This window comes from Armatimonadota bacterium (assembly GCA_036504095.1).
Classification (GTDB): Bacteria; Armatimonadota; DTGP01; order JAKQQT01; family JAKQQT01; genus DASXUL01.
In genome coordinates this window covers 56,112-171,454 of the sequence record DASXVS010000080.1, presented here as the reverse complement: position 1 = coordinate 171,454, position 115,343 = coordinate 56,112, and the positions used below count along the sequence as shown (strand labels likewise).

The 115,343-nt window shown below is 62.5% G+C and carries 77 protein-coding genes and 2 tRNA genes (2 of these 79 cut by a window edge); 48 read left to right on the top strand and 31 right to left on the bottom strand.

Annotation, left to right across the window (positions count from 1 at the left end):
- Window positions 1-189, top strand: the 3' portion of a protein-coding gene (locus VGM51_19000; protein HEY3415127.1) for a hypothetical protein. The gene continues 123 nt to the left of window position 1, outside the view; the window shows 189 of its 312 coding nt (coding positions 124-312); its start codon lies off the left edge, out of view; its stop codon occupies window positions 187-189.
- A gap of 171 nt (window positions 190-360) precedes the next feature.
- On the opposite strand, the gene VGM51_18995 is transcribed toward VGM51_19000, so the two are convergent.
- Together VGM51_18995 and VGM51_18990 are read right to left on the bottom strand one after the other, a co-directional pair.
- Entirely contained in the window at window positions 361-1,344 is a 984-nt protein-coding gene (locus VGM51_18995) for an ABC transporter substrate-binding protein (protein HEY3415126.1), read from the bottom strand.
- An 89-nt stretch (window positions 1,345-1,433) separates the two neighbouring features.
- Window positions 1,434-2,636, bottom strand: coding sequence for a hypothetical protein (locus tag VGM51_18990; protein ID HEY3415125.1), 1,203 nt, complete (start codon window positions 2,634-2,636; stop codon window positions 1,434-1,436).
- A gap of 351 nt (window positions 2,637-2,987) precedes the next feature.
- Here VGM51_18990 and VGM51_18985 point away from each other — a divergent pair, with 351 nt between their 5' ends.
- From VGM51_18985 to VGM51_18975, 3 genes are all read left to right on the top strand, one after another.
- Entirely contained in the window at window positions 2,988-4,745 is a 1,758-nt protein-coding gene (locus VGM51_18985; protein HEY3415124.1) for a hypothetical protein, read from the top strand.
- A 262-nt stretch (window positions 4,746-5,007) separates the two neighbouring features.
- Window positions 5,008-7,587, top strand: a complete 2,580-nt coding sequence (locus VGM51_18980) for a right-handed parallel beta-helix repeat-containing protein (GenBank protein HEY3415123.1) — start codon at window positions 5,008-5,010, stop codon at window positions 7,585-7,587.
- A gap of 13 nt (window positions 7,588-7,600) precedes the next feature.
- A complete protein-coding gene (locus VGM51_18975) occupies window positions 7,601-8,827 on the top strand; it encodes a DUF1343 domain-containing protein (protein HEY3415122.1) in 1,227 nt (408 codons plus the stop codon).
- Window positions 8,828-9,276: 449 nt separating this feature from the next.
- On the opposite strand, the gene amt is transcribed toward VGM51_18975, so the two are convergent.
- Window positions 9,277-10,914 (bottom strand): ammonium transporter, encoded by a 1,638-nt coding sequence (gene amt, locus VGM51_18970; GenBank protein HEY3415121.1) that lies wholly within the window; start codon window positions 10,912-10,914, stop codon window positions 9,277-9,279.
- Between the two features lie 259 nt (window positions 10,915-11,173).
- Between amt and VGM51_18965 the strand changes: the two genes are divergently transcribed.
- Window positions 11,174-11,250, top strand: a tRNA-His gene (locus VGM51_18965).
- Between the two features lie 64 nt (window positions 11,251-11,314).
- Here the strand turns inward: VGM51_18965 and VGM51_18960 are convergent.
- The 3 genes from VGM51_18960 to VGM51_18950 all read right to left on the bottom strand — a co-directional run bounded on the left by VGM51_18960 (window position 11,315) and on the right by VGM51_18950 (window position 14,905).
- Window positions 11,315-12,031, bottom strand: a complete 717-nt coding sequence (locus VGM51_18960) for a PIG-L deacetylase family protein (protein ID HEY3415120.1) — start codon at window positions 12,029-12,031, stop codon at window positions 11,315-11,317.
- Window positions 12,028-12,795, bottom strand: a complete 768-nt coding sequence (locus VGM51_18955; protein HEY3415119.1) for a phosphatase PAP2 family protein — start codon at window positions 12,793-12,795, stop codon at window positions 12,028-12,030. Before VGM51_18955 ends, VGM51_18960 begins: the two co-directional genes overlap by 4 nt.
- Window positions 12,796-12,910: 115 nt before the next feature.
- Window positions 12,911-14,905 carry a S9 family peptidase gene (locus tag VGM51_18950; protein ID HEY3415118.1) on the bottom strand — a complete coding sequence of 665 codons (1,995 nt, stop codon included), beginning with the start codon at window positions 14,903-14,905 and terminating at the stop codon, window positions 12,911-12,913.
- Between the two features lie 135 nt (window positions 14,906-15,040).
- Here VGM51_18950 and VGM51_18945 point away from each other — a divergent pair, with 135 nt between their 5' ends.
- The gene (locus VGM51_18945; GenBank protein ID HEY3415117.1) at window positions 15,041-15,880 is read left to right on the top strand and encodes a fumarylacetoacetate hydrolase family protein; all 840 of its coding nucleotides are present in this window, start codon (window positions 15,041-15,043) and stop codon (window positions 15,878-15,880) included.
- A 296-nt stretch (window positions 15,881-16,176) separates the two neighbouring features.
- On the top strand, window positions 16,177-17,913 hold the full coding sequence (locus tag VGM51_18940) for a hypothetical protein (protein HEY3415116.1): 1,737 nt from the start codon (window positions 16,177-16,179) through the stop codon (window positions 17,911-17,913).
- A gap of 55 nt (window positions 17,914-17,968) precedes the next feature.
- Here the strand turns inward: VGM51_18940 and VGM51_18935 are convergent, their stop codons facing one another.
- The 5 genes from VGM51_18935 to VGM51_18915 all read right to left on the bottom strand — a co-directional run bounded on the left by VGM51_18935 (window position 17,969) and on the right by VGM51_18915 (window position 23,103).
- Entirely contained in the window at window positions 17,969-19,189 is a 1,221-nt protein-coding gene (locus tag VGM51_18935) for a beta-N-acetylglucosaminidase domain-containing protein (GenBank protein ID HEY3415115.1), read from the bottom strand.
- Window positions 19,190-19,220: 31 nt separating this feature from the next.
- The gene (locus VGM51_18930) at window positions 19,221-19,403 is read right to left on the bottom strand and encodes a hypothetical protein (GenBank protein ID HEY3415114.1); all 183 of its coding nucleotides are present in this window, start codon (window positions 19,401-19,403) and stop codon (window positions 19,221-19,223) included.
- Between the two features lie 4 nt (window positions 19,404-19,407).
- Window positions 19,408-20,700 carry a tetratricopeptide repeat protein gene (locus VGM51_18925; protein HEY3415113.1) on the bottom strand — a complete coding sequence of 431 codons (1,293 nt, stop codon included), beginning with the start codon at window positions 20,698-20,700 and terminating at the stop codon, window positions 19,408-19,410.
- Between the two features lie 96 nt (window positions 20,701-20,796).
- On the bottom strand, window positions 20,797-21,399 hold the full coding sequence (locus VGM51_18920; GenBank protein HEY3415112.1) for a hypothetical protein: 603 nt from the start codon (window positions 21,397-21,399) through the stop codon (window positions 20,797-20,799).
- Between the two features lie 123 nt (window positions 21,400-21,522).
- Complete coding sequence (locus VGM51_18915; GenBank protein HEY3415111.1) at window positions 21,523-23,103, bottom strand: tail fiber domain-containing protein; 1,581 nt, start codon at window positions 23,101-23,103, stop codon at window positions 21,523-21,525.
- A gap of 267 nt (window positions 23,104-23,370) precedes the next feature.
- Here VGM51_18915 and uvrA point away from each other — a divergent pair, with 267 nt between their 5' ends.
- The 3 genes from uvrA (at window position 23,371) to VGM51_18900 (ending at window position 26,841) form a co-directional block, all read left to right on the top strand.
- Window positions 23,371-26,220, top strand: coding sequence for an excinuclease ABC subunit UvrA (uvrA, locus tag VGM51_18910; protein ID HEY3415110.1), 2,850 nt, complete (start codon window positions 23,371-23,373; stop codon window positions 26,218-26,220).
- Window positions 26,221-26,289: 69 nt separating this feature from the next.
- Complete coding sequence (locus VGM51_18905) at window positions 26,290-26,502, top strand: hypothetical protein (protein HEY3415109.1); 213 nt, start codon at window positions 26,290-26,292, stop codon at window positions 26,500-26,502.
- Window positions 26,503-26,841, top strand: coding sequence for a type II toxin-antitoxin system PemK/MazF family toxin (locus tag VGM51_18900; GenBank protein HEY3415108.1), 339 nt, complete (start codon window positions 26,503-26,505; stop codon window positions 26,839-26,841). It abuts the gene before it with no gap.
- Window positions 26,842-26,893: 52 nt separating this feature from the next.
- Here the strand turns inward: VGM51_18900 and VGM51_18895 are convergent, their stop codons facing one another.
- A complete protein-coding gene (locus VGM51_18895) occupies window positions 26,894-27,298 on the bottom strand; it encodes a hypothetical protein (protein ID HEY3415107.1) in 405 nt (134 codons plus the stop codon).
- Between the two features lie 298 nt (window positions 27,299-27,596).
- Here VGM51_18895 and VGM51_18890 point away from each other — a divergent pair, with 298 nt between their 5' ends.
- The gene (locus VGM51_18890) at window positions 27,597-29,369 is read left to right on the top strand and encodes a hypothetical protein (protein HEY3415106.1); all 1,773 of its coding nucleotides are present in this window, start codon (window positions 27,597-27,599) and stop codon (window positions 29,367-29,369) included.
- Window positions 29,370-29,445: 76 nt separating this feature from the next.
- Here the strand turns inward: VGM51_18890 and VGM51_18885 are convergent, their stop codons facing one another.
- Complete coding sequence (locus tag VGM51_18885; protein HEY3415105.1) at window positions 29,446-30,756, bottom strand: thymidine phosphorylase; 1,311 nt, start codon at window positions 30,754-30,756, stop codon at window positions 29,446-29,448.
- A gap of 123 nt (window positions 30,757-30,879) precedes the next feature.
- On the opposite strand from VGM51_18885, the gene VGM51_18880 reads away from it, so the two are divergent.
- Window positions 30,880-31,323: a hypothetical protein gene (locus VGM51_18880; GenBank protein HEY3415104.1), complete on the top strand. Its 444-nt coding sequence runs from the start codon at window positions 30,880-30,882 to the stop codon at window positions 31,321-31,323.
- A 74-nt stretch (window positions 31,324-31,397) separates the two neighbouring features.
- Window positions 31,398-32,099: a prepilin-type N-terminal cleavage/methylation domain-containing protein gene (locus tag VGM51_18875; GenBank protein ID HEY3415103.1), complete on the top strand. Its 702-nt coding sequence runs from the start codon at window positions 31,398-31,400 to the stop codon at window positions 32,097-32,099.
- A 59-nt stretch (window positions 32,100-32,158) separates the two neighbouring features.
- Here VGM51_18875 and VGM51_18870 read toward each other — a convergent pair whose 3' ends face one another.
- Entirely contained in the window at window positions 32,159-32,473 is a 315-nt protein-coding gene (locus tag VGM51_18870; GenBank protein ID HEY3415102.1) for a choice-of-anchor Q domain-containing protein, read from the bottom strand.
- Window positions 32,474-32,870: 397 nt separating this feature from the next.
- Window positions 32,871-36,359, bottom strand: coding sequence for a fibronectin type III domain-containing protein (locus tag VGM51_18865; GenBank protein HEY3415101.1), 3,489 nt, complete (start codon window positions 36,357-36,359; stop codon window positions 32,871-32,873).
- A gap of 222 nt (window positions 36,360-36,581) precedes the next feature.
- Between VGM51_18865 and VGM51_18860 the strand changes: the two genes are divergently transcribed.
- The 4 genes from VGM51_18860 to VGM51_18845 all read left to right on the top strand — a co-directional run bounded on the left by VGM51_18860 (window position 36,582) and on the right by VGM51_18845 (window position 41,558).
- Window positions 36,582-38,945: a sugar-binding protein gene (locus VGM51_18860; protein ID HEY3415100.1), complete on the top strand. Its 2,364-nt coding sequence runs from the start codon at window positions 36,582-36,584 to the stop codon at window positions 38,943-38,945.
- Between the two features lie 37 nt (window positions 38,946-38,982).
- Window positions 38,983-40,083, top strand: a complete 1,101-nt coding sequence (locus VGM51_18855) for a hypothetical protein (GenBank protein HEY3415099.1) — start codon at window positions 38,983-38,985, stop codon at window positions 40,081-40,083.
- Window positions 40,084-40,166: 83 nt separating this feature from the next.
- The gene (locus VGM51_18850; protein ID HEY3415098.1) at window positions 40,167-41,069 is read left to right on the top strand and encodes an alpha/beta fold hydrolase; all 903 of its coding nucleotides are present in this window, start codon (window positions 40,167-40,169) and stop codon (window positions 41,067-41,069) included.
- 123 nt (window positions 41,070-41,192) lie between these two features.
- Window positions 41,193-41,558 carry a DUF488 family protein gene (locus VGM51_18845; protein HEY3415097.1) on the top strand — a complete coding sequence of 122 codons (366 nt, stop codon included), beginning with the start codon at window positions 41,193-41,195 and terminating at the stop codon, window positions 41,556-41,558.
- Here VGM51_18845 and mazG read toward each other — a convergent pair whose 3' ends face one another.
- From mazG to VGM51_18810, 7 genes are all read right to left on the bottom strand, one after another.
- Window positions 41,559-43,016, bottom strand: coding sequence for a nucleoside triphosphate pyrophosphohydrolase (mazG, locus tag VGM51_18840; protein HEY3415096.1), 1,458 nt, complete (start codon window positions 43,014-43,016; stop codon window positions 41,559-41,561).
- Window positions 43,017-43,157: 141 nt separating this feature from the next.
- Window positions 43,158-43,643, bottom strand: a complete 486-nt coding sequence (jag, locus tag VGM51_18835) for an RNA-binding cell elongation regulator Jag/EloR (GenBank protein HEY3415095.1) — start codon at window positions 43,641-43,643, stop codon at window positions 43,158-43,160.
- 37 nt (window positions 43,644-43,680) lie between these two features.
- Complete coding sequence (locus VGM51_18830; GenBank protein ID HEY3415094.1) at window positions 43,681-45,351, bottom strand: YidC/Oxa1 family membrane protein insertase; 1,671 nt, start codon at window positions 45,349-45,351, stop codon at window positions 43,681-43,683.
- Window positions 45,352-45,462: 111 nt separating this feature from the next.
- Entirely contained in the window at window positions 45,463-45,699 is a 237-nt protein-coding gene (gene yidD / locus VGM51_18825) for a membrane protein insertion efficiency factor YidD (GenBank protein HEY3415093.1), read from the bottom strand.
- Window positions 45,696-46,043, bottom strand: coding sequence for a ribonuclease P protein component (rnpA, locus tag VGM51_18820; protein ID HEY3415092.1), 348 nt, complete (start codon window positions 46,041-46,043; stop codon window positions 45,696-45,698). The genes yidD and rnpA overlap by 4 nt, the downstream gene beginning before the upstream one ends.
- A 15-nt stretch (window positions 46,044-46,058) precedes the next feature.
- Window positions 46,059-46,217, bottom strand: a complete 159-nt coding sequence (rpmH, locus tag VGM51_18815) for a 50S ribosomal protein L34 (protein ID HEY3415091.1) — start codon at window positions 46,215-46,217, stop codon at window positions 46,059-46,061.
- Between the two features lie 699 nt (window positions 46,218-46,916).
- Window positions 46,917-47,003 (bottom strand) — tRNA-Ser (locus VGM51_18810).
- Window positions 47,004-47,324: 321 nt separating this feature from the next.
- Here VGM51_18810 and VGM51_18805 point away from each other — a divergent pair.
- The 8 genes from VGM51_18805 (at window position 47,325) to VGM51_18770 (ending at window position 58,269) form a co-directional block, all read left to right on the top strand.
- Entirely contained in the window at window positions 47,325-48,296 is a 972-nt protein-coding gene (locus VGM51_18805) for an SDR family oxidoreductase (protein HEY3415090.1), read from the top strand.
- Window positions 48,297-48,443: 147 nt separating this feature from the next.
- Window positions 48,444-51,620 (top strand): hypothetical protein, encoded by a 3,177-nt coding sequence (locus tag VGM51_18800; GenBank protein HEY3415089.1) that lies wholly within the window; start codon window positions 48,444-48,446, stop codon window positions 51,618-51,620.
- Window positions 51,621-51,689: 69 nt separating this feature from the next.
- Window positions 51,690-52,427, top strand: coding sequence for a prepilin-type N-terminal cleavage/methylation domain-containing protein (locus tag VGM51_18795; GenBank protein HEY3415088.1), 738 nt, complete (start codon window positions 51,690-51,692; stop codon window positions 52,425-52,427).
- A gap of 72 nt (window positions 52,428-52,499) precedes the next feature.
- Complete coding sequence (proC, locus tag VGM51_18790) at window positions 52,500-53,360, top strand: pyrroline-5-carboxylate reductase (protein ID HEY3415087.1); 861 nt, start codon at window positions 52,500-52,502, stop codon at window positions 53,358-53,360.
- Window positions 53,314-54,312 (top strand): hypothetical protein, encoded by a 999-nt coding sequence (locus VGM51_18785; GenBank protein ID HEY3415086.1) that lies wholly within the window; start codon window positions 53,314-53,316, stop codon window positions 54,310-54,312. The genes proC and VGM51_18785 overlap by 47 nt, the downstream gene beginning before the upstream one ends.
- A 1,196-nt stretch (window positions 54,313-55,508) precedes the next feature.
- The gene (locus VGM51_18780; protein ID HEY3415085.1) at window positions 55,509-56,393 is read left to right on the top strand and encodes a hypothetical protein; all 885 of its coding nucleotides are present in this window, start codon (window positions 55,509-55,511) and stop codon (window positions 56,391-56,393) included.
- A gap of 95 nt (window positions 56,394-56,488) precedes the next feature.
- Entirely contained in the window at window positions 56,489-57,220 is a 732-nt protein-coding gene (locus VGM51_18775) for a hypothetical protein (protein HEY3415084.1), read from the top strand.
- Between the two features lie 602 nt (window positions 57,221-57,822).
- Window positions 57,823-58,269, top strand: coding sequence for a hypothetical protein (locus VGM51_18770; GenBank protein HEY3415083.1), 447 nt, complete (start codon window positions 57,823-57,825; stop codon window positions 58,267-58,269).
- A gap of 10 nt (window positions 58,270-58,279) precedes the next feature.
- Here VGM51_18770 and VGM51_18765 read toward each other — a convergent pair whose 3' ends face one another.
- Both VGM51_18765 and VGM51_18760 read right to left on the bottom strand, forming a co-directional pair.
- A complete protein-coding gene (locus tag VGM51_18765) occupies window positions 58,280-59,248 on the bottom strand; it encodes an adenosine deaminase (protein HEY3415082.1) in 969 nt (322 codons plus the stop codon).
- 103 nt (window positions 59,249-59,351) lie between these two features.
- Complete coding sequence (locus VGM51_18760) at window positions 59,352-60,614, bottom strand: hypothetical protein (protein ID HEY3415081.1); 1,263 nt, start codon at window positions 60,612-60,614, stop codon at window positions 59,352-59,354.
- 161 nt (window positions 60,615-60,775) lie between these two features.
- On the opposite strand from VGM51_18760, the gene VGM51_18755 reads away from it, so the two are divergent.
- The 3 genes from VGM51_18755 (at window position 60,776) to VGM51_18745 (ending at window position 67,560) form a co-directional block, all read left to right on the top strand.
- Window positions 60,776-63,442, top strand: coding sequence for a discoidin domain-containing protein (locus tag VGM51_18755; GenBank protein ID HEY3415080.1), 2,667 nt, complete (start codon window positions 60,776-60,778; stop codon window positions 63,440-63,442).
- Between the two features lie 33 nt (window positions 63,443-63,475).
- Entirely contained in the window at window positions 63,476-66,352 is a 2,877-nt protein-coding gene (locus VGM51_18750; GenBank protein HEY3415079.1) for a hypothetical protein, read from the top strand.
- A gap of 98 nt (window positions 66,353-66,450) precedes the next feature.
- Window positions 66,451-67,560 (top strand): aldo/keto reductase, encoded by a 1,110-nt coding sequence (locus VGM51_18745; GenBank protein HEY3415078.1) that lies wholly within the window; start codon window positions 66,451-66,453, stop codon window positions 67,558-67,560.
- A gap of 149 nt (window positions 67,561-67,709) precedes the next feature.
- Here VGM51_18745 and VGM51_18740 read toward each other — a convergent pair whose 3' ends face one another.
- From VGM51_18740 to VGM51_18720, 5 genes are all read right to left on the bottom strand, one after another.
- Complete coding sequence (locus VGM51_18740; GenBank protein HEY3415077.1) at window positions 67,710-69,005, bottom strand: hypothetical protein; 1,296 nt, start codon at window positions 69,003-69,005, stop codon at window positions 67,710-67,712.
- Window positions 69,006-69,028: 23 nt separating this feature from the next.
- Window positions 69,029-73,396: a S8 family serine peptidase gene (locus VGM51_18735; protein HEY3415076.1), complete on the bottom strand. Its 4,368-nt coding sequence runs from the start codon at window positions 73,394-73,396 to the stop codon at window positions 69,029-69,031.
- Between the two features lie 335 nt (window positions 73,397-73,731).
- Complete coding sequence (locus VGM51_18730) at window positions 73,732-75,813, bottom strand: hypothetical protein (protein ID HEY3415075.1); 2,082 nt, start codon at window positions 75,811-75,813, stop codon at window positions 73,732-73,734.
- Window positions 75,814-75,898: 85 nt separating this feature from the next.
- The gene (locus VGM51_18725) at window positions 75,899-77,626 is read right to left on the bottom strand and encodes a glycosyl hydrolase family 28-related protein (protein HEY3415074.1); all 1,728 of its coding nucleotides are present in this window, start codon (window positions 77,624-77,626) and stop codon (window positions 75,899-75,901) included.
- A gap of 101 nt (window positions 77,627-77,727) precedes the next feature.
- Window positions 77,728-79,617 (bottom strand): trehalase family glycosidase, encoded by a 1,890-nt coding sequence (locus tag VGM51_18720; protein HEY3415073.1) that lies wholly within the window; start codon window positions 79,615-79,617, stop codon window positions 77,728-77,730.
- Window positions 79,618-79,833: 216 nt separating this feature from the next.
- On the opposite strand from VGM51_18720, the gene VGM51_18715 reads away from it, so the two are divergent.
- Window positions 79,834-80,580 carry a phytanoyl-CoA dioxygenase family protein gene (locus VGM51_18715; GenBank protein HEY3415072.1) on the top strand — a complete coding sequence of 249 codons (747 nt, stop codon included), beginning with the start codon at window positions 79,834-79,836 and terminating at the stop codon, window positions 80,578-80,580.
- Window positions 80,581-80,690: 110 nt separating this feature from the next.
- On the opposite strand, the gene VGM51_18710 is transcribed toward VGM51_18715, so the two are convergent.
- Together VGM51_18710 and VGM51_18705 are read right to left on the bottom strand one after the other, a co-directional pair.
- A complete protein-coding gene (locus VGM51_18710) occupies window positions 80,691-82,079 on the bottom strand; it encodes a right-handed parallel beta-helix repeat-containing protein (GenBank protein HEY3415071.1) in 1,389 nt (462 codons plus the stop codon).
- A gap of 84 nt (window positions 82,080-82,163) precedes the next feature.
- Window positions 82,164-82,910, bottom strand: coding sequence for a prepilin-type N-terminal cleavage/methylation domain-containing protein (locus tag VGM51_18705; protein HEY3415070.1), 747 nt, complete (start codon window positions 82,908-82,910; stop codon window positions 82,164-82,166).
- 390 nt (window positions 82,911-83,300) lie between these two features.
- Here VGM51_18705 and VGM51_18700 point away from each other — a divergent pair, with 390 nt between their 5' ends.
- The 19 genes from VGM51_18700 to sucD all read left to right on the top strand — a co-directional run.
- Window positions 83,301-87,899 (top strand): hypothetical protein, encoded by a 4,599-nt coding sequence (locus VGM51_18700; protein HEY3415069.1) that lies wholly within the window; start codon window positions 83,301-83,303, stop codon window positions 87,897-87,899.
- A 208-nt stretch (window positions 87,900-88,107) separates the two neighbouring features.
- A complete protein-coding gene (locus tag VGM51_18695) occupies window positions 88,108-92,556 on the top strand; it encodes a carboxypeptidase regulatory-like domain-containing protein (protein ID HEY3415068.1) in 4,449 nt (1,482 codons plus the stop codon).
- 151 nt (window positions 92,557-92,707) lie between these two features.
- The gene (locus tag VGM51_18690) at window positions 92,708-95,302 is read left to right on the top strand and encodes an extracellular solute-binding protein (GenBank protein ID HEY3415067.1); all 2,595 of its coding nucleotides are present in this window, start codon (window positions 92,708-92,710) and stop codon (window positions 95,300-95,302) included.
- Entirely contained in the window at window positions 95,299-96,459 is a 1,161-nt protein-coding gene (locus VGM51_18685) for a carbohydrate ABC transporter permease (protein ID HEY3415066.1), read from the top strand. Before VGM51_18690 ends, VGM51_18685 begins: the two co-directional genes overlap by 4 nt.
- 100 nt (window positions 96,460-96,559) lie before the next feature.
- Complete coding sequence (locus VGM51_18680; protein ID HEY3415065.1) at window positions 96,560-98,428, top strand: hypothetical protein; 1,869 nt, start codon at window positions 96,560-96,562, stop codon at window positions 98,426-98,428.
- Between the two features lie 152 nt (window positions 98,429-98,580).
- Window positions 98,581-98,916, top strand: a complete 336-nt coding sequence (locus VGM51_18675) for an endonuclease domain-containing protein (protein ID HEY3415064.1) — start codon at window positions 98,581-98,583, stop codon at window positions 98,914-98,916.
- Window positions 98,913-102,050, top strand: a complete 3,138-nt coding sequence (locus tag VGM51_18670; protein ID HEY3415063.1) for a hypothetical protein — start codon at window positions 98,913-98,915, stop codon at window positions 102,048-102,050. The genes VGM51_18675 and VGM51_18670 overlap by 4 nt, the downstream gene beginning before the upstream one ends.
- Before the next feature lie 170 nt (window positions 102,051-102,220).
- Entirely contained in the window at window positions 102,221-103,234 is a 1,014-nt protein-coding gene (locus VGM51_18665; protein HEY3415062.1) for a LuxR C-terminal-related transcriptional regulator, read from the top strand.
- Between the two features lie 571 nt (window positions 103,235-103,805).
- Entirely contained in the window at window positions 103,806-104,933 is a 1,128-nt protein-coding gene (locus tag VGM51_18660; GenBank protein HEY3415061.1) for a citrate/2-methylcitrate synthase, read from the top strand.
- Window positions 104,934-105,016: 83 nt separating this feature from the next.
- A complete protein-coding gene (locus VGM51_18655) occupies window positions 105,017-105,757 on the top strand; it encodes a TIGR00266 family protein (protein HEY3415060.1) in 741 nt (246 codons plus the stop codon).
- Window positions 105,758-105,853: 96 nt separating this feature from the next.
- Window positions 105,854-106,921 carry an isocitrate/isopropylmalate dehydrogenase family protein gene (locus VGM51_18650; protein ID HEY3415059.1) on the top strand — a complete coding sequence of 356 codons (1,068 nt, stop codon included), beginning with the start codon at window positions 105,854-105,856 and terminating at the stop codon, window positions 106,919-106,921.
- Window positions 106,922-107,029: 108 nt separating this feature from the next.
- Window positions 107,030-107,497, top strand: coding sequence for a DinB family protein (locus VGM51_18645; protein ID HEY3415058.1), 468 nt, complete (start codon window positions 107,030-107,032; stop codon window positions 107,495-107,497).
- Between the two features lie 184 nt (window positions 107,498-107,681).
- Window positions 107,682-109,643, top strand: a complete 1,962-nt coding sequence (acs, locus tag VGM51_18640; protein ID HEY3415057.1) for an acetate--CoA ligase — start codon at window positions 107,682-107,684, stop codon at window positions 109,641-109,643.
- Window positions 109,644-109,733: 90 nt separating this feature from the next.
- Window positions 109,734-109,916, top strand: a complete 183-nt coding sequence (locus VGM51_18635; protein HEY3415056.1) for a hypothetical protein — start codon at window positions 109,734-109,736, stop codon at window positions 109,914-109,916.
- A 15-nt stretch (window positions 109,917-109,931) separates the two neighbouring features.
- The gene (locus VGM51_18630; protein HEY3415055.1) at window positions 109,932-110,321 is read left to right on the top strand and encodes a Uma2 family endonuclease; all 390 of its coding nucleotides are present in this window, start codon (window positions 109,932-109,934) and stop codon (window positions 110,319-110,321) included.
- 58 nt (window positions 110,322-110,379) lie between these two features.
- Complete coding sequence (locus VGM51_18625) at window positions 110,380-111,876, top strand: nitrilase-related carbon-nitrogen hydrolase (GenBank protein HEY3415054.1); 1,497 nt, start codon at window positions 110,380-110,382, stop codon at window positions 111,874-111,876.
- Window positions 111,877-111,931: 55 nt separating this feature from the next.
- Window positions 111,932-113,776, top strand: a complete 1,845-nt coding sequence (locus VGM51_18620) for a hypothetical protein (GenBank protein ID HEY3415053.1) — start codon at window positions 111,932-111,934, stop codon at window positions 113,774-113,776.
- A gap of 161 nt (window positions 113,777-113,937) precedes the next feature.
- Window positions 113,938-115,071, top strand: a complete 1,134-nt coding sequence (sucC, locus tag VGM51_18615) for an ADP-forming succinate--CoA ligase subunit beta (GenBank protein ID HEY3415052.1) — start codon at window positions 113,938-113,940, stop codon at window positions 115,069-115,071.
- Window positions 115,072-115,115: 44 nt separating this feature from the next.
- Window positions 115,116-115,343 carry the beginning of a succinate--CoA ligase subunit alpha gene (gene sucD, locus VGM51_18610; protein ID HEY3415051.1) on the top strand. The gene runs 645 nt beyond the window's last position, so only the first 228 of its 873 coding nucleotides appear in the window; its start codon is at window positions 115,116-115,118; the stop codon falls past the right edge of the window.

Below are 115,343 nucleotides of genomic sequence, written 5' to 3'. Positions count from 1 at the left end.
GACGAATACGCGCCTGAGGCGGAGTCGATCGTGGCACGTATGCGCGAGATGGCCTCGGAGGACGATGTCTGGCGAATCGTCACCGAGGAGTTCGTGCGATGGTTCGGCGCGGACACTTGGGTAAGCGCTGAAGCGCTTCAGCTGGCCTCGGGTGATGTCTGGACCTGTATCTGGCGGCTGGAGGCCTAAGTCTCCAGCAGCCAGCGGAGATGGTCGTGGTGACGCTGCCATCGGCATTATAGGTTTATACCGGTTGACCACCCGGCAGGTCGGTTCCGAACGGCTTACGGAGTGCCGAATCCGGCACTTGCTTCAATCCCGGCAGGCGCCCAGTTACCAGAGGAGCGGACATGAAGCGGCTTACTGCAGCATAATCCCGTCGAGTTTGGCGCCGGGGGGCATATATCCCGCGACGTCTACCAACTTGGCGAAGACCGCCATGTCATGCGCGTTCGCCGTGGTCGTGAACCGGCAGCGCTTCAGCCCGCTTGTGATGGAAGCGTCCGTCATTGTGCGACCGCTGAGGCGTTTCATCTCCGATTTCAGGAGCGGTGCGTAGTTCATCTTCTGACTGCTGATGACGAGCGTAATCCGCCTCGTCACATCGCGAAACTTCCGGGTGAAGCGAGGGTTGGCATCGGCAAACGCCTTGCGCGCCACGAGAACGGTTGCGGGGTATTCGCCCTCATTAAACATCTGCCCGGAGCCCAGTATGACGGTTGCGCCGGCCTCCTTCACGAGATACGAACCCCACGGTTCAGGCACGCAGGCGGCGTCGATCTTCTTCTGAAGAAACAGGCCCGGAAGCTCGGGGTTGTCTATGGCCATCACCGCCACCTTGCCGCCTTTATCTTCGGCGCGGAGGCCGTTCAGGGCCAGGAGAAAGCGAAGCAGCGTATCCTGGGTGCAGCCGATCTCGGGAACGGCGACTTTCCTGCCCTGAAGGCCGGCGGCGGCGGTGATGGCTACGCCCTTCCGTCCAACCAGGATCGTGCCGCCTGCTGTGGTGCCGGTCAGAACGACGATATCAGGCGAGCGCGCGAAGGCGGAAATCGCCGCGCCACCATCGACGAAAGCCATGTCGATTTCGTCCCTTCGCATGGCCTCGATGACGGCAGGGCCGGCGAGGAACAACCGGTTGTTGAACGTTACGCCGGGAAAGGCTTTATAGTACGAACGCTTCTGAGGGGAGAAGCCGACGATGCCGACCGCATCGGTGATGCTCGGGGCGTAACCAACGCGAACCGTTCGCGGATCATCAGCGCGGGCCGGGGTGGCCAGAGCCGCGCCCGCCAACAGGAGCAGTGGTCGAATTCTCCACGTAACCAGCCGTAGCAGCTTCATTTTTCCTCCCCCGGGCATCGCTCCGGCGGCCAATGGGTCAATGTTCAAATGTCGGCCTGGCTCACTGACCCATTGCGCCGCGTTGTCCGTCAGAACCGGTACTGGCCCTGGAAGGTCAGCACGTCCTCGTTCCGGGCCGAAGCCGTCTGGCTCGTGGAATCCCATCGCCTGATGCGGGGGCGTTCCACCGAGAGGGACAGTTTCAACTGGTCTGAGATCTGCTGGATGCCAGCCAGGCCGACCGTGTTCACTTCGCCGTCTCCGCCGAAGCGATACGTGTTATGGGTGTCGGGGTCCCAGGAGTCGTACCTGAGCGCGACTTTGGTTTTCGGCGCCACCGGGTGTACGTAGGTCGCCTCCCAGGCGCGTGCGTCGGCGGTACCGAGTTTGGCCCCGGCGCCAAGGTTGGCCGTCAGGTCACGGGCGGCGATGTACTCCGTACGCAGTTGGCCGCCAACCACATTCGGGAACACGCCGGCGATTCCCCAGCGATTGCGATCGCCGGTAATCTTCGTCGTCGTGTCAGTGTTTTGGCCGCGATAGCCGCTCAGCGCGAATTCGCCGACGTTCGAAACAGTGTGCCGGACGCGGAGCAGCACATCCTTGTAATTATCGTTGTCGCGATTGTCGAACTTGATGGATCCGGCGCCGTTGCCGTTCAGGAGCGCGACGTCGACACGGGTGTTGGGGTCGACGCCCGCGTAGGCGTGTAAACCAACGTCACGATAGCCGGGGAAAAGCACGCCCCAACCAACGGGCAGTTCCGGCATCTCGAGGTCCGCCGGAGGGGTTTCCATTTCCATGCCGAACGGCTTGGAGAACTGCCCCATCCGGAGGGTGGCTCCCTGCGTCTTGCCCGAGTTCGGACGCAGGAACCAGTCGTAGTAACCGTCATACAGGGCCACGGCTGTCGGGCAGCCTTCAAGCGTGATCGTAAGCCGGCCGACGTCCGACGTATTCTTCACCGAAACCCGGGCTCGGCGATCCATGAGCTGGGTGGAAGGGCGAGCGTATTTCTGCGAAACGGCGCGGAACTGAACGTAACCACTGACCGTGGTCTTCTGCATCTTCGCCACGGTTGCCTGAAGCGCGGCGGTCGGATCTTTTCCGGAGGTCTTGGCGGTCTCCGAATCTCGGGCGGCCTCCGCCTTCACGTCGGCGGCCTCTTCCTGGGTCAGGACACCCTTTCGCACAAGAACCTTCAGCAGCGCATCGGCGGTTACATCGGCGTGGGCCGGCTGCCCGCCGGCCAGCATCGCAAGCCCCGCCAGCGACGCTATCAATCTCTTCATCTGTCTCAAACCGGAATTCCTCTCAAGCGCCCATCAACGGTAGTTGGAGCGCATCGCAATGGGCGCGTCGCCCGGCGGTCTCTTGCCCGCCTGTTCGCAACGAACCAGATGCATGATGGCGCAGCAATCCGTTGCGGGCAAGCGGCTGGGACCAATATCCGTGCCAGGCCGGAAAGGCGAACTGTGGTCGGGGCAGGCGCCGAACGGGTACAATAACATTTGGCATGGCTCGGCTGCCCGGCGAACGGCTGCGATTGTGCGGCGAAACATTTTCCAGCCGGCTTCGTCTAAGATTTGCCTGGGTCGCCGAGGCTCAGGAAGTGGGTGTTCCATCAAGAAGGAGGAGAACCCATGAAACGAGGAATCCTGGCGGTTGCGGGTGCGCTGGCGATGGCGTTCATCGCCCAGCCCCGAGCCGCCTCTGGACCGCTCATCCTTGCGAAGGATGCCGGCGGCCCGATTGTCCCCACCGCAGTCTCACTTGACCTCAGGTCAAGCCCCGCGTGTGACCAGACGCTGCAGTTGATCCCGGACGGCAGCAAGCTGGTGTCCGAGTCATTCTTACTCAATATAGACGACAAGGGAATCGGATTCTTCAGTGGTCCGGTGAGGATTGTCGCTCCGGACGGTACGGTTGTTATATCGGGACTCCTGCACGGCACGGCCGGCCTCACCGCCGGCGTCCCCGATGCCACGAAGAGCTGTTATCTCCCCGGGCACCTTGAAGGGATGCTCACCGGTGGGCTGATCTCGCCATCCGGGACCACCACGGGCGGTAACGGGCAGGTCTCCTCACCGCTGGAGTTGAATTTCCAGGCCGATCTCCAGCAGCAATCCGCGAGCCCCGTGCCGCTGTACAAGGGCCGGCTCGTTGGCCTGCTGCCTCCACCACCGCCACCACCTCCGCCGCCGCCGAGCGTGGTCACGATCGACCCCGGCAAGTTTGAGTTCAGCACGAACGAGGCTGTTATCGCGATCATCGCCAACAGAACCTCTCAGGCGATCCAGATTTTCGACGAACAGTCCTATTGCACCATCGTTCAACTGCAGCGCCAGGTTGGTACGGACTGGCAGATGGTGGGCGGTTGTCCGCTCTTGCGCATACCGCTTCCAAAGGTGATCCCCGCCGGGACCGTCCTGAAGGTCCTCCTGCCGGAAGCCGCCATCCCCGAGTTCGTACAGGAGCCGGGCGTCTACCGGATGGTGATCGACTGGCAGTACGTGGGCCCGGATGGCACGGGTGTCGGCGGCTTCACGAAAGCCATCTCGCCGTTGTTCAAGGTCGTCGTTCCTCCGCCGCCCGTTCCGCTCGTGAAGGTGATGTCGGACAAACCTCTGTATCCGCCCAACGGCGTTATCAACGCCATCATCGCCAATGGGCCGACCCCGGTTCGCATCTTCGATGAGCAATCGCTGTGCACCATAGTACAACTCCAGCGATTTGACGGGACCGGCTGGGTCCTGGAAAGCGGGTGCCCGTGGGACCGGATGCCCATGGCCACGATTCTGCGAGCGGGCGAAACGAGGACCGTTCCGTTGGCGCGTGACGTGCCCTGGATAACGGGCCAGTATCGCCTAGCGGTAACCTTTGCGCCGGTGGACTCGACGGGCCAAACGACAGGGCCGGATCAGACGGTATTCTCCATGCCGTTCCTGATCGCTGTTCCGCCCCCGACGCCGGCGGTAACCCTCACTTCGGACAAGAGTTCATATTCGGTCAGCCAGCCGATTATCGCCACCATCGCGAATGGCTCGAATATCGACGTGGCGACGTGGGATCACCGGTCGTTCTGCACGGTGGTTAACCTGCAATTTCGGGATGTTGTCGGCTGGCGGACGATCGCTCCGTGTCTGCTGATGACTCCTACGATGCCGGTGATCGTCAAGGCCGGACAGAAGATAGCGGTTACGCTGCCCGGCGATCCGACAACCAACACCATCAACTGGAGGCCGGGCGTCTACCGCCTGCAGGCGGTCTTCGGAACGCCGAACAGCGCCGGCGCCGCAACTTCCATGTTCGAGGTTGTGAGCGCTCAGTTCATGGTCACCACGACGACAAGCGGAATCGCCCCCGCGGTTCTGGGACTGTCGCCAATCACTTTGAACTAGCGAGTCCGAAGCATACCGGCTAATCGCACAGCGGGGGAATGGATCGGCAACGGTCCGTTCCCCCGATGCGCGATTGGCGGGGGCATCGCGTCGAGGACGGGAACGGGGTTTGAGCCCGGTCGTCATCTAACATGGTCCCAAGAGCCTGACATGGTCTCACCCTGCTTTTCCGGCCGGATGGTTCCGACTGTCCGAACATCACACTGAGGCCGGAGGTCGAGCGGGACCTGGCGGGCCGCCGAACTGCCTTCAGGAGTGTGCCATGCGTTGGAGAACCCTCGTCTTGTCCGCAGCGCTGATTGCGTTGCCCACGCTCGCCCACGCGGCAATAATCTACGTGAACAGTGCCGCCGCCGGTGACATTCACGACGGCATATCGTGGCAATCGGCGTTCATCGCCGTTCAGCCTGCACTCGACTCGGCGAAACCAGGCGACGAAGTCTGGGTGGCCGGCGGGGCGTATGCGGAACAACTGGCGGTCCAAACGAAGGACGTACGACTGTATGGAGGCTTCATCGGGAACGAGACCTCCACCGGTCAACGTGACGGGAAGATCCACACCACCATCCGCGCAACATCGAGGTTCAGCCCCACCATTGGTTTGTATGGTTCGACCAACGCGATTCTCGATGGCTTCCATATCAGCGGCGGAAGTCCCGGTGTTTACGTGGGGTCCGGCAACGTCACGATCTCGAACAACTTGATCGACGGAAATGGCGCGGACGGATCGGATTACGGCGGTATCCAGTGCGCTGGATCGGCGACCATCACCGGAAACGTTATCCAGGACAACCAGGCCAAGTCCGGCGCCGGTATCTACGTGGGTTACAGTGCATTTGCCCTCATCACCCACAACACGATTACGGATAATGTGGCCGGCGGATATGTACATTCCGGAAACGGCGGCGGCATCGCCGTGTCCAACGGCAGCGCGGTCATTAAGGACAACCTGATCGTCCACAATGCGTCCGTTTGCTACACGACTTACTATCCGGACATGTCGGTCGCCGTGGGGGGAGGCGTCTACGTCTGGAGCGGCTTCGTTACGCTCGCCAACAACACCATTGCGGACAACCTATGCACCAGCCAGGGGAGGTCGGAAGGGGCAGGCCTCTATGCACTGGGCAGCGTGCTTGTGGCGAACAACATCTTCCACAACAACACGGCCGCGCCGATTGGATCACTGGCTACGGCGAAGGGAGGGGCTATCAGCATCGGCGATCCCTATTCCGGCCAATCGCCCAACAATATCCAGGTCCGCTGCAACCTCTTCCATAACAATGCTCCGGACGATGGCGCGCCGGTCGGGGTGAATGGAAACCTCCACGCCGATCCCTTATACCGCTACACCACTAACGGATACACTTGGGACTACCACCTCCAGCCCGGCTCTCCCGCAATTGACGCCGGTGACAATGCCTTCGTTCAGCCCGGCGACACCGATTTCGATGCGCAGCCACGACTCCTTGGGCCAGCGGTCGATATCGGCTCTTACGAGTCCCCGGCGACGACAGGCCTTCCCACCCTGTCGCGCGTTTACGTTCGGGTGGATGGTGACGACCGAAACGACGGTTCGGCGTGGCTTTCAGCAAAACGGTCCATTGGCGCCGCCGTCAGCGTGGCGGCGCCGGGCGCGGCGGTGTGGGTCGCGCAAGGCACCTATCCGGAGCGCGTGACGTTGAAGGCCGGCATCGCACTTCTCGGGGGGTTCGCCGGCACTGAGACTGTCAACTACGTGGACCGCGTCATTCTCCCGACTACCATCGACGCGGGTTTCCGTGGCACCGCCGTCACCATTCCGGTCGGGGCGACCGAGACCAAGGTTGACGGATTCATCATCACGCGTGGCGGCGGCACCTACGGATTTGGGGGCGCACCTAACGGCGGGGCGGTGCGGTGCCTCGGAGACAAGGCGACCCTGACACGTAACGTCATCTCAGGCAATCACTTGATCGTGTCGGAGGAGGACTCTTCATCGGCTCTGGGCGCGGGTATATACGTGGAAAGCGTATCGGCAACGATCGCGAATAACATCATTCGTGACAATACCGTTGCAGCCTACACGTACACGACCTATCCGTACTTCTGGGCAGCCTCCGTCGCACAGGGCGGGGGAATCGCCGCCATCAGCGGAAACCTGATAATTGCGAATAACCTGATCAGCGGGAACGAAGCGATCGCCGGTGGAAACGTGAACCTCCTGCTCGCACAGGGCGCCGGCATCTACTGTAACGGCTGTCTGGGTCTAATCACCAACAACACGATCGCCGGAAACACCCACCACCCGGACGGCAGCAACCCGATTCTCGGGGGCATCAACGGCACTGTCTACCTCTACAGGTCGCTGAACACGCTCCAGTTGGCGAACAACATCATCGCACTCAACCAGGGCGGCCTGTCACGCGATGAGGACGCGGCGACGTTCTCCCACAACGACGTTTTTGGCAACGGTGCGGACTTCGGCCCTGAGGGACCTTTGACCGGGACCAACATTACGGTTGATCCGTTGATCGCCAATCCCGGAGCGGGCGATTACCGGCTGCAACTCCTTTCGCCGTGTATCGACGCCGGAGATCTGTCTGCGGTCCGGGGAGAAACGGACTTGGCCGGACTGCCGCGGGTCCTGAACTACGCGGTTGACCTGGGGGCGTACGAATCCGCCTACCTTAACTCATACACCGTTGCTGATGCGGCAAGTGCCCTGCGGGTGGCCGCGGGGCTGAATGCCCCGTCGGAGAGGCTGTTCAGTCGCCTGAGCGTGTTTGGCGCCAACGGACATGTGGGCCTTTCCATCGCCGTCCGTCTGCTCCGAAAGGCGCTTGGCACGGACGCGAATCCGTGAAGAGAGCGAACTCATGAACTTTGGAATCGATGAACTGTTGGGTGAACCCGAACTGCGGAGGCCGCTGGCGGGAAGACGCGTGGCGCTCCTGGGGCACCCGGCCTCGGTGACGGGCGACGGCGTACACTCGCTGGACGCGCTGATGGCGTGCCCGGACGTGAACATGTCCGCCGCGTTCGGCCCGCAACACGGTATGCGCGGCGACAAACAGGACAATATGATCGAGTCCGGCCATTACACGGATCCCAGATACGGCATCCCCGTTTTCAGCCTGTACGGCGAGGTTCGCCGCCCGACGGACGCGATGATGGACACGTTCGATGTCCTTCTGGCCGATGTTCAAGATATCGGCACGCGTATCTACACGTTCGTCACAACGCTTACCTACCTGTTGGAAGCGTGTGCCGCGGGCAGGAAGAGCCTCTGGGTGCTGGACCGTCCGAACCCCGCCGGCCGGCCGGTGGAAGGGACCATCCTGGAACCGGGGTGGGAGAGCTTCGTCGGGGCCGGGCCGCTGATGATGCGCCACGGCCTCACGTACGGCGAAATCGCGAAGTGGTGGGTCGCGCTCAAGGGGCTGGACGTTGACCTGCAAGTCGTCCCGATGACGGGCTACGATCCGGATGCGGCGCCGGGATACGGCTGGCCGGTGATGGAGCGATCGTGGATCAACCCGAGCCCGAACGCCTCCAGCCTGAACATGGCGCGGTGTTTCCCCGGCACGGTCCTGTTTGAGGGGACCACGCTCTCCGAGGGGCGCGGCACCAGCACGCCGCTGGAATTGGCCGGGGCGCCGGACATCGATTTCGAGGCGATCCTTAGCCGCATGCGTGGTCTGGCGCCGCAATGGCTGGAAGGGTGCCTGCTGCGGCCATGCTTCTTCGAGCCGACCTTCCACAAGCACGCCGGCCAGATGTGCTCCGGGATTATGGTCCACACGGACAACGACCTGTACCGCCACGACCGCTTCAAGCCGTACCGTATCGCGGCGCTCATCCTGAAGGCGGTGCGCCTGGAATACCCGGGCTACGAGATCTGGCGCACGTTCGAATATGAATACGAGACGCAGCGCCTGGCGATCGACCTCCTTTCCGGCGGCACATTCCTGCGCGAATGGGTGGACAGCCCGGACTCAACTCCGGCCGATTTCGACGCGCGCCTTGCGCCGGACGAAGCCAAATGGGCCGAAGAGCGCGAGCCGTATCTGATGTACGGCGGGCCGCGCAAGAGGGTAGCTTAGCGATGGAGAGAGCGGAATATAAAGAACAACCCAGACTGGTGTTTGCTGACAGCATTGACGAGTTAGATCTGTGGGAAATAGCGCAAAAGGGTTGGTGCGGTTGCGCACAAGTGGCCTGTCCGGATGGACTCCGCTACGCAGTGACCTTCTTTACCCCTTTACGGCTGCACCAAGCGGTGAATTCAGATGTCAGGCAGGGCCCACATTGGCTCGGTGAGATCGGCCTGATCATTGTAACGGAGACGACGCTATCTGTGATGGAAGGAGCCATAGCCGCACTATGGAAGCAACATTGGTTTGATCATCTGAGACCGATTAACGGTACCGACTCGACAACTGCTGGGTAGATGGCTCCGGTTCATCCTGCCATGACGTAGAAATGGGGAAACGGTCCACCTCCGTTTCCCCATCTTCCCGTCCCCTCTTTACCCCCGGTTCCGCCCCCAGGGTCAGGGGTTGTGCGTGAGAGCCTCCTTCAGGCTGGCGGACACGTTCGGCGCTGGGTGGCCGGTGTGTGTGCCGAGTGAGTTCAGCGCGTACTCGGGGTAGGCCGGGCCGCCGTGCTCGTGGTTGTCCAGGCCGGCCAATTCGCCCTCTTTCGAGACGCGCAGGATGCCCAGCATGTCAACAGCCTTCATCAGCACGTACGCCGATACGAAAGTCGCGAGAGTTATACTGGCGCTCCCGATTATTTGCGCGATCAATTGGTGCGCTCCGCCCCCGTAGAACAGGCCGGTAACGACCGCCGTGGCCGAATTGTCGGCGCCGGTCGGTCCCGTGGCGCCGAATTTTCCGCAGGCGAAGAGCCCCAGGCTCAGCGTACCCCAAATGCCACAGACTGCGTGGACGCTCACCGCGCCAACCGGGTCGTCCAATCGGAACCACTCGAACATCTCGACGCTTGCTACAACAACTACGCCGGCGACCGCGCCGAGAACCGTCGCACCCAGCGGGTTCACCCAGTAGCACGGACACGTGATGGCCACGAGACCGGCCAGGAAACCGTTGACCGTGAACGAAAGGTCCCATACCTTAGTCCGCTGATAGACAACAGCCATTGCGACCAGCCCACCGGCGCAGGCCGCCAGTGTCGTGTTGGTGGCAACCCGGCTGATGCCCTGGAAATCCATGCCGCTCAGGGTGCTGCCGGGGTTGAAGCCGTACCAGCCGAACCAGAGGATCATACCACCGATGGCGGCGATCACCAGGTCGTGAGCGGGCATCGGGCCGCCGCCATCGCGCTTGAATATCCGGCCGAGGCGCGGGCCAAGAACGATGGAGCCCGCCAGCGCCATCACGCCGCCAATCGTATGGACCACCGTGCTGCCGGCGAAGTCGTGAAACGGAACGCCCAGCGAGGCGAAAACGTTGCCCTTGGAACCCATCGTGGCCAGCCAGCCGTCCGGTCCCCACGCCCAGTGGCCGATGATTGGGTAGATGAATCCGGATACGCCAACCGAGTAAACCAGGTCACCCAGGAAACCGGTCCGGCCGGCCATGGCGCCGGAAGTAATGGTGGAGGCGCAGTCCGCGAACGCGAACTGGAACAGCCAGAATGCCAGCATCGGGACGCCTGTCGCAAAGTAGATATCCGGGGCGCCGTTGAGGAAGAACCAGTGCGTGCCGATCCACGGGGTGCCGGCGCTGAACATGAATGCGAAGCCCCATGCCCAGAACAGGATTCCGCAGAGGCACGTGTCCGCGATGCACTCCATCAGGATGTTCACGGTTTCGCGGCTTCGGCAAAAGCCAGCCTCCAGCATCGTGAACCCGATCTGCATGGCGAACACCAGGAACGCCGCGATGAGCGTCCACATCGTGTTGACCGCATTGATGGTCGCCGCGGGGGCGTGCGGATCGTCCGCCGCGTGCGCGCCGGAACCCAGGAGCGAACTCACACCGGCGAAAACCACAAACAGAAGAAAGAGCGCAATGGCCTTGCCGGCCACCAGCGTTTTGAACAGTCGCATGCCCTCGGGCGTGCTGAGCCGGTCACGCAATCGCTTCACAACGGACTCGCGTTTTGCGCCCGCGCCTTCATGGGAACACGCCGCGCCGCACGGCGGATCGGTCAGTCTCTTCATCATCGGCCATCTCCTTTCGAAAGCAAGGCGCCTCACTGGGAGGAACCACGGTCTGATGAATTGATTCTAATCGGCCGGGATTACGCGTCCGTGTCAGACCCGTGAAGGTTCAATTGCCGCGGTATGAAGTTGGGATTGCGGGGATGTGAAGCGGAGGTTACGCGCCAAAGGGCCCGTTTGACCGGGCCGGATGGCGTGGTTTGCAAACTCGGGGGCGTCTGCTATAATGAATTGGCGTGCCCCGGCGGGGCGGCCTTTCGCGGCGGGTGTAGCTCAGTCGGTTAGAGTGCCAGGTTGTGGCCCTGGAGGTCGTGGGTTCGATTCCCATCACTCGCCCCACACGGTTAACCACAAAGGCACAAAGACACGAAGATTCGATCTTCGTGTCTTTGTGCCTTTGTGGTTAACCGTGCGTGAGCTTGGGCAGCGCGACGGGGTCCGGCGGGCTCAGGTAATCGAATGCCTCGGCGTACTCGATACCGCAGTGCCCCCCGAAGACGCGCGCTTCCATGCGAAATGAGTCCTGGTATCCCATCTCCCAGCCGCCGTCGATAGCGCATCCGCCCGTGGTGAGCCAGTCCTCGTACTGCGATGCGTGGCAGCCCGCGGCCTGAATCTTCGCCTCGATGCTTTCGCGAATGTCCACGTAAACGTCGTGCCGCTTGTAGAGGCTGTGCGCAAACAACAGTGTGAGCGGAACGTTGTGCGCGGGGTGTCCCAGTTCCAGCAACGGCAGGCTCGCGGCGAACACCGCATCCACAGCGGCCTGCTGGACCGTGTTATGGTCCGGGTGCAGTGTTTCGCGGCTGTGGGTCAGCACGATATCCGGCTTCACCTGGCGGATGATGCGCGCGATGTGGTGAACCAGTTCGAGGCTGCGCGGAACGGCGCCATCCGGGTAGCCCAGCATCCGCAATTCGGCCCCCAGCACCTCCGCGGCCGCCTGTGCCTCGCGTTGTCGGAGTTTCAGCAGTTCCGGCACGGGCAGCGTACGGTGCCCCATCCCGCCGTCCGTGACCGTGACGACAACCACGCGGTCTCCTGCCCGGGTATGCTTGATGAGCGTGCCGCCGGCCGATATCTCGTCATCGGGGTGCGCGCCGATACACATGACCGTCATTTCGTCTCCCTCCCCCTTCTGCTGTCCCACCGGACCACCGCAAAGCCCAGCAGCACGCCGATGATGGCCCCGCCGAGGACATCCAGCGGCCAGTGCACACCCACGCTGATCCGGCTGAGCCCGATGATCGCCGCTATGGCGAACGCCGGCGCCGCCGCCCAGCGGTGCCGCATGCCGATGACCGTCGCGATGGCGAACGAAGACATGGTGTGCCCGCTCGGAAACGAGCCCCCGTAGAGCGGGTGAACGAGCAGTACGATGTCATACGGGATCAGGGACGGCGGACGGAATCGAGGCAGGATGAGCTTGATCTGAGGCGCGACCACACTCAAGAGCAAACCGCTGACCGACAGGATCGCGGTTCGCATCCAGTCCGCCCGTTTGCGCTTGCGCCCCCAGAGCCACAGCGCGAGCAGTCCGGCCGCCTGTACGCCGCCGTTGCCGAGGCTCGTTATGCCCGGCATCGCCGAGTCGAAGAACCGATTGTCCCACGCCTCGTTGATCGCCTGGAACGTCCGGCGGTCCCACCCGTCCAGGCGCTGCGCCCAGCCCGAGGCCGCCCAACGGACCGTGCCCTTCGGTAGAGGCTGGGGAACGGCCAGGCCGTCCCGCCTGGCCTTCTCATCCTGTTTTTGCTGCCATGCCAGGGCGACGCTCCGGTGATGCGCCCGGGTAGCGGACGTTTCCGGCGTGTACACCGCGGCGAGCGTGAACGCCGCCAGAAACGCCAAGGTGAGCCAGATTGACAGCCAGGTACTCTTCATAATGATTGGTTCTGATCCGGCCACGGAGGGACGGAGGACACGGAGGTTCACAGAGGAAATTCGATAACCTCCGTGCACCTCCGTGACCTCCGTCCCTCCGTGGTGATTCCGCGGTCTACGGCTTCAGCCATTGCTTGAACCACGCCAGGTTGGCGTTCAGCCGGGCCAGCCGAAGGTCCGGCGGGCCGCCGCGGCTCAGCCCGTGGTTGCTTTCCCCGGGGAACCGCAGGTATTTCACGGTCTTGCCCATCTTGCGGAGCGCGGCGAAGTACTGGTCCGCCTGCTCGATGGGACACCGGAGGTCGCCCTCGCTGTGGAGAATCATAAGCGGCGTGGTCACGTTGGGCGCGTAAGTAATCGGTGAGTGGTTTCGCAGGCTGTCCGCCCACTCCCATGGGTTGCCGCCGAAATACTTTTCGTCCATCGGGAAGTCGCACGTGCCGCCGAAGCTCACGATGCTGTACACTCCCCGGTCCGAGATGGCGCAGGCGAACCGGTCCGTGTGCCCGACGACCCACGCCGTCATGAACCCGCCATAGCTGCCGCCGGTGACGGCCATGCGTTTCTCATCCACGTACCCAAGCGAGACGACGTGGTCAACGACGGCCATAAGGTCCACAAAATCCGGGTCGCCCCAGCGCCCGCGCAGCGCCAGCAGCCAGTCTTCACCGTAGCCTTTGCTGCCCCTGGGATTGGCGAATACGACCACGAAGCCCTGCGCGGCCAGCCACTGAGCCTCGTGGAAGAACGACAGGCCGTACTGGCTGTGCGGGCCGCCATGGATTTCCAGCACCATCGCGTACTTGCGCGAGGCGTCAAAGCCCGGCGGTTTGATGATCCAGCCGTTAGTCTTGCCGCCTTCACCGTTATCAACCCAGAACTCCTCGGGCGCCTGGACATCCAGCGCTTTCACCAGACGGTCGTTCAGAGCGGATACCCGCACCGGTTCACACTCGGACTCCCGGACGAATATCTCCGCGGGCGCCAGGTGTGTGCCGATGGCCATCGCGAGGTTGTCGCCGGTCGTGTCGCCGGTGACAGCCATGACGACGCAATCGCCGCCTACCGCGATTTCGGCCTCATCCGTCGTGGTGTCCACTTCATACAAGTGCGCGCGGCCGTGCTCCGACGCGATGAACAGCAGGTTGTCGCCGTGCCAGATGGGGCCGGCGTATCCCGCGCCGAAGGAATGAGTGTCCGCAAGCGTGAGGTCGCCGACGGGCCGATCGAGGCCGGCGGTGTGGCAAACGGCCGGTCCGCCGTCCAACGGCACGCTCCAGAGGCGTTGATCGCGGCAACCCCAGTTGTCGTCCGGATACTCGTGGCCGAAGTAGGCGATTCGTTTGCCGTCGGGCGACCATGCCAGGCTGCCCAGCGGGCCTGCGGGCGTGTCGATCTTCCGCTCCGCGCCGCCATCGGCGGGGATGACGAAGATGTCGTCATAGCCAGGCTGAAGATCGGGATCGGGCGTCCGGTTGGCCGTGAAGGCGATCCACCTGCCGTCCGGCGACCAGACCGCCCCCGATTCGCCGTTTGCGCTGTCGGTCAATGCCTTCGCCTTGCCGCCGGCGATATCCACCACCCAGATATGCGGCTTCACGGAGGGCAGGAACCCCGAGCCCTCCTCGCGAAACCTGAGGGCCGTGATCTCCCGTGGAGGCGTGGACCTGTTATCCTTTTTGCGGGTCTCGGCCGCCGCTTTGGTATCGCGCTCGTCCGATGGCGTGAACGTAAACGACGCCTTCCTGCCGTCCGGAGCCCACGACACATCAGCGATGGCGCCCGCCGGCAGATCGGTCAGGCAGGCGGCCTCGCCGCCGTCCACGCTGATGAGGTACAATTGCGATAGTTCGTCATGACGATCGCTGATGAACAGCAGGCGTGAGCCATCCGGAGACCATCGAGGGCTGGAATCGTGCTGGTCGCCGCTGGTGAACTGCTTAGCCGTACGCGCGGCGGTTCCGCTGAGCCATACGTTCGTGAAGTACTTGTTCCTTGTTTGGTCGGTGCGCTTCACGACGAAGGCGACGCGCCGTCCGTCCGGCGACATCTGGGGATCGAGTACGGTGCGAATCTTGAGGACATCGTCCGCGCTCACAGGCTTCGGCATAGTGGTTTCTCCAAGGCATTTGCCCCTTGTGTGGGGCTCGAATCCACTATAGCAGTGGAAGGGTATGGGGTTTGGGGTCTAGGGTAAAGGCCCGGCTCAAAAATCCTAGACCCTAAACCCTGGACCCCAAACCCTATGAAACTTATTACGTATGACACTCACGGTACCCCGACGCCCGGATTGGTCAAAGATGGACACGTCCTGGACCTCTCCGGCCACCTCGTGCATTCCATCCTCGACCTGATTCAGACGCCGGACGCGATGGACCACGTCCGGCGCGCGGCCGAGGCCTTCCCGGGGCACGGGCCCGAGGTGTCCGGCCTCAAACTGTTGCCACCGCTGCCGCGCGTGGGCAAGATACTCTGCATCGGCCAGAACTACGCGGACCACTGCCGCGAGCAGAACCAACCCCTCCCGGAACGCCCCATCCTGTTCGCTAAATTCCCGTCGTGCCTCATCGCGTGCGGCGATGATATCGTACGGCCCGACGACGTGACGAAACTGGACTACGAGGCCGAACTGGTGGTTGTCATCGGCAAACGCGCCCGGAGAGTCGCGAAGGCGGACGCCCTGGACTACGTGGCGGGGTACATGGTCGGCAACGACGTCACCGCGCGCGAGGTCCAGAAACGGGACGGCCAGTGGGTGCGCGGAAAGTCCTACGATACCTTTGCTCCGACCGGGCCGTATCTTGTCACACGAAACGAGGTCCCCGACTCGGGCAAACTGGGCATCCGCTGCCGGGTAAACGGCGAACTGCGGCAGGACAGCAACACCAGCAACCTGGTGTTCGACGTGCCGACGCTCATCGAGAACCTCTCCTCCGGCATCACGCTGGAGCCCGGCGACCTCATCTTCACCGGCACGCCCGGCGGGGTGGGGGTATTCCGCGATCCGCCTGTATTCCTCCAGCCGGGCGATGTCGTGGAGTGTGAGATCGACGGCTTGGGAACCCTCACAAACCGGGTGGCCTAGGCTGCCTGCGAAGGACATGTGGCCCACCTGATAGCGGCCGTGCTAGACTTTCGCCTGGACACGGACCGAGCTTCAACGCCGCCTGCCGTTTCCGGTCCGCGCATCCCCTGTGCCGGGGACGCCACAGGACAAACCACCGCCCCTTTTGCGCCGGGAGTCGGAATCTCGCCGGTGAAGGGCGTGAGGCGTGTTTCACGCGCCGCCATCCGCACGCAGTCGCAGATTCCGCTTCACGGACCCTCCCGCCGGGCGGAGATTTGAACGACCGGGCTGTCGGTTGGTAGGAGGAGACTGACGTGAAACATCTGCACTGGTCGGTATTCCCTCTGGGCATCTCTCTTGTTGCGGGCATCGCCGTGTCGGCCGCCGGGCGCGCGGGGGCGCAAGGCGTGCCCAGCACGTTCACGTATCAGGGTTACGTCACCAACTCGGCCGGGAAGCCCCTTCCGGACGGCTCGAACGCGATGCAGTTCAGACTCTTCAGCATGGAGACCGGAGGGACAGCGCTCTGGGACTCCGGGGCGATGAACGTGGGCGTCCAGAGAGGCGTGTTCGCCGTCGTCCTTGGCGCGTCGCCCACTCCGCCGGTTTCATCCGCAACGCTGTCGTCCCCGGACATCTGGCTCGAGGTGAGGGTCGGTGCGGATACACTTCTGCCAAGGACGAAGCTGACATCATCGCCGTTCGCCATGAGAGCGGCCGACCTGGCACTTCCGTTCTCGAAGACCGTGCCGTCGCCGTCCGCCCCGGCTTTCAATGTGGCAAATTCCGGCGCCAACTACGGCATCCGCGGTGAGAGCTCGAACGCGAGCTTTGCGGGAGTGATGGGCGAGAACACAGGAGCCGGCATGGGGGTATACGCCGCCAGCAAGAGCGGCCAGGCCGTCCGTGCGTGGCAGCAGGATTCGTTCAACACGGCGGCGCTGGCGGATTCGAACGGTGGTGTCAGCGGCTCGAGCGGAGTGGGGTACGGGGTATCCGGATTCAGCACGACGGGAACCGGAGTGCGCGGTGAGAGTACCGATGGCCCCGGCATCTACGGGAAGAGCACCCATGGGCACGCGGGATACTTCGACGGCTATGTATCCGTGTTGAATCAGGGCAACGTCGGCATCGGCCTAGAGTACGCCAACCACAGGCTTTACGTGCTCCAGAATCAGGGGGGCCTGGCCGGCGCGTTGAAGCTCGACAATCCGAACTCGAGCATCAACAACTCGGGAGTCGGCATCAAGTTCTCGGTGGGCGGTGACGGGACTAACGGCCTGTTGATGAACCGGACCAAGGGCGCCCTGATGTACTCACTGGCCGATACGTGGAACCGCGGCGATTTCCACTTCCTGCAGAACTCCGCCGCGAACGATACCCAGCCCGACATCTCCCACGCGGTGCTGACCATCAAGAACAACGGCCGGATCGGAATCGGGGTAACCAGTCCGGGAGCGAAACTGGAAGTCTCCGACCTGATGCGCGTCGAGGGGGCTACGTGGCCGACGACCGGCAAGGGCCTGGAACTCGGTTACAGCCCGACGCTGAACAGGGGCTATGTACAGGCATATGACCGCGCGACGAGCATCTGGGGCGATCTCTACCTAGGCGATGGCAGAGTGGGGATCGGCGCTCCCGCGCCGACGGCCAAACTGGACGTGCGGGGCGACGCTTCGGTATCCGGCAATCTGACCGTGACGGGTGCCATGCTCGGCAATATCGGCCCCGCCGGTGGCAGTCCCTTCCCTCGGCCTGCCTACGACACGGGCTGGTTCGCGCAGCAGGCCGCGACGACACTCCAGTACATCCACAACATCGGCGGCGACGTTAACCATTACGTGGTTGAATTGCTTCTCAAGAAGCCAGACGGGGGAATCACCAATCAGGACACGGCCGACAGCATAGTCTGGGACCCGAACCAGAACAAGAACGTCGCCTGGGGAGCATACTGGCACGATCTGACGACGAGCACGATCAGCGTAACCCGTGAGTCCGTAGAGACGTTTGAGCCCATCCTGGTCCGCGTCCGCATCTGGGTGTACAACTAGCCCGTCGGACAATAGCCAGTCCTGTAGAGCACACCTTCTTGTAGCTTGTTGAAGGTCACCGTTGACCGGCGGTCTTCCGCAGGGAGGCGATGTCTGCGTCCACGGTCGGCTGGACGTCCGCCCATATTTCCACCAGTTTCGGGTCTTTGGTCAGCAGTTGCTTCAGGCGCTCATACTGCGGCAGAACGCTCTTTGCCTCCAGAACCGTGTTCGCGACCGGTTTTGGCGGGAAGGACCTGTCGCCCCAGAATGACGAACCGTAGGTCGCCACCAGGAGGCGGATCGCCGGACGCTGATTGACCGGAAACTCGGCGATAGATGCCGCGATAGCCTTTTGCGGGTTGTAGTGCTTCGGATCGCGAAAATACGCCGCCAGTGTGGCCAGCGGGATGCGGCTGATACTCCATTGTTTCATCGGGTTGCCGATATACCCGCTCACCCAACCGCTCAGGTCCGCCGAGCGCCCCTTCACCGGCGCCAGCAGCGGTCTCCAGGGGAACATATCGTTGACCGGGTAGTTGTCCCACACGAACGGCCTGCGATGGTACAACCTGGCCGTCTGCCACGCATCGTTCGCGGTGATGGTCGCGGAGCATACCTCGGGTCCGGTCCAGAACAGCATCACGTCCGGGTCGATGCCCTCGCCGACAGCCTTCGTGTATTCCGGGTGGGCTGTGGCGTCGGCGCTCGTGTACGCGCTGGGACAGAAGATGAGGTGCACCTCCGGTTTCAGGCGCTTCATATCGCCCCAAAGGCGGTTCACGAAGTGCACCTGCGCCGTCTGGAGGGTTCCGTATCGCTGGACGTCTTCCGGCAGTAGTTCGCGGTTGATGTCATCGAGACAGAGAGCGAACCAGCGGATGCCGGTCGCGTGGGTCGTCTTGACCTTTCGGAGCGCGTACTGGTAGTCCGACTCGGAGCAATAGGAGAGCGGCGGCTTGCTCCAGATGCCGGGGTTGAAGGACAGGCAGAGGCCAACCTTGAGCTTCTTCGCCTGCTTGGCCATCTCGCGGAAATGGGCTATCTGCTCCGGCGTATAGTCGGCGCGCCATTCCGTGCCGCTGGCGGGGAACGACGTGTAGCAGAACATGAGGAAGTTCATGTTGTGCTTGGCAATCCACGGAAGCGCCTGATCGTACTTGGCGAAGCCGTCCCACCACAGCCCCTTGATGCCGCGAATGGGGAAGGGGCTTTCGCGAGCGAAGGCAGGGTAAGCAAGCGCCAGTACGACTACCGCTGCTGAATAGAGCAAGAGGCGGGTTCGGTGGAGTGACACGTTACGCTCCTATCTGAGGGCTGCTTGGCTCTCAGTGATGTCGCCGGCTCTTCGGGTGGCCGGACTTGTGGTTGAACGCTGGAGTCCGTTCGCTGCGCACCGCTGCCTCGACGATCTCGCGAATACGCGGCCGGTCGCCCCGCTCGCCTTCGCGCGCTTTGTCCAGCGGCGTAATCCACATCCAGCCCGGGATCGTCGGGTCGGCGTTTCGCAAACGGTCACTGCTTGGGTTTCGCAGATATCGGTGGGGGCGGGAGTTTGGCGTCCGCCTCCATCCGCTTCAGGTCGTCATTTGCGCCTCTTGCCTGCGGATCGTCCTTGCCGTACACCGTTTCGTAATCGACCACGGCGCGGCGCATTGCGGGCAGAGCGCTTTCCCAATCGGCCTTCCGGGCATAGCACAGAGCAAGCAGGTCGAGCGCGCGTGCGGTATGCTGACTCGCCTTGGAGTGCAGAGCATCGTAGGCGGAGACCGATTCAGTCAGAAGCGGGAATGCCTCCGTCAGTTTGCCCTGATCCACGAGTATCGCCGCGAGCATCGTCCGACGATCCGCCGCTTCAACAGAATTCATGCCTTTCTGTTTTTCGGTGATCGCCAGAAGACGCTTGAGCAGCGGCTCTTCATCCGCGGCGCGCTTCAGGTCCTGATACGTCACCGCCAGGTTCTCCAGTGCGATTACCGTGTTCTTGGCTTCCTTGCCCTCACTATCCTCGAAAAGCCAGATAGCGTTCTTCTGGTACTCGATGCATTTTTCGACCTTCCCGGTGGAATAATACAAGCCGGCCAGATGCCCCATGGTGATGGCCGCGGTGGATTTCGAGTCGGGTATTCGCAGCTTGAGGTCCAGAGCCTGAGTCAGAAGGCGTTCCGCGACCGCGTAGTCCTTCCGCTTCAGCGCGATTTCGCCGAGACACTGCAGGCTAACCGCGCGTCGTAAGCCGTTTGGGTCCGCCTTGTCGACTATCGCGAGCGCCGCCGTGTGAAGGCGGTCTGCCTCCGCGAGGTTATTGCCAAGGACAGCCTTCTTGCCGGCATCGCTCAGTGACTGCCATTTATCTTTCTGCTCTTGACTCAGTGTCGGCTTGGGTCCAAGCAGCGCGGAGGCCCTGGACCGCAATTGCCCGGCTTCGGTTTTCTTACCTTCTCCCGCCAGGGTATCGGCCAGCGCCCCAAGGACCGAAGCGAGCGCGCGGTCATCCTTACCAAGCGCTTTCTCCTTGAGTTGAAGCGACCGCCTGTAGAACGGCTCCGCCTGAGCATAGTGCTTCTGGCGATACAGCACTTCGCCGACGTTGTTCGCGGTCACCGCTATGCTCATCGGGTCTTTGGTGGCTTCGGCCTGCTTCAGCGCCAGCCTGAAGAGCTTTTCGGCCTCGGCAATGTGGTTCTGGCGGAGGGACGCATTGCCCTTCTCTATGGTGATTTCCCACGCCTGTACGTCTGCGTGGACGGGCTGGGAGCAGGCTGTCAGCAACAGAGCGGAGGCCAGGAGGGTCTTGCATCGGTTCATCTTCGAGCCCTTTCGTATGAGGTAGACGTGAGAGACTTCGTCCTCGGTTCGGTACCGTGCCAACATGAAGTTTGACGCAGCGGGCGGAAAAACCCTTCACTTCCTCAGCGCCAGAACCAGCAGGACTCCCAGCCAGACCTCGATGAGGCCGTACGAGAGCAGATTCGCCTGCCACGCCCAGCGCCTGACACCCGGGAGCAGGGCAAGCGAAACGCCTTTCCTGACAACACTTGCTTCGACGGCGACCGACATAAGGCAAAACGGCATGCATAGGATCATGGCGGCAACGATGACCATCCAGCCCTGCCATCCACGATCCGGATCGTCCGGGAAAACCCAAGGGCAGGACAGTACGCTTGCAGCGGCGCGCGCCATCTGGCCATGTGGATCCGTCCCGAGAGCCGGGCCGAGCAGTCCGCCCAAGACCAGCAGTATCACCCACGTAACTGGTATTCCGAGGATAGTGGAGAACAGGTTGGCTGCCGTTGCCAACCGGACGCCCTCGCGGTACTGGACCGCTAAAACCCGCGTGGCCACCCACGCCTCCAGAAAAACGACCGGAATGAGCAGCAGCCAGGATGCCGGCCAGACGAGGGCGAGCATGGGAACGCCCATGTCGGCGCTAGCCGACGAGCAAAGCGTGGCGCCCAATCCTAAGGTGATCAGCGCCCTGACTAATCGAGACCGATTTGCCGACATTGAGCGACGCTCCTCCCGATGGATTCTGGGAATATCCCATCCTTCAGTGTGCACGGAGTTCCGTGGGAGCGCATGGGCCATAGGTACCGATTTTCCCGCCGGGTCAGGTCAAGAGCCTGCCCGCTATCGCTCGGCCACGGTGCGCTCCAGTCGCGCCATGCGATCCTCCAGTGCCCTGATCCGCGCGTCCCTATCACCTATCTCCCTTTGCTGCGATTTGATCGCCTCAACCAGGACCGGGATGATGTTCTGGTACTCTACCGATCTGTGGCCGGTCTCATCGGTCTGAACCACCTGCGGCAGGACCCGCTCCACCTCCTGGGCGATGAGACCGACCTTTGTCCCTTCCGGAAAGCCCTGGGAAGGGAATGCGGCCCGGTTCCATTCGAACAGTACGCCCCTGAGGCCCAGCACAGTCTTCAGCCCGTCCGGGATTTCCCGGACGTTCGCCTTGTACGTTGCGTCGGAAGTGAGAGAAACGCCATTGGCGCGGACCGAACCGCGCGCGTTGATATCGCCCTGAACGTCCAGCGGATATGCGGGGACGGCCAATCCGATGCCCACCCTGCCCTCGCTGTCAATCCAGACCCGGTCCGTGCTGTTCGTACGCAACGACATGGCGTTGGAGGTTGAGTAGCCGATCTGGCCCGCGTACGAGCCGTCCTTCGAAACAAAATTCACAGCTCCGACCATTGATTGCGTTGGCGTGTTATTGCGGAGTTCAAGCGTCGAGCCGTACCCGGCGTTCTGGCTCTGGAGGCGGACGACGCCCTGGCCGGGGGAAACGACGTCGAGTGCATATTGCGGGTCCGCGGTGCCCAGCCCAAGCAGGCCTGCCTGAGTGAGCCGGGCCCGTTCCGTCGTTCCGGCCGTGAACGCCATGCCGTCATTGACCTTCCCGGCTAACGGATACGCGATTTCGCCATGTTTCGTCCCCTTCTGCCAGAAGCCAAGCGAGCCGATCCGAGTGATCGGTGGCGGGCCATCGTTCTCCATCTCGATCGAGAAGCCGTTCGGGTGAACCGCGGTCAGGTTCATCCTGTTCGGACCAACGGTCATACGCTCTGCGCCGGCAACTTTGAAGTTGAGCGTGGCGTTCGCCATGTCCTCAACATATGCCACCTGCCCGGCGTACGTGCCGAAATGGTTCACAAAATTGATGGCGCCCACCGTCTCCTGGATGTTGTCCGATTCGTTGCGCAACTCGATGATCGAGCCCTGCATCGTGTTGGTGGACGTCAGGCGCGTAACTGCCTGCTCATCCCGGATATCCAGGGCATAGATCGGATGGATATTGCCGATTCCGATGTCCCCCTGGGCGGTGGTGAAGACGTTTGGTAGGGCGAGGGCAAAGGGCGCGGCGCCCATAGGCAGCCGCGGCGTCATCTCGGGGTCGGTCCCGATGCGGATTCCGAGGAAGGCACTCCCCGTGAGCGGAAGGGCCATGGGCGTGACCTTCCCCAGCATCGTCGTGAGCTGTCCTTTCTGGATATCCAGCGTCTGTGTTTCCGACCAGAACGGGGCGATATCGTTCTGACCTTCGTAGAGCAGAAACGTGACGGAACGCGTTCCGTTGACGGGAACTCCCGCGGCGTTCTGGACCACGGCCTGAATCGGAATCGAAGTGGGTATCGCTCCGGCGGGCGGCTCTATCGCCATGCTCAGCGTCAGGGACAGAACCACGAGAAAAGGCGGATGTTTCATCAGGATCTCCTTGTTGCAGCGCCCAGACGGGTCGCGATGAGGTCGTCCCGGCGTACCACGGACCGGCACGGCGTTCGCGGCATCTGACCGAAATCTTACCACAGACGGCATCTGGCGGGCAAGCAGGGCTGACCGGGCCTGGGCCTCCGTTTGTCAAGACGGCGAGGCGATTTCCCGCCGGAGCCCCGGCGTGCTAGAATTACCGTACACTTGTTCGGGGCAACCATCCGTTGCCCACCGGTGTAACATGGCTCGGGGGGAACTCACTTGGCGCAGGACAGAATCGTCATCCGCGGCGCGCGGCAGCACAATCTGAAGGACATCTCGCTGGAGATTCCGCGCGACAAACTGGTGGTCATCACCGGCTTGTCCGGCAGCGGAAAGTCCTCGCTCGCGTTCGACACCCTTTATGCCGAGGGCCAGCGCCGGTATGTGGAGAGCCTCTCGTCCTACGCCCGCCAGTTCCTCGGCCAGATGGATAAGCCGGACGTGGACCACATCGACGGCCTCAGCCCCGCCGTCTCGATCGACCAGAAATCGACTTCCCGCAACCCGCGCTCCACGGTCGGAACCGTCACCGAGATCTATGACTACCTCCGCCTCCTGTTCGCGCGCATCGGCGTCCCACACTGCCCCACGTGCGGCAACCGTATCGCCAGCCAGACGGTCAGCCAGATTGTGGACGCCGTGATGGGCCTGCCGGACGGCACGAAGGTTCAGGTGCTGGCGCCGATGGTCCGCGGCCGCAAGGGTGAATACAAGAGCGTTATCGACGACATCCGCTCCGCCGGCCTGATCCGCGTGCGCGTGGACGGCACGATGTACGAAGTGACCGACGACATCGACATGGACCGGTACAAGAACCACACCATCGAGGCCGTGGTGGACCGTCTGGTCATCAAGCCGGACGTGCAGCGCCGCCTGACCGACAGCGTGGAGACGGCACTGAAGATGACCGTGGGCCTGGTGAGCTTTCTTGCCCAGACCGGAGACGCGGAACCGCAGGAAATGGTGTTCAGCGAGAAGAACTCCTGCACGCATTGCGGCATCTCTTTCGACGAAGTGGCCCCGCGCAATTTCAGCTTCAACACCCCGTATGGCGCCTGCCCGGACTGCCACGGCCTGGGCTTCCGCCAGGAGATCAACCCGGAACTCGTCTTGCACCCGGACCGCACGCTGGAGGGCGGTGGCATCGTACCGTTCGCCCACACCTCCAGCGAGTGGTTTCACAACATTCTGCGAGGGCTCGCAAAGGAATACGGGTTCCCGCTCGATGTCCCGCTGCGGGACATGAGCGACGCTGCTAAGAAGATCATCCTCTACGGTGCAGATAAGCGTATCCCCGTTCGGTACACGAACACCAGCGGATTCGTCCGGTCCTACAACGCGCGGTGGCAGGGCGCCATCGCGATGCTGCAGGAACGCTACAAGATGACGAGTTCCGAAGCGTCCAAGGCCGAAATCGAGCAGTATATGAGCGACGTGGCGTGCGATTCATGCCACGGTCGCCGCCTCAAACCGGAATCGCTTGCCGTGACGATCGCGGACGATAACATTGCGCACGTGACGGGCGCGAGCATTCTCGCCGCCAACGCGTGGTTCCGCGATCTGAAACTGGGTGAGCGCGACACCACCATTGGCGGGCCGATCGTGAAGGAGATTCTCGAGCGCCTGGGATTCCTGAACGATGTCGGCCTCGGTTACCTGACGCTGGAGCGCAGCGCCACAACCCTTTCGGGCGGCGAAGCCCAGCGCATCCGGCTGGCCACGCAGATCGGAAGCGGCCTCACCGGCGTGATGTACATCCTGGACGAGCCGAGCATCGGCCTCCATCAGCGTGACAACCACAAGCTCGTCGAAACGCTGTTCCGGCTCCGCGATCTGGGCAACACGATCATCGTCGTCGAGCACGACGAGGACACCATCGCCGCCGCCGACTTCGTGGTGGACATCGGCCCCGGCGCGGGAGTTCACGGAGGCGATATCGTCGCCATTGGTACGCCCGCCGAAATCGCGGCCAACCCGGACAGCGTTACGGGCGACTACCTCGCCGGGCGCCGCAAGATCGCGCTGCCGGAATCGCGCCGCTCGCCGAATGGGACATGGGTGAAAGTCCTCGGCGCCACGCAGCACAACCTCAAGAACGTGGACATGGAGATTCCGCTCGGCTGCTTCGTGGCCGTCACCGGCGTTTCGGGCTCGGGCAAATCGTCGCTCCTTCAGGAAACCGTGTTCCCGCTACTGATGAACCGGGTGTACGGGAGCCGCATGCCGGTGGGACGCCACCGCGATTCGGTGGGTTGGGAGAAGGTGGACAAGGTCATCGATATTGACCAGAGCCCGATTGGCCGCACGCCGCGCAGCAACCCGGCGACGTATACGGGTGTGTTCGACATGATCCGCGACCTTTTCAGCCAGACCACCGAGGCGAAGGTCCGCGGCTACAAGCCCGGCCGTTTCAGCTTCAACGTGAAGGGCGGACGCTGCGAGGCGTGCAAGGGCGACGGCATCATCAAGATCGAGATGCACTTCCTGCCCGACGTCTACGTGCCGTGCGAGGTCTGCAAAGGCAAGCGCTACGACCGCGAGACGCTGGAGGTCAAGTACAAGGGCAAGAACGTCTCGGACGTGCTCGCGATGACGGTCGGCGAAGCGTGCGATTTCTTCGAGAACATCCCGCCGATACAGCGCAAGATGGCGACCCTGCGCGACGTGGGTCTGGATTACATCCAGTTGGGGCAGCCCGCGACGACCCTCTCCGGCGGCGAAGCGCAACGCGTAAAACTGTCATCGGAGCTCAGCAAGCGCGGTACGGGACAGACGCTGTACATCCTCGACGAGCCGACCACCGGCCTGCATTTCGCGGACATCGCGAAGCTGCTGGAGGTTCTGGGCCGCCTGGTGGACCAGGGCAACACGGTGGTGGTCATCGAACACAATCTGGACGTCATCAAGACGGCGGACTGGGTGATCGACCTCGGCCCCGAGGGCGGTGACGCCGGCGGCCGCATCATCGCCACCGGCCCCCCGGAAGCCGTGGCGGAAGTAGCGGAGAGTTACACCGGCCAATACCTCGGCAAGGTGCTCCACGGCGCGAAAGCGCCGTTTGAGGCGTAGCGTGGTATAATCAGCGCAGGAGGCTAAGCGGGAGCCTGAGTGCCAGGCGCAATCCCGCAGGGGGGCAACATGAGTATGACTCTCACCATACCGGATGACATCGCCGAATTCGTGAGCGGAGTTGCACGCAAGTCGGGCGGAACACCAGATTCCTTATTGCTGGACGCGTTGCGCGCCCATTTCCCGCCAATCCCCGATGACCTCAAGGACGAGTTCGATGCGCTCGAGCGCGCTTCGGACGCAGATCTCTTGTTCTTTGAGTCCTCGCTGGAGGCTCGTTAAGTGCAGAGGGGCGACGTCTGGATGGTCGCCCTGCCGTTCTCAGGTGGCAGGGAACAATCGGGCGAGCGCCCGGCTGTTGTGATTCAGGACACCGCCTATGGGCAAGGCTCACCGCTGGTGTTGATTGTACTCCTGACTTCCCAACTCGCTGCTCTTCGCTTCCCTGCCAGCGTCCGCGTGGAGCCGACACTTTCAAATGGTCTCAACTTACCGTCCGTCGCGATGGTATTCCAGACTCGCGCACTGGACCGTTCTCGGTTTCTCAGAAGGATCGGAGCCGTAACCGATGAAGCGCTCTCGTCGATCCTCTCCGAACTGGACCAGCTCACCGGCCGATAGACAGATCGCCGCCGCGCCCGGGTAGCTAAGCGACCTAACGCGCCCGCTAGGTCTACGGGTCTGACGAGGCGATGCTTCGGACTTCGTCGTACTGCCTGACCAGTGTGGGTGGGGCCTTGCAGCGCCAGGCGTCGATGAGCAGGCCCTCGAGTTCCTCGGGCGCAATCGCTTCAAGCCGCACCAGAACGGCCGGGAAGCCGTTGTAGTGTGGCTCCGTGAAGAACGCGTCGGAATCCAGGCTCAGGATGATCTCCTTGGTCGTAAGGTCGGGGACGAGTACTGCGAGCACACCGTCATTCGGAACGCGGGCCATCCTGGGCTGCACGCGTTCCGCCCACGACCAGACGAAGCCCTTCGCCCTGCCTTTGACCTCCACCGAGAAGCCGAAACGTCCCTGACCTTCCGTTGCCCCGGGAAGGCTTGCGCAGATCCGCCGGACATCGTCTTGTGTTGCCATAACCGTATGTTTACCCATCGATCCGGGCCACGAAGCCGCGTTCAGAGTGAGCCGGGACAATCGCCGGCATTCGTGTGGCCGGAAGTGCGGCCTCCAATCTAAAATTGGCCAATATCCGCGGGCACTTCCAGTGCAGCCGAGACTAACCCGACGGCCGCGCCATGGACGACCAGTTCCCTGACTGCGGTCGATTCACATACGATAGATAATTCGATTCGCCATCCGCGCCCGGTGCGAAAACAGCGCCGGGCCGCGCGGCTTTGTGCGTTGAAAGCTGCATCGATGAGGGAGAGTCTCAATGAAGAAACTGCGTGCCATGGTTGTTGTAGCCCTCTGGTGCCTGAGCGCCCATGCGGCGGTCTTGTTCCAGCAAGCGCCGAACCCGGGTGGGGGACTGATTCCCTGCTCGTTTCTCGCCCCTGACGGTATGGACGGCGATTTCTGGGTCTACGATAGCTTCGTGCTGCCGGGCAGCCATGCCATTACGGAAATCGACTGGCGCGGCGGCGATACGCTGAACGGGCTGTGGGGCCCTCAGCCGGTGGTCGATTTCCAGATCAGCATCTACCCCACGTCGTCGTACGCCGGTGTGAATGAGCCGGATGCGGTCGCTCCCGCTCTGGTGCAGTATCTGGCCGGAGGCGATGCCGGGGCGACGTACGCCGGCGTTTTCGGCGGAACGGCGATGTACGACTACAAATTCGTCCTTCCGGCGCCATTCCAGGCTGTTGGCGGCGTCAAATACTGGATTCAGATCGAGGCGTTCCAGCACGTGTACCCCAACGGTTGGGGGATCGCCACCGGCACGCCCGCGCCAAGCGGCAGCGACGGCACTCATTTCCAGGTGATCACCGGCGGCACGGCCGGAGGTGGCAATCGGCGGATGTCGAACGTTCCCGGAGACGTCGCCTTTACGCTGATCACCTCCGACGCGATGACCTACACGATCTCGGCGAGCGCATCTCCGTCGGGGGCGGGCTCGGTAACGGGCGCGGGGGCCTACCCTGCCGGATCCACGGTCTCGCTCCAGGCGACCGCAAACGCCGGTTTCGGCTTCTCGAACTGGACCGAAAACGGGGTCCAAGTGAGTACTTTCGTCCCCTATTCGTTCCCGGCAGCCGGCGATCGCGCGCTCGTCGCCAACTTTGTCCCTGCATACACGGTCACCACCAGCGCCTCACCCGGCTACGGCGGCGCAACGGCCGGTGATGGCGTGTACAACAGCGGATCGAGCGCAACCGTCACCGCCCTGGCCAACCCGGGCTTCAACTTCACGGGCTGGACGCTCTACGGCGCGCCGGTCAGTCAGGCGCCCGCCTACACCTTCAGCGTCAGCGCCGACGCGCCCCTTGTGGCGAATTTCGCGCTCAATACCAGGAGCGTAACATACGACTTCGACACAGGCGACCCGCTCCTGTACGCGCAACAGGCGTCCACGCCGTTCAGCCAGACGTCCCGCGGCCTGAAGGCGGACTTCAGTTCGCCGACCCCCGGCGCGGGCGGTTTTTCGGTTCAGAGCGATGCGACAACGCACTGGCGCCTCCCGCTCTTCTACGGCAATTACCTGGACCCGGGGAGCGTCTACAACCCCGCTCTGGAAATCCATTTCTCGCGCCCGCTCACGATGATCTCCTTCAATTACGCCACGGCGGACTTCAATCAGACGGAAACGCCCACCACTATCAGGGTCACAGGCTATAGCGGGAGCACTTCAACGACGCCTGTGGGCTCGGCGTCGAATCACGGGGCGTATATTGGCGGCACGATGCCCATGGGCTGGCTGGCTTTCGCATCCGCCAAACCCTTTGATGTTGCCTTGATCGAGATTCCGCCCGCCACGGGCGCCGCGTCGGACCTCCTGGTGGACAACGTCACCGTCACCGCCGTGGATCTCCCATACACGGTGCCGGACATTGTTGCGGCGCTTCGCATAGCCGCCGGATTCAACAACGCAACCGTAGAGGATATCGTCCGATACGACATCGACTATGACGCGACGGGGCGGGTGGCGGACCTGGAGGACGCGGTTCACGTCGCGCGAAAAGTCGCGGGCCTCGACCCCAACCCTTGAGCGGACGATCTAGGTAGGGCCAGACAGTCAATGCGGTTTGGGGCGCTCACGCGGGCGCCCCGAACCACCAACCGGGTCAAGTGATGGTCTTGAGAATCAGGGGGCTTGGCTGGGGCGGCTCATCGGAGAACGTGAACGCCTCCTTGAGTCGGCCCGCGCCTCCGGCGCCTTGTTCTTCCGTCCTGGCGTGTACTCGCGCTAGAATGTCGCCGGGCCGAACGGGTTCGCCGGGCTTCATCAACCGGTCAACGCCCACGTCGTAATCCAGAGCGTCGTCCTTCGTGAAGCGGCCTGCACCGAGGTCGCGCACAATCTCGCCTATCCGACGGGCATCGACCGATGAGATGTAGCCTGAACGGTCCGCTTGGACCTCCAGGGTGTACGGAGCGGTTACCGGATGCTCCAGCTTATGATTCATCGCACCCACATCCGCGCCGTGGGCCGCGATGATCTGATCCCACTTCGCCCTCGGGGCGCCGGAAGCGAAACACGTCAGCGCCCGGGGTCGCGCGAGAGCCAGATCCTCTTCCACGCCGGTCTGCACGAGCAGGCTGGCCGCGCATTCCACGACCACATCACGCAGGTCGTCCGGCCCACGGTTCTCGAGACACGCGACCGCTTCCACCACCTCTACCCAGTTTCCGGCGGACCTTCCCAGCGGCGCGTCCATCGAGGTCATCAGCGCGCGGGTCTTCACGCCGCACGCGTTGCCCAGGTCCACCATGGCCTGCGCCAGCACCTCGGCCTGCTCAGCGTCCCTGGTCATTGCCGCCGCTCCGAACTTGGCGTCCAGCACGAGCGCATCCAGCCCTTCCGCAAGCTTCTTGGAGAGGATGGAAGCCGTGGTAACCGGGATGCTGTCCACGGTGCCCGTGACGTCCCGCAGGGCGTACATGACGTCATCCGCGGGCGCCAGTTCGCCAGTCTCGCCGCAAATCACCCCGCCGACGTCCTGGACGACCTCCACGATCCGGGCGGCGTTCATCGTAACGTTGAAGCCGGGGATCGATTCCAGTTTGTCCAGAGTCCCTCCGGTGATTCCGAGTCCGCGCCCTGAGACCATAGGCACTCGGAAGCCGAGGCAGGCAAGAAGCGGAACGAGAGGCAGCGTGACCTTGTCGCCGACTCCGCCCGTTGAGTGCTTGTCCACCACTGGACGCGGGTCGTCCGGGAACGTGAGGACTGTGCCAGAATCGCGGAGTGCGAACGAGAGCAGCGGCACTTCCTCCGGCGTCATGCCCTTGAGGAAGAGGGCCATGAGGAAGGCCCCCAACTGATAATCCGGAACCGTCGCGCCCGGATTGAATGCCGAGACGGCCTCGTCCATCATTTCGCGCGAGAAGGCCTTGCCGTCGCGCTTCGCTTCAATCAAGTGGAGAAAACTCATTTTCGTATCCTGCACCCGGGAACAGGGCGCATCGCCCACGCGTTTGTGACTGTCAGACTCTATACTAGACCGCCGCTGGCATATGTGAAACGTTGCGTGGTAACATCCCCTTGGAGGCCGAATATGATCAGATACGTATTTCTAATTGCGGCACTGCTGCCTGTGGCTGCGCGCGGCGAATCGACACGCATGGTCCTCGCGACGCCGAGTGCGCCGACCGGTGCGCTCGGCCTAACTTACCAGAAGGTTCCCGGAACCGCAGTCCGCCCCACCATCGTGCCGGCGCCACCGGGCGTTGTGCCGGGCCTGTCTTTGGTGCTGCCAACGCCGAAGGTTCCGTCTTCGAACCTGCCCCCCATTGTGGTACTGGTGCCGCCAGGGAAATCGCCGGGTACGCCGTTCGCTCTGCTGACGCCGCTGGCGCCCACCGATCCGGCGCCGCCGTCAACGCCGGCGCGCCTGGGGGTCTTCCGGGACGATGATCGCGCCGTCACGCGTACGTTTCACCCGCTTCTCACACCCGGAACGGTGGTGAGCATCCTGCCGGTGGAATCGTCAAAGCCGTAAGCGGTGCGATGAACGCCGTGGCCGCTTATTGAAGGATTCGGCCGGCGGAACCGTCCAATGGCTGGGGGAACGATATGCGCTCCCGAACGGGGCGGATTGCGGCATTCACGCTGATCGAACTGCTGGTGGTCGTCGCCATCATCGCGATACTGGCGGCCATCCTGTTCCCGACGCTGGCGAAAGCCCAGTGGCGGTCCCGTAATTCCGCGTGCCTCTCGAATCTGCGGCAACTGGGCGTGGCCCTGGACGGTTATGCAGCGGACAATGACGACCATCTACCCGTGGGCGTCGATACCTACTGGGGGGATGTGCGCCATCTGCCCAACGCTAAGACCCCTTTCCTTCACAGCGTGATGGGGGATCGAACGCTGGACAGTATCTGGCGATGCCCGGCCGACGTCGGGTTCCGCTGGTGGAACGATGCGTTCACACAGCCTCTGATCGATTACAAACCAAGCTGTTTCGCTGTGTGCGGCCAGTCCTATAACTACAATCTGCTGATGGTCTGGGATCCCGGCGCCGGCAAGATAGCCCCGATCGCCACGGCGGCGGTGCGCTATCCCACCGAAATCGCCCTCCTGGCTGACGCGCACTTCATGTGGCATAACCTGAACAAGCCGCGCGATCCCTCCAGGCGCGACAGGAACGACCCGCCTGCGTGGAACGTGCTCTATGTGGATGGCCACGCCGCCCGCGCCACGCCCCCCTGGTGGCAATCCTACAGCGTGGACATGGACCGCTGGTGGCGCCTCGACAACAACCCGAGGAAACGCTGAAGCCTGAACGATGAACTCGGGAGTCTGGAGTTCATCGTTCATCGTTCCTGCTTCAGCGTTCAGTTCAGCCCGGCGGCTTTCCTCGCCAGCCGCATGGCGTCTTGCAGGTCCACGCCGTTGCCAGCTGCCACATTCAGCCGGGCGACCAGGTCCGGAGTGGCGGCGGAGAGCCCGCCCCAGATACGCAGCGCTCCCGTAACATCGCCCATTGTGATGGCGCTGCCGCCGAACTCGTACGCCCCGATGTCCACGCGCGCTCCCTGCACGCGGGGATGGCGGTCCAGGTCCGGGTGGTCGTTCAGGACATAGGCGTCGTTCCCCGCGTCGATGAGCGGCGAGGTGGCGGCCAGGCGGAAGTCGCCGTTTCTGTTCACGAACTGGGGATCGACCGAGATGTTGCCCTGGAAACCGGTGGCATCCTTTAATCCCGGTGGGGTCGCATCGTGCGAATCTCCCGCTCTCTCAAAGAGAGACAGGTCGTTACTCGAAGAAGGGTGCGCCGGTTCGCCATTGAGCCGGCGGGTCTTGGTTGACGGGGCGCTGTTTCGGGCGCCGGTTTCACTGCGACCACCAGACGGGTGGGGCTACCATTATCGGCATGCCATGTCTGCCCGCCATGTGGCAGAGCGCGATGTCACGCGGGCGCGAGAATGGCTGCCATGAGCCTGGACGGCAGCAATCAGGAAAAAGCTCCAGGCCAGCCGGTAACCGATGAATGCCCGGACCAGGCCTCGGTCCGGGCATTCATCGTTCAACGTTCAACGTTTCCGCCTACTTGCCGTTGATTCGGCGATCGATGGCGGTGGCGTCTGTCACGGTGATCAGGCCGTCTGCTCCGGTCGTTCCATTCCCCGTCACGATGTCCAGTCGGGCCATGTCCGCGGCAACGGCGGAATCCAGGCCGGCCGCGATGCGCAGCGCCTTCTTCACGTCGTCAGTGGTGAACGGCACAGAAGCGGTCCCATAGGTCAGGGCCACGCTGGTGACCGTCGGCGCTGTGGCGCCGGTGGAGCTAAGGGCCAGCGCGAACTGAACGTAGCGCGCGGTCACCCCGGTGAACGTCTGGGACAGGCCGGATGCTGCCGCCCATGTGCCGAATGTACCGTTCGCGCCGGCGGTTCGTATGCTGAGCGTAACCCCACTGCCCGTGGCAGTCACGGCGAGGCTCTGAAGCGCTTCGGCGACGCCGAGGTCGATGATGGGCGATTCATACCGTCCGTTAGCCACGTAGGTGCTGGACGGAGCGAATGTGATCGCGGCGGCGAGGGTGTTGGCGGACGGGTTCACCGTCGGATTGATCGTATCGGATGAACGACCGCCGGCCACGTAATAGCGGTCCTGCCATGCGGCGCCATCCATATCGCGAAGCGGGTTGCCCGTGCTGTAGGTTGCGGTGACGTCGGTGAAATCGCCGAACGACTGGTCCGCCATGATTTCGGCCGCGCTGATTCGATCGGTGCGGGCGGCGATGAGGGAACCGCCGATCTCGAGAGCATAACCGTGCGTAATCCCGCCGGCGAAGGCGAATCTTCCTTCAAGTGGAGGATTGCCGGACGCCGCCCACGGGCCTGGCTCACCGCCCGCTCCGATAACGCTGATCTGCTGGTCTGTGTTATACGTCGTGCCGTCGGAAGTGCCACCCCAGTCGTAGATCCGGCCGTTGTGAATCGTCAGGCCTTGCTGCATGGCGACGGCCGGCAGCGAGTTGGCGGCAACCGTCCACGGCGCGAACGTGCCGTCCGGCTTGATATCCGCCTCGTAGATCGTCGGGTAGATGACCGAGGCAGTGTCGCGTCCTCCAACATAGTATACGCGGCCGTTATAGACGCCGACGGCCCCGTAAGCGCGTTCGGGGGGTGTCGGCCCGGAGAATGTCCCGGCCACGCTCCACGGTCCCAGAGTGCCGTCCAACGGGTTCTGGGCCGCGAACAGAGTGGTTGTCTGGGTGGCGAACACTTCGCTCGCGTCGATGGCGGCGCCGGCGACGACATAAATGTAGCCGTTGTAGCCGAAGGCGGCGTGCATGGTGAAGTATCGCTCATCCGTGAGCGGTGTGGTCTGCTGCCACGCCCCGACGGTACCGTCCGCGTTGATTGGGGCGAAGAAGACCGTGTTGCTCGTCGAGGCGCCCCGCCCGCCGAGACAGTACAGGTAGCCGCCGTACGCGCATACCGCGTTGTTGTGCCGCGGGAGAGGAAGGTCGGGCACGCCCGCATCATCCACTCCGTTAGGCGCCGCCTTCTTGTTGAGGGTCACGCCGTTGGCGGCAAGAAAGACGTCATCCATCCACCCATACTGGAAGTCCCCGAACGCACTGAGCGTGCGGACCTTGAGACCGCCCGCTGTGAGTGTGGCGAAGAACGACTCCGGCGTTGTCGCCGTGGCGATCGTGGCTGAGCCGGACTGGGCCACGAAATAGTAGGTCGTCCCGGGCGTAAGCCCCGAAATGAATACGGAATGGGACAGAGTGTTTGCCGTACCGGCGGCGTTTTGTGTCAGCGCGTTCGGGCTGGTCCCATAGCTCACCGCGGAGTCGGTCGCTTTGTCCGTGTTCCAGGTGATCGAAGCGGTTGTCTGGGTGGCGGTGACGGCAAGGCTTGAGATGACGGGCGCGGGGTTCTTAGCGACGAAGGCCAAGACGTCCGAGTAGGCCGTACTATACCCGGATGCGGCGGACCGGACCTGGTAGTAGTACGTGTTCCCCGTCGTCAGCCCGGAAATGGCGACGGAGTGCGCCGTCACGCCATTTGTACCGCTTACGCGATTGATCAGCGCCGTCGGGGAATTCCCGTAAAGCAGAGCCGTGGATGAGTTGACGTCGGTTGTCCAGCCTATCGTGGCGCTGGTGCTGGCCGCTACGACGGTTGGGCCGGCCGTGATCTTGACCGGGGTTGCGATGGCGCCGCTCCCAGCGAAAGCGCCGGATGTGATTGTGTCGGTGCTGCCGCTGTCCTCGGGCGCGAACATCGCGACATCCCGTCCGCGAACGCTGTTCTCGGCATTCGGCAGGAGGGCGGCAGCGACGTTGCCCTTCGCGTCAACGGCCAGGTTGCGCGGCTTTTCGGGAACCGGGTTTATCCTGGCCAGCAGCGCGCCGGTCGCCTTGTCGAGTTTGTAGTACCCTCGGACCGAGCTGTCGGCGTTGGAAAGTGAAGTCCACACGTTTCCATCGGGGCCGATCTCAACGCCGGTTCCCGTGTAGCCGATTCCGGGGAGGGCGGTCGATGTCCACGTTTTGGTCCAGGAAAACACGTTCAGCGGATCCGCGTTGTCGCCATCCCAACGGACGACCGTGCTCAGCCCGGGACTGCCCGTAGAGGCGGAATTCGTGCGCACGAAGATCGTGACGCTGTTAGCGTGTCCGACCGGGTCATTGTAGCTGTCCAGCACGGCGATCCCGTTGCAGGAGCCGCCGGCCGCGCCGGACGGGTCCGCGAGGAGCACAGTGGTTGTGGTGTCCGCGGAAGTCTGGTATCGAACGCCGGCGCCGGTGAGCGACGTGGCGTAACCCATGGAGAAGTAGAACCGTTTGGCCGTGCCGTTATCCGTCATCGCCATTTGCTGGGGATAGATGTCCGTCGCGAATTCCTCGCGATAGTCGGTGCCATCCTGCTTCACGGAGCAGATGCCGGTGCCCGGCGCCGGGTTGTCTTCGTGGTAGATGTAGAGGCGGTCATCCTTGCCGACCTGAACGTCACGCGTACCGGACGAAAACTCGTTGAGCGGCCTGGAAACCGTGTTGATGTTGACCTCCAGGGTGCCGTCCGAGGAGTAGCCCAGTACCCGGTCGTTCGCGTAGTCGGCAACATACACGCGTCCATAATACGGACTGGCGGGGTTCTTGTTGACCGTCATGTGGTACCAGACCGGAACGTTGGTGCCGGTGGAGATTGTGTACGGGCCCCAGAGGAGCTGCCCTCCCGCGGCCACGGCGCCGGCCGTTGCACTGATGCGGGCCGTGTACTGGCCCGCCGGGGCCAATACGCCACCGGAGCCCTTGCCGTCCCATGTCACGAAATGGATGCCCTGACTGAGGGCGCCGCTTGCGAGGGTGATGGTCTTGACCACCGTGTTGCCGGAATTAAGGATGTCGATCGTTCCGGCGGTGGCGTTGGTGTTCAAAACGTACGAAATGTCGTACGGAGCGCCTGTTCCGGTTACGCTCACCTCGGTAACCGAAACGGCGGCGTGGGCCGCGAGTGCTGCCAGGGGAAGCAGAACGGCGAGAGTGCCCAGTCGGTGGAAGAAGCGCTGAAGCATGAGTCGTCTCCCTTACGCATTACGACGGGGGGCCTGTCGGGGGCCCCGGGAATGGACGCTACAAACCTCGCCGGACGCGAGGGCTCGCGCCATTGAAGCCAATTATACCACTCCCGCCGGATAGCGACCACTTACGGGTGTGCCCCTGCCGGGTGGCGTGGTTTGCGCATAGGGGCCGATTGCGCCATAAAGTAAGCCATCCGGACCCGTTGGAGGACCATATTGCGCATTCTCATAGCATTGACCCTTGTGGCCTCAACGGCCTGGGCGGCGCCGCTGCCGTTCCTGAACACGGGCGGCAAACCGTACACCGAGGCTGTCTTCCGGCGGGACCAGAAGGTCAGATGGGCCGGCGCCGCCTGGACAGTGACCGACGCCGAAGGCAAGACCGTCGCATCCGGCCGGCCAGGCGGCGCTCTGCCGACCTCGCGATTTGGAGCGTACCGGGTTGCCACGGCCGGGCGGCCGTCGGTGTTCTATGCGGTGGCGCCGGACGTGCGGTCCGCCGCGGCGAACCGCTCCGCGTTCGGGATGGGCGCCTATTTCAGCATGCGCTACTCGCCCCAGGACCAGAAGCGGTGCGCCGCACTGCTCGTCCGAATGGGCGCCGTCTCCAGCCGCGACGAGTTGAACTGGGACCTCGTCGAGCCCCAACCGGGCAATTGGACCTGGGGAAATTGCGACGCCGGGGTGGGCATCCAGCACGACTTCGGCATCGAACCGCTCGGGCTTCTCTGCTACTGGGGGAAGTATGTCAAGGACCGCCCGGAGCGCTCCGAATCGCTGGTCGCGCACAGTCCCGAAGCGGTCGCGGCGTATGCGGAATACTGCCGGCGCTGCGTTCGGCGGTATAAGCCTGGAGGTGAACTCGCCCGTCTGCGCGGCTGGAAGGATGGGTGGGGGATCCGGCACTGGGAAGTGTGGAATGAGCCCGCGACCTTCTGGACGGGAACGCCGGAGCAGTTCGGAAACCTCCTGAAGGCGGGCTACCAGGCGATCAAGAGAGAGGACCCCAGGGCCATCGTCCACTTTTCCAACGTCGGAAAGGAGTGGGACGCCAAGGCCTTAAGGGTCGCCGGCAAGTCGTTCGACGGCCTCACGCCGCACTACTACTGCCCGCCGCGCAGCCCGGACGACGCCGACATGGATCGGCAGATGCGCGAGACGGTCAAGGAGTACGCAGCGCGCGGGCTCAAGCGCAACCTCTGGGTGAGCGAAGTGGGCTGGGACTCCACGAGCGATCGCGAGCAACAGGTTCGGCAGGCGCAGGATCTCGTGCGCGCGTACGCGATGGCGCTCGATGCGGGCATGCAGCGCGTCTTCTGGTATAACTTTCGTAACGACGGCGATGAAGGCCCGGGCGGACAGATCCCGTGGTTTGGCGTGATCAACCGTGACTGCACACCGAGGATCTCGTACGCTGCTTACGCGGCAATGGTCGCCCGGCTTCAGGGCCTGAAACCCGCCGGCCGGGCCAATCTGGGGGCGGCCGTGAAGGCGATTTTGTTCACCGCCAGGGGTGGCACAACGGCCGTGCTCTGGGCGGACAAGCAGCGCGGCTCCCTGGAACCCATCCGCGGCGCCATATGGTACGACCTGATGGGGAACGCTCAATCCGGCCGAATCCCGCTGAACGACTGGCCCGTTTATGTCGTCGCGCCGGGGAAGCCTGCCGCGTGGCTGCGGGAAAGGCTCCGTGCCGCCGCCATCAAGGGCATCGCACCGGTAGTGGTCAAGCCGTTCCAATTCCTCTCGGACGGGGATCATCGCACCGTGTCTGTCGATCTACGCAACCAGAGCTCGCGGGAAGCCACCGTAAAGCTCACGGCATCGCAAGGGCATGTGCAGGTCGTCCTCGCGCCCGGCGAGCGCCGGCGCGTTAGCCTGCCGGTCTCGAAGGCAGGGCCGGCCCTCGGGTGTGTCGTGACGCAGGGGGGCGCGGCCCGCCGGTGGCGCATATCCCTCGCCGGTACGCCGTCCACGGTCATCCCGTTCGGGGAGCGCGAGGCCCCAATCTATGACCAGCTTTGGGCGCTCACCCCGAAATGGACGATGGCCACCGCCGAACACAACGCGGGTATCATGCCTTGGTCGCCAAAGGACCTGAGCGTTGTGGCGCAATTCCAATATGACGAATCCGGCCTGTGGATGCGCTTCATCGTCGCGGACAACGTTTTCCATCAGACTCAGCGCGGGCGCGATATCTGGCAGGAAGACAGCGTCCAGGTGAGCTTACAAGCCGATGGGTCCAAAGCGGCGGTGCGCCATGCATTCGGCTTTGCGCTCACACCGGACGGCCCCAAAGCGTTCCGGTACGCGGGGCCGGGCGGATGGCTCGGCACCCTCGACGTGCGGCGGCGCGGCACGGAAACGACGTACGACGTCCGCGTCCCGTGGTCGGACCTGGCGCCGTTGAAGCCCCTGCCCGGGCAGCGGTTCCTGATGGACTTCATGGTCAACGACAATGACGGCTTCGGACGACGGGGCTGGCTGGAATGGACCCCCGGCATCGGCACAGGTGACGATCCGTCGAAATGGATGGAATGGAGCCTGGGAACGCCGGGACCGGCGCCGACCAGGACGTGATTATGAACGCACCATCGAGTGAGAGGGTGGGGAAACGATGAGAAGCGCGATAAAGTTCGGTTCTGTTGCAGTCAGTGTTCTCCTGGCGGCGGCCGGCGCCTTTTCGGCCGAGCCTGAGTTGAAACCGGCAACGCTGCCGCCATTCGTCTATACTCCCGGTTCGGCGTCATATGTGGCGGGGCCGCACGTTCTCGCCGCGCAGTTTTCCCAAAGCGGTCGACATGTGCTTCTGACGATGACGACACCCGAAGGCGCCCGCAGGCAGGCGGAAGCGGCAGCCGCGCACAGCAACATAAACGTGCCCCCACCGGGGTTCGCGCCCCTGAGCGTTGTTATGTGGAGCCGCCGCACCCATCGATCTGCCGTCTCATGGACTTCGCCCTGGGAAGAGGCAACGTTGAGGCAGATTTGCTGGCTTCCCGGATCGGACACGGCGCTTGTCGCCGTATGGGCGCTTGAACAGGTAAGAACAGGAAACGACCCGCCGCATAAACGGCTCGTGTTTCACCTTCTGCAGTTGGATCCAAGGCTTGGCACCGCCGTGGAGCGGAGAACCATTCTCGGAGGCCCATCCACCCACATCGAACTCTCGCCCCGCCTTCCCATCGCCCTGCTCTGCGATGGAGGCGAGTCTACGGAATCGATTCGAATCATCCGCCAGGATACCATCGGCGCCCCGATACCGATTCCCGCGGACGCGTCCGATTTCAACCCGAAGTGGTCCGCGGACGGCGCGACATTCTACATGAGGGTTTTCGGGCCCGGCAGCGACTTTCAGAAGGGAAAGAGCACTTCCTGGCTGGCGATTGACACGGGTCGAGAGACGGCCACCCCGGTCGATAGCCTGCCGGCGGACTCCGTGGACAGGGTGGAAAATGCACCGCCCGTCACGCCGTTCAACTTCATCGAGAGTGTGGTGTCCGTCAAAGATGGTGGCCGCGTCTTTGAAGCACACCCGTTGTGGCTGGACTGCGGTGGCAGGGACGTGTTCCTGCTGCACCCCGACGCGGGCAAGCCCGACACACCCCGGCAGTCCGATGCCGTGGTCTATGTGGCGGACGGCATCGCTTTCCTGCGCGATCTTCAACGCGCACCGCGGCCGTCACTGCCGCCGGCCCCGTCAGGCGGGAGGCAATGACGAAACGGCGGGACTGTGACAGATTCAACTCTGGTACCTAAGTCACTGTCTCCGAGGGCTCTGTCTCCCTTACAATGAAATCGATGAACGCGAAACCGAAACGGAGGCGCATACTGGTGTGGCTGCAGTATGCCATCGCGGGGTTCTGTTCTGTCACGGTTGGAGGTGTAAGCCTCATCGTCTGGCAGGCGCTTCACCCTGCGCGATTCGCCATGAGTGCGAATCCGGGGGACGATGGCATTGCCTTTGAGGACGTTTCGTTTCCGTCGCGCGACGGTTTCACGCTTTCCGGGTGGTGGGCGCCGGCAAACACACCCGTCGGCACGGTGATCCTGTGCCATGGATATCCCGCCGACCGCCGCGACGTGTTTCCGGTGATCCCGTTCCTTCACAAAGCCGGTTTCAATGTGCTGGCGTTCGATTTTCGGCGGCTCGGCAAGAGCGGCGGCGGGATGAGTACCATCGGCCTGCGCGAGCCCCGCGATCTGGAGGGCGCCGTCGACTACGCGGCGAAACGCTCCGACAGGCCGATCACGGCGATGGGCTGGTCCATGGGCGCGGCGGCCTGCATCATGGCCGCGGCCGCGGACAAGCGGATCGTCGCTGTGATCGCCGACAGCCCCTACACATCGCTCGACGTGCAGACGGTGCGGCGCTTCGGAGGCGGCCCGTTCGGCAGGCTCTGCGGGGGCTACGCGGCCTGGCTGGGCGAGATCATTCTGAGGGAACACCTGAGCGATGCCTCTCCGCTTGATTCCGCGAGGCGCCTTGGGGGCCGGCCCTTGTTCCTCATCCACAGCCGGAACGACCGTCTGATACCCATGAGGGACAGCGAGAGGATTTTTGCGGCGGTGAACGGACCCCGGGAATTGTGGATTACCGGGGCGTCCGGTCACATTCGGTCCTACGGGGAATGCACCGTGGAATATCGGAAGCGGGTGCTGCGGTTTCTCCACTCCGCCGTTGGAAAAGCCGTTTCGCGGTAAACTGGTGAAGTATCAAGTCAATGGGCGGATGAGTCAACGAGCCCGCAGACACGGTGCTCACGTTAACTCATTAACTCATCCATTTGAGGACGCCCCAGGATACGTGCAATCGAGGCAGAGCAAATGGTAAAACTGAAACGGATCTATGAATCGCCCGCGCCGGACGACGGCGTGCGAATCCTCATCGACCGGCTGTGGCCGCGCGGTGTGTCCCGGGAAACGGCGGCGCTTGACGACTGGGACCGTGAAATTGCGCCCAGCCCGGACTTGCGAAAGGCATTCAGCCACGATCCGGAGCACTGGGTGGCGTTCCGGGCGGGGTACTTTGCGGAGCTCCAGGCGAACCGAGATGCGGTCGAGCGTCTTCTCCGGTTCGCCCGGGAAGGCACGCTCACGTTGCTGTACGCGGCGAAAGACCCCGTCTACAACCACGCGCAGGTCCTGAAGGAGTACCTTGATGGACAGATGGACGCGGGTGCCGCCTCTTAGTCAGAGGGCTTTGGCCAGTTCCCAATAGGTATCCCACTCCTCGGGGGAGAGGGATTTGAGTTCGCGCTTGTCCGCGGTGGCCATCGCTTCCATCGCCCGGAAACGGCCGATGAAACGGTCCACCATCGTGCGCAGGGCTTCCTCGGGATCGATCTTGAGCCATCGGGCGACGTTCACCAGCGCGAAAAGCAGGTCGCCCAGTTCGTCGGTCGCCCGGGCCGTGTCGTTCGCCTTGAGCTCGGCGCGGAGTTCTTCGATTTCCTCCTGCACCTTGTCCAGAACGGCCTCGGCGTCGGGCCACTCAAAGCCGACCTTTACCGCTTTCCTGCTGATGTCCATGGCGCGCATCAGGGCGGGCATGGTGTGCGGGACCCCATCCACAGCCGACGTGCGGTGCGCGTTGGCGGGTTCCGCGCTCTTGATCGCCTCCCAGTTGCGGAGAACCTCGGCGGAGTCCTCGACGTCCAGCGAGCCGAATACATGGGGGTGGCGGCGGATGAGTTTGGTGGTGATGCCGGCGATCACATCGTCGATCGTGAAGAAGCCATCCTCGCGCGCGATCACGGAGTGGAGGATGGGCTGCATCATCAGATCGCCCAGTTCCTCCTCGAGTTTGCCGGGGTCGTCGTGCTCGATGGCCTCAACCACCTCGTAGGCTTCTTCCAGCATGTTGCGCTTGAGGCTCTCGTGCGTCTGTTCCATGTCCCAGGGGCAGCCGCCGGGCGCCCGCAGGCGGGAGATAACGCGCACGAGGTCGTCCCAGGTCGGTTTGCGCAGGTCGTCCGGAACAGGGGGAAGATAAACGCTGGTGAGGTGGTCGAATTCGTGGCGATCCATCTGCCATAGCGGAACCGCCACGGCCGGGCGGCCTTCGCGAACGATCAGAATCGCATGCTCGTCGGGGTAGCGCTCCATGAGAACGAGTTTGGCTTCGGACGCCGTCGCCTGGTCGTGGACCTGGTAGACCACCGTCGGGATCGCCGCGTCCAGTTTGCTCGTATCGAGGCAATGCGCGTCAAGGACGATGAGGTCTGTGTCCGCCGTCTCCCGCGCGCCCTCAAGCACTGCGTCCACGAAACTCGGGGAGGGGAGCAAACGGATCGACAATCCCATGGCGTCCGCTCGCGCCATCAAGAGCGAGACCGTCCGCTCGCCGAAAAGCGGGTGGCCGGGCACCGCATAGAGGAGACCGGTTTCGGCCTGAGCCCGCGTCAGAACGGCTTCAACGACTGCTTCATAGACCTCCTCGAAGTCGGCGGCGCCATCGTAGAGGTGGTCCAGGGAGTCAACAACGATGCCTTCGGCGCGGAGTTCGTCCACGGCGGGGTGCCGCGCGGTTCGGACAAGCACGCGCCCGGCCTGCTGGATGGCGCGGTAGGCGCCCACGCTCATCGCGTTCAGAGCGCCGGGCCCGAGACCAAGGATGGTTATCTCACGGGGTTCCAATGTGCTCTCCATTCAGGCCAGCCTCGCCGTACTTTCATACCTGGCGAAGATGATCTCCTGAGCGCAGCGAAGGATCCCAACGTAAAGTCGAGATCCTTCGCTGTGCTCAGGATGACAGCTGCCTGCCGGGTCATCCAGCCAGTTCGCAATCGCCTACGCCTTTGGAGAAATGACCACGCGGCGATCGGGGTCCTCTCCCTCGGAGTACGTGCTGATGCCCGGCTCTTCCACGAGCGCCGTATGGACGATCCGGCGCTCGGCGGCGTTCAGCGGGTCCATCACGGCCTCCTGGTTGTGCTCGCGTACCTGGGCGGCGAGGTCCTTGGCCATTTTGATCAACGTTTCCGCGCGGCGGGCGCGGTAACTCTCAGCGTCCACCGTCACGCGCAGCCGCTGATGGATCTCGCGCGCCAGCATCAGGCCCACAAGATATTGCAGCGCGTTGAGCGTCGCGCCCTGCTTGCCGATCAACGCTGGGGCGTCCGGGCCTTCCAGAACGAGCTCGACGGAGTCCTCATCCTGGCTCACGAGGATGGCTTTGGCGTCGAGGTGGCCCGTATCTAGGAGCTTTTGCGCAATATTGACAGCGGTTTCGCCGGCGTTAACGGCCGGGCCATCCTGGGTTTCGGTTTCGGTCATCGGTTTACCTCCGGCGCTTAGCGCCATGCGTGCAGGATCATTTCTTCCGCTTGGGCGGCGTCTGCTTCGGCCCGGGTTTGGGAGCGTCTTCGGGCGACCTCTGCGGCCTGGCCGTCTGGCTTGTCCCATTGCTGCCCGGGGAGCCGGATGACGTCACCGGGGATGCCACGGGAATCGGGTTCTTCTTCAGAAGGTGCCACTGCTGCCACGTCGTGAAGAAGTTGAAGAGCAGCCAGTACAGCACAAACGCGGAAGGGAATGTCTTCAGCACAAACAGGAACATGATGGGCATCATATACGCCATCATCATCTGCTGCTGGCGCTGCTGTTCATCCTGCGCGGGCATCACCGTCAGCTTCTGGCTGAGGAACATGCTCACCGCATAGAGTCCCAGCAGAATCATGTCCGGCTGTGCAAGGTTCGCACCGATGATCCCGGGCGCCAGAGATGCCGTGTGCGGGTTGACCCAGAGGAAGTATGCGTCGCGGAACTGGAAGTTGTAGAGGCGGATGACCGAGTACAACGCGATGAGGATTGGGAACTGGATCAGCATCGTCGCGCCGCAGCCCACGGGATTGACGCCTTCTTCCTTGTAGAGCGCCATCATCCGCTTATTCAGTTCCTCGGGCTTGTCCTTGCATTGTTCCTGCAGCGCCTTCATCTTCGGCTGGATCGCCGTCATTTTGCGCGTCGAGTTGAACTGGATGTTCGTCAGCGGAGTCATCGCGACCTTGATGACTACGGTGAAAATCAGCAGGGCCAGCGCAGCCGAATACCAGGGGTTGCGCCCCGTGAGGGCTACGAGGGCGTCCATCGTTTTATACGCGATCTTGCCCCTGTTGATCTGGTCGGCCAATGCCTCGGCGGCGAGGAAATCGCCCTTGTGATCCGCCGGCGTTCCGATCCAGTCCTTCACGACGCGTTCGTCCACGGCGCCGGTGCTGACTTGCCGCTCCGGGTATTTCTCAACGAGCGTTTTCAGCGCCTGCAGGGCGAGGTCGTACCGTTTGGCGGCGAGAGCCAGCCTGCCGGTGTTTGCCAGCGCCTGTGGCTGGTCCGCGAAATCGACCGGAGCGGCCCGAGCGTAATCGTCGAGCGCGGCGGCCGCGTCTCCGCGCTGTTCCGCCTGTTTGCCGGCGTTGAGGGATGCCAGCGCCTCGGCGGGGCTCACGGGAGCGATCGCGGGCAGTTTCGTCCCAGGGGCCATCCTGGCGGCGACATCCAGCGGACTGCCCGCCTTGGGCTGCGTCGAGAAGCCCAGCCAGTCGGTGACTTTGAGTGTGTCCGTGGGCGAAACGTTGATCGTCTTCGTGGAATGCGCCTGGGCCAGGGCGGTGAACGCCGTGATGGCGGCCGTGGAAAACGGCTCCGCCCGGCTGTAATCCGGCTGAGAGCGGCCCTGCGCCACAAGCGCGTCGGCGGCCTTGACCTCACGCTGCGCCTGCGCCAATGCGAACTCAGCGAGATCGGCCTGCAGCTGCTCGGTCGGTATCGGGGGCCGGCCGGGCTGGGCCACGGTGCCGTTTGCCGCCGTCTGATAGGATTTCAGCGCGTCGGTGTACTGACCGTTCGCCTTTGCCTGCTCGGCCTTGGCGAACTCGGCCGTCGCCGTCTCGGTGGAAACGCGATTGCACCCTGCGGAAAGCAGAGCTAATGCGCCTGCGAGGAACAGGACCGGCCATCGGCCGGATAACTTGCGAACTTGCATATTCTGGGGATGGATGACAACCGTTGACTGATCACTGGCCGGAAGCGTAGGGATCGCCTTAGATCCCGCGCCCGGCATTCATCATTCACCGTTCGTCGCCCATCATTCTCCTTATGGTACCGGGTCGTGGCCGCCAGCGTGAAAGGGGTGGCAGCGGCTAATGCGGCGGATGCCCATCCAGATGCCCCGGGGCACTCCGTAACGCTCGACCGCAATGAGCGTATATTCGCTGCAAGTGGGTGTGAACCTGCACGTGGGCGGCGTAAAACGGGAAACCGCCTGATATCGCCGAATTGTCCAGAGAGCGGCACGCTGTCCCCATGATGGGTGGTGTGGAGCGTGTGTCACCGCCCGCCCCCCTCGATCTTGCCGGCGGCCCGGCCCGCGAGTTCCGACAGAGCAGACTGCAGATCGGCGAATTCGGCTGCGGCCGCCGGGGCCCTCACGAGCACGCCGATATCAGCCTGGGGCAGCTGGTCCCACACTTCGAGCAGAAGCGCGCGTATCCGCCGCTTCACCAGGTTGCGTGTGACAGCGCCGCCCACCTTCTTGCCAACGCTGACGCCCGCGCGCCGTCGTCCCGGCGTTGCCAGAACGCGCAGTGACAGAAGCGGGCCGCCCACGCCAAATCCGCCGCGAAACAGCGCATCCCAGTCGCGGCCGGCCCGAAGTCGTCTCTCACGAGCGAGCACCGGCACCCTCCGAAGCTAGTACTTGAGAGCCTTGCCAACGCTCACGGACAGCTTCCAGCGCCCCTTCGCGCGGCGGCGTTTGAGCACGTTGCGGCCATCGGAAGTAGCCATGCGCACGAGGAAGCCGTGGGTGGTCTTGCGGTGCCGCCGATTCGGCTGATATGTTCGTTTCATACAATAAACCTCTACTGGCCGCGCGCACGCAGCGAAAAAGAAAGGGCGCATCGCCCGGAAGGACGCCGCCCCTGTGTGTTACAGGATACCAAAAGGCCTTTAACAGTATATACGCGCGGTCTTGGGGTGTCAACTGCGGGTTCTCCGCGGGCGCCGGGTGTCAGGTGCCAGATTCTGGATCGGCGGGTAGTGGGCGGAATCTCTGCTCCGCCCCCTACGCCCGAGACCTGACACCTGTTACCTGACACCCATTGTCTTACCGGGTCGCCTGGCCAAGGAGGGAGACAGCGGCCAGCAGCGATGTTACTGGCAAGACAATCAGCGCACCCCAGCTTAGCCAATCGCCAAGCGACCGGCCGTACCTGCGTGCAGCAGGACGGGCGCTGGCAACGGCGCGGGGAGCGGGTATCCGGGACACGTAGACACTGGAAACTTCCATCATAAAACCTCCGGGCATAATTGGGACCTAGAATCTTCTTGCTTCGGAGGACTGTACGCAGGAGGCGGCGCCCCGGTTTCACGGCATTGAGCCCCGGGGAGGATCATTTCCTGGGCGTGGGTGAGGGTGCGGCCTGAGCGTCGGATCGCCGGCGCCTGGGATGCAGGCAGAGGAGGTCCGAAACGTGGAAGCCGGGAGATGAGACGGCGGCCTTTCTGGCCGCGCGCTCATCCCCCGGCTTCCACGCATACCGGCGTCGATGGCGGAGAGTGTGGGATTCGAACCCACGGTGGGATTACCACGACGGTTTTCAAGACCGTTCCCTTAAACCACTCGGGCAACTCTCCCTACGCCCACATGGTATCCCACCAGAGCGATTGCGTCAAGGCGAGGCCCTGCCTCAGCGCGATGCTTCCCAACGGGGTGAACGATGATGGAGTGCCATGCGGGGGGATTCCGTCACTGAGGTTGGGTTAAGTCGCCCCCAGTCAATGCCGAAGGGAACGATGGCGGCGCGGCCGGCGAATCGAAACGTCCTGGACCGTCGATGGATTCGGAAGGCGCGCCTCAGTCATCAGATTCCGCGCGGCGCCTCCCGATGGGGGCGCGTTCGCTAGTATGTCCATGGATGCGCAGAGCAGTGTCGGGCTAACGATGGGAGTTTTCAAATGAACGATCTCGAGTTCGCGGGAAATCCGCTGTTCCTGGTAACCGGCGGCGCCGGGTTTATCGGTTCGCACATCGTCCACACGCTTCGCGGGATGGGCAGGCGTGTGCGTGTGCTGGATGACCTTTCCACGGGCCATCGCCACAATCTGGCGGGCGTTGCCGGGATCGAGTTCATGGTGGGTTCGCTCACTGATCCCTCCTCGGTGTCCGCCGCGGTCGCAGGCGTGGATTACGTCATTCATCAGGCCGCGATTCCCAGCGTCCCGCGAAGCGTGAAGGACCCGGTCACCACCAACGCCGCAAATGTTACGGGCACGCTCAACCTCCTCGTGGCCGCGCGGGATGCCGGCGTCCGGCGCCTGGTCTACGCCTCGTCCTCCAGCGTTTACGGCGATACGCCGACCCTGCCCAAGATCGAGACGATGCCGCCGCGCCCGAAATCGCCGTACGCGCTTCAAAAGCTGACCGCCGAAGAGTACTGCCGCCTCTTCTGGGAGCAATACGGGCTCGAGACGGTTATGCTGCGATATTTCAATGTGTTCGGCCCCCGACAGGATCCCACGAGCCAGTACACGGGTGTCATCGCCAAATTCGCAACTTCGCTTCTGAACGGAGAGCGCCCCACGATCTTCGGAGACGGGCTGACCAGTCGTGATTTCACGTTTGTGGCGAATAACGTGCGCGCCAACCTTCTCGCGTGCATCGCCCCCGGCGCGGCTGCCGGACAGGCCATGAACGTGGCCGTCGGCGATCGCATCACGCTCCTCGAACTTCTGGACGGGATGCAGAAGCTGCTCGGCACGAACCTGGAGCCGGTCTTTCAACCGGAGCGCGAGGGCGACGTGAAGCACAGCCAGGCGGATGTCTCGAAGGCCCGGACCCTTCTCGGATACGATCCGGTCGCCACGTTCTCTCAGGGCCTTGAGGCCACTGTGGCGTGGTACAAGGACAACCACGCCAGCCCTAGGTAGCGACGGCGTTTCACGGCCGAAGCTCCCCATGCCACGTGCCGGGCCCGGGTTGGGTACGGCTGGCGGCTTTGGATGAGTTTTCCGCCTCCACGCTTCTATACTGGCATGGCCCCTGAGGCCGTATGTCAGCAGGCATGGAGGTATCGAATGTCCGTCTTTCGACCGCTCGGTTTTGTCCTTGCAAGCCTCTTGTTTTTCCCCGTACTCGCTCGTGGCCAGACCCCCTGGGAAGGCGCGGGCTACATGAACCGCCTGCCCCTCACGATGAAGTCCTACTCCGGGCACAACTACGCGCAGGGCGAGGTCGTGGCCGCCAGCATTTCGGAATTCGTCGTTGCGGGACGCATCAGGACCGATGGCGCCGATGCCGTGGTCTACTACAACGGCGCTCCCATCCCGTCGCGGGCATTGGTGATGGGCGGAACCACCAAGGTACTCTTCCCGTTGCAGGCGCCCCTTCCGGAGCGCTCCCAGCAGGCGGGATATACGCTCTACTTCAACGGGTTGACCGGCGTCACGGCGCCGCCTCTTCCGGCCGGAGTGCAGGGCTGGGACTTCTCCGACGGCTCACTCCACGGGTGGAAAAGCCTCCAGGACCCAGGCGGGTCTGCGGATGTCAACATCACGGCGGATGAAACGTATGGTAACGCGCTGACGATGGACAACAGCCTGTATCATCATCCCATCGCTTTCGCCTCCACCATGACACCGCAGGCCGAGGGGACCGTTTACACCAAGCTTCGGACGGGAGGCGGTGAGGAGGAGGCCGCCGCGTTCCAGAGGTTCACCACTCAGACTTTGACCGACACCGGCAACGTCCCCTATCTCACCGGCGGCAACGTGGCCGGAACCGGTCTCGCGGTGGACGCCTTCGGGTCTCAGCAGATGCTGGTCACGGTCGGCCTCGGATCTCCGGAGGGGGCTTCACAGCGCATCCATCCGGGGCCCGGCGCCCTGGACCCAGGGACGCCATATGTCGCTTCATCGAACAATTTCCAGTACATGGTGACGGCTACGCTGGAAATCGACGGAGTGACGGCAGTCCTCGGAGATGCCTGGCAGGCGCCGGTGGATTCCCGGCAGGGCGGCGCGGACCCGTCCCCGTTCGGGTTTGCCGGAGGGTATCGCGCTACCAGCGCCAACGAGAGCCAGCAGCCGCTCAATGCAGGGGTCGTGGGCATTATGTCGTACTATTCGACTCTCAAGCTTCACTGGATGTACGCGGTTCCCAGCGGCTGGGCGGAGGCGCTGGAAACGGTGCCCGGCACTGTTGAGACAGCGGATGGCCCCGGCCGCGGGCTCGCGATCGTGCAGGGCATCACCTACTACCAGCCGAACGGGAAGGCTTCACCGGTGGGCGGGCTGACCGTCACGATCCGCGATTCGTCGAATGCGGTCCTGGCTTCCGGCGTCAGCGGGCTCAACGGCGAGTACAAGCTGATCGTCACGGCCGGGGCGACAGCCTCAACGATCAACGTCACGGCGGCGCAAAAGGGGATCAACGGGTCGGCATCCGCCAGCGTAAAGGAGAACGGCATCATTGCGCTGGACATACCGGTCATTTTCACCTCACATGTAAGCGGACGCGTGACCGACGCGGCCGGAGCGCCGGTGCAGGGCGCCGCAGTCGGCCGGGCGCTCGACGGCCTGCCCTGGGTGTTCACGGACTCGGACGGGCGCTACACCCTGCCGGTACCGGTCGGAACCCGTGTCATCGGCGCCCATAAGGACGGCATGTACCTGAGCGGTCCGCAATGGGTGCCGTCCATATCCGCCAATTTCACGCTCCTGCCCGCGACCACCAACCTCCTCGCCGGCAGGACGCCGGCCTTCTCGCCGGTCGCCTCGGAGGGCACAGGCGTCGCCGGCCTCAACGATGGCGATCTGAGCACTAACTGGACAAGCGGCGCCGTCGAGACGATCTCGGACGCAAACCCGCTGCGCCTGACATACACCCTCGACAACGCCACGGTCAGTGAAGTGGACGTCCATTGGAAACATTATCCGGCGGCGTGGCGTATCGAGATGACCAACTCGGGCGGCACACGGACGTACTACCAGGCGGGCGGGACTTCCGCCAACGAACGCGGCGGCTTCATCGCTCCCGGCACGACCGATCGCCACGTAATCGCGGTGAAGACCGCGGCCGTTACAGACGTCACGTCGATCTCCATCGTCGTGACTGCGGTTTCGGACACAACTCCCGTCTCCGCATACGAGATCATCGCCAGGCCGGACAATGCGACCACCGTCGCCGACGTCGCCACAGCCATGCGCATTGCGGTGGGCTTCCAGGCCGCGCCCATCGACAACAACGCCTTCTATCGCTGGAACGCGCGCAATGACGACGCGACGATCAACGTTCTCGATGCGGTCGAGCTTGTGAAGGATCTGAACCGTGAAGTGAAGCCGCTGAGAGTGTTCGTCATCAACTACCAGCCCGTCATCGAGGCCGAAGGGAGCCGCACGGTGGGGCAGATCTTCGGCTGGTTCAATCCCTATGCGAACACCGAGGCCCACCGCGCGGACATGGAGCTTGCCAGCCACGACTATCTCCGGATCAATCTCCTGCCCCAAGCCTCCGTGGACGAATACCCGATTTTCACCAACGGCTATCGCTTCACCGATTCGTCGTTCACCACGGCGTGGCGAACGAGGACGTTCCCACCCGGCCATTGCGATGAGAACGCGATCATCAAGGAGTTTGACCTCGTGCGGCGGGTGGACTGCGGCGACATCGACGAAATCTGGGTCCAGGCGCCACCCGGCTTTGCGATGTGGGAGACAACGATGGCCGGGCCGGGCGCGTATTTCTGCAACTCGGGCCCCGTTTCCGGCACGAACGGAAACCGCCTGTTCATCATGACCTTCTTCAACTACGAGCGCTCGAACGACGTCATGCTGGAAGACTGGGGCCATCGAACGGAGAGCATCCTCGGGTTCCACGTCTATGGGAGCTGGGATTCCGCCAGCGAACGAACCACGTGGGACAGGTTCACCCGTTATGACAAGAACTCGCCCGGCCGGGCGTCGTGCGGGAATGTCCATTACCCGCCAAACGGCACCAGCGATTACGATTTCGCCAATACCACCCTCGTGTCCAGCGACGCGGATGACTGGCTCAACTACCCCAACTTCACCGGAACGCGCACGATGGTCAACCGCGAAAACTGGGCCGCGCCCTTCTACGGCGACTATCATCGAAACTACCACATCTGGTGGTTCCAGCGCATGCCACACATCCCGGGCATCGGGCCGGACGGCATGCAGGCCAACTGGTGGAAATACATCGTCGATCTGAACAGTTACCCGGAGAGCAGATAGCCCCGGGAGGAAGGCTTTGGGGGGCGGGCGGGCTGCCGGCTTCCTAAACCCTCCGGAGGACGGGATCCGATGAAAAACAAGCGCGGATTCACGCTCATCGAACTGCTGGTGGTCATCGCGATCATCGCGATTCTGGCCGCCATTTTGTTCCCTGTTTTCGCTAAAGCGAGAAACCGGGCCAGGAACGCGGCGTGCGTGAGCAATCTGAAACAAATCGGTAATGCACTGGTTATGTATGGCGACGACAACGACGGCTTTCTCTACCCCCAGTGGTTCTCGGACGGCGGCGTCTGGGACTACCTGATCGGGAAGTGTCCCCCGCCCGCGAGCCCCGGCGGGCCGTGGCCCCAGTTGCTCTGGGCGACGGCGCATTCCCCATACTGCAAATCGATGGACGTCTACCGGTGCGGCTGTGACGGCAACAACGGCGAGCCGAAGCGCTGGCGTTTCAATATGAACTCCGCCACGCCGGAAAACCTGAAGAGCGAGTCCTATTTCTATATGGGACTGGACGTCTGGAAGGCCGATGACGAGATCAACGCCGGCCGCGCCAGCGGGTATGCCTACCAGGTAATCAACGCCGGGCCGCGAAGATACATGCGGAAGATCACGGATAAGCAGAACTACCAGCAGGTGGGCAACGGCTCCGTCGGCTGGCTGGTGCGCGACAAGTACTTCAACAACGGCAAAAACTATGCGACCACCCACGGTGTCAACACGGACACAAAGGATGGCCGGCAGGGCCTTGGCACCAACGTGCTGCTCTTCGACACGTCCGTAACGTGGCGCGGCTGGTGGGATGGCTAGGTAAGCGATAAACGATGAGATTTGCGCGGACCTTTGTTAAGTGATTCCCGCCGCGCTGAACAAGGAGAGAACATGCCCGACAACACTGAACCGTCGTCTCCGCCCCTGATCGGCCCGGACCGCACGCTGGGCATCATCGGCGCCGGAGTCATGGGCATCACCCTGGCGCAGGGCCTTCTCTCCAGCGGGCTCCTTACCCGCGGACAAATGTGGGCCTCCGCCAAGACCGAATCGACGCGCAACCGGACCTCGGAAACGCTCGGGATACCCGTCGAGGAGCGGTACCTCGATCGCGTGCCGTCGACGGATGTCGTGCTCATCTGCGTCAAACCGGCCCAGATCGGATCGGTGCTGGAGAATCTCAAGCGTGCCTCCCTGCGCGAAGACACCTTGCTGATCTCCATACTCACCGGGGTTACCCTGGAAACGCTGGAAACCAGCCTCGGCGCGAAGAACCCCTGGGTGCGCGCCATGCCGAACACCCCGTGCATCGTTGGGGAAGGCATGACCGTGATCTGCGGCGGCTCGCACGCCAACGTAGAGCACCTGGCAAAGGCCCAACGCATTTTCGAAGCAGTCGGCAAATGCCTGCCCGTCGATGAGACCTACTTCAACGCCATCACCGCGCTCAGCGGTTGCGGTCCGGCGTACCAGTACCTCATCATCGAGGCGATGGCGGACGCCGGAGTGAGCGAGGGCCTGCCGCGCCAGCTCGCATTGACGCTTGTGGCCCAGACCGCTTTGGGCGCCGCGAAGATGGTTCAAACGACCGGGCGGCACCCGGCCTCGCTCCGCGACGACGTCACAACGCCCGCGGGCTGCACCATTGGCGGCGTTCTCAAGCTCGAGGACGGTAAACTGCGCTCGGTGCTCGCGCAGGCGATCCATGAAGCAACGCGCATCGCCGGCAAACTGGGCGCGCCTGCTAAGTAGGAGGACCGCTGTCGCTAGTGACAAGCGGACTAGCGGTGCGTTAACCCCGCTGAGCCCATTTCAGGAGGTTGCCATGCGCTTGTGTTCTCTGTCGGCAATCCTCGCCGCGCTTGGCTGCGTTTGCGGTTCGGCGATTGCCAAGCCGGAGCCCGATGCCGCCACTCTGAAGTTCATTGCGGCGTGCATCCGCTATTTCACTTGGCCTGATGATTATTACCGGCCGGGCGAGGCTCGTCGTGAGCTGTCTCACATGGACGGCAAGAGCCAGATCGCTTTCCTTCGGCAGAGACGAGAGGCCCGAGAGTCGCGCAGTTACCTCGAACATCTGTCCCACCGGGCTTTCAAGCGTCACCTCGCCGATGCGTTATACTTGACGACACCGCGTGGGACTCCACGTTACTGCGTGGCCTATGCCGCCGCCATGCGGGGCCAGGACGTGATGCGGAACTGCGCACGCTTGCAAGACGTCTACCCCCAGCCCGGCGAGCGCGATGTGTGGAAGCGTCGAAACAAGCTACAGCTCTGGGAACGCACTCTGGTGGACAAAGTGCTCAACGGAGCTTATCTGACTCCCAATGAGGTTTGCATGCCCTCATACCTGGCAAACGTATACGACCGACATCCAGATGAGCGTATCCTGCGATTTATCTTTGACAGGCCGTCTCCCGATGGCGAGGGAGCCATGTGCCTCAGCCAAGCCATTGGTCGCCTTGCCGCTGATCATACAACCGCCGTGCTCCGATTCGCGTGCCGCAAACAACACGACTTCGGTTGGCTTCGGGGAGGCCTGTCCGGGTACTTACAGGCCCCTCTCCGGGAGAAGGCGCGGCGCCACCTTCATGCAATCTCACGCTCTGGCGGTTCCATTGCGTCGGCCGCGACGCTTTGCCTGACGGACATGGCGCGCTGGGATGAGATGATTGCGAAACAAGATCGCGCCGCCAAATCCTAATCGTTCGCCGCGAACGCGTGGCGGCGGGCGGCTTCCTGGCATTTTCGCAACGTTTGGCGGCAGATGGGGTGACCCGACTATTCCCAGGCGTCCAACCACTAACGTGCCGGGATATGGCGACTGCAGACTCGAGAATACGGGTTCGTCCCACAATGCGGCAGGATGCGAGCACTTGACCTGTTGGGTGTGCTTGACGGTGCAGAAGTCGTGCACTCCGGAAGGCGACTCGAAATGAGAAATATCGTAACCACTTTGGTGCTTATTATCGCGGTGATATGCGTGACGAGAGGGCAAGTTAGCGACAGCAGTGTTGCCTTCGGTTCGCTTTCCGCCCTAACCCGTATCGCAGTCTCGCCCGATGGCAAACGACTGGCTTTCGAAGGTTACGGTCCCGCTGTGACATCGGGAACATACTCTCTACCAGTGAGTCGGGTTGAGCCTCGCCAGGATCATGTAGAACAACCGAGGTTGCTGGCCCCAAACGGTCACAACCTTAGGTGGAGCCCGGACAGCACTTCGTTTCTCTTTGACAAGCCTACAAGCCAACCTCCCGACGCACATTCCTCAATTTGGATTGGCAACGTCGGCTCAACCAGGTCACGGTGGGTTGCTTATGGCCGAATGGGCTGCTGGTCGCCCGACGGGAAAGCGCTGGCCTTTGTTCGCGCTAACCGGTTACTAGTGGTCAGAACTAAGAACCCAAAACCTCGTGTCGTCTTCGACGGGGGACCGAGGGCAAGCGGCGATCTGGAGGACCCAGTGTGGGCTCCCGATGGCCGTGAGATCGTGGTGTCACGGGCGGACGGAAGACTCTGGGCTGTGAATCCGCTTGGCGGCACCGCACGCCCTCTCACATGGTCGTCGAGCCATAAAGCTGATTTACAGCCGTCGTTTTCACCCGACGGTCGATGCTTGGCTTTCACCCGTGGTTACTACGGCCAATTGCGCTCGGTCGAAGGCGTTCCTGTGATGCAATCCCACGAGATCGTAGTTATCGCGCGGAGATCCTGCAGAGTGATCTACTCTGGCGGTCGATCTGATGGTAGATCAGATGAGTCTCCGCAGTGGTTAGGAAATAACAGAATTGCCTTCGTACGAGGCACGCGGTTGGCCTTCGCTTGGCTCCGTGCGCCATCGAAGCCGTGACAAGCAGTCTGTACATGCGTTGAAAGGGATGACCCTTGCTCGAGGAGGGAATGATGCGGCTCTTTGCTGTCGGTATACTCCTCATTGGCCTTGCCGTGCCCGCCATGGCGAAGCCCGCACCCACCGCGGAAACACTTCGCTTCGTGGCCGCCTGCGCGCGCGATTACGCTTGGTATACGAGTTTGGACAGACCGCGCGTCGTGCGGGCCATGCAGAAAGAGCATAACCAAGACTACTTCGCGTCACGAGCCCACGTGAATGCATCTAAGGCTTACTTACGCCACCTCTCACCCCGTGCATTCCGGCGGCGCCTGGATGACGCTCTCTACCTGACGACACCGCGCTCGCGGACCCGCTGTGCTGTCGCGTATGTGGCCGCGATGCGAGGTGTCGACACAATCCTGAACTGCAGGCGCATGAACGATGCGGTGCCAGACAATCGTCCGCCACGGCAGCCACAGGAATGGGAAGTGCAGCTGCTCATCCGAGTGGAGGTCGGCAGCTTCATCTATGTTAACATTCTCAGTGTCCCAGATCGCCTCATCGACGTCTACCGTCGCTACCCGGATGACCGCATCCTGGCGGTCATCTACGCTTACCCGGCGGGCGGTGACGGAGAAGGGCAGATGACCATTACCCAAGCCCTCTCCACGTTGGCGGGCGAGTATCCAGAAGCGATGCTGCGAGTGGCCGCGCACGACAGCAGGAGTCTACAAGGACTGATTACCTTTGGTCTGTGCGGCTTCGACGCAAATCCGAAAGGGAGGGAACAGGCACGGCGCATCTATCCTCGCATTGCGCGCGCTGGCGGCCCGCTGGCGGCGGCTGCCCGCAAATGCCTGCAAGGCATAGCCGAAGACGACGCCTATCAGTCCCAGCGAGTACGGCGCGAGCGGGCAGAGCAAGCTGCTCGAGGTAGGAATGCCAACCGGTGAACCGTTTACTCGCTGTTTGGCCTCAAGCGTTTTTCGCCACGTGCCACGGGGCCACCGCGCTTGCGCCGACCACTGAACGTACAAGGATATATCGAGTGAACTATCCGATGGTCTTGATCTCGACGGCGTGTCTGCTCTTCGGTCACACACCCGTGTTTCCTGCGGTTCCCTCGCGGGATCGGCCCGCTGCCAGCGACCTGGGAATGGTCCCACGTATATCGAGGTTCGTCTGGTACGGGAAGGGTCCGGGGGGCGCGGCGGACTGGATGCTGGTTGCCACGCTGCCCCACCATCTCGAGCAAGGGACCGCCACCCTTGACGCATACGAACTCCGAAAAGGAGATTGTCCCAACGGGGAATGCGACACGCTTGTCCGGGCACATCGGTGGTCTGGACCGTTGGTAGGGGTAATCCAACGCTTGCAGGTCTACCGAGACGCGAAGGGCACGTTGTATGCCGCTCTGGATATGGGTGGCGCAAGCACCGCCGGGGTCTGGGTCCTCGCGATCCCGCGCACCGGACCCGCCAAGACCCTGTATTTCAACATGAACCGCGGCGAACCCAGATTCCGGCTGTCCAAAGGGGTGCCAGAGATCCGCGAGCTGTGGGAGATCGCCCGCCTGATGAAACACGGGTGGCATCCCACGCGGGCGTTCGACAGACACGTGCTTGTCGAGCGCATCTACCGACTCGGACTGAAGGGCGTCTTCCAGCTGAAGTCCGTCCAGCCGGCCCTGCAGGACGAGAAGAGGCTGTCCGCGAAGGATTTCCAGGGGCTCGTTCAGGAGAGGCGGTTCGAGGAGTCCCAGACCAGGCGACGCAGTTGAAGTTCACTGTCGGCAAGGATATGGCGTTTGCGAGGTGTTCCGCGAGGCAATCAGCCACGTGAGGTTGGTAGCGATGCCGCTCTCGGAACCCGTGCCTTAGCTCACCGCGAACGCGTGGCGACGGGCGGCGTCCTAGCATTTTCGGAGCGTCACGATTCACCGGTATAAATCCCTGCGACCACAAACTGTGTGGGGTATATCACTTACGTGATGCGCATCACGGCGCTCCGGACAAGTACGGCCCAACAAACAACCCGGCGGGGCAAGACATGCTATTCCAACTCAAGAGAGCATTCAGTTTGGTCGTTATCTGTCTCACCGCTATGGGATATGCTTCTCCGCATTCCATGCCAGGTGGCATTCCCACGGGGCTACCATCAGCTCAGGTAGAGCTGACCACCGTTCTGCCTTCGGAATATGCAGATCCAAGTCTGCGCGAGGTGGATTCGACGACAGTGTGCGGTCAACGCTTGGTGGCTGTATGTGCGTCCCCGAATCATCCCGCAACGAGCACAGGTGTTCCGCCATACGCGAAGGTTTTCATAGTTGCGATTCGGGGCTCCAAGCCGGAGGTGATTGCTACCGCCGTTTGCACGGGTGATGTGCTATCTGAAAGCATTGTCGCGCTGTCTGACGGGAAGTGCGGGCTGGTGATCGGCGCTGTCACCCGGCAGTATGGCGGGAGTGTTTCCCGGTTCCATCTGCGTGAGTACCGCTATGCCGTGAAAACCCATCAACTTCAGCGGCAGTTGGTAGTTAGGTATGTCGATGGAGCCACCCTGCCGCTGCCTGGCAAATCCGGCCGGTCGCCGGCTTTCCTGGTTGCCGAACCGGTGTACGACGTGTTCAAATTCCAGCCACAGCGATACCGTTTTCGCTTATATGCCGCACCGTCGTCGGAAGGTTATTCGCTTCGGCTCACGCTGATGACCAATCGTAGGTACGATCGGCTGGAAGGAGCGTATCGGGAGATCCGACCGCGACTGCTGAAAGCAGTCGGTTCGGCGTACTCCGTGGCCAGCCTGTTCCCGCCGCTTACACCGGCCTGACGAGGGCGTCTCAGTTCGCTGCGAATGCGTGGCGGCGGGCGGCGTTCTGGCATTTTCGCAGCGTTGAAAAGTCGATAACGTCCTCGGTCAGCAGATTCTCCACTTCCCATGGCAGGCGCACGTTGTGCAGGCCCGCGTTGTCGGTGGCGATCGCTATGTCTACCCCCTCGCGCCCGCAGCGCTCGAAAACCGGCTGGAGGTCGCTTATGTCTGTCAGCGTTCCGGTCTTGAGGTAGGTGGTGGGGCAGACCTCCAGGCACTGGCCGCGTTCGGCGAGCGACGGCAGCAGTTCCGGATAGAGCAGCGGTATCTGGATGCCGTGGCCAATGCGCTCCAGATACGGAAGCAGTTCCGGATGACACCCGTTCACCGTTTCGAACAGGTGGCCCGTGGTGTGGACGCCCGCCTCGCGAGCACGCCTGAACAGCGCGATCCATTCGTCCATTCGCGGGCCGTACTGCGTGTCCGGCCCCGCCAGGTCGATGCCGCAGACAACATCGCGGCGGCGCATGGCCAGGTCCAGGGTCGCGGCGTTCACCTCGTAGGGAAGGCGGCTGTGCATGCACAGGATCTGCGGCATGCGGACGGGGTAGTCCTCCAGGTGCGCCGCCTCGGCGATCACATCCACCACCTGCTCCATCTGCGCGATGCGGCCCAGGTCGTCGAGAGCGACGTCGGTCCGGTAAAACGGGCAGTGCCGGATTTCGAGGTATTCGATGTTTTCGAACACGTAGGCGCCGCGCACCAGTTTACTGACGAAGTAGGGGAGCATCTCCAGCCGCTGAACGCCCTCGACCATCGCATGCAGTTCCAGGTATTCGGTCAGACTCCGGCGCGGGCGGGTGACGAAGTCTTCGAAGTCCTCATACTGGGGGAATCGGCGCGCAAGCGGGTGGTCGTGGCGCACGAGGTAGCGCCAGAACACGCGGGGCACCACGGCCCCGCCCAGGTGGCGGTGGAGTTCGTAATGGACAGGCATAAGGTTCGCTCAGGGCTGAGGGCCAGGGGCTGAGGGCCGGGCAGGGACCCGGACAAATACCTCGGTGCGGCTTCTCAGCCCTCAGCCCTGCTCTCTCCGCCCTTTAATAGAACAGGAATGGCCACCAGGATTTCATCGGCTTTCCGTTATCGTCCTTCGCGGGGCTGTTCGGGCCGGGCATGTTTTGCCGCCAGTAGACCAGCCATGGGCCCATGCAGTCGTCCGCGATGGTGTTGTAGCGCTTGAAGCGGCTCACATCCCAGAGGTCCTTTTTGTCCTGGCCGTCTGGTCCGTCGTGAAGGCGATAGTGCTCGATGGTGGACATAACCTTTTCGGGGTTGTCCAGATCATAGTCGTGCCGTCCCGAGGGGTTGTAGTGCACGTTGCCGCCGATGGCGTAGTAGTTCTTTATCGTCTTGCGCTCGCCGCCGGTGGTCACGACCATCGTGGTCGGATCGGGGTAGTCGACACCGGTATCGCCGTGACCGTACAGGCGGGTGTCACCGGGAGCAAAGCCCCATCGTTTGTCGAGGTCAAAACCGGCATACTCGTTGAAGTATTTCGCGAAGTAAGGGATGGAATTGGAATTTGCCATGCCTTCGAACGAGTGGCTGAGGCTTTCCGTGAAACAGCCAACACCGCGGTCGCTGTTGATAAAGCCGATGCGGAGGCTGCGGCCTATCCACGGCTGTCCCTCACTGCCGCCGTTGCCGGCCTGCACCCATTTGTTGGGTATTTTCTTCAGATTCGCGTCGTACGCCTGTTTCACCTCGATGCTCTCGAACGGCGAACCGAAATTGCCCTGGATAGCGGTGAACCAGACTTCGTTGACGAGGCCCTTGTTCACCAATTGGCTGAGCGTCAGATACTTGCCGGTCTTCGCATCCTTGTAGCCGTAGTATTTGGCGAAGGTGGGGCCAAACAGGTCCGAATATTGGAAGTTGATGCCCTCTTTCCAGTTCGGAACGCGGGGGTATTTCGTGCTGTTGCCGTCGAGGCGCTCACCCTGTGGACGCGGGTCTGCCGGGCGGTCCGCAAGATCCACGAATTTGGCGATTTCGTACTGGAGGGTCACGGGAGCGCTGGGATTCGCGTAGCCGTGGTAGCGGGACGATTCCGCAAGCGCGGCGATGAGTTTGTTGACAATAGCCTTGGCCTGTTCGGGCGTGCGGTTGTTGCTGAAGTTGAGGACCAGCACGCGCGGCTTGAGGAGCTGAATCCTGTCGTGGTTCTTGATGAGCCACTCATCTGAGTTGGCGCTGCTCCTGGAGTTCGGCCAAACGGAGGTGTCTTTGGGCAGTGCGGCGAGGGCAGGGACGCACAAGGTCATTGCCGCTATCATCGCGGCGGTACCGGCGAGGTTCATTCTGTTCTCCTTCGCAGACAGGGGCGGTCACAGGCAGTATAGTGCCGCGGCGGATTCACGATAAACCGATGCGCTCCAGTATTGCGGATTCAGTGATTGTCCCGACCCGGCCTCTTGGGACAAACTTGCATGGATCAATCTGTTCGATTGGGGGAGGCAGAATGCGTACAACGATTGCAGTACTGGCGCTGTTCGGTGCGGTCGCGGCGTCCGCGGCGCCACCTTCTCAGAAGATTACGGGCTATGTCACCACCTCTCGCGGCGTAGGCGCCGCAGGAGCCATCGTGGGCGCCAAAGCCACCACGTCCGCGAACCCTTCCAGCGCCCTGGCCGACGCCGACGTGTACGCGGCGGCCGATCCATATGGCCGTTACTCCCTCTCCGCCTTCGCCGACAAGATCCAGAACATGGCCGCGGTTCAGGTGCAAACCAACGGGGCCGGCACGATCACCCTGATCACCCTGCCGAAGCCCCTTCGAGCGGCGGTCGTGGCGACCGGGCAGGACGATGTGCAGGCCCTGTCCGTCGGTAATCCCGCGCCGTTGCTTAACGCCGCGCAACATGCGGCGGATTCGGTCGGGCCAGCGCCGGCCGTGGTGGACAATGATTTCTCAACCGCATGGGTGACCGATCCGGCGAAGAGCATCGATCAACAGTACATTACGCTCGACCTTGGCGCCCCGACATATCTCGCCGAGGCGGTCATCGTATGGAGAGACACCGTTCCGCTGGGTTATCGGATTCAAGCGTCCGATTCCGGCGGGGGGAGCGGCTTGCGCGACGTGTACGTCTGCGCCAAGGGCCATGGCGCAGCGGTGCCCGGCGAGGCGGGGGTGCTCGCGACGATCGTGGTGCCCGGCACGCCGGTCTATAGCCGATACCTTACCGTGAAAATCGACGCGTATGCGGCCGGTCAGACGACCGCGGCCATCGCGGAAATCTACGCCGTCCCGGCGCCGCCCATCACGGGCGTGGTTTCAGACCGCAACGGCAACCCGGTGGCCGGCGCCGCGGTCGGGGGATTCCTCGATAACGGCCCGTACGTGATGACCGACGCAAACGGCCGCTACGCACTGCCGGCGCCTTTGGGAACCGCGGTCGTCGGAGCATGCAAAGATGGCAGCACCGTGAGCGGCCCCCGCTGGCTGGATGACAATACACCTCCTCTGACCGCGGACTTTACTCTGTTTTCCAGCGGGGCGGACATCCTCGCCGGTGCGGCGCCCGCGTTCTCGCCACCGGGTGTCAGCGGCAACGACGTATCGCTCACCGACGACCGGCTTGACACATTATGGACCAGCCGTCTGGGTGCGGAAATCACGCCCGCATCTCCGAGCCGGATCACGTTCACACTGGACAACGCAACTGTCAACGAAGTGGATATTCACTGGAAGAATTTCCCGGCGGGCTGGCATCTCGAGATGACGAGCAACATCACATACTCGAATGGCACATCCCCGCACGCGGACACACGGACCTATTACTCGCAGGGCGAGGCGGCCGGGGCCGCCAACGAGAGCGGCGGTTACCTTGCGGCGGGTACTTCAGATCGCCACGTAACCGCCATTAAGCTGGCGCCTGTCTATGGCGTCACCACGCTGGCCATCGTGATCACGAAGACGCTCGATGCGACGCCGGTTTCCATCTATGAGGCGGCGGCGTACGGACCGCAACCGACCACCGCGGACGATGCGGTTACCGCACTCCGCATTTCGGCGGGGCTCCAGACGGCGCCGTCCGATCCCAACGCGTTCTATCGATGGAACGCCGTGAACACGGACAACGATATCGACATGCGCGACGCCCTGCAGCTGCTGGCCGACCTTGGCACGGAAGTCAAGCCTCTGCGCGTGCTGGTCATCAACTATCAACCGTACATCGAACAGGCGTACACCTTCAATAACATCGTCTACGCGGGCGTGCCGCTCCGGACCGTCTCGGGTTGGAATGACCCATATGTCAACACGGCCGGACACGTCTCCGATATGCAGTTGTCCAGCCACGGTTTCGCGCGCCTTTACTTGCTGCCACAAATCGAGGTCGATGAGTATCCCGTGTTCCTCCCAACCGCGGCATACCCCAGCGGCTTCCGTTTCACGGACACCACTTACCTTGCTGCGTGGAGAGCGAACGCCTGGCCGGACGGCCACTGCGACGAGAATGCGATCATAAAGGAGTTCGACCTCGTTCGCCGCGTTGACTGCGGCGATGTGGACGAGGTCTTCGTGCAGGCCGTCCCCGGGTTTGCGATGTGGGAAACCACAATGGCCGGGCCAAACGCTTACTGGTGCAACTCGAGCCCGCCGTACGGCACGAACGGAAGCCGGCTTTTTGTGATGACTTTCTTCAATTACGAACGCGGCACGGACGTAATGATTCACGACTGGGGGCACCGCCTCGAAAGCATCCTCGGGAACAAGGTGTACGGCGGGTACTGGTACGGCTCCGAAACGGACAAAACCACTTACGGCAAGTTCGCCCGCTACGATCTGTTGTACCCGGGTCAGGGCTCCGTCGGCAACTGCCACTTCCCGGTCAACGGGACAAGCGGATACGACTACGCCAACACGCATTTCGTCTCCAGTGATGCCGACGACTGGCTCAACTATCCGAACTACCCCAGCCCCGGCGCCCCCCGCTGGCAGGTCAATTGCGACACCTGGGCCGGGCCGCGGAAGGGCAGCGACGGAAGCCCGGACTACCAGAGGAATTATCTCATCTGGATGTTCGCGCACATGCCGCACGTTCCGGGCTATGGTCCGGACGGAAAATTGGCCAACTGGTGGAAATACCTGGTCGATCTCAACGCGTATCCCGAAAGCCGCTAGGGAACGCAATCCAACGACCGTGAGGGAATCAACATGCTAGGCAAATCAGGTTTTGTGTTGCTCGTCGCCCTTTTATGGGCGCCGGCTTTCGCCGTGGCGCCCGGCGGCCCGCCGCCCATGCCGGACCTCGATGTGACGTACATCTCCATCACTCCGCGCGAGTTCTCCTATTATCCCAACTACGATCTTGGCTACGGCCGGCCGGTGGACCCGAATACAAACAACGTGGTGGACATCGCCACGGCCCAGGCGATCAAGCACTATCACGCGCCGGGCGATATCGTAACCTTCACGGCGCACGTGGTGAATCACGGCGGATTGGCATCCGCGCCGTACAACTGGGCGTTCAAGATCGACGGCAATGTGATCGCCAACGGACGCGAGGATACAGGTCTCGGCCCCGACGCCATGGCGACGGTGACGGGACAGACGTACACTTTGAAGGGGTTCAACGGGAATCCCAACGGCTATACGTTCAAGACCGTGGGGCTTCGGGCGGGCTCTTTCAAGAATTTCACCACGCAGTGGGCTTGGCAGGACGGCCAGCATAAGGTGAGATTCGAAGTCACGCCGGACCCGTCCACGCCGGCGGAAATCAGCACGCGCAACAATGCGCGCGAGGACTGGACCGACGCGATGGGCTTCTTCATCACGGTGAAGAAGGGGGTGTCAAACATCCCCGGAGGCACGCCGGCACCAACCGGGTATAACGGGTTCCGCGGTACTCAGAACTTCACGGATTCCGGACTCGCGGGCTATCCCGCGGGAGCAGGATCCTATTCCTTCGAGGACTGGCTTCAGTACCACGTGGACCTGATGCACGACAAGTTCGCGAAATCCATCTGGCCCGCCTCGCCACAGGGCATCCTCGAGCATATCCGCATCGATGAACTCCTCATTCTGGACGATACCGAGACGAACAACAGCGCCGGCGCCTTCCGGGCTGTGAACGGTTTCGACAGTGGCTGGCCGTTTGACACCTACCCCGCGGCCAACGCTCAGATCAAGGACTGGGGACTGATCCACGAATGGGGTCACCAGCTCGGGCTGATGGACATCTACAACATGGACATGATCCCGTCCGAGAACTACATCAAGGACGTGGACGGCTATCCGTGCGGGTTGGGGCGGATCGCGCACCAGCAGGGGATGATGCGCGGCCACGGAGATACCATTTTCAGCGAGTACGACGCGATTGGACTGAACACTCAGTTGGGAAGGCGGCGCGGCTGGTACGGCGATTTCCAGTATCTGGAGCCAGCAGACAACCGGATACTCGTTCTGGATAACGCCGGCCTGCCGGTTCCGAATGCCGCCGTCAACGTGTACCAGGCGAAGCCGGCATATGATACGCCCATCGCGCAGGGAACGACCGACGCAAACGGGTATTTCAGCCTGCCCAATTTCCCTGTCAACACCGTTCACACGAACGAATACAAGCCGGGCGCAAGCGTTATCTACACGGAGAACAACAGCCCGTTTGACGCTCGTACCGGTTACATCGACGTGGTTGGCAACCATAACGTCCTGTTCTTCCGCGTCGTCTCGGGGGCGAAGCGCGAGTTCTTCAATCTGGACACCACAGATTTCGTTCGCGCCTGGGCCTCCCAGGGGACGGCGCTCGGAACGTTTACCCTCCAGACGCATTTCCCTACCACCGGTTCACCCGCGCCGCCATCGGGCCTTGCGGCCGGCCTGACGAGCAGCACTTCGGTCCACCTTACCTGGAGCGCCTCGCCGGCCGCCGGCGTAACGGGGTACCGCGTGTACCGTGCGGACGAACAGGAGTACCTGTGGCGGAGCGTAACAACGACTCCGCTTCCACCGACCGCGACGAGCTTCGTCGACTTCGTTTCAGAGCGTCAGATGGTGCGTTACGCGGTGACGGCGCTGGTTGGCGCGTCTGAAAGCGCTTTCGGTAATGAGGTCGGGGTCTATTCCTATGCCGACATGCGCGGCATCGCGGAGGAGCCGGACGGAACGGTGCTGGTGGCGGACTACCCGCGCGAGCAACCGGTGTGGCTTCGCCCGGATTTCAGCCCGATCGAGACCTTCGGCAGCGTTCACAACCACGTGGCGGCCGTCGACGTGACGATGACGGCGAACGGTAACGTCGCCTACGTCGGCAACCCGGCCAGCTACGTGGACACACCGTCCGCCGCCATCTTCGTGCTATCTCCGGACGGGGCGAACCGCTGGAGCGGCGTGTTTCGCGTCAATGGTCCTAACCCCGGCCAGTGGTTGATGCCGGAGGGCGTGGCGCCGAACAATGCCGGCAATCTCATCGTGACGGATTCCGGCAACCACCGGGTGGACATTACCGACGGCTACGGGTACGGCACGATTCTGGAATTCGGCTCCGCCGACCTGTCCGGTCCTGTGAAGACAATCCAGCTTCCGGATAACACATACCTGACGACCGACCGAGCCGCGAACCGGATCGTTCGCTTCGACGCGTCAGGCGTCAGGATCGGAACGTTTGCGTCGATCACGGGACCGGCGTACATCGTGCAGGTCGGCGACGGCACGCTGGCCGTGTCTCAGCCGACAGCCAACAAGGTCTCCATTTTGCAGCCTGACGGGAGCCTGAAGGCCGAAATCACCGGCGCATCCGACGGCTCGCCGTTGAAATCGCCACAAGGTGTGACCATGTCGCAGACCGGCGAGTTGCTGATCGCGGATGCCGGCAACCGCCGTGTGGTCCGTGTGCCGCTCATCGCGATTCCGCCGGTGGGAGATGTTGACGGAAACGGCGTGGTGAACGCCGCAGACGCGTTGCTGGCGCTGCGCATCGCCGCGGGGCTGGCGGTTGGAACGGCCGAGCAGGTGCAGCGAGGCGACATCGTGGCCGGGAAGTATAGGGGCATCAATATGGACGACGTGACGGCTATACTGAAACGCGTGAAGTAAACGCGTAAATCATATCCGCAGATGGCGCGGCTGAACGCAGATTCAACGTGTTCGGCCCCGCTGTCTGCGGATAAACTGTGAAATGGACAGGAGTGATTTTGGAATACAGACCTTTTGGAAACACCGGCGTTTCCATCTCGCGCCTCGGCTTCGGCACGATGCGCCTCCCCATGATCGAGGTGAACGGCAAGAAGGTGATCGACGAGGACGCCGCCATCCCGATGCTGCACCGCTCGCTGGAACTGGGCGTCAACTACTGGGATACAGCGTATTTCTATTGTGATCACCTCAGCGAGTACACAGTTGGCAAGGCGCTCAAGGGCGTTCGCGACAAGGTGATCCTTTCCACCAAGTACCCGTTCGACAAGCCCTACCGCGAACAACTGGAAGAGCAGCTCACCAAACTCGATACCGACTACATCGATTTCTACCATTTCCACGGGATCGGCGCCGGCGTCTTCGAGCACAAATTCTACGACGACGCCATCAAAGGCATGGCGAAGGCCAAGGAAGAGGGCCTTATCCGCCACATCTCGTTCTCATTCCACGATAAGCCCGAGGTGATGGACAAGATCATCGACGTGGGTATTTTTGAGACCGTGCTCTGCCAGTACAACATCCTTGATCGCGGCAACGAGGAAGCGATGGCGCGGGCAAAGGCCCGCGGGCTGGGCGTGGTGGTGATGGGCCCCGTTGGCGGCGGCCGCGTGGCGGGGCTCCCGCTGGAAGTCGCCGAGAAGGCCGGCGTCAAGGTCGCGAGCAGCGCGGAACTGGCGTTGCGCTTCGTCTTCGCCAACCCGAACGTGGATTGCGCGATCTCAGGCATGTCCACGCTTGAGATGCTGGAGCAGAACGCCGCGACGGCATCCAACGTGGCGCCGCTCAGCGCCGACGAAGTGGCGGGCATCAACGCCGCGATGGAAGAGAACAAGCGTCTCGCCGATCTCTATTGCACGGGCTGCAATTACTGCCTGCCGCACTGCCCGCACGAGGTCAACATCAGCCGCGCGTTCCAGGCGATGAACTACCTGAGGATCTACGGTCTGAAGGACTTCGCCCAGCGCCACTACGACGCCATCGGCACCGAGTGGGTGAAAGGCGCCAAAGCCGACGCCTGCGAGCTGTGCGGCGAGTGCGAGATGCACTGCCCGCAGAAGATCGACATCCGCGAACAGCTGGCCGACTGCCTCGCTGCGTTTGGAAGCTAGTACAACCTAACCCCGGCCCTTCCCCGCGAACAACGTGTTTCGACCTTGGTGGGTCGGCAGCGCTGGGAAGGGGCTGGGGGAGGGCTCTGTCCGCAGCATCAGGCACCGGCGACCGCAGTTCGGCCTGGCCGCCGCATGCCGATCCCCGTCTATGGCCAGTGGCTTTCTAGGCCGCTTACGTGACGGAGGACCCGGAGCGCGTCCAGCATATCCACAACACCATCGCCATAACCGCGCGGGTCCGCGGAAGGCGACGGGGCGACGTCACCGAGGCGCGCGGACACGCCGGCCAGGAGTCCCGCGCCGGATTGAAGCATCAACACCGCATCGGCGGCGTCCACGGTCCCATCCTTGTTCACATCGCCCGGCGCAACCGGCGACATGATGTAGCCACGCCATGTACCGTTCAGAATTCCAACGCCTACTATCTGCCCTGCGTCATTGATGTCCTCGGCCGTTTGCAGCTGCCAGCCCGAGCCGGGCGGCAACAGATCGTTCAGGTTCCGAAATGAGTTGCCATGATTGAGGAACGCGAGGGTCTGGTACCCTGGCGCAAGAGCATTGCCAACGACGTCTCCACTGCTGTTGATTGCCAGCGGAGTCACGTTGCCGTAGTTCACCAGGTAGCCGAGTTGCGTGAACTGGCCGTTGGAGGCGACGACGGCACGATCGTAGTAGTTTCCGCCGCCGATGTCCACGGAGGCCTTGAACAGTACTTGGCCGCTATCATTGAGATCCACCGGCAGGGCGCCTGGAGCGGGAAGCGCGCCGAAGTCGTCTTCCGGAGTCAATACGCCATCGTGCTTCAGAACGTACGTATGCATCGCCGCGTCTCCGGCGATCATCGACTGGCCGAGAACATAGCCCGCCTGGTTGATGGAAACCGCCGTGCTGGTGGCGCCGCCCAGCGTTCCAATCAGCGTCATTCCGCCGGCTGAGGTCCAGCGGAATGCGCGCTGGCTTGGCCCTGTTCCGGTGGGGATGCTCATTGTCCCGACAACGATACCGGTGTTGTTGATCTTTGATACATTGGTGTTCTTGAAGTCGGAGGTTGGAGCAATCTCCACCATGCTCGACGTGGACAACGCCCAATAGAAAGCGCGCGTGTCGTTCTCGGTGGAGCTCAGACATGGCCGGAACGTCTGGTAACCCACCACCTGATCCTCATCATTCAGGCTGATCGCGTTGTTCACGTAGCAATACTGGATCGGGCGATACAGGTATCCCAGGCTCCGCAAGCCGGAGTCGCCCCAGAACGCCGCGGTCATCCCCGGTGTGTCCCACTCGCCGGCGACGTGGCCGAGTGAATTGACGCCGTGCGCCCAGGTTCGCGCACCGTCCGGGGAAAGGGGCCTGATTGTGTACTCCGCCTTGGTTCCGGAAATCGCCAGGCTGAACGCCGCCAAAGCCGCCGCCGCCATCCCGCACCTGTTTTGTCGAGCCATGGGTTGCCCCCTCCGAATAGTGTCTACTGGTCCAGCCCGGTTGCTTTTCTCGCAATCCCCACGGCGTCCTGAAGATCGATGCGGCCGGCCGACGGCCCCGCCGTCACAACGTCCAGGCGTGCGGAGTCGTTGAGAGAAGCACTGACGATGCCTCCGGCGATGCGCAGCGCGGTTGCGGCGTCACCAATAGTCCACGGCAAAAGCGTATTGATGGTTAAATCGGCCGCGCTGGTCGCCGAACCGATGCGTCCCTCCCAGTCGGTGGAGGTGACCCGCACCCGTCCCTGACCCGTCTGGACGCGCGGCACCTCCCACGTGTAGGCTCGGGCCGCCGGATCAACTTCAAGGGCGGCGTCCGCCCACGACGCGCCGCTGTCCAGGGAGTACTCGATGTGCTGCGGTTGCAGCCCGCCGAGATATTCAACTGTCCACAGGATGGGGTACGTCGAGCCGCCAGCCAGCACCTCGCCCCCGTTCGGCTGACTCAGCGTCACCACCGGAGGATGGTCCGAGGCAGGCGGCGGGTCCTGAACGGCCACTGCGTTTGAAAACTCGGATGTGTCTGTGAGCACTCCGTTTTGCCGCCGCACGGCGACTGCGGTAACGACGGTCCCTGCGTCGAACCCCGGCAGATCGAAGGTGAACGCTCCCGCGGAGGCCACCATGATGCTGAGAAGGAAGCGCTTGCCTTCCCCGTAGCCGCTGGGGTCCGCGGTGGGGCTGGTGAAGAATTCAAGCGCCGCAGCCTCCGTGCCAGGATCAAACGTGCCGGACACCAGCGTGAAACCGTCGTAACGGTACGCCGTAGAGAGGATGGGTGCGTTGTAGAACCCGTCAACCGGCGTCGCCGGCCGGCCGTCATTGCCGAGATCGATTCCCAGGCCGCCGTTGTCGTGGATACCGTTGCGACTGACGGTGTTTGTTAGCGATGAGTCTCTCGCCATCGCAACGCCCGCGCCCGTATTGAACGCGATCTGATTGCCTCCGCTGAGATACGTTCCATTGAACGGATCGAGGCCGCCGACCACATTCCTCAGCGATGTGCCATCTATGAACACGCCGGGCCCGTGGTTTGGCGCGGACACCATGCCGGCGGCATCGGCGCAGCCTATCGAATTGCCAAGCACGAAATTGTGTGTGGCGCCTGCCTTGATGTGGAGGCCGCAGACAGCGTTCCCGGCGACGACGTTCCTTTTTCCGGATTCGCTCTGTAATCCACCGACGAAATTGTCGTGACAACCCTGGTCGAGCACCACGCCGCCCGCGGTGGCGGCCCCGCCGATAAGGCTGCTGGGCGCCATGCCGTTGGGTAGGGCAGTCAGCCCATCCGCCGCCACGCCCACGAGATTGCCCAATACCCGATTCCCCGTGGCGCCGGCGGACCAGATCCGGACACCCGCGGTGCCGTTGCCGGATATGACGTTCGCCTCCCCGGGCGCCGCGCCGCCGATGTCATTGTTTGAGGCGGACGACCAGATTCCCACGCCTAGAATGGCATTGGGGATAGCGATCGTGCCCGTGGAGTCGGTGCCGATCCGGTTGCCGATGACCCTGTTCCCCGTGCTCGTGGCCGCCATGATACCGATGCCATCCCAGTCGTGCCCCGAGATGACGTTGCCCTCTCCTGGTTTGGACCCGCCGATAACGTTGTTGCTGGAGCCGCTTCCGGTGTGAGCATCCCAGAGGAGGAGGCCCCGGTGAGATGCCTGCGTCGGTGCGCGAGGCGCCGCGCGCGTCCCGGTGCCGTCGAGGCCGATCCAGTTGCCGGCGATGATATTGTCGTGCGCTCCGATGAGCAGGTAGATATCGTCCCCGTTCGCCGAGATGACGTTGCGCTCGGCCGTCGTGGACCCGCCGATCACGTTGTAGGCCGCTCCGTTCGCGATGTAGATGCCATTGTCGTTGGGTGCGGCGGTCGTCCCGGTTGCATCGAGTCCGATGTAGCAGCCCGAGACGGTATTGTGCGCGGCGGCGGCGCCTTCGATCATCACCGCGGGGTTGACGTAGTTGGGGTCGGTGGACGGGGGCACATTGCAGATCGCCAGACCTCGCACGGCGTTGTTGGCTGACGTGATCCACAGCGGCGCCGACGTCTGGATTTCCGGCCCGGCGGGGTTGGTGTCGTGGACAAACACGGTCTCCGAGTTGCCGTCTATCACCGTGTAGCCGCCGGACAAAGCCAGGTACCCGGCGTCCTGCAGGTGTGCCACGCCGCCGGAGAAGTTGGGGTCCGATATGGGGATATTGAACCGAATCACAGTGCCGGGGTGGCTGTTCGCGTAAGTCACTGCGTCCGTAAGGGTCACCCAGTCCGGGTGGGCTGTATCGTGCTTCGTGGAAGTGACGACGTAGGCGTTCGCCGGAGGAGCGAGGTTCAGCTGCACGTTCACCTGCAGGATCGGCGGCCTGGCGTTCTGGAAGCCTATCAGAACGTGTCCGGAGGCGCCCGGCGAAACGATGCCGGTAGTGTCCGCCCATACGACGAATGTGTCTGTTGCGTGGAGAACACCGGACGGCTTAACGATGTGGAGCCACGGGACATCTGCGAAGGCGGTCCACGGTGTGGAGACCGCGCTTGTTGCGAACGTGCCGTGCAGAGTGATCAGCACCGGCGCGGGAAACGCGCCGCCCTCGGTACCCTGGAACGTGATGGAGTCCGGCGTGACCGAAGGGCTCGACTGAGCGTACAAGACAGCATTTAACGCGTCTACCCGCCCCGCGCCGGTGACGGGATCCGTTCCGGGCGGTGCCGCATCTATTGCCGTTGCCGCAAGTGCGGCTTGAACCTGCGCCGGCGTCATCGCGGGTAATTGCTGTTTCATCAGTGCGGCCACCGCGGCGACGGACGGAGCCGCGGCGGATGTACCGTAGAATGGCGAGAACCCTGTCACGGAGGTCGTAACGCCGTCCATGCCGCATACATCCGGCTTCGGCCGCAGAATGGCGACCGGGAATCGGATGTCCGCCGGGCCCTGTGAACTGAACGGCTCCGCGGTGAGATAAGGCGGCGCGTTGGCGGAGATGGCGCCGACCGTTATGACACTCGGGACGCATGCGTGGCCGTAGACGGACCCCTGGGCGACGGATGACTGAAGCGACGCGCTGCCATTGATGATGATCCGTAACGAGCGAGCCATTCCGGTCTTCTTGTTCACCACAACGAAGAACCAGCGGGCGGCATCGGTGTCATTGGGCGCTTTGACCCACTCCGTGGCATTGCAGCCCGCCCCATTCTGGATGTTGGTGCTGCGCCGGACGGTTGTGTGAACCCCATCGGACTGGCCAACGACGTATAGATCATAGTCATCTGCCGCATTCAACCAGGGATCAGCCCATTGGAGGACGACGGTTGCACTCTGTCTCGCTTGCACGAGGACGGGTAGGGAGTTGACCGCGGCGCCGGCCCCGTCCGTGGAGAAAGTGTGAGCGTGCAGCAGGGTGACGCGGTCCGGCGGGGCCCCTCCGGGGTTCAGAGTAACCCCTCCTCCGTCCAGGTAGTCGCCGGCGTAATGGGTCATGGCGCTGTTGCCCGCGCTGGTGAGGTAGGTGACGCCGCCAGCCACAATATCGCCCACAGCCTTTGCGACCGGCCCGTCCTCGAAGAACGGTTCGCTCGGCACACCGACGTCGTCAACAATGATGTCGCACCCCTCCGCAACGAGAGCCTGCGCGGAGGCGAGGAGCTTCCCGGCAGAGGGATACCCGGAACTGAACGCCAGATGGGCGCCGGGAGCCATGTCATGAACGATTTCCATCATCGCCCGGCCCTCGCGCCTGTCTGCCGGGCCGGAATCGATAACCCGGGTGTCGGCCGGCAGGTCGCCTGTCGCGATGGAGGTCGCCATGCCGTCCACCCCGTCGGATATGACGCCGACAGAGACGCCTGAGCCGTCCAGACCCGACACGTCGCGGGCGTCACGGGCGCGCAGGATGCAGTCGGCCTCACCCGAGACGGCCCCCTGGCCCGGAAGCGCGGCGCACGCGGCGACCTGCGGAGCGATGACGGGATCGATGCGACGCGTCTCGGGCCGCGCTGCCAGCGGTTCCACGATGCGGGCCGGCACCCATGCCTCCACGAAGCCGTACCGGCTGTCGGCGTAAGCGATGGTGACATCCGGCGATGCGAGGGCCCTGATTGAGGCCGGCACATCCGTGGAGTAAACCGTCACGAACAGCCCCCGGCGACTGTCATGTTGAACGAGCGCGAGGGAATCGTCGAGGAATGGCGGGGGCACGCCGGCGGTGGCGCGAACGATGCGCAACACATTTTCATCGATGCGGGCCACATGTTGCGGCGGGATCGGCTGCGAAACGGCCCCGGACCTGGATATCGCCACGGATTGTGCGGCGATGACCACCAAGCCGATGCCGACGAGACCTCGGTAGTGCACGGTACGCCTCCACTTCGGCACGATAGCGGCGTCCTCACGTAGCGGTCCATGGAAGGACCATTGGTACACCGCTCTCGCAAACCAAACGGTCACGGCAATTATGGCAATTATAACAGAAATGCGCAGAATGCACCAGCGGTAGCGAGCATGGGGAGTTGTGCCAGATTTGTTGCGCGGGCTTCAGCCGATGCAAGCGCATCTGGATAGCCGCCACTCTTCCGACTTGAACGGCGAGCAGGATCTGATCCGCCCCAAAGCCAAGGCACGAACGAAACAAGCACCGTTAACAAATGATGACGGTGCTTGTTTCGTTCGTGCCGGATCCTCTTCCTGCCCTACATGTCCAGTGTTATCTCGTAACGGCCCTTGTCCTTGTGGCCGCGCCAGTACTCCAGGTTGAAATCGCTGGCTTCCTGGAACGCGGTGCGGATCGTGCCGTTCGAGTTCACGATATACAGCAGCACGCTGTTCGCGATGCCGTAGGTGTGCTCGATCTTGTCGCCGAACGGGCAGCGGGGAAGCGTGACCTCGCCGTTCTTGTCAGTGGTGAAGGTCATGTCCGGCTGTTGTACGTAGGTCTTGCCGTACCACTGATCCTTGGCGCCACGGGCCTGGTGGACTTCAACGGCAGCGCCGCTGATCGGCTTTCCTGTTCTATCCACGAAGCGCACAACGTTGCTGGCTGGCAGATCCTCGTTCAGGTAGGCGCCGATGTCATCCGGGCCGTTCTGGTTGCCTTTCCGCGCGCGCTGGCCGGCGATCCGGTTCCAGGCATAAGCCTCGTATTCGCTGAAGTAGTGCGTGCTGTCCATCATTCCCCGGTACTTGTCGTAGCGGACAACGGACCCCTTCACGGGCAGAGACGGTGAGCCTGCCATAGGGGTGCCATCAGGGAGTTTGAGGCTGTCAACTGCCACCTTGTGCACGTCGAAGCCGTACGAATCAATGAGGTAGCGCGCGTGGTCCAGTTCGTGGATCAGGCCGTATTCGTTCTCAAACGGTCCGCCGTGTTTCACCTCCCAGAAATCGCCGGGACCCAGGTTCTTGGTGACCATGCCCCACATCAGGTCAACGGTCTTGTCCGGGCCGTCCGGGTTGTTCGTGGGTAAGCCGCCGTTAAGCGGGAGCGCCCCTGTGGGGACGTGTACCACCTTGTCCAGCCTCACGCGATCGAGTATCCCGTTGGGCGAGGAGCCGTATTTCGCGTTGGCGAACATCTGGTTCCAGAGAGTCATCTGGCGCTGGCCCCAATCTTCAAATGAGTTGGCGCCGTCTCCTAGCTCGCGCTGGTGATCGTGCATGTAACGCGAAAGGCCGTCCTCTACCCAGTAGCCGACCGCAAGGGCGTCAGTCGCTATGGTTACCTGGTTGTTGCCCCTGGACGATTCGTCGAGCAAGCGCGCATCGGAGTCGAGGATGAAGGCCAGGCTGTGGCGGGACTGCTCCCAGGTCCACGGGAAGGAAACCGTTCTGTCGGTGTCCGCCTTCCAGTCGCGGATTTTACCCTCGTAAGCCTTCTTGCCATCGAGAACCCAGGTGTACCCGACGGCGCTGATGTCTCGCGTGCCCCAGTTGTGCAGGTGGGCCATCCACTGAACGCGCTGGCCGGGCTTTGGCCAGCCTCCGGTCGATTTGTTGTCATCAAAATTGATGCGCGGAAGGCGCTCGATGTACATGGCGTCGAGGTCGAAGTCCTTGTTCCGGACCTCTTCGCCCTTGACGGGGAGCTTGACTGATGCCGAGAGATCGTCCAGCGTCGCCGTTGCGGTCAAGTCTCCGGACTCTCCCGCAGAGAACCGGTTCGGCTTGCGCCAGATGGTGGCGCCCTGGGCCGTCCAATTCGCGTCACCGGTCACGTCGATGGTGCGTCCGTCCGCGGTCTGCCCGGAGGCCGTCAGCGAGAAGACCGATCCGGCGGGGACGTCGCCCTTCGGCCCGGTGATGGTCAGGCTCTTCAGTTTGCCCGGCTGAAGCAGTTCCCAGTCGAAGAAGTGGACATAATCGTCGCCCTCGAGCCGTTTCGCGTCGAGGCGAAAGACGCGCGCCGTCAGCGGGGCCGGAAACGCAACGGTTTGAGGGTCCTCGCTCTTCCAGGCCGACTTGAACACGACCTTTCCGTCGGCAGTGAGGCTCCAATCGTGCTTGTCACCGGTGAAGCGGACGCGCGTGCCGGTGATCGTCTGCGGCGTCTTGAATTCCACCTGGACGAACGCGGGATTGATGGATGGTGTGCGCGCCAGGCTGTCGCGATCCGCATCAAAGACCTTCGACGCGTCGCCGTCATCGAACCTCGTGGAAGTGATGGTCGCTTCGCTCTTCGAGACCAGGGCGTTGACATCGAGCGGAACAGGAATCGTGGCCGCGAAGGTCGGGGCAGCGAGGATCGCCGCCGGAAGAAGGTATCGGAAGAAACGCATGTTGTCCTTTCAACTAAACGTGGGCCAGGTCCGCCGGTTTCAACCGGCGGTGCCGGCCCGAATGCTGATTGCTGAATCCTGGATCCTATCCGACAGGCACCGCCTTCACCGCATCGGCGATCACGTTGGCGTCCGCATCGTTGGAAAGTGTGACGGTTGCTTCATCAGCGAAGGTGTATTCGCCGGCCTTCACCCATTCGCCTGTCGCGTCGCGCTGGCTGATCCGCGCGGTTACGCTGCCCGCAGCCGTCTTCACGGTCACCGGCGCGTTGGTCGCGTGATCGTGGTTGGGATCGGGACTGGCGAACACCCAGACCGTGTACTTGCCGGGGTGGGGGAGTTTGAGCCGAAACCCGGCTTTGGCCTCTCCAGCGCCCTTCGTCACCCAGTGCGCCCGGCCCGCATAGTTGCCGGGCGACGAAACTGCCGTCCACGCGCCGGTAAACGTAACCTTGTCCGGATCCGTGTTGTCATCGACGACGACCGATCCCGGCTCCTCCGCCGGGTGGGCTTTCGGCTTGACGAACACGTTCAGTCCCACCTGCAGGTCCGCATGGACGGTGTTGGCAACCTTCAGCGGTCCGCCCATCTTATTGCCCATCAGCACGGCGCTCTCCGCGGTGCCGATCAATTCCGCTTGTGGCGCCGCCGCCACGAAACTGCAGGAACTCACCATCAGACTGCCACCGGACAACGTGATGGCGGGAGTATCCTTGCCGTCCTTGTCCCACTCGATGAAGTTGCAATTGCTGAACGACGTGGTTCCGCGGCCCGCCAGGTTGGCGATCTGGTGCGCCGGACCCCAGAACGCGCAGTTGGCGAAGTTGACCGCGCCGGTGTTCTTCGGACCCACGACGATTTCCGTAGGCTTATCGCCCGCGAAACTGACGAACTCCCCGTTCGTGAACAGCAGCCCGTACGGCTGCGACTGGTCCACCACCACGGCGTTCTGCGTGGCATCCGCGCCGACTCCCAGGAAATTGCCGTTCGTGGCGCCGTCCTTCGTCTCAATGAAGCGGTAGCCGGTCTTGTACCCGAACACGAACGTGTTGAAAACGTACTCCCAATCAGTGCGGCCAAAGATGAACGATTCGCCGTTCCTCCAGAGCCAGTCGCGGATGCCGTTCTTCTCGTCCCAGTTCCAGAACGGCCAGAAGTGCACGTTCTCGATGCGCCCGATATCGAAGCACTTGTCCACGAAGATGCCGCGCCGAAGCGGCTGGCCGTAGAGGTTGCGGATGTAATGGCGTCCCGACGGGTTGGTGCCGAAATCCACGGCCTGGTAAGGGTTCACCAGCAGGCAATCGATGATGGAGGAGTTGTCACCGCCCGCGCCACGGACGCACCAAGGGTAAGCGACGATCTTATCCGGCTTCTGGTCGGGGTAGAAAACTGTCAGGCCCTTGAGCACGGCGTTCGCGCCCAGTGTTATGAACGGCGTGCCGTTCTCATCGCCCTTGCCCTCGACGGCCAGAAGAGTGCTCCCGTCAGGCTGTGTGAAAGCGGTCGGGATCTTCCAGACGCCCTCCAGCGTGATTCTCGCCGGTACCTTCAGATGACCTTTGATGAGGTACTGACCGACCGGAATGGATACCGTGCCGGCCTTGCCATCAAAGACACCCATCGCCCGTTCAAAGGCTCGCGTGTCGTCCGCGATGCCATCGCCCTTTGCGCCGTAGTCCCGAACGTTGACCTGGGATGGGGGAAGCGTTTTGGGCTTATCTGCGCCGCATACAACGTGGCCGGCGGCCACGATTACGCCGATGAGTACCGCAACTGTCAGGATACCCTTCGGGGCGATTCTGAAATGCATCGATTTCCTCCTCCGGCCGGGCGGCCGGACATCACCCTTATAGTGTCCGCGCGGGCAGGCACGGCGCAAACGGGCGGAAATGACAAGCGTGGCCCCAAGGTCTAGCCCGGAATCCCGGCACCCGAATCCTGAGCCCTTTCCCTGGCATCGAGCGCGATGTAGGCCAGCAGGCCGCCCCAGGTGTATATGGGGTCCGAGGAGCCCTCGGGGTCGTCCGGGTTCACGTCGTCGCCGTCGGCCGTGATGGCGTTGTAATTCTCGTGGATGTGGCCTTCCTCGCGCCATTCTTTCAGGAAGAGCGCCTCGGATTTCGCGGCCAGCTCATCCGCCTCGGCGTGGAAGCCATAGCGGCGCAGGCCTTCGTAGCAGAGGAAGTTCATCGGCGGCCACACGCGGCCCTGCCAGTATTTCTGTACCGGGAAATTGGCGTCCTTGCGGCTGATGCTGGGGATCACCCACTCGCCCCAGAACTCGTCCGGGTTCATCAGGTGCTCACGGACGCAGCGCTCGGCGCGTTCAGGTGCCGCCACGCCCGCATAAAGGGCGTAGAACGAGGTGGGGGACCACCGTTCCGAGAGTCTGCCGTCCCAGTGGCGATTGCAGTAGATACCGTGCTCCTTGTCCCACAGGTCCTCGTTGATGCGCTTGGCCACCTGCGCGTACTCGGCGCGGTAGGCTGCGGCTTCATCGGCCAGGCCCAGCGCGTCGGCGATGCTGGCCAGCGCATCGGCATCGGCGGCGTAGAGGCACGAAAGGCCGATGTCCGCCAGCTCCAGCGTGTTGGCCTCCTCGTTGAATGGGACGTTCTCGTACATCGGGCTGTTGTCCAGGCCCGACTCCCATTTGGCCGCCTGCTGGGTGTGAGGTTTCCACCAGTCGACCGGCGCGGGGATCGGGTCGCTGCCCCATTCCAGCAGGCCGTCGCCATTGCCGTCGCGGTACTTCATCCAGAAATCGTGCCAGCGCTTGAGTGGCGGGTAGACCTCCGCCAGGAACTCCAGGTCGTTGAACTTCTGGTGCAGCTTCCACACGCAGTACGCGCCGACCGGAGGCTGGCTGCGGTCCAGCGTCTGGCCCGCGCCGCCGTTCACGTTGGGCAGCATGCCGCGGTCGGTCATCTCGGCCAGCATGGCGCGCACGTTGGCGTACGCGAGGTCCTTGTCGCGCCGCGAGGCCAGGAGGCTGCAGAAGAAGGTGTCCCACGGGAAGAGCACATAGTCGCCGAAGTTGTTGTCGTCCACGCACCAGTCGCGCGACACGGGCGTCAACAGCCGCTTGAGGCGCGGGTGGTAGATGGTGTTCCAGGCCACGCCGCGCCAGAGAACCTCATCGAGCTCGTTGGCGGCGGACAGGCGAGTACTATCGAATCGAAGATCGGGCATATCGGAAGCTGCGCCGCTCTGCCCCTTCAGCGTGTCATCCCATTCGGAGTAGGGCAGCGTTGTGTTCACTACGGCACCCACAGAATCGGAAAGTGCTATGGCAACGTCAGTCCCCCCGGGAGTGAGGGGGTGCGTCGGAAGCTCGAAGCCACCCTCCCGGTACTTCCACCTCTGAAACCAATTCGCGGTGGACAAGGCCAGGGTTGCGGCGACACTTTCGGCCACCGCGTGAACGGCGCCGAGTTGGCGATCCAGAGGAATCGCTTGCCCTTCAGCCCAGTTGTAGCGCAGGCGAACCAGTGCTGTGCAGGCTTTGGCAGCGTCGTTGAGCGGACCAACACCGACTGAAAGCCCATCGTCGGCGGCCAGAAAGTAGAAGTGGAAGCGAGCACCGTCCAAACGCAGGTGCAACTGCCCCATTCGTCTGGATGTGCCTTCACTCATCCATTCCCACAGCGGCCCCAGCCGGTCCATCTGTTTCCAGCGGAGTTCCCAGTGCTCCTTGCCGTCCGGCGTCTTGATGCCGATGCGCAATTCCAGGCCGCTGGGCAGATGCACCAGCGCATTCACCGCCCTCACGTTCCACGGTCCCCAGCCCTCAGGCTTCATCGATGCGTTTCCTCTCTCTGCCTGGCCATCGGCTGAAGCCGACGGCTGCGAAACGAAACCGGCTCAAGCCGGTTGGCTGCCAACGCTTGCCTGGAACGAGTCGGCTTCAGCCGACTTCGTCCAACCAGCCGTCGGCTTCAGCCGATGGCAACACGGGTGATCGTCCTCTCGGAACCTCCGGCGCCGCGCGGCGTTTTCCCAGTGAGGAAAACAACCATGCTAACCCAAACCCAGATAGACCAGTACCATAAAGACGGCTACACCATCGTTCGCAACGCCCTTCCTGCCAAAGACCTCGCCAGACTCCGGGCCTACGTGGATGAGTGGCTCGCCCACCTGCCGGAAGGCCAGCGTCCCGAACATCTCGACATGCCGCACCTGAAGCACCCCGCCCTGTTCGACGCATGCCGCAATACCGCGCTGCTCGACCTCGTTCAGGACCTCATCGGTCCCAACATCGTGCTCTTCGCCAGCCACATGATCGCCAAGGCGAAAGGTGACGGCCTGGAGGTCCCGTGGCACCAGGACGCGGAGTACTGGGCGCTGGAACCGATGGACGTGGCAACACTCTGGCTCGCGGTCGATGAGAGCACCGTCGAGAACGGCTGTATGCGCGTTCTGCCGGGCAGCCAGAAGCTGGGATTGGTACCGCACCGGACCGCCGAGGATAAGGATAGCAAGGTGCTGGACAAGGGCGTGAACATGGCGCCGTACGACATGGGTAAAGTCGTGAACATCGAGTTGGCGCCCGGCGATTGCAGCTTTCACGCTCCGTACCTGCTCCACGGCAGCAACGTGAATCATAGCCCGAACCGGCGTTGCGGCTACACGATGCGCTTCATGCCGGCCACCACCAAACTGATCCGCGACGGCGAAGGCGCCAAGTGGTGGGCCAACCACAAGCTGTTCCTGCTCCGCGGCGAAGACAAGAACGGAACTAACACGTACGAAACGATGAAGTAGGAACGATGAACGATGAATGGCCCAAAGGAGCGCGGGCGCCTCGCCCGTATCCGGATGCGGGTGAGGCGCCCGCGCTCCATGTCATCGCTCATCGTTCACACTTCATCGTTCTACAGGTACGCGCCGGCGCTTCCCAGGTTATTGATCGCCTTCGTGTCCTTGCAGTCGTCCTGCCGCAGGTTGGCTTCCACGTTCTTGTTCAGGATGTTGCCTTCCATGACGGTGGCATCGGTCTCCCGCAGCGCAATTCCCACGCGATTGTCCTGAATGTCGTTCCTGCGGATGAAGTGGTCGTGCGGGCGGGTATCTTCCGGACCGCGCTGGTCCTCGGGGTAGTCCCGGATTCCGTGATCCTGGTCTTTCGCGATACGGATGCCGAAGCCGTTTCGCGTGAAGGTGTTCTCCTCGATGGTCCAGTGGTGGCTTGTTTTGTGGTCGGGGAACGCCGCATCCCACTCCGGGGCATAGTGTGACCACAGCAGCACGCCATGGCCGTTCGCCTGGAAGCTGTTGTGCTTCACCGTGAACCCATGGCCGTTTTCGACGGCGATCCCCGCCTGGCGGTTCATCACCATGCGGTTGTTCTCAATGACGGTGTCCCAGCTGAAGCCGAGCCAGAAGCCGTAGTTGCACCGGTCCGCGTAGTTGTTGCGGAAGACGTTACCGCTGCTGAAGGTGCCCTCGAAGGCAATGTTGGGGCTCAGGCTGGCGTCGTTCTCCTCGAACAGGTTGTCGTTGGAGCCCTTCTTCTCCCCCTCGGGCGAAAGTCCCGCCAGGAAGAAGCCGTCGCCGCCCATCCGGGCCAGGTTGCGGCGGAAGACGTTGCGGCACGATCCATAGATGATGAGGAAGCCGGTTGCGTCCGCTCCCATATGTCCGTAGCGGAAGTCCTGTTTTTCCGGATCGCTCTCGGTGATTTTGTTGCCGCGCAGGTTGAAACGGCAGCAGTAATCCGCCCAGTTGCATTCGAACACGCTGTCGCACGTGCCGAACAGGTGGATCCCAAACCCGCTGTTGTAGCTGGCGCAGTTTTCGCGCACGTCCAGCCGCGTGCAGAAGTAGGTCAGCAGGCCGTTCATCTGGTGCTGCACATCGTTGCCCGCAACCTTGCTGTCTTCGCACTCCCACAGCATGATGGCGCCGCCGTACGCCTCCTCAGGTTTCAGCCAGATATCCAGGAAGATGGTGTCGTGTTCCACTTCCTGCGTGCCGCGCACGGTGTTATTCTCGATGACGAGGGCCTTGCAGCCCTTCGCCCGGATGCCGTGGTAGTAGGACTTTACGCACAAGTTCTTGATCGTGACACCGGTTCGGCCCTCCACCGACACGCCGACCCCTTCGGGTCCGGCGCCGATGATGGTCGCGCCGGCGCCGTCAAGCGTCACGTTGTCGGCGGCGATGGAAATGCCGTTTGGGAGGAGATAAATACCGGGAGCGAGTGTGGTATCGCTGGTGATCGTCATGCCGTCAATGGGCGTGACGAGGGGTGTCTCAGGCATCAGGGGTTTCCTTCCAGGAAATGGGCTGACCGGGTCCCGAGACTCATCTCCCGGAACCCGGGTCAGGAATGCAAAAGGGGAGGGCTAAATCTGCACTCTCTTGACGTATGTGCGGCCGCCGAACCAGAACGTCATCTTGATTTCGTCCCAGTGATCGAACGAGCCGATGTGGCCATCCAGAAAGAGGATCGTCGTTCTGTTGCTATGCGGACCGGGGAACCGGGACCAGTAAGGGAGGCCCTGTACGTTGAAGGACGTATTCCCGATCTCCTGGGTCTGCTCATCCGTCATCTGATCGACGCCGGCCCTGTAGACGTATTGGCCGTCGTTGCTCCGGTCGCGATCGTCCCAGTTGATCAGTAGATCCCGCCAGAACCGACCGTTATCCGTAAACCTTCCGGTCTTCGGGAAGAGCGGTTCCTCTGAGATGTGGATGACCCTCGTTGGATCGTTTCGCGCCGATACCTGCGCCTCGCCTGCCCATTCGTTGCGAATGTAGGAGTGCATGATCTTGGTCGTGGGGCAAATGAACAGGTCTCTGGAGTGGATGTAGTTGTTCACCGCGGTTTCCCATCCGAGCGGGCTGCCAACCGGCGGGTCTCCCGAATAGGTTGGCGGCATCCGGCTGTCGTTGTCGTCGGCGTACATCGCCATGCCTTTGCCCATCTGGTTGAGGTTGTTCAGGCAGCGTGTAGCATTCGCCCGATCCCGTGCTTTGGCGAAAACAGGGAATAAGATCGCAGCAAGAATCGCGATAATCGCGATCACAACCAGCAACTCAATGAGGGTGAACCCACGTCTGACTGGTAAGTGGATTTTCGGTGACAGCATTCGATACCTCCGATTGCATTCTAACACACGTTGCCACCCTGGCGAGCGGAAAATCGGGGGAAGGGCCGGGATGGGCCGGCGCTTTATGCCTGCCTGCGACAAATCGGCGCCGGCCCCGCGGCGCGATCGGCGCGCGGGCGTCCCAAACACCCGCGGCGTATCAGCGGTTGAATGGGCGGTTTCGCTCCCGGTGACGAAGGTTATGCCAACGTCCGCTCGGTTATTTTTCGCTAAGGCTCTGTGTTTTCGTAGGTTTCAATCCGATCTTGGTGTATTAAAAATGGTGAGTTGTACCAAAGATGGTCGCACCCATTGGCCGACCGTCCGCACCTCACGAACGTTCTCTACTGCGATACCTCTCCGGTATCCAACTCGCAAAGGAGACTCCGCATGATCCTACGGTACAAACCGACGTTGGCCAGGCTGGCCATAATCGTCGGCTTTGCCAGCCTCGTAGGCACAAGCTCCGTGAAAGCACAGGCTTGGGCCGACCCCAATTACGCGTTCAGGCGCCCGCTTACCGTTACCAACCCTACCACCCGCGCATACGCCGCGGGTGACATCGTTGCCTTTACCTACGCACCGGGGACGGGCCAGCTGGCCAATTCACGCGCCGACGGAAAGGATGTAAAGATTTACTACAACGGTGGCACGACAAACGTCCTGCCGCCGCAGACTCAGATGGACCTCGGAGGCGCCGAGTCGAAAATTCTCTTCGAGCTCCAGGCGCCCATCACTCCGGCTCCGCCGCCACTCTCGGAGAATCAGAGCGCCGGAACAACGCCTTGGGCCGACATCCTGGCCGCAACTCCGGAGAGCACTCGAGTAGTCTTCACCGACGTGCATTACGCTAACGACGATGCGCAGTCGAACTTCACGCTTCCATTCGCGTTCCCGTTCAAATACGGCACGACAACAACCCTTGGCGTTGCTGTTGACGGCTACGTACAGCCTGGCGGATACGTCGGCACATCATACCTCCGATATAGTATCGACGCCCCCGCGGGCTTCGCCCGAGCCAACGTAATCGGACCATGGTGCGCCGACCTCGGCATCTATCCCGACGCGGGCTTTGAGAGCCGCGGCGTGTTCTTCACCGCCGACGCCACGCGGGCTATTATCCGGTGGAAGGCCACCGACACCGCCGACACCTCCGGCGTAGATATGAACTTTGCAGTCATCCTGAAGCCCGATGGCACCATCCGGTTCGTTTACGGCCCGCAGGTTGACCCCGCCGCCGGCCAGACCGTAAAGGTTGGCGTGGGCGTCGGCGACTCGACCATGAGCATCGTCAATTCCGTCACGACGTCGTATGCCGCTCACACCGATATCGCGTACACGCAGGCGTTCAGCGGCGTTGCCTCAACGGGCTACTGGGCGTATTACGGATACACGCAAGACGACGGCCGCACCGGCCGCACCGTTCCTTCCAAGGTTCAGCTCGCAGACTTCTCCGACGGCACCCTGCACGGCTGGCAAAGCCTGCAGAACCCCGCCGGTACGGGCGGCGCCACGGCCGACGTCCGCATCAACAGCGACCCCGCCTTCGGCAATGAACTCCGGTTGGATAACTCCCTGTATCATCACCCGTTTGCCTTCTGGAGCACGATGACTCCGGTCGGCGACGGTGTTTCCTACTCGAAGATTCGGACCAACGGCGAGTACGGCGTGGTCCAACGTTTCGGTACGCAGACGCTCACCAGCAGCCTTCCGGCGATTGGCGACTACCTCACCGGCGATGGAAACGGCACAGGCGTGGTGTTCTCCTCGTTCGGCGGCGTGCTGGCGATGCCCATCGACTCCACGATCCAGGCGACTGAAGAGGGAACCACCGGCAAACGTCACCCCGGCCCAGACGCTCTGGGAGGCGAGACGCCGTACCAGCAGACCGACTTCAACACTTATCAGTACCAGATAATCGCCACGCAGGACGATTCCGTCAGCGGCCACACGTTTGTGAAGGGGAAGGCCTGGCCAAGCGCGACACCCTCCATTCCGGTGGAAACAGCAGACTGGCTGGTAAACCGCGACACCGTGGGCAAGAACGCCAATCAGCCCATGGCGGCGGGCAGGCTTGCCGTTACCAACTACAGCACTACCACCTACGTCAAATGGATAGTCATGGTCGGCAGCCTTGGAACCGAAGGCACAACCGGCGCCCTGGGCACGGAGGAGCGCAATCCGACCGGAGCCTCCATTCAGGGAACCGTGCGTGACCTGACCTACCGCGTTCCGCAGGTCGGGCTGAAGGTTACCTTCACCGACGCGAGCGGGCATTATCTCGCCGGAACGACAACGAACGCCAATGGTGCTTATGTCGTATACTTCCCGACGGCCGGCACCTTCGGAGTCGGAGCCCTTGGTGGCGGTCGCAGCGCCCGAGCCACGGTTACCGTGGCGCCGGGCACAACCGTGACGCAGAACCTCCTGGTGGACGTGGTCGCGAACGGCGACTGCGAGATTCCCACTCCGGACAACTCCTGGCCGGATCAATGGGAAACCTACCAGTTCAGCGCCGGCGGAGCGGCAACCGTCCAGGCTCTCTCCAATGAGCAGAACCACACCCCGGGCGGCCACTGGTCGCTCAAGATCCAGGGCGTAATGGGTGACAGCGATTCGTTCCAGACCGGCATCGGCCGGACCGGCAACAATCTGTTCCAGCACCCGATTCTCCCCGGCTGCTCCTATACGCTCTCCGCGTGGGTGTATTTCACCAACGCGGGCGACAAGGTTCGCTTCCGGCTTCGCAACAACTGGCCCATCGCGGGCTTCTACGTGACGGCCGGCGCCGCGCCGGACCCGTTGAATGAGAACACCGGCGGGCTCGATGGCAGCGGCAACGTCCCCGTGGGGCAATGGTACCAGATGAAGCGCACCTGGACCTACTTGCCCGGTGGTACGGCCAATCCTCTGCCGATTGAATACGGCATCTACACATTCAAGGCCCAGGTCGGCTCGGTCTACATCGACGACGTCACCCTTACGCCGACCGTGGTCAGCCTGAACATGGTCATCGGCCAGATTGTCGATACTCTGGGGAACCCCGTCCCGCACGCCTACATGGGTGAGATGCGGTACAACAATACTCTCTTCTCGATGCCCGCTCCCTCCGACGAGAACGGGATCGTTCGCCTCGTGACAACCAACTCCACACCCATCTCGGTCGCCGCGTGGAAGGGACCTGCCAGCAGGGTTCCGACGGGCATTAGCCCGAGCGGCGCTCTCGTGGGTGTCGCTTCGGCCGCCGTTTCACCGGTACCGTACGACTCGAACCTCAGCACGGCGCCGTGGGTGACCGCTGTGTGGGACAACCGAGGGGCAATGGACATCCTCGGCGCGGGTACTGTCGGCCTTTTGAACGGGGATTCAAAGTGGTCCGCATACCTGATCGATAAGCGCATCGATAAGACCGGCCTGACCGATCCGGGCGACAGCGCCAATCCGGCCGACTGGGTTCAGGTTCGGCGCAATTCATCGGGTGATGCGGTAACTGTCGACGGTCAGGCCAAGGTCGCCAGGATCTGGGATGGCAATATCGATGGTGAGTGGAATGGATGGGGATCCGGCGGGTTGCGTGGCCTCCTCTCCAAGGATGGCGCTACGGACATCCCGGCCCGCTATCGAACCGCCACCGTCGACATCGACATGGGCTCCGTCCAGACCATCGACCAGTTGGAGTTCGGTTACTTCTTCGCAGTCGACAAGCATCGGGTCTGGATATCCAACACTCCGTTCTCCTGGAATGTGGAACTGCCCAACTCCGCGGCGATCCTTGACACAACCAGCGACGCGGCGTCCGTCATCGCTCAAGGATTCTCGCCCAGCGCCAACCCCTACGCTCAAGTCCAGGCCGGCCCATTCCAGGTCTACCGGCTCACCGCCCCCGCTCAGGGCCGCTACCTCCGCGTCCGCCAGGATGGTAGTCCGTTTGGAGACGGACACCAGATCCTGTTGGAGATGCGGGCCATGTCGAATGCCGCGCTTCCCAAGCCGGTAAGCGGCCGCGTCATTGACGCCACCGGCGCCCCGGTAGCCGGCGCATTTGTAGGTCCGTTCCCGAATGGTCCGGCCAACAATTACGCCATCACCGCTGCTGACGGCACCTTCGTCTGGTCTGGGCCCGGTTATCCGACGGCGCTTTACGCTCACGTTGAAGCCAAGAAGCCGGACAACACTTACGATCCGACGCCATACCTGGCCGCCGGACCATACTACGTAACTCCGCAACAGGGCGGCACCAACATCGGCGATATGGTTGTCGTCCGGTCCGGCGGAAACGCTCTGCTGGGCGCGACGAGCATTGTGGTTTCGAACGAGGGCGCTCCGGGGACTGAAGCCTACGGGCCATCCTTCTGCGATCCGTCCGAACAGCTGCATCCCACATCGAAGCTCACCGACGGCCTCGCCGGTGATGCCAACCAATGGGCGGCAATTCCCAACGCGGACAATAACGGCGCCCCATGCATCGGCGAAATCACCACCGGCGCCACCTATCTGCGCGTGGGTGTTGAGAGCACGCTGGCCGCTCCGGCGGACCTCGATGAGATCGACATCTACTGGTTCCAGAACGGCTATCCGGCCGGGTTCTACGTTCAGACATCGTCTGACGGTGGGACCACCTGGAACACGGTCTACAACACAACCAGCTATGCGGGCAACTATAACGATGGCTACCCCGGCGACGGGCTCAAGGTCTCTGTTATCAAGTTCCCCACCAAGACCGGTGTCAACAAGACACGCGTGATCTTCTCGACCAGGTCGAACCGCGGCTCACCAGACAGCGAGTTCGTTATCAACGAAATCGTTGGCCTGAAGCACGCCGCCACTCCGCTGAGCGTTGCCGACGTCACAAGAGTGCTGCGAATTGCGGCCGGCCTGCTGCCGGCGCCGCCGACCGCCGATCCTTCCTACGCAAGACTGGACGCGGATGGCGACGGCAAGATCACCGTGCTCGATGCGGTCAAACTTGACAAGGGCCTACCGCACTAAGCGATAAGCCATAGACTAACCACAGGGGCGTCCAAAAGGGCGCCCCTTTCCCTTTTGGGATATTTCGCGAATGGCCGCGCGGTTCCGGTTGCATGGCGGTAGGAAATTACCGGATGCAGTTGTATATGTAAGAAGGTGTGGCGTTGCCACAACCGGCCCCTTATATTGCCACATGGTTCACCGCGTTCTCTGGACAGGAGCAATCGCAATGAAGACTGTCGAAAGACCCATCGGGCGATTCACAACCTTCCTTCTCGCGCTGGCCGGCTTCTCGGCAGCCAGCCCCATCCGCGCTCAGGGTTGGGCGGACAGCAACTACCGCTACCGCCGGCCCTTGACGCTGACAACCCCCGCGCCCGTCGCGATGAAAGCCGGCGACGTAATCGCCTTCCCGTACGTGCCCAACTACGGCCCATTCAACGGGAAGGCCCGCCCGGACGGCAAAGACGTCAAGATAATCTACTACAACGGGTCCGCCAACTCCGAACCGCCCCAGGTCATCCTGCCGATGGGGGTAGACGCCGGGCGCGTGTTGTTTGCCTTGCAGGCGGCCGTCCCCGCCCCGCCGCCCTACAACATTCAAGAGAATACGAACGCGGGAAAGACGAGCTACGCTTCGCTTGCCAAAGGGCCACCCCTGGCCTTTCCTTCTACGGTGCAGTACCCCAAAGATGACAACACGGTCACGCTCACCCTGCCGTTCAACTTCACGCTGCGGGACCAGACGAGCAACAAGATCACGGTGGCCATCGACGGCTACATCGGCCTCGGCGCGGTCGATCCGGGTCGTCCTAACTCAACGTTCAATGGCTCTGACCGGTATATCGTGATGCCGTTCCAATCGGACTTCGCGATCGAGGGGCCAACCCAGGGCGTCTACTACACGGCGGACGCCACCCAGGCGATCATCAAATGGGAGGTTGAGGAATCCGGCGCCGGCCCGGGTGGCCCGACCATTGCGATGTTTGCCTGCGTGCTCAAGCCGGACGGCACGATCCGGTTTGTGTATGGCAGCCCATGTTCCTCTCCGAACCCCATCATCGCCGACGGCCCGAATGGGGGGTACGACCCCCAGCGGTACGGTGTGGGAGTGAATGACCCATCCAGCCCTATCACCGAGCCGCCATACGATGCCTTCGTGGGCGTGGATTTTGCCAACCATCCCGATATCGCTTACACGCAGACACTGCCAATAACGACCATCAACGGATACTGGGTGTATTACGGCTATCCGGCGGATACAGGCGCCAGGACGGCGCCGACAACCGGCCTGCAAGGCTCCGATTTCAGCGATGGCGCCCTGCACGGGTGGGAGAGCCTGCAGGACCCGGCCGGAACCGGCGGAGCCTCCGCCGACGTCCGCATCAATACGGACGCCACCTTCGGCAGCGAACTTCGGCTGGACGACTCCAAGTACCACCATCCGGTGGTGTACTGGAAGGCGATGACACCGGTGGCGCAGGGAATTTCGTACACCAAGTTGCGCCGCGCGGGCGAGCTTGCCGTCCTCCAGCGGTTCAACACGCAGATGCTGACCAGTTCCGATTCCACAATCGGCGCCTATCTCACCGGAGCGGACATCCCGGGGCTGGGCATCAACTGGAACGCCTGGGGCGGCGCGTATCCTGTGGTCAGTACGCTTCAGGCGGCTGAAGAACCAGGCACCGGCAAGAGACACCCCGGGCCGGATGGGATGCAACCGACGATCCGGTACAGTCAGAGCAATTCGGGCATCTATCAATACCAGATCGAGGCGACGGCGGACGATTCCATCACAGGGCACACGCTCGTCAAGGCCAGAGCCTGGCCCAGTGTGGATCAGTTTCTTCCGACCGATCCCGGGAACTGGATCATCTCCGCGGATTCGGCCGGCAAAGTGCCTTCGCCACAGCCCCTGCCGGAGGGCAAGCTGGCGATCATGATGTACAGTGGCTCGATGTACCTGAAATGGGCATACGTCGTCTCCAATCCATATGCGGAGGCGATTGCCTACGCCGCCGGCGCGGAGAGCTCCATCCCGCCGCCGGCGAACCAGGGCGCGCTCACCGGCACGGTCACGGATTCCGTGACCCTCGCGGGTATCCCCGGAACGACGGTTACCATCACAGCCCAGGGTGGCGGTTCGGCAATCGTCACCACCACGGACGCCGCCGGGCAGTATCTCCAGTACGTCGATCCGGGCGCGTACACTCTGAGCTTTACAAAGACCGGATACACACCGGGAGCCGGCACAAGCGGCTCCGTGACGATTGGCGGCACTAAGGTCGTCGATGTCGCTCTCATAGCTCCCAACCAGCTGCCTAACCCCGGGTTTGAAACGGTTGACGCCCAGTTTGCCGGCAAACCCAGGTCTTGGTATCGTCGCAACCTCGGCGGAAATATCACGCCGCCTGCTACGGCCGTCACGCTGCCGTGGGAATACACGTCCATCGGAGCCCACAGTGGCGGCAAGGCCGTCGGGATTTCCGCATCCATCGGCATCGCCGCGTGGGAGATTGAAGGGACGCCGGCCGGCATCAACAACGCAGACAACCGGGGCAAGGGCGGGATTGTGGCCACGGTTCCGGGCGATATCTACCGAGTCTCGGGATGGGTCAGGAAATCCGGGGCCGGTGGTACCGGGCGCTTGCTGGGGCAACCGATGAGCGGTTTCAGCGATGCAGACTCCAACGTTGTGGCCGGCGCGCGCTCCGTCGACGTAACGGCGGACACCGGCGGCAACTGGGTTCAGGTGTCCACCGAACTGGCAGCCACCGCGTCGAACATGACCGTCCGGATGTACGGTGTTGATATCCCGTCAGGCCAGCATGTGTATTTCGATGACCTGTCGCTAACGCGCGTGCAGCCACCTACTTACAGCGGCGTGGTGCAGGACAGCAGCGGCAATCCGATGGCCGGATGCGCGGTTGGCATCCGCGAAGCGGGTGCGTCCGGACTGGCCGGTCCATTGCTGTCCACCACCACGGACGGCGTGGGGCGATTCAGCCTGTCCTTCGTCCCGGCGCAAGGCGTGAACTACGTCGTGCAGGCGTGGAAAGACGGCTTCGGCGCTTCATCAAACACGCCGCTCGGCGTCGCCAGCGCGACGACCTTCGTCACCTACGATGCAAAACAGGTTGTCAACGTGGCGATCCAGGCAAACATAGTGGCGTCTTCAGGCGATGATAACGGCGGCGGCCTGGTGGCTAATGCCGTGGACGGCGACGAGGGCAGTCGTTGGATCAACGGAACAGCGAACGCGGTCGGCGTTTCGCCCGGTTCATCAAACCCAGCCTGGATCGTCGTTGACCTGGGCCAGCCTATCCCCATCGCACAGATCAGCATGATCTGGGAACTCGCCAAGGCGGGCGCGTATCAGATCCGCGTGAGCAATACCGCTCCCGGTGCGAACTTCAACGCGGCCGCGGCCGCTGCTTACGGCGCCCTCGCATATTCGACAACAACCGGTCAGAACTCCTTTGCGCCACCCTACATCCCTTCGCAACGAATCGACGTGCTCACGCCGCCCTCCATCCCATCCGGTTTGTCCGGCCGATACGTGGAGGTTCTGATGACATCCTTCGGGGCGTATGCAAACTACTCCCTGTATGAGATGAAGGTTGAGGTTCCGATCGGCTCGGTAACAGGGCGTGCGCTCGACGCCGTGACCAAACTTCCTATCGCGAACGCGTACGTCGGCCCGTATCCATTCCTTCGAATACGGCCCTGGACGCCCACCGTGTACGTCAAAACCGATGCCAACGGCGCGTTCACCTACAATGGCGCCACCGTTCCGCTGCGCCTGGCCATCCACAAGACGGATGACAGCAAAGACACGGATGTGCTGGCCGATCCGTATGTCGTCAAGCCGATCAGCGTGACGCCGACGGTCGCGGGTAACGACGCGGGCGATTTCCTGTTGCAGCCGAACACGGATGCAGGCGGCAGCGCCCTGATCGCCGGAACCACGATCGTGATCGACAACGCGGCCAACCCCGGCACGGACACCTACCTGCCGACCGCAGCCACCAATACCGGCAATCCGGATGGCCCGCTGAGCCAATTGACCGACGGCAACCCGACGAAACCGTGGGACATTAACGCGAGCGATTCCGGAGCGGACGGCAGGGTGCACGGCATCACAACCGGGGCGGGCTATCTCCGTTACGGAGTTCAATCTACGCTGGCCACGCCCGCGAACCTCACGGCGTTGGACCTGCTGTTCTGGCAGAACGGCTACCCGATGGGATACTACGTGGAGGTGCAGGGGCCAGGCAGCTCCACGTGGGACAGGGTCTACGAAGTCAGCGCCCGGGAAGCCGGTTACGGGACACGCGACGACAGCCAGAACGATGCCTGGACCGTTAATCCCATCTACTTCCCCGCGCGGATGGTTGCCAGACTGAGAGTGATCTTCACTCAGAAGAGCAATCGAAGTTACGGCTGTGATACGTGCGGATATGGCAGCGAGGTGCTCATCGGCGAGATGATCGCCCTCACACGCACCGGGCTGACACGGGCCGACGCTGTTTCCGCGCTGCGGATTGCCGGGGGACTCGACGCCGGCCCGCTTTCCGGGACGGCGCAGTTCGGCCGGCTTGATGCTGTGACCACGGGCGCCTCTGCGAACAGAATCGACATATCGGACGCAATCTCGGTCTTCAAACAGGCGCAATGATCGCGCACCGTGAAAGCGGCGAGGCCGGGGCACGCAAGCGCACCGGCCTCGCCGCTTTCTGTGTTGCATAGGCCGTCTTGCAAGCGGTAAACTGAGCGAGGGATCGGCCCGCTGCCGCCCCGCTACTTCTATGAAAATTCTACCCCGTGTATTGAGCACTCTGCGGTCCTACGCGTGGCTGGTGGGGCTCATTATTCTCGTCGGATTATGGGTATTCCTGGAACGCCCGCCCGAGCAGAAGGCCGGTACCACTGTGCTTCGGCTGGTGGTGTTCTCGGGTGAACGCGATCAGGTTTTCTGGCGCCTTATCAGGAACGGAGACCCCAAACTCGGCATAAAGGGTTTCGAGAGCGAGCATCCCGAGATCCGGCTGGAGTTTATCAAGGCGGGTGAGGGGGATAAGGTGGGAACCATGATCGCGGGCGGTGACGCTCCGGACGTGGTGAACATCGGCGCAGGCGAGAACTTCTACCACTACAAAGCCGCGAACGTCATGCGCGACCTCACGCCGCTCATGTCGCCCCAGGACCTCGCCGACATCGAGCGCGATTTCTATCCCGTTGCCCGAAACGCGATGATGGAGGGCGGCAAATACTACGCGCTTCCGTGGAATCTCATCCCGTTCATCACGTTCTACAACAAACGCGTCTTCGACAGGTTTGGCGTCCCGTATCCGAGCGACAAGTGGACCTGGGCAGATTACGAAGCCGCCGCGAAGAAGATGACCGTCGATGAGAATGGTGATGGTTACCCGGACGTTTTTGGCACCAATTTCGCCCAGTGGCAGGACGGGTACTACACCTGGATCTACCAGAACGGTGGGCGGGTCGTCAGCAAGGACGGCAAGCGCATCACGTTTGACGACCCCAAGGTCGTTGAGACGATCGCGTTTCTGCACCGGATGAGCCGCATCGAGAACCTGATTCCCAACGACAAGAACCGGCCGAAAGCGGTGGGCGGTCAGGGCCTGTTCTCGATGGACAAACAGGGCATGCTCGGTCCTACAGGTTCCTTCTATATACCGCAGTTTCGTGGCGAAGATTTCAAGAACGTGGAGTGGGACATCGCGCCCACGCCAATGGGGCCGACCGGCAAAAGGGCCAGCGTCGTGGCAACCAGCGGGTTCGGCGTTACCACGCAGAGCCGGCATCCCAAAGAGGCGTATGAACTGGTGAAGTACCTGTCCTCCCACGAGGGGCAGGCGGCGCTCGCAATATCGGCCCTGTTCGTGCCGGCCCGCAAGAGCGTGGCGACGGACATGAAGCTGATGAACCCCACCGGCGTTCCGCAGCACATGGAAGCCGTGCTCGACGCCGTGGAAAAGGGCTATGCGTTCGTCCCGCCGTGGACCGGACGCCGCTGGGGTGATTTCCAGGACTACCTTAACACCGAGATAGGCGACTACCTGTTCTCAAACGCGAATCCGGGAGATACGCCGGCCAAAGTGGCGAAGCGCATCGCGGACAAGGGCAACGTTATTCTGGCGGAGGAAGCGGCCGAACGAGCGGGCACGCCGCTGCCGACCGGCCCCATCGCGAAGGTGGCGATGGCCATCGGAGCGCTCATCATCATCGCCTGGGGTTTCAAGGTGGTATCCGAGGCTCGCAAGTCGAGGATCCAGGGGGCGGAGCAGGTCTATGGCTACCTGTCGATCGCGCCGTGGCTGATCGGGTTCATCGTATTCGCGGCTGGGCCGATCCTGTTCAGCATGCTGTTGAGCCTGTGCCGGTGGAGCAACCTGTCGCCGCCGAGCCAGGCGCGATTTATCGGGCTGGACAACTTCGCCTATCTGCTGAGCGGAAAGGATGACGCGTTCCTCACCTCGCTCACGGTCACCGCCAAGTACACGATATGGGCGGTGCCGTTGGGTCTCACCGCGGGGTTGATTCTGGCCCTGTTCATGAACTCCAGCATCCGGGGCATCAACTGGTACCGCACCATCTTCTACCTGCCCGCGATCCTGCCCGGCATCGCGACCACGATGCTCTGGAAGATGATGTTCGTTCAAAATGGCCTGCTCAACTGGGCGCTCTCGCCGGTGTGGCCGTGGCTCCCGCTGGTGCTGAGGCTCGTCGGCCTGGCGGTTCTTGTGGGGGCGGCCCTGCTCGTATGGTCGGCGATTTCCGCCGCGCGGGATGATCCCGGCTATGGACGTCGCCATTGGCGGTCATTTACGAATCTGGCCACCGCCGGAGTTGTCGCCGTGGCGGGCTGGTTCCTTTTCCAGGCCGGTTCGTTGCAGGTTGCCGGAAGCCGGGTGACGGACTTCCACAAGATGCCCGATTGGCTGGGCGACCCCCGCTTCACCATCCCGGCAATCCTGATCATGGGCCTTTGGGGCGCGGGCGGCGGCATGATGATCTACCTGGCCGGCCTGCAGAACGTACCGACTGAACTGTATAACGCCGCCGAGGTAGATGGAGCCGGCGGGTGGCACAAATTCCGCCATGTGACTCTCCCGATGCTGAGCCCTGTCCTGTTCTTCAACCTCGTGATGGGTATCATAGGCACGTTCCAGGTGTTTGGAAGCGCGTTCGTCCTGTTCGGAAGTGAAGGCGGTCCCAAGCACAGCGCCCTCTTCTACGGGCTTTATCTCTACCGCAAGGCCTTTGAGCAATTCGATATCGGCCTCGGCGCGGCGCTAGCGTGGATACTCTTTGTCATTATCCTGGCTTTCACGCTTATCATCTTCAAATCGTCCCCGATGTGGGTGTACTACGAAGGCAGCAGGGAGGGACGGGGATGAACGAACGCGACATAGAGACGCGCAGAGAGAGCGAGGCGGGGAAGGGGCGAGTGGGCGAGACTCCGGAACTGCCGCGCCACGCTGCCGCTGCGTCGCCGCGTCGATTCCGCTGGCGGCGCCAGATTCAGCCTACAATCCTGCACATCGTGCTGCTCATCGGCGCGATCCCGATCCTTATCCCGTTCTACTGGATGCTCGTCTCCTCCGTTCAGAGCAAGGACAGGACCGACCAGTATCCGCCGCAGTGGGTTCCGATCCAGACCTATTATTACGCCACCGACGAAAACGGAGTTCGTCGCGAGACCTTCCCGCCCACCCGCGAGGAAAACGGGAAGACGCAGATCCGTTTCATGGACCAGGCGAACAAGGTCTGGGTACCGACGTCCGCCGTTCAGAAGGTCGAAAAGGTGGAGCCTCGCTGGAAGAATATCAGCAATGTCTTCGCCAAGACGGGGGACACGTCCTCCGGCAGCGTGGAGGACAAGCCTTTCCGGTGGTCCGATATCTGGAAAGCGGAGTCCTACGGGCGTTATGCCCTTAACACGCTGGTCCTCGCCTTGTTGTGCGTGTACGGGCAGATCATCTCGTGCAGTCTCGTGGCCTTCGGCTTCGCCAGGATGCGGTTCTGGGGTAAGAACGCTCTGTTCCTCCTGATGCTGGCGACCATGATGATACCCGGCCAGATTTACGCCATCCCGGCGTTTATGATCTACAAATGGCTCGGCTGGGTGGACACTTATCTCCCCCTGATCGTGCCGGCATGGATGGGCGGCGCCTTCTTCGTCTTCCTGTTTCGCCAGTTCTTCATGGGCATCCCTCTGGAAATGGACGAAGCGGCCCGCATCGATGGCGCGGGCCCGTTCCGGGTCTGGTGGGAAATTCTGCTGCCGATGGCGAAGCCGGTCGCGGTCGTGGCGGGGGTATACACGTTTTTCGGCGCCTGGAATGACCTGTTCGGCCCCCTGATCTACATCAACAGCGACTTCAAGCGTACGCTGGCGCTCGCCCTCACCAAGTTCAGCAACGCCTACGGCCAGACAGATGTCCCCAGCCTGATGGCTGCCAGCGCCCTGATGATGCTGCCGGTTCTCATTATCTTCTTCTTCAGTCAGAAGGCGCTGCAGCAGGGCCTGGTCATCAGCGGGGTAAAGGGTTAGGGCTGAGGGCTGAAGAGGTTGTGCCGTATCTGCACGGATAGAGCACCGCGTCCCGCGAGTTGGCCGCCAGACGGGCGACCTCACAACTGAAAGGTTGCGTATGAAACGCATTTGCACGTTCGTCGGTCTCTTTGCGACGGGCATTTCGCTTGCCGCTTCACCTTCACACCCAGGCGAGGTTACGATCACCCGGCCCAACGCGTCCACTTTGAATTTCCGATGGCACAGCACGCGCGCCGAAGCCGGGAACGTTGAGATTTGGCAGGGTGAGGAACCGCACGAGACCATTGCGGCGGTCAAGAATGGGGACGACTATCGCGCCGAGGCTACCGGTCTCAAAGGGAACACGGAAACCCGGTTCATCCTCAGCCCGCAGGGTGACGCCGAGCACTCGCGGCAGCAACTCACCGCCACCCTGCCGCCCAAAGGCACACTGGAAACCGAGACCCTGCCGCTTCTGGCCGTCGTCTACAGCCCCATCCACTACTCCGACGCGCCCGCCGGCGGCTTGCCGGCCGGCGTTTCGAAGAACCTTACGAACGATGATCTCGAGCTTATCCGCAAGCAGCTTGAGGATGTGCGTTCGTTCTACTTCCACGCGACGCACGGCAGGCTGAATCTCACCTGGGATATTTCTGCCGAGAATACGGACATAGGTAATCGGCCGTCCCTGGATGCGGGTGACGTGACGGGCGCCTTCGAGGCGTCGATGGCCCGTGTGCTTAAGGAAAAGGGCAAAAAGGTCGGCGATTACGCCGGAGTGGTCTTCATGTTTGGCTGGGGCGAGGGCATCAGTCCGGAAGCCAAAGCCAAGGTGTATCGCGGCCAGGCGCATTCGGGCGGCACGTACGGGTGGGACGCACCGTGGAACGTTGCGCGAACGCCGTACACGATGATCAATTTCGGCCACCGCGCGGACATCCGGTGGACCGTGACGCACGAATTCGGGCACCAGTTGGACAGCATGGCCGATTACTCCGGATACCCGAGTCTTGCGTTCAATCACCCGGACCCCATTACGGACGTCGGCGCGTTCGGCGAACACTGGGACTGCAATTACTGGCTTCTCTCGCATTTTCCGCGCGACAACTGGGCAAACCTTGTGTTCGGCACCCGTCACCTGAGCAAGGACACGGACAGCGACGGGCTTGCGGACGACGACCCAACGCTTCCTATCGACGAGAAGCGCTTCCACAGCGATCCGAAGAAGGCCGATACGGACTCGGATGGCTTGAGCGACCTTGACGAATACTCCGTGACCTCCGGCGTGTATGCAGGTCTCAACGAAGAGATGGCCTCCGGCGTGAAACCGCCTGATCCTCGCAATCCCGACACCGACGGTGACGGCATCCCTGACGGCGCCGATCCGTATCCGTCGTACCCTGCCCAGACGCTGCGCCGCTTCGCCACACCGGTTCTTGACGGCAGGTGGGATAAGGGCGAATGGCAGACGATGGGCATGTCTGCGAACCTGAGTGACGCCAGTGGAACCAAGGTGAAGGCGGAGTTCGGCCTGGAATGGGACGACCAGTATCTTTACGTCTCGATGCGCTCTTCCGCGCCTGCCGACCTGGTTTTCGACATCGACGCGATGAACGATGGTTGGTTTGCCGGGACGGATAACTACCGGATGGTGATCGCCGCCCCCGCCGCCGGAGCGACAGAGCCGGTGATCTCCTCCGTGATATGGGACTGGTCGGTCTTCGACCCCACAAAGGACCCGAATCCGTATCTCAACCAGAGCAAGGACATCGTCAAGGCATCCGACATCAGTGCCGTTGCCGCGCAGACGGGCGGCGCGTACGTGCTGGAAGCCGCCATCCCGATGAACTACAAGACGGGCCTTCGGCTGTACTCCGGCAAGCGTATGGGCGTGAAACTGGGCGCCAGACTGCCGGGCGGGAAACAGGTATTCACGCTATTCGAGCCGCAGCGCCTGATGACGGTAGAACTGCATCGCGATTATTGACGGCCCTACCCCGGCTCGCTTAGGCTCGCCACCCCTCCCTGAAGGGAGGGGTTCGCGTGTTGGAGGGTTCTCTGATTTTGGACAACGATATTGATCGCAGAGGTATCGTTACGGGAGGTCATAGTGCGGAAAAGCAGGTGTTGGCCGTTAGAATGCGGCAAGCGCCGACGTCGGCGGAAGCGGTCCTATGGCAAAATGTCCGCTCGAACCAATGTGCCGGACTGCACTTCCGACGACAACAGGTGATCGACGGTTTCATCGCTGATTTCTATTGCCATACCGCAGGCTTGGTTGTTGAAGTTGATGGGCCGATCCATGAAACCCAGCGAGACTCCGACGCCCAGCGGGATGCGGTCATGGAATCCCGAGGGTTGCTCGTCCTTCGCTTCACTAATGAGGACATACAGAATCGTATCACTCACGTGCTGGGGATCATCTCGGATACCGGCCGTACCCGTACTGGGCTCATAGGAGATATCAAAGAATGACTACGAAACGGAACCCCCACAGCCAACCAAACTGGGAACCCCTCCCTTCAGGGAGGGGTGGCGAGCCTAAGCGAGCCGGGGTAGGGCGAAAGGTAGCAGTCCTGCTGTTTGCCTTTGCCATTGCAACCGCAGCATTCGCCCAGACCACCTTTCACGACGACTTCAGCAAATATGCGGCGGGGAGTAACGGCTCGCCGACGTGGAAACCGTTCCTGGGTACCTGGGTCATCCAGGATGGCGAGTATCGCCAGACGGGTACCGAGCAGTATGACCAGGGCGCGTCGATGGACGACAAGCCAACCGGGCAGTACGTGATCTCGGTTCGCACGAAATCGCTGGGAGGCCCTGCCGGAGGGGGTCTGTTCTGGAACATGAGCAGTCGCGATAACCGTTTCAACTGCCAGATGGTGCGCGTGGATCCGGAATTCGTCATCTGGGGCTACGAGGACTCTAAGGGCGACTTCCAGCAGACCGGCATCTACAACACCGCCATCGCGGCGAACGAGTGGCACACCTTGGCCGTGGCGGTAGACAGCGATCTCGGCAAGTACAACGTCCTCCTGGATGGCAAGGTTGTCGGAAAGAACGCCGACCTGCATTTCATGGATGGCTTTGTAGGTATTGAATCCTCTCTAGCCAATGCGTTTACGAACTACGAACGCCGATACGGCCTCAGCGCGGCGGAAGCCGAGGGTCTCAAGATCATCGAGCCATTCAACGCGCCACAATCGCTGGCCTTTGGACCGGAAGGCCTCCTGTATGTGAGTCACCGCGGCAAAGACACCGTTGCGGTAATGGACGTAAAAGCCGGCAAGATATTGCGCTCATTTGCTCCGCGCGGACGCGGGGTAGGGCAGGTTCTCGATCCCGGCCCCATCCGTATCGACGGCCACAAGAACACCTGGGTCCTTGACCGCGCGCTGAACCGGCTGGCTATGTTTGATGATTCGGGCAAGTTCGTCAAAAACGTCCCCGCTGATACCGATGCGCGCGATTTCCTGCTGGTCGAGAGCGCCCGGATGGATGCCGGCACACTGGGCTCGTGGCCAGCCCGTGACCTGAGCGGCTTCATCGTGGCGACCGCTACAAGCATCAGCGTTCGCGATGCGAATGGGCGCGGCGGAAGCAGCCTTGGCCCGTTCAAGGACGCGCGTGGCCTGTATATGGACCCGGCCGGTCGCGTGCTGGTCGCGGACGCCGCAGACAATACGATCCGCATCCTCGCTCTGCGTAACGGGTCCCGCGAGATGGCCCTCGAACCTGCCGGCTCCATCCCCGGCTGGCTGGCTCCGAAATCGCTGGCGGTGAACAGCAAGAACCAGATCGTCCACCTCGGCAACCTCGGCTATTACGAAAGCGGCGGCTGTGTGCGAGTGATCGACCAGAAGGGCGACCGCGTGGCGAGTTTCGCCGGCTTCAGCATCGGCGGCATCGGACAGCCAGGCGGGATAGCCATCGGCCCGGACGACACCATCTTCCTCGCCGATTCAGACCACAACCGCATCGTGGTGATTCCTTCAGACGTACCGGAGCCGAGACCGCACGTGGAAGTCGCCGGCGATTCGGCAACCATTACTTGGAAGACCGAGGCGCCCGGTCGTGCATTCCTGGGTTACGCCGATCCCGAGGGCAAAGTTCTCATCAACCCGTACAACGCCATACCAGGGCCGGACGGCAGCGTCCGGATAGACCTGAACGGACTCAAGCAGAACTCGGTCTACAAGTACCACATCTCGCCGCCGTTGCGGACCTTCCCACCCGAGCCCGGCTCCAAGCAGTACTCGTTCCTGTCAGCGCCGCCCAAAGGCCAGATGCAGTACGTGACGCTGAAGATCATCGTTGCGATCTACCTGAAGACGGGTAATAAAGGCGAGAAGTACGCGATGCCGCGCGAGCAACTTGGCGATCGAATCCCGCGTATGATGGCCCGCGCGAAGGAGTTCTACCTTCGCAACACGCACTTCAAGGTCAACCTGGATCTTGACTACACCGTCATTGAGAACGCGGAAGCGGACATCAAGGACGCCATCCCGCCGGTGGACCAAGTGAAGAAGGACATTGTGGCCTCCGCGGATTTCGCCGGGAAGCACATCAAGGACTACGACAGCGTTGTGTGCACGTGGGTAACGCCGGGCTACAAGGCAGACCAACTGGAAGCCCGCGGGCAGGTGGGTGGCGGCGGTCTGACGCCGTACGGCTACAGCGCCTTCGCGGCCGACGGCATGGTCGCCTGGCTGATGACGCACGAGTACAACCACCAGGTGGACGCTTTCTTCGATCGAGCCGGCTATCCGGAGTTCTGGCTGAACCACCCGGACTATACGATCCACCCCGGCCGTTTCGGCGGGCAGTACGACTGCAACGCGTTCATCTTCCGCGAATGGCCGGTGAACGACTGGTTCTGGCTGCCGGCTAATGGGGTGGGGCACATCGAGCTGACGGCCGACGCGGACGGCGACGGCGTGCCGGACAACGAGCCCAAGCTTGCGCTTGACGAGAAGCGCATGGGAAGCGACCCGCGCAAGATCGATACGGACGGCGACGGCCTCACGGACCTGCAGGAGGCCATGGCCGGCATCCTTGGCGGCTCCGATCCCCGCAAGAAGGACACCGACGGAGATGGCGTGATCGACGGTCGCGATCCGTGGCCGCTGGACCCGGAGAAGCAGGAGCGTCCGCGCAAGACCCCTGTGCTGGACGGTGTGATATCCCCCGGCGAGTGGGAACCGCTTTCCACACTGAATGGGCCCTTCAAAGGCGAGACGTACCTGCAGTGGGACGAAAACGCCGTGTACCTGGCCGCGGTCATCGATCAGCCGTGTACGATGGATGTGCAGTTGACGCCGAAGAACACCGGACTCTTCACTGAAGACAAGATCGAGATGAGCCTGGACGCGCGGAATGCATCTGCCGAGCCGAAAGAGGTCCGCGTAACGAGCGGCAAGGGCACGCACGGCATTTTGCGGCTTGTGGACGGCAAAACGGTCATCGAGATCGCCATGCCGCACAACCCCGATATCGGCCTGGCGCCGCAGATGTACCAGACCATGGGCCTGAGCATCCAGTTTCACAACGACAAGGGCTGGATGAGCGTTTTCGAGCCGTGGCGGCTCTGGGAGATGCGCCTGGGGTAGCATCGGGCGAACTGCCGTTTCGTGAAGGAGCATAAGGGGCCGCCGGTCAATGCCAATCATATTGACTGGTGGCCCCAGTGTATCTCATAATACATTACACGCAAATATACGTTAGCCTGGCGTAAGGCTTTGTTGGCACGGGCCGCAACGTATTAGCGAACGGTGGATTCATGATGCCTGCTGCCGGACTTGACGTATTCGAAATGATCGCCGATGTCGAGGCCCGAATCGGGGCGTTACGGTTTGGCGATTCGTATGCGCTGTATGAGTTGCTGTACGAGGCCGCCTCGCGCCTCGGTTCGACCAGCTGCTTCTACATCTGCCTTTACGACGCGGAATCGGACACCCTGAATTTCGCGTATAACCGCGATGGCGATGCGCTGGAAGAACCTTGCACGGTGCCCCTGGGCGACGGCCCAACCTCCTGGGTGGTGCGAAACCTGCGTCCTTTTTTCCTGTCTGAGGCCACCGTGGAAAAGCAGCGCGCGGGGTTTTCCTTTGGCGACAAGTCGCGCTTCTCAAGCTCCGCGATGCACTTGCCGATGAGAACCATCGGCGAGGACGGAAGGCGCCATCTGGTCGGCGTCATGTCTGTGCAGTCATACGAACCCGACGCCTACGACCCACAGGAGATCGAGCTCCTCCAGGCGTTGGCCGATCGTGGCGCGCGCATCCTTCACGATGATGCGGGCCACGCTGATTGCCGGCGACGCATAGCTGCCCTCGAGCGTGAATCGGAGCGGCGTCAGAGCCGCGCCATCCGCATCACGAACGACTTCATCGAGCATCTCTCCAGTCTGGCCCACCAGGCGCACGCTCTTGTCGCGATGACTCCTGCGGAGTTGTCCGATTTGCGAGATGCCGAAATTGCCCTCGACCGCTCCCTTCACAAGGTCATGACCCTCGCTGCCGAGGCGCCGGCGCGTCTCGAACAGGCGCGCCCCGATTCGGAGACGCAACCGGGGATCGAGCAGCTGACCGCGCTGGATCTCACCAAGCGCGAACTGGAAATTGCCGTGCTGCTCGCCAATGGGCGGTCCAATGCGTCCATCGCCGGATCGCTGTACCTGTCTGTGGACACCGTGAAGTTCCACTGCGCCAACATCTATCGCAAACTGGGCGTCCGAAACCGAACGCAGGCCGTTCAGGCCGCCACGGCGCTCATCTTCGGCCGCGGCGCCTGATCGTTCCCCTCGCCGGACGGTTCGTGCGCTGTGGATGTAGCGGCCATTTCGTGTGTTCATCCGCCTACCCCAACCGCTCTGCACCGGCAGTGCTGCGCCGTCGTGATGATCCCCGCAGCGCCTGCTTGGACGGGCGCCAAATCGGAGACGAAGCGATGCGTGCTCCGGCATCGTTCACCCGGGGCGGGCAGGCAGGCGAGCCACCGCAAATGGCGCACGATTCCGGGGCAGGATCGACCCCCTGTTTTGGTGTCAGGTTGTCTCGGCTTTGTGTGTTATAATGGTGGGGAATAACACTCATCTACGCCCGGTCGGTATATGGGCCATGGCCAATCAATGCGGCAGGGAACCGTCTGGTTGTCGGGGTGTTATCAATTCCGGGAATACAGGACCGCCCCGGAACTCACCGGGGATCGTGGCGACTCAGGTTATTCACCCAGGGACAGCGGGATCGCACGTGAGCGCTCCATGTCCCATGTCTGGATTCCGGTCGGTCACCGGCGACACCCACTTGGTCCCTACGCGCGCCGTCTGTTGCGCATCTTCTGCCCGCTATGGGCAAGGAGGAAACATGGCCACCGTTGAACATCCGGGGCTGGAAGGCGTCATCGCCGGACAGTCCTCAATCTCCAATGTCTACGGCGACGAAGGCCGCCTCATCTACCGCGGCTACGAGATTCAGGACCTTGCCGCCAACTGCTGCTTCGAAGAGATCGTCTACCTTCTCTGGCATGGCGATCTTCCCAATGAGACCCAATTGGAGGATCTGAAGGCGCAGTTGCGCGCAAATCGCAAGGTCCCAGTCGGTCTTCTCGGGTATATGTCCGGCCTGCCGCATACGGCCCGCACGATGGCCTGGTTAAGGTCATCGGTGAGCGCCCTGGCAATGTACGATCCGGACGCAGGAGTGAACAACCCCGAGGCGAACCTTCGCAAAGCGATACGCCTGGTTGCTCGCACGCACACGCTGACGGCCGCCATTGGACGCATTCGCGCATTCCAGGAGCCCATCGAGCCGCTGGATACCGGCGATGAGGCCACAAATTTCCTGTACATGCTTACCGGCAAATTGCCGGATGAAACCGAGGCCCGGACGTACGACGTGGCGCTGGTGCTTCACGCGGATCACGAGTTCAACGCCAGCACTTTCACCGCGCGCGTGATCGTGAGCACCCTCGCCGACATGTACGCCGGAGTTACCGGCGCAATCGGGGCCCTTGGCGGTCCGCTCCACGGCGGCGCCAACGAGCAGGTGATGAAATACCTCACCGTCCTCGCGGAGACCGGCCAGGATCCCGAGGAGTGGGTGAAGGAGCAGTTGGCGAACAAGGTCAAGATCCCCGGCTTCGGCCACCGCGTCTACAAGACGGTTGACCCGCGCGCGGCCTACCTGCGCGAGATGGGCCGGCAGATGGCGATCAAGGCGGGCAAGGAGGAGTATTTCCGGATCAGCGAGATCGTCTACGAGACGGTGTTGCGGGAGAAGGGGATCAACGCCAACGTGGACTTCTTCAGCGCCAGCGTGTTCGCCGATCTCGGCCTCCCGGTGATGCTTTACAGCCCGAGTTTCGCGTGCAGCCGCATGGCGGGGTGGACAGCCCACGTGATCGAGCAGTTGAACGACAACCGCATCATGAGGCCGCGCTGCGACTACATTGGTTACACGAAGCGCGATTTTGTGCCCATCGACAAAAGGTGAGACGTGGGAATTGAGAATTGGGGCCAGATACCGGATCCGCGGTCTCAATTCTCAATTTTCAATACTCCAGACTGGACCAGACGATGCAATTTCGAGTGGTTGGCGAAGACATGCAGGCGCTCATCGTGGACCTCGCCCCGTCCGAATCCGTTCAGGCGGAGGCCGGCGCGTTTCTGTATATGACGGATGCCGTCCAGATGGACACGCAGATGCGCGGCGGCATCATGGGGGGCCTCCAGCGCCTGATGGCGGGCGCAACCCTGTTTATGACCCACTTTCGAGCGGCCGGCGCGCCGGGCCAGGTGGCTTTCGCTGCCCCGTATCCGGGAACGCTCCGCGAGCTGCCGATTCAGGGCGAAGGCTGGCTCTGCCAGCGCGACTCGTTCCTGGTGAGCACCGAAGGCGTTGAGATCACGGTGGCATTCACCAAGCGGTTTGGCGCGGGCCTGTTCGGCGGCGAAGGGTTCGTGCTGCAGCAATTGCGCGGACAGGGCAATGCGTTTATCCACGGCGGTGGCACCTTCCTGGATTTTGAACTGACTCCGGGACAGACCCTTCGCGTGGATACCGGGTGCATCGTTGCATTCGAGCCTACCGTGACGTATGACATACAGTTCGTGGGCGGCTTCAGCAATGTGCTTTTCGGTGGGGAAGGCATGTTCCAAGCCTTGCTCGCCGGCCCCGGACGGTGTATCCTCCAGACCCTCCCGTTCAGCCGGCTGGTTGGACGTATCGCGGGCTCTTCATCGCCGCGCGGCGAAAGCAGCGCGGGCGGATTGCTGGGCCAGATCGGCGGCATCGGCCGCATTTTCGGAAACGACTGAAAGGAATCAACAGCATTCAGCATCCGGCATTCAGCATCCAGACCCCGCCCGGGGACTGCGAGTCTGGATGCCGAATGCTGAATGCTGAATGCTGACATGCACAAAATTACCCTGATCCCCGGTGACGGCACCGGACCAGAACTCGTGGAAGCGACCCGGCGCGTCATCGACGCGACCGGCGCGAAGATCGAATGGGAAGTACGTCACGCGGGCGTTGATGTGATGGAGTCCGCCGGCACGCCCCTGCCGGAGGACACGCTCGACAGCATCCGGCGGAACAAGGTCGCGCTGAAGGGCCCGATCACGACGCCGATCGGCACCGGATTTCGGAGCGTCAACGTGGCGCTGCGTCAGGAGTTGGGCCTCTACGCCTGCCTGCGGCCCTGCAAATGGTATCCCGGCGTCCGAAGCCGGTACCAAAACGTGGATCTGGTACTCGTGCGCGAGAACACCGAAGACCTGTACGCGGGTGTGGAGTTCGACGTGGACTCGCCGGAGGCCGAACAGATCCGCGCGTTCAACACGAAACGCATCGCTCCGCACTCCGCCATTTCCATCAAGCCCATTTCCGGCGCCGCCAGCACGCGCATCGCGCGTTACGCCTTTGAGTACGCCTTGGCGAATGGACGCCGCAAGGTGACCGCCATCGCGAAGGCGAACATCATGAAGTTCACGGATGGCCTGTTCTATCGGAGCACGCGGGAAGTGGCGAAGGAGTACGAGGGCCGCGTTGAGTATGATGAAGTGCTGGTGGACGCGATGTGCATGCAACTCGTTCAGAAGCCTGAGAACTACGATATTCTGGTGACGGAGAACCTGTACGGCGACATCCTGAGCGATCTGTGCGCCGGCCTGGTGGGCGGTCTGGGCGTTGCGCCGGGCGCGAACATCGGCGACGGCGTTGCTGTTTTTGAGCCGACACACGGAAGCGCACCCAAGTACAAAGGCCAGAACAAGGTCAACCCGACGGCCGGGATCCTCAGCGGAATGCTGATGCTGAGGCACATCGGCGAAAAGGATGCGGCGGATCGTATGGAACGGGCGGTGGCTTCGGTTATCGCTGAGGGCGTCTCGGTGACCTATGATATGAAGGCGGACCGCAACGATCCGTCGGCCGTCGGCACCCGGGAATACGCCGACGCGGTTATCGCAAAACTAGCGTGAGGGTATGCGCCGCTTGGCCGCCGGGTGGCTGCGCGGCGCGAGAAATTACGTTTCATATGAGCGCGGATGGCGCCGGCCGGGCTTGGTTCCGGTGATTGGGAGAGTTCTATGTACCTGCAGATGCTTCAAGAGTATGAGGAAGGCGCCGATATGGTCGTCCAGGCCGTCAAAGGCCTTTCGAAAGACGTTATCGATGCGGTTCCCGAGCCGGATCGCTGGTCGATTCATGAGATCATCGTCCACCTGTCCGATTCCGAGATCGTCGCCAGCGACCGCATCCGGCGCGCGCTGGCGGAAGACAACGCGACGGTGCAAGTGTACAACGAAGTGGAATGGGCGCGCCGCCTCGACAATAAGGAGCGTGACTATGACCTCGCGCTGGCCCTGCTGGTGGCATTGCGCAAGGTCAACGTGGATTTGCTGGCGAACCTTCGCCGGAAGGACTGGCAGCGAACCGCCATTCACTCCGAGCGCGGCCCGCTGACGGTCGGCGATTTCGTCCAGACATATATCGGCCTCATGAAATTCCGTGTTGAGCAGATCAACCGGATCAAGAAGGAACACGGCATCGGGTAGAGCGGCGGAGCGTCGCATCGTGGTTGGAAGGGGTTCCGTGGGACAACCGTCCCGCGGAACCCTGCGCATTTTTGGCGGTTAAGGCCATAGGAGCCGATCAACAGAGTGTCGCCCCGGTGGTTTGCTATGCCGTTACGCCACCGAATAAGATTGTCTCATAGCTTTCCACCGGAAAGGAGAATGAATGAGCACAGAGTTCAGCGGGCAGACGATCGAAGCACTATTAGAGGAACACCGCACATTCCAGCCGGACGCCGCGTTTACGGCACAGGCGAACATCAACGATCCCGATATCGGCGCCAAAGCGGGAGACGACTCCGAAGCCTTCTGGGACGGCTTCGCCCGGGAACTGGATTGGACAACGCCGTGGGAGACCACATGCGAATGGGAGCCTCCGTTCGCCAGATGGTTCGTGGGAGGCAAGATCAACGTCAGCGCCAACTGCCTCGACCGGCACCTCAACGGCCCCCGCAAGAACAAGGCGGCGATTATCTGGGAAGGAGAACCCGGCGAGGAGAGGGTACTCACTTATCGCGACCTCTGGCGGGAGACCAACAAGTTCGCCAGCGTCCTGAAGTACCTCGGCGTTCAAAAGGGCGACCGCGTGGCGGTCTACCTGCCGATGGTCCCCGAACTGGTCATCACGATGCTGGCCTGCGCGCGAATCGGAGCGGTCCACAGCGTCATCTTCGGGGGCTTCAGCCCGGATTCCATCCGCGATCGAATCAATGACTGTCAGGCTAAAGTCCTGGTCACAGCGGACGGCGGCTACCGGCGCGGCATCGCGGTACCACTCAAGAGAACGGCGGACGAAGCGCTCAAATCGACGCCCACCATCCAGACCGTGGTTGTCCTGAACCGCACGGAAAACGCCGCCCTGGTGCCGATGAAAGAAGGGCGCGATCGTTGGTGGCATCGCCTGATGGAAGAGCATTCCAAACTGGTCTGCGAGCCGGAGGAAATGGACTCCGAGGACCCATTGTTCATTCTTTACACAAGCGGAAGCACCGGCAAGCCCAAGGGAATACTGCATACGACCGGCGGCTACCTGACGGGGGTATACGCCACCACGAAGTGGGTCTTCGACATCAAGGAAGACGATGTCTATTGGTGCACGGCGGACATAGGCTGGGTGACCGGGCATTCCTATATCGTCTACGGGCCGCTGGCGAACGGGGCGACGTGCGTGATGTACGAAGGCGCCCCGGACTACCCGGCGAAAAACCGCTTCTGGTCCATCATCGAGAAGTACGGTGTCTCCATCCTCTACACGGCGCCAACCGCCATCCGGACCTTCATGAAGTGGGGGCCGGAATTCCCCGACAAACACGATCTCACGTCGTTGAGGCTTCTGGGCTCGGTGGGCGAGCCGATCAACCCGGAGGCGTGGATGTGGTACCACCTGCACGTCGGCGGGGGACGCTGTCCCATCGTGGACACCTGGTGGCAGACCGAGACCGGCCATATCCTCATCACGCCGCTTCCCGGCATCACGCCAACGGTGCCCGGTTCCGCGACGAAGCCGTTCCCGGGAATTTCGGCGGATATCGTGGACGAGGCGGGAAACAGCGTCGCCGTGGGCGGCGGGTACCTGGTTATCCGCAAGCCGTGGCCCGGCATGCTCCGAAACATCTGGGGCGACCCGGAGCGGTACAAGGAACAGTATTTCGACAAATTCCCGGGGGTCTATTTCACGGGGGATGGCGCGAAGCGGGACGCGGACGGCTACTTCTGGATTCTCGGCAGGGTGGACGACGTGATGAACGTGGCGGGCCACCGCATCAGCACCATGGAGGTCGAGAGCGCGCTGGTCGATCACCCGGACGTCGCGGAGAGCGCGGTTATCGGCCGGAGCCACGATATCAAAGGGCAGGCGATCGCCGCGTTCGTCACTGTGAAATCAGGCGTGAAGCCCAATTCGGAGCTGGCCGGCGTTCTGAAGGAACACGTCGCCATGAAATTGGGCAAGTTCGCGCGCCCGGATGACGTGATCTTCGCAGGCGATCTGCCCAAGACGCGGAGCGGCAAAATCATGCGCCGCCTGCTGCGGGACATCGCTGAAGGGCGCGCGCTTGGTGATACCACCACCCTGGCCGATCCGGCGGTCGTCCGCGCCCTGAAGGAACGGTACGAGGAGGAGGGTTAGCGGAAACGTTGAACGATGAGCGGCCCTTTGCAGAATCGCTGCAAAGGGCCGTTGTCGTTGAGCGGGGTTGGATATGGGTAGAATGGGCTTATGATTGCTACCCGACGATCGGATAAAACAGGCATAACGTACGCGGAATGGCTCAAGATGCCGCGGACAACACAGCCACACGAAGTGATCGACGGAGAACTCATCATGTCGCCTGCGCCATCGTTCGACCATCAATGGCTCCTTGGCGAGCTGTATTCCTCGTTGAAGGACCATGTTCGCTAGAATCAACTGGGCGTAGTGATTGCGGCGCCTATAGATATCATCATCCGAAAGGCCCCCCAGCTCCGGACGCGGCAGCCGGACATGTGTTACCTGAACTCGGACAAGACCGGCATTCGCACGCGCCGGGATGCCCAGCGGATGCCGGCGATCGAAGTCGCTCCAGACCTGGTTGTAGAGCTTCTCTCCTCTGACGAGCGGCGTCAGTCGCTGGCAGGGAAACTGGCTGACTATGCGGTTCTTGGTGTGCTGGAGGCTTGGCTCGTGAGCCCCGAGGCTGAGACGATAGAGGTGCTTAGCCTTGAGGGCGAATCCCATGCGCGATGCGGCCTCTTCGGACGAGGCGACTTCGTGAAGTCGGCTGCACTGCCGGGTCTGAACCTCGCTGTGGACAGCATCGTCGAATAGGGCTTTCCCTACCCTCAACAATCGAACGCCGTGCCAGCGTCCGGACGTCATGACATGTATGAAGCCGGACCGTGCGAAACTGCACCGTTTGATCGCCGCCATCCTTGCGGGAACACTGACGGTAGCGCTCTACTCGCGTTGCTTCCCTCCATTCAACCTGCCATACATCGCCTGGTTTGCGCCGGTTCCGCTGTTGATCGTGATCCCCCGGCTGTCCCTTCGCAGTGCGGAGTGGTTCGGCTTTCTCACGGGATATGCCCTCTATGCGATCAACTTCCGGTGGCTGTACGCCATCTTCGGGTTCCCGGCCGTCGCGCTCTGGGGGCTTCTCGCGCTGTTCATGGCGGTGTTCTGCGTGCTGGTGCGATCGCTGCCGGCTGATTGCGGCCTCGGCAGACGCCTGTTGCTGATCCCTTGCTTCTGGGTGGCTGTGGAGTATGTGCGGTGCGAACAATGGCCGTTGCGATTCTCATGGCTGGCCATGGGGTATAGCCAGCACAATAGCCCCCTCATACTACCCCTTGCCGGATACGTTGGCGTATACGGGCTCTCATTCCTGATATTGGCAATTGCGACCTGCTTGGTTGCGGCGTGTCGAAGGCAATGGTGGCCGTCAATTATCGTGGCGGGGGGCATTGCCCTCATGCTTTCTGGCACGATGCGCGAGGATGCGACGAGGCACCAGCCAACGGCGAAGACCGGTCGCGTTGTGCTGATCCAATCGGGATCTCACAGTATCCGCGAGTTGATGGCGCGGAGCGACGCGGCGCTTGAGCGCAGGTCCATTCCAACGATTGTGGCCTGGCCCGAATATGCGTTGGAAAACACGGACACGGAAGACCCTGACGCCTACGCCAGGATCGCCGATTGGGCTAGTTCGCGGAACGTGGCGCTGGTATTCGGTGGGACCACTTCGAGGGGTGAGAACAGATACAGCAGCGCGGCCTATGTCCTTGGGCCTGATGGCGGGCGCAAGGGTGTCTACGAAAAGCACAATCCCCTGCCGTTCTTCAAAGATGGCGAGCCGGGCGCGGCTTATCCGGTCTTTTTCTGGCGACTCGGAGACCGGGTTGTCCCGTTCGGGGCGACGATCTGCTTTGACCTGTCTTTCGAGAGAAACGCGCGGATGCTGGCCCGGAGCGGCGCGCGATTCATCGTTGTACCGAGCGGTGAGCCATCAAACTGGCCGCGATTGGAGCAGGCCCAGCACGCAATCGTCGCTCCGCTGCGGGCCGCGGAAAACGGCATAGGGATCCTGCGATGTTCGGCGCCGGGGCCGTCCCAGATAGTGAGTCCGTCCGGCCGCGTCCGTCGCTCGCTGGATGCCGGTGTGGAGGGCGCGATAGAGGCTTACCCGGCATTCGGGGATGGCCGACGCACGATTTACAACCGCTTCGGCTGGTTGATTCCGGTCCTCTGCCAGGTTGTAACGCTGCTCTGGGTCCTGTCGCGCACGCAAGACGCTTTGATCCGCCGTCGCAGCGCGCGCCTGCAACAGGAGACCTCAGAAATCGGAGAGCATCCGAGCGATGTCGTAGGCAGCCAGCAATCGTGAACGCTATGCTGCGCCGCCGGCGCCCCGGCGCCATAATAGGGCGGGGGACCCGGCTTTGAGAACACTCCACATCCTGTCTCTTGGATCGATATTCATCTCGCAAGCCTTCGGCCCGGTGGACGCCATTGCCTCAACGGACCGCGTCGAGGGTAAGGATGCAACGCGTCCCCTCAAACCACCGGCCGTCAAACTCTGGCCCCAGATCACCCCGGGCATCCGCAGCCACGATAACGTCCTTACGATGAACTGCGTGGTGGCTGCGGACGGCCTCACAGTGACCGATACCGCCTGGGACACGTACCAGGTAACCGGTTGCGGCAAGCGATGGACCGTGAACATGGGATTGCCTATGGACGTGCCGCTTAAGGGCTATAAGTTCAGCCCCGAGTTCTCGGGGTTGCCGGTCAATCTGACCGTCGAGTTCTACAACCCGGCCAAACCGTGGGATGTGCGGGAAACCTACCAGGAAATCATCCTGCTGGGCGGCAAACCGCGAATCGGACTTCCCGCGTGGTTCCATATCCCGACCGATCGGCTGGCATACGATTTCGACGAAGGCGGCTGGTTCCCATCCGGCTGGAGCCTGCCCCGCGGGAAATACGCCCTGTGGCAGGGCGCTGCCAAGGCGCGTCAGCGCGACCGCAAGGGGCAGTGCCCTCTGTACGACTTCGGCTTCACCCACGTATCGCCCATTGCGATGTCTCCCGGCGGGTCGCAGGGGACCCGGGCGCGCCGGGCGCACCTCTTTACCGATAACGAGTGGATCGCCTATGACGGCGCCCGGGACGGCTTCGCGGTAGACCCCACCGACCCGAAGAACTGGCAGATCGGGCCCTTCAACCACTATGCCGATACCTGCGCTATCATTACCCCCGACTTCGAAGCTCCCGGCAGTTACGCGTGGAAGGACGACCAATTCAACAGTTTCGCCAGGCTCATCAGCGACGTTCGCGCCCGTCGCCCGGACCTTCTCATCGGATGTTGGGGTGTGGGTGTCGTCAACACTTCCTTCCGCATCTTCGACAGCGTCCTGGACGGGAAGCCGACCGGCGTGGTAGATGAGAGCGGCGCCAGACAGTGGCGTGGAAAGTATGACCATCCTTCCGCCGACCTGAACCCGGTCTTCAGTCGGTGCGACCTTAACTTCGGGAATCCCTCGGTCTACTGGATCAACAACTCCAAGCCCTCGCAGCTTTACGCTTTTGTGCAGGAATGGGAGCAAGGCAAGCTGGCCCGCCCTCAGGTCCCCAACGTTCTTTCCACCTGGATTCAGGTTGAGTTCGTGGACGGCTACCCGCTCTCCCAGTACCGCTTCACGGACGGGGCCGGAAAGGTGCGCCTCGAGGGCGTCAAACACCAGGTTCCCGCGTCCGCGACCTACGCACTATCTCTTTTCGGCCACTGCGTGATGGATGGCCTCCAGTGCTGGGATATTGGCGCGCATTACTCCGAGGATCTGCGGGACTACTCCGATTGGCGGATCGGCGAGCCGAACGTCAAGCGCACGATAAACGGCGTCGAGACGCCTCTGAACTATTACCTGAAGTACTTTGGCTTCTACAATTACCACGTTCTGGGTATGTGGCAGGCCGGCCGGAACAAAGACATCATCGAGGCCGCGACGGCATGGGAGATGCCGGAGCTTCGCACATCGGATAACGATGTGTGGCGCACCGGGGATGAACGTTATCCAAGCTACGCGAGTTTACACAAGGAGCCCCTCGTCCGCGCGAAGCTTTCCGCCGACCGGAAGACCCTGCTTGCTATAGCGTGCAATCCCTACAACAAAGGCGTCGAACAGGTGCGGATCAGGCTAGCCGGGCGAACGGAGGAATACGGCTTTCAGCTTGTTGGCGACTGGCCGATCATCCAGCGTTTCCCCGTCCGCAAGTTGCCGTAGGAACCATAGTCGGAAGGCTTTCGGACAGTCCCGAAGGCGCGCATCGGGAACATTATGCTTCCCTGCGATGTTACAGTTATGCGCCTGATTTATCGCAAGATTGACCGTGGCGCCGGTTCCGCGGCACAATCACAGCATAACCTGTAAGAAAGGCATCCTCGTTGAAACTTCAGGAATACCAGGCGAAGGACATTCTGCGCGAATACGGCGTTCCCGTTCCCAGGGGAACAGTCTGCGAGACCCCCGCCGAGGTCCGGGCGGCGGCCGAGAGCCAGGGGGGAACGGTTGTCATCAAAGCCCAGGTTCTGGTCGGGGGCCGCGGCAAGGCCGGCGGCGTGAAAGTCGGCAAGTCCCCAGATGAAGCCGCCGAACTTGCGGCGCGCATCCTCGGAATGGACATCAAAGGCCTCACCGTTGACCACGTTCTGGTCGAACCCGCCCTGGATATCGTCGACGAGATTTACGTTGGCATCGTGACCGACCGAAAGGCCCGGCGCAACGCTGTGATCATCTCCGCCGCCGGCGGTATCGACATAGAACAGGTGGCGGAGGAAACACCAGAGAAGATCACCAAAGTGTGGATCGACCCCGAACAGGGCCTTCGCGATTTCCAGATACGACAGGCGGGCTATGGCGCCGGCCTGCGAAAAGAAGCGATCGCGGCGCTTCCAAAGGTCCTCGGAGGCCTGTACCGTGCTTACATTGACAAAGACGCCGGGCTCGCGGAGATCAACCCTCTGGTGGTGACGGCGGCAGGCGACGTTGTGGCCGCGGATGCCAAGATGGTTATCGATGATAACGCTCTCTTCCGGCACCCCGAACTCGAGCAGATGGGGGCGGGCGCGGCGGAAGATCCCCTGGAGGCCGAGGCCCAGCGCCTGGGCATCAACTACGTACATCTGAGCGGCGAAGTCGGGATCGTGGGCAACGGCGCGGGGCTTGTGATGACCGCGCTCGATGAAGTGAAGGCGGCAGGGGGCAGCCCGGCCAATTTCCTCGATATCGGCGGCGGCGCCAAGGCCGGGATGGTGTTGAACAGCCTCAGGCTGGTCCTCCAGGATCCCAGTGTACGTGGCGTGATGGTGAACATATTCGGCGGCATCACCCGTTGCGACGAGGTGGCGACCGGCGTTGTAAACGCACAGCGCGAACTCGGCATCTCCGTTCCGCTGGTCGTCCGGCTTACCGGCACCAACGAGGACGAGGGACGCGCGATTCTCGCCGGCGCCGCGGGGATAACCCCCGCCGCGACGATGCATGAGGCGGCGGAGGCCATCGTGCTGGCGACTCGGTGAGTCGCCGGTTCCGGTGAACGGACTACGAACGATAGGACGGCGACGTGAGCATTCTGATTGACGAGACGACGCGGGTTATTGTGCAGGGCATCACCGGCCGTGAAGGCGAGTTCCATACGCGGCAGATGCTGGAGTACGGGACCAAGGTGGTGGCGGGCGTAACGCCCGGCAAGGGCGGACAGGTTGCCGCGGACAGCGTGCCGGTGTTCAATACGGTGCGCGGTGCCGTTGAGGCGACCGGCGCGAACGCCACGTGCATATTCGTGCCGCCA

Excerpts from the sequence above, each read along its gene's own strand:
- VGM51_18995 (HEY3415126.1), bottom strand. The coding sequence starts at position 1,344 with ATGAAGCTGCTACGGCTGGTTACGTGGAGAATTCGACCACTGCTCCTG.
- VGM51_18990 (HEY3415125.1), bottom strand. The coding sequence starts at position 2,636 with ATGAAGAGATTGATAGCGTCGCTGGCGGGGCTTGCGATGCTGGCCGGC.
- VGM51_18985 (HEY3415124.1), top strand. The coding sequence starts at position 2,988 with ATGAAACGAGGAATCCTGGCGGTTGCGGGTGCGCTGGCGATGGCGTTC.
- VGM51_18980 (HEY3415123.1), top strand. The coding sequence starts at position 5,008 with ATGCGTTGGAGAACCCTCGTCTTGTCCGCAGCGCTGATTGCGTTGCCC.
- VGM51_18975 (HEY3415122.1), top strand. The coding sequence starts at position 7,601 with ATGAACTTTGGAATCGATGAACTGTTGGGTGAACCCGAACTGCGGAGG.
- amt (HEY3415121.1), bottom strand. The coding sequence starts at position 10,914 with ATGATGAAGAGACTGACCGATCCGCCGTGCGGCGCGGCGTGTTCCCAT.
- VGM51_18960 (HEY3415120.1), bottom strand. The coding sequence starts at position 12,031 with ATGACGGTCATGTGTATCGGCGCGCACCCCGATGACGAGATATCGGCC.
- VGM51_18955 (HEY3415119.1), bottom strand. The coding sequence starts at position 12,795 with ATGAAGAGTACCTGGCTGTCAATCTGGCTCACCTTGGCGTTTCTGGCG.
- VGM51_18950 (HEY3415118.1), bottom strand. The coding sequence starts at position 14,905 with ATGCCGAAGCCTGTGAGCGCGGACGATGTCCTCAAGATTCGCACCGTA.
- VGM51_18945 (HEY3415117.1), top strand. The coding sequence starts at position 15,041 with ATGAAACTTATTACGTATGACACTCACGGTACCCCGACGCCCGGATTG.
- VGM51_18925 (HEY3415113.1), bottom strand. The coding sequence starts at position 20,700 with ATGAACCGATGCAAGACCCTCCTGGCCTCCGCTCTGTTGCTGACAGCC.
- VGM51_18920 (HEY3415112.1), bottom strand. The coding sequence starts at position 21,399 with ATGTCGGCAAATCGGTCTCGATTAGTCAGGGCGCTGATCACCTTAGGA.
- VGM51_18915 (HEY3415111.1), bottom strand. The coding sequence starts at position 23,103 with ATGAAACATCCGCCTTTTCTCGTGGTTCTGTCCCTGACGCTGAGCATG.
- VGM51_18905 (HEY3415109.1), top strand. The coding sequence starts at position 26,290 with ATGAGTATGACTCTCACCATACCGGATGACATCGCCGAATTCGTGAGC.
- VGM51_18895 (HEY3415107.1), bottom strand. The coding sequence starts at position 27,298 with ATGGCAACACAAGACGATGTCCGGCGGATCTGCGCAAGCCTTCCCGGG.
- VGM51_18890 (HEY3415106.1), top strand. The coding sequence starts at position 27,597 with ATGAAGAAACTGCGTGCCATGGTTGTTGTAGCCCTCTGGTGCCTGAGC.
- VGM51_18885 (HEY3415105.1), bottom strand. The coding sequence starts at position 30,756 with ATGAGTTTTCTCCACTTGATTGAAGCGAAGCGCGACGGCAAGGCCTTC.
- VGM51_18880 (HEY3415104.1), top strand. The coding sequence starts at position 30,880 with ATGATCAGATACGTATTTCTAATTGCGGCACTGCTGCCTGTGGCTGCG.
- VGM51_18875 (HEY3415103.1), top strand. The coding sequence starts at position 31,398 with ATGCGCTCCCGAACGGGGCGGATTGCGGCATTCACGCTGATCGAACTG.
- VGM51_18865 (HEY3415101.1), bottom strand. The coding sequence starts at position 36,359 with ATGCTTCAGCGCTTCTTCCACCGACTGGGCACTCTCGCCGTTCTGCTT.
- VGM51_18855 (HEY3415099.1), top strand. The coding sequence starts at position 38,983 with ATGAGAAGCGCGATAAAGTTCGGTTCTGTTGCAGTCAGTGTTCTCCTG.
- VGM51_18850 (HEY3415098.1), top strand. The coding sequence starts at position 40,167 with ATGAACGCGAAACCGAAACGGAGGCGCATACTGGTGTGGCTGCAGTAT.
- VGM51_18845 (HEY3415097.1), top strand. The coding sequence starts at position 41,193 with ATGGTAAAACTGAAACGGATCTATGAATCGCCCGCGCCGGACGACGGC.
- mazG (HEY3415096.1), bottom strand. The coding sequence starts at position 43,016 with ATGGAGAGCACATTGGAACCCCGTGAGATAACCATCCTTGGTCTCGGG.
- jag (HEY3415095.1), bottom strand. The coding sequence starts at position 43,643 with ATGACCGAAACCGAAACCCAGGATGGCCCGGCCGTTAACGCCGGCGAA.
- VGM51_18830 (HEY3415094.1), bottom strand. The coding sequence starts at position 45,351 with ATGCAAGTTCGCAAGTTATCCGGCCGATGGCCGGTCCTGTTCCTCGCA.
- rpmH (HEY3415091.1), bottom strand. The coding sequence starts at position 46,217 with ATGAAACGAACATATCAGCCGAATCGGCGGCACCGCAAGACCACCCAC.
- VGM51_18805 (HEY3415090.1), top strand. The coding sequence starts at position 47,325 with ATGAACGATCTCGAGTTCGCGGGAAATCCGCTGTTCCTGGTAACCGGC.
- VGM51_18800 (HEY3415089.1), top strand. The coding sequence starts at position 48,444 with ATGTCCGTCTTTCGACCGCTCGGTTTTGTCCTTGCAAGCCTCTTGTTT.
- VGM51_18795 (HEY3415088.1), top strand. The coding sequence starts at position 51,690 with ATGAAAAACAAGCGCGGATTCACGCTCATCGAACTGCTGGTGGTCATC.
- proC (HEY3415087.1), top strand. The coding sequence starts at position 52,500 with ATGCCCGACAACACTGAACCGTCGTCTCCGCCCCTGATCGGCCCGGAC.
- VGM51_18785 (HEY3415086.1), top strand. The coding sequence starts at position 53,314 with ATGAAGCAACGCGCATCGCCGGCAAACTGGGCGCGCCTGCTAAGTAGG.
- VGM51_18780 (HEY3415085.1), top strand. The coding sequence starts at position 55,509 with ATGATGCGGCTCTTTGCTGTCGGTATACTCCTCATTGGCCTTGCCGTG.
- VGM51_18765 (HEY3415082.1), bottom strand. The coding sequence starts at position 59,248 with ATGCCTGTCCATTACGAACTCCACCGCCACCTGGGCGGGGCCGTGGTG.
- VGM51_18760 (HEY3415081.1), bottom strand. The coding sequence starts at position 60,614 with ATGAACCTCGCCGGTACCGCCGCGATGATAGCGGCAATGACCTTGTGC.
- VGM51_18755 (HEY3415080.1), top strand. The coding sequence starts at position 60,776 with ATGCGTACAACGATTGCAGTACTGGCGCTGTTCGGTGCGGTCGCGGCG.
- VGM51_18750 (HEY3415079.1), top strand. The coding sequence starts at position 63,476 with ATGCTAGGCAAATCAGGTTTTGTGTTGCTCGTCGCCCTTTTATGGGCG.
- VGM51_18740 (HEY3415077.1), bottom strand. The coding sequence starts at position 69,005 with ATGGCTCGACAAAACAGGTGCGGGATGGCGGCGGCGGCTTTGGCGGCG.
- VGM51_18730 (HEY3415075.1), bottom strand. The coding sequence starts at position 75,813 with ATGCGTTTCTTCCGATACCTTCTTCCGGCGGCGATCCTCGCTGCCCCG.
- VGM51_18725 (HEY3415074.1), bottom strand. The coding sequence starts at position 77,626 with ATGCATTTCAGAATCGCCCCGAAGGGTATCCTGACAGTTGCGGTACTC.
- VGM51_18720 (HEY3415073.1), bottom strand. The coding sequence starts at position 79,617 with ATGAAGCCTGAGGGCTGGGGACCGTGGAACGTGAGGGCGGTGAATGCG.
- VGM51_18715 (HEY3415072.1), top strand. The coding sequence starts at position 79,834 with ATGCTAACCCAAACCCAGATAGACCAGTACCATAAAGACGGCTACACC.
- VGM51_18710 (HEY3415071.1), bottom strand. The coding sequence starts at position 82,079 with ATGCCTGAGACACCCCTCGTCACGCCCATTGACGGCATGACGATCACC.
- VGM51_18705 (HEY3415070.1), bottom strand. The coding sequence starts at position 82,910 with ATGCTGTCACCGAAAATCCACTTACCAGTCAGACGTGGGTTCACCCTC.
- VGM51_18700 (HEY3415069.1), top strand. The coding sequence starts at position 83,301 with ATGATCCTACGGTACAAACCGACGTTGGCCAGGCTGGCCATAATCGTC.
- VGM51_18695 (HEY3415068.1), top strand. The coding sequence starts at position 88,108 with ATGAAGACTGTCGAAAGACCCATCGGGCGATTCACAACCTTCCTTCTC.
- VGM51_18685 (HEY3415066.1), top strand. The coding sequence starts at position 95,299 with ATGAACGAACGCGACATAGAGACGCGCAGAGAGAGCGAGGCGGGGAAG.
- VGM51_18680 (HEY3415065.1), top strand. The coding sequence starts at position 96,560 with ATGAAACGCATTTGCACGTTCGTCGGTCTCTTTGCGACGGGCATTTCG.
- VGM51_18675 (HEY3415064.1), top strand. The coding sequence starts at position 98,581 with ATGCGGCAAGCGCCGACGTCGGCGGAAGCGGTCCTATGGCAAAATGTC.
- VGM51_18670 (HEY3415063.1), top strand. The coding sequence starts at position 98,913 with ATGACTACGAAACGGAACCCCCACAGCCAACCAAACTGGGAACCCCTC.
- VGM51_18665 (HEY3415062.1), top strand. The coding sequence starts at position 102,221 with ATGATGCCTGCTGCCGGACTTGACGTATTCGAAATGATCGCCGATGTC.
- VGM51_18660 (HEY3415061.1), top strand. The coding sequence starts at position 103,806 with ATGGCCACCGTTGAACATCCGGGGCTGGAAGGCGTCATCGCCGGACAG.
- VGM51_18655 (HEY3415060.1), top strand. The coding sequence starts at position 105,017 with ATGCAATTTCGAGTGGTTGGCGAAGACATGCAGGCGCTCATCGTGGAC.
- VGM51_18650 (HEY3415059.1), top strand. The coding sequence starts at position 105,854 with ATGCACAAAATTACCCTGATCCCCGGTGACGGCACCGGACCAGAACTC.
- VGM51_18645 (HEY3415058.1), top strand. The coding sequence starts at position 107,030 with ATGTACCTGCAGATGCTTCAAGAGTATGAGGAAGGCGCCGATATGGTC.
- acs (HEY3415057.1), top strand. The coding sequence starts at position 107,682 with ATGAGCACAGAGTTCAGCGGGCAGACGATCGAAGCACTATTAGAGGAA.
- VGM51_18635 (HEY3415056.1), top strand. The coding sequence starts at position 109,734 with ATGATTGCTACCCGACGATCGGATAAAACAGGCATAACGTACGCGGAA.
- VGM51_18625 (HEY3415054.1), top strand. The coding sequence starts at position 110,380 with ATGAAGCCGGACCGTGCGAAACTGCACCGTTTGATCGCCGCCATCCTT.